This window comes from Phyllobacterium sp. LjRoot231 (genome assembly GCF_964253365.1).
Lineage (GTDB): Bacteria > Pseudomonadota > Alphaproteobacteria > Rhizobiales > Rhizobiaceae > Phyllobacterium.
In genome coordinates this window covers 169,968-284,772 of record NZ_CAXUQT020000001.1, presented here as the reverse complement: position 1 = coordinate 284,772, position 114,805 = coordinate 169,968, and the positions used below count along the sequence as shown (strand labels likewise).

The 114,805-nt window shown below is 57.0% G+C and carries 107 protein-coding genes, 1 pseudogene and 1 riboswitch (2 of these 109 only partly in view); of the genes and pseudogenes, 46 read left to right on the top strand and 62 right to left on the bottom strand.

Annotated elements, in window-relative coordinates; genetic code table 11:
• From mutS to sppA, 9 genes are all read right to left on the bottom strand, one after another.
• On the bottom strand, positions 1–1,220 hold the 5' portion of the coding sequence (mutS, locus tag ACSQ3H_RS01365) for a DNA mismatch repair protein MutS (RefSeq protein ID WP_436115374.1). 1,510 nt of this gene lie to the left of the window's left edge; the window shows 1,220 of its 2,730 coding nt (coding positions 1–1,220); its start codon is at positions 1,218–1,220; the stop codon falls past the left edge of the window.
• 115 nt (positions 1,221–1,335) lie between these two features.
• The gene (locus tag ACSQ3H_RS01360) at positions 1,336–2,226 is read right to left on the bottom strand and encodes a GNAT family N-acetyltransferase (protein ID WP_436115373.1); all 891 of its coding nucleotides are present in this window, start codon (positions 2,224–2,226) and stop codon (positions 1,336–1,338) included.
• A gap of 108 nt (positions 2,227–2,334) precedes the next feature.
• Complete coding sequence (gene lspA, locus ACSQ3H_RS01355) at positions 2,335–2,838, bottom strand: signal peptidase II (RefSeq protein ID WP_436115372.1); 504 nt, start codon at positions 2,836–2,838, stop codon at positions 2,335–2,337.
• Between the two features lie 12 nt (positions 2,839–2,850).
• Entirely contained in the window at positions 2,851–3,720 is an 870-nt protein-coding gene (locus ACSQ3H_RS01350; RefSeq protein ID WP_436115371.1) for a TrmH family RNA methyltransferase, read from the bottom strand.
• Positions 3,720–4,826 (bottom strand): class I SAM-dependent methyltransferase, encoded by a 1,107-nt coding sequence (locus ACSQ3H_RS01345; protein ID WP_436115370.1) that lies wholly within the window; start codon positions 4,824–4,826, stop codon positions 3,720–3,722. The genes ACSQ3H_RS01350 and ACSQ3H_RS01345 overlap by 1 nt, the downstream gene beginning before the upstream one ends.
• Before the next feature lie 73 nt (positions 4,827–4,899).
• Positions 4,900–5,874, bottom strand: coding sequence for an ornithine cyclodeaminase family protein (locus ACSQ3H_RS01340; RefSeq protein ID WP_436115369.1), 975 nt, complete (start codon positions 5,872–5,874; stop codon positions 4,900–4,902).
• A gap of 20 nt (positions 5,875–5,894) precedes the next feature.
• A complete protein-coding gene (locus ACSQ3H_RS01335; RefSeq protein WP_436115368.1) occupies positions 5,895–6,227 on the bottom strand; it encodes a LapA family protein in 333 nt (110 codons plus the stop codon).
• A gap of 42 nt (positions 6,228–6,269) precedes the next feature.
• Entirely contained in the window at positions 6,270–6,554 is a 285-nt protein-coding gene (locus tag ACSQ3H_RS01330) for an integration host factor subunit beta (RefSeq protein ID WP_436115367.1), read from the bottom strand.
• 91 nt (positions 6,555–6,645) lie between these two features.
• A complete protein-coding gene (sppA, locus tag ACSQ3H_RS01325; RefSeq protein WP_436115366.1) occupies positions 6,646–7,632 on the bottom strand; it encodes a signal peptide peptidase SppA in 987 nt (328 codons plus the stop codon).
• A 239-nt stretch (positions 7,633–7,871) separates the two neighbouring features.
• Here sppA and lptC point away from each other — a divergent pair, with 239 nt between their 5' ends.
• From lptC to ptsN, 6 genes are all read left to right on the top strand, one after another.
• Positions 7,872–8,609 (top strand): LPS export ABC transporter periplasmic protein LptC, encoded by a 738-nt coding sequence (lptC, locus tag ACSQ3H_RS01320; RefSeq protein WP_436115365.1) that lies wholly within the window; start codon positions 7,872–7,874, stop codon positions 8,607–8,609.
• A 56-nt stretch (positions 8,610–8,665) separates the two neighbouring features.
• Complete coding sequence (locus ACSQ3H_RS01315) at positions 8,666–9,277, top strand: LptA/OstA family protein (RefSeq protein ID WP_436115364.1); 612 nt, start codon at positions 8,666–8,668, stop codon at positions 9,275–9,277.
• A gap of 76 nt (positions 9,278–9,353) precedes the next feature.
• Positions 9,354–10,112, top strand: coding sequence for an LPS export ABC transporter ATP-binding protein (lptB, locus tag ACSQ3H_RS01310; protein ID WP_436119314.1), 759 nt, complete (start codon positions 9,354–9,356; stop codon positions 10,110–10,112).
• 167 nt (positions 10,113–10,279) lie between these two features.
• On the top strand, positions 10,280–11,929 hold the full coding sequence (gene rpoN, locus ACSQ3H_RS01305; RefSeq protein WP_436115363.1) for an RNA polymerase factor sigma-54: 1,650 nt from the start codon (positions 10,280–10,282) through the stop codon (positions 11,927–11,929).
• 216 nt (positions 11,930–12,145) lie between these two features.
• Positions 12,146–12,739: a ribosome hibernation-promoting factor, HPF/YfiA family gene (gene hpf, locus ACSQ3H_RS01300; protein WP_436115362.1), complete on the top strand. Its 594-nt coding sequence runs from the start codon at positions 12,146–12,148 to the stop codon at positions 12,737–12,739.
• Positions 12,740–12,820: 81 nt separating this feature from the next.
• Positions 12,821–13,285 (top strand): PTS IIA-like nitrogen regulatory protein PtsN, encoded by a 465-nt coding sequence (ptsN, locus tag ACSQ3H_RS01295; protein WP_436115361.1) that lies wholly within the window; start codon positions 12,821–12,823, stop codon positions 13,283–13,285.
• Between the two features lie 43 nt (positions 13,286–13,328).
• Here ptsN and ACSQ3H_RS01290 read toward each other — a convergent pair whose 3' ends face one another.
• The 19 genes from ACSQ3H_RS01290 to hutI form a co-directional block, all read right to left on the bottom strand.
• Entirely contained in the window at positions 13,329–13,763 is a 435-nt protein-coding gene (locus ACSQ3H_RS01290) for a transcriptional repressor (RefSeq protein WP_436115360.1), read from the bottom strand.
• Between the two features lie 142 nt (positions 13,764–13,905).
• Positions 13,906–22,497 carry a GH36-type glycosyl hydrolase domain-containing protein gene (locus ACSQ3H_RS01285; RefSeq protein WP_436115359.1) on the bottom strand — a complete coding sequence of 2,864 codons (8,592 nt, stop codon included), beginning with the start codon at positions 22,495–22,497 and terminating at the stop codon, positions 13,906–13,908.
• A gap of 290 nt (positions 22,498–22,787) precedes the next feature.
• Positions 22,788–23,825 carry a sulfate/molybdate ABC transporter ATP-binding protein gene (locus ACSQ3H_RS01280; RefSeq protein WP_436115358.1) on the bottom strand — a complete coding sequence of 346 codons (1,038 nt, stop codon included), beginning with the start codon at positions 23,823–23,825 and terminating at the stop codon, positions 22,788–22,790.
• Positions 23,826–23,838: 13 nt separating this feature from the next.
• Positions 23,839–24,720 (bottom strand): sulfate ABC transporter permease subunit CysW, encoded by an 882-nt coding sequence (gene cysW / locus ACSQ3H_RS01275; protein WP_436115357.1) that lies wholly within the window; start codon positions 24,718–24,720, stop codon positions 23,839–23,841.
• Complete coding sequence (gene cysT / locus ACSQ3H_RS01270) at positions 24,710–25,570, bottom strand: sulfate ABC transporter permease subunit CysT (RefSeq protein WP_436115356.1); 861 nt, start codon at positions 25,568–25,570, stop codon at positions 24,710–24,712. Before cysT ends, cysW begins: the two co-directional genes overlap by 11 nt.
• 4 nt (positions 25,571–25,574) lie before the next feature.
• Positions 25,575–26,606, bottom strand: a complete 1,032-nt coding sequence (locus ACSQ3H_RS01265; RefSeq protein ID WP_436115355.1) for a sulfate ABC transporter substrate-binding protein — start codon at positions 26,604–26,606, stop codon at positions 25,575–25,577.
• A gap of 312 nt (positions 26,607–26,918) precedes the next feature.
• Positions 26,919–27,095: a hypothetical protein gene (locus tag ACSQ3H_RS01260; protein WP_436115354.1), complete on the bottom strand. Its 177-nt coding sequence runs from the start codon at positions 27,093–27,095 to the stop codon at positions 26,919–26,921.
• Positions 27,096–27,108: 13 nt separating this feature from the next.
• A complete protein-coding gene (locus ACSQ3H_RS01255; RefSeq protein WP_436115353.1) occupies positions 27,109–27,624 on the bottom strand; it encodes a hypothetical protein in 516 nt (171 codons plus the stop codon).
• Positions 27,593–27,763 carry a hypothetical protein gene (locus tag ACSQ3H_RS01250; protein WP_436115352.1) on the bottom strand — a complete coding sequence of 57 codons (171 nt, stop codon included), beginning with the start codon at positions 27,761–27,763 and terminating at the stop codon, positions 27,593–27,595. The genes ACSQ3H_RS01255 and ACSQ3H_RS01250 overlap by 32 nt, the downstream gene beginning before the upstream one ends.
• Positions 27,764–28,010: 247 nt before the next feature.
• Positions 28,011–28,601 carry an SCO family protein gene (locus ACSQ3H_RS01245; RefSeq protein WP_436115351.1) on the bottom strand — a complete coding sequence of 197 codons (591 nt, stop codon included), beginning with the start codon at positions 28,599–28,601 and terminating at the stop codon, positions 28,011–28,013.
• The gene (locus ACSQ3H_RS01240) at positions 28,601–29,131 is read right to left on the bottom strand and encodes a copper chaperone PCu(A)C (RefSeq protein WP_436115350.1); all 531 of its coding nucleotides are present in this window, start codon (positions 29,129–29,131) and stop codon (positions 28,601–28,603) included. Before ACSQ3H_RS01240 ends, ACSQ3H_RS01245 begins: the two co-directional genes overlap by 1 nt.
• A 23-nt stretch (positions 29,132–29,154) precedes the next feature.
• Complete coding sequence (locus tag ACSQ3H_RS01235) at positions 29,155–30,477, bottom strand: PepSY-associated TM helix domain-containing protein (protein WP_436119313.1); 1,323 nt, start codon at positions 30,475–30,477, stop codon at positions 29,155–29,157.
• Positions 30,478–30,562: 85 nt separating this feature from the next.
• A complete protein-coding gene (locus ACSQ3H_RS01230; protein WP_436115349.1) occupies positions 30,563–30,946 on the bottom strand; it encodes a hypothetical protein in 384 nt (127 codons plus the stop codon).
• A gap of 223 nt (positions 30,947–31,169) precedes the next feature.
• Positions 31,170–31,934 (bottom strand): histidine utilization repressor, encoded by a 765-nt coding sequence (gene hutC, locus ACSQ3H_RS01225; RefSeq protein ID WP_436115348.1) that lies wholly within the window; start codon positions 31,932–31,934, stop codon positions 31,170–31,172.
• A gap of 9 nt (positions 31,935–31,943) precedes the next feature.
• Positions 31,944–32,525, bottom strand: a complete 582-nt coding sequence (locus ACSQ3H_RS01220; RefSeq protein ID WP_436115347.1) for a HutD/Ves family protein — start codon at positions 32,523–32,525, stop codon at positions 31,944–31,946.
• Positions 32,525–34,195 carry a urocanate hydratase gene (hutU, locus tag ACSQ3H_RS01215; protein WP_436115346.1) on the bottom strand — a complete coding sequence of 557 codons (1,671 nt, stop codon included), beginning with the start codon at positions 34,193–34,195 and terminating at the stop codon, positions 32,525–32,527. The genes ACSQ3H_RS01220 and hutU overlap by 1 nt, the downstream gene beginning before the upstream one ends.
• The gene (hutG, locus tag ACSQ3H_RS01210) at positions 34,195–34,998 is read right to left on the bottom strand and encodes an N-formylglutamate deformylase (protein ID WP_436115345.1); all 804 of its coding nucleotides are present in this window, start codon (positions 34,996–34,998) and stop codon (positions 34,195–34,197) included. The genes hutU and hutG overlap by 1 nt, the downstream gene beginning before the upstream one ends.
• Positions 34,995–36,536, bottom strand: coding sequence for a histidine ammonia-lyase (gene hutH / locus ACSQ3H_RS01205; RefSeq protein WP_436115344.1), 1,542 nt, complete (start codon positions 36,534–36,536; stop codon positions 34,995–34,997). Before hutH ends, hutG begins: the two co-directional genes overlap by 4 nt.
• Before the next feature lie 3 nt (positions 36,537–36,539).
• The gene (gene hutI, locus ACSQ3H_RS01200) at positions 36,540–37,733 is read right to left on the bottom strand and encodes an imidazolonepropionase (RefSeq protein WP_436115343.1); all 1,194 of its coding nucleotides are present in this window, start codon (positions 37,731–37,733) and stop codon (positions 36,540–36,542) included.
• Between the two features lie 85 nt (positions 37,734–37,818).
• Between hutI and ACSQ3H_RS01195 the strand changes: the two genes are divergently transcribed.
• On the top strand, positions 37,819–39,201 hold the full coding sequence (locus ACSQ3H_RS01195; protein WP_436115342.1) for a formimidoylglutamate deiminase: 1,383 nt from the start codon (positions 37,819–37,821) through the stop codon (positions 39,199–39,201).
• A gap of 269 nt (positions 39,202–39,470) precedes the next feature.
• Positions 39,471–40,688, top strand: a complete 1,218-nt coding sequence (locus tag ACSQ3H_RS01190) for an Mrp/NBP35 family ATP-binding protein (protein ID WP_436115341.1) — start codon at positions 39,471–39,473, stop codon at positions 40,686–40,688.
• 3 nt (positions 40,689–40,691) lie between these two features.
• Here the strand turns inward: ACSQ3H_RS01190 and ACSQ3H_RS01185 are convergent, their stop codons facing one another.
• The 6 genes from ACSQ3H_RS01185 to ACSQ3H_RS01160 all read right to left on the bottom strand — a co-directional run bounded on the left by ACSQ3H_RS01185 (position 40,692) and on the right by ACSQ3H_RS01160 (position 48,950).
• On the bottom strand, positions 40,692–41,072 hold the full coding sequence (locus tag ACSQ3H_RS01185; RefSeq protein ID WP_436115340.1) for a hypothetical protein: 381 nt from the start codon (positions 41,070–41,072) through the stop codon (positions 40,692–40,694).
• An 11-nt stretch (positions 41,073–41,083) separates the two neighbouring features.
• Positions 41,084–43,144 carry a S10 family serine carboxypeptidase-like protein gene (locus tag ACSQ3H_RS01180; RefSeq protein WP_436115339.1) on the bottom strand — a complete coding sequence of 687 codons (2,061 nt, stop codon included), beginning with the start codon at positions 43,142–43,144 and terminating at the stop codon, positions 41,084–41,086.
• A 111-nt stretch (positions 43,145–43,255) separates the two neighbouring features.
• Positions 43,256–43,663 carry a hypothetical protein gene (locus ACSQ3H_RS01175; RefSeq protein ID WP_436115338.1) on the bottom strand — a complete coding sequence of 136 codons (408 nt, stop codon included), beginning with the start codon at positions 43,661–43,663 and terminating at the stop codon, positions 43,256–43,258.
• Positions 43,664–43,672: 9 nt separating this feature from the next.
• Complete coding sequence (locus ACSQ3H_RS01170; RefSeq protein ID WP_436115337.1) at positions 43,673–46,378, bottom strand: S10 family serine carboxypeptidase-like protein; 2,706 nt, start codon at positions 46,376–46,378, stop codon at positions 43,673–43,675.
• A 153-nt stretch (positions 46,379–46,531) separates the two neighbouring features.
• Entirely contained in the window at positions 46,532–48,163 is a 1,632-nt protein-coding gene (locus tag ACSQ3H_RS01165) for an alpha-D-glucose phosphate-specific phosphoglucomutase (protein WP_436119312.1), read from the bottom strand.
• Positions 48,164–48,332: 169 nt separating this feature from the next.
• Entirely contained in the window at positions 48,333–48,950 is a 618-nt protein-coding gene (locus ACSQ3H_RS01160; RefSeq protein ID WP_436115336.1) for a L,D-transpeptidase, read from the bottom strand.
• Positions 48,951–49,125: 175 nt separating this feature from the next.
• Here ACSQ3H_RS01160 and ACSQ3H_RS01155 point away from each other — a divergent pair, with 175 nt between their 5' ends.
• Positions 49,126–49,620, top strand: coding sequence for an MmcB family DNA repair protein (locus ACSQ3H_RS01155; RefSeq protein ID WP_436115335.1), 495 nt, complete (start codon positions 49,126–49,128; stop codon positions 49,618–49,620).
• A gap of 240 nt (positions 49,621–49,860) precedes the next feature.
• Here the strand turns inward: ACSQ3H_RS01155 and ACSQ3H_RS01150 are convergent, their stop codons facing one another.
• The 5 genes from ACSQ3H_RS01150 to hrpB form a co-directional block, all read right to left on the bottom strand.
• Complete coding sequence (locus tag ACSQ3H_RS01150; protein WP_112525471.1) at positions 49,861–50,424, bottom strand: ActR/PrrA/RegA family redox response regulator transcription factor; 564 nt, start codon at positions 50,422–50,424, stop codon at positions 49,861–49,863.
• Positions 50,425–50,495: 71 nt separating this feature from the next.
• On the bottom strand, positions 50,496–51,794 hold the full coding sequence (locus tag ACSQ3H_RS01145) for an ActS/PrrB/RegB family redox-sensitive histidine kinase (protein ID WP_436119311.1): 1,299 nt from the start codon (positions 51,792–51,794) through the stop codon (positions 50,496–50,498).
• Positions 51,795–52,176: 382 nt separating this feature from the next.
• On the bottom strand, positions 52,177–52,659 hold the full coding sequence (locus tag ACSQ3H_RS01140; protein WP_436115334.1) for a hypothetical protein: 483 nt from the start codon (positions 52,657–52,659) through the stop codon (positions 52,177–52,179).
• On the bottom strand, positions 52,640–52,999 hold the full coding sequence (locus ACSQ3H_RS01135) for a nucleotidyltransferase family protein (RefSeq protein WP_436115333.1): 360 nt from the start codon (positions 52,997–52,999) through the stop codon (positions 52,640–52,642). The genes ACSQ3H_RS01140 and ACSQ3H_RS01135 overlap by 20 nt, the downstream gene beginning before the upstream one ends.
• 69 nt (positions 53,000–53,068) lie before the next feature.
• A complete protein-coding gene (hrpB, locus tag ACSQ3H_RS01130; RefSeq protein WP_436119310.1) occupies positions 53,069–55,528 on the bottom strand; it encodes an ATP-dependent helicase HrpB in 2,460 nt (819 codons plus the stop codon).
• Between the two features lie 187 nt (positions 55,529–55,715).
• Between hrpB and ACSQ3H_RS01125 the strand changes: the two genes are divergently transcribed.
• The 8 genes from ACSQ3H_RS01125 to fghA all read left to right on the top strand — a co-directional run bounded on the left by ACSQ3H_RS01125 (position 55,716) and on the right by fghA (position 62,359).
• Positions 55,716–56,021 (top strand): hypothetical protein, encoded by a 306-nt coding sequence (locus ACSQ3H_RS01125; RefSeq protein ID WP_436115332.1) that lies wholly within the window; start codon positions 55,716–55,718, stop codon positions 56,019–56,021.
• On the top strand, positions 55,934–56,356 hold the full coding sequence (locus ACSQ3H_RS01120; RefSeq protein ID WP_436119309.1) for an NPCBM/NEW2 domain-containing protein: 423 nt from the start codon (positions 55,934–55,936) through the stop codon (positions 56,354–56,356). Before ACSQ3H_RS01125 ends, ACSQ3H_RS01120 begins: the two co-directional genes overlap by 88 nt.
• A 236-nt stretch (positions 56,357–56,592) precedes the next feature.
• Positions 56,593–58,542, top strand: a complete 1,950-nt coding sequence (locus tag ACSQ3H_RS01115) for a S10 family serine carboxypeptidase-like protein (protein WP_436115331.1) — start codon at positions 56,593–56,595, stop codon at positions 58,540–58,542.
• Positions 58,543–58,549: 7 nt separating this feature from the next.
• The gene (locus ACSQ3H_RS01110; protein ID WP_436115330.1) at positions 58,550–58,951 is read left to right on the top strand and encodes an EF-hand domain-containing protein; all 402 of its coding nucleotides are present in this window, start codon (positions 58,550–58,552) and stop codon (positions 58,949–58,951) included.
• A 300-nt stretch (positions 58,952–59,251) separates the two neighbouring features.
• Positions 59,252–60,364 carry an S-(hydroxymethyl)glutathione dehydrogenase/class III alcohol dehydrogenase gene (locus ACSQ3H_RS01105; protein WP_436115329.1) on the top strand — a complete coding sequence of 371 codons (1,113 nt, stop codon included), beginning with the start codon at positions 59,252–59,254 and terminating at the stop codon, positions 60,362–60,364.
• Positions 60,361–60,837, top strand: coding sequence for a GNAT family N-acetyltransferase (locus ACSQ3H_RS01100; RefSeq protein ID WP_436115328.1), 477 nt, complete (start codon positions 60,361–60,363; stop codon positions 60,835–60,837). Before ACSQ3H_RS01105 ends, ACSQ3H_RS01100 begins: the two co-directional genes overlap by 4 nt.
• A 6-nt stretch (positions 60,838–60,843) precedes the next feature.
• Positions 60,844–61,512: a DUF1345 domain-containing protein gene (locus tag ACSQ3H_RS01095; RefSeq protein ID WP_436119308.1), complete on the top strand. Its 669-nt coding sequence runs from the start codon at positions 60,844–60,846 to the stop codon at positions 61,510–61,512.
• A 13-nt stretch (positions 61,513–61,525) separates the two neighbouring features.
• The gene (fghA, locus tag ACSQ3H_RS01090; protein WP_436115327.1) at positions 61,526–62,359 is read left to right on the top strand and encodes an S-formylglutathione hydrolase; all 834 of its coding nucleotides are present in this window, start codon (positions 61,526–61,528) and stop codon (positions 62,357–62,359) included.
• Between the two features lie 65 nt (positions 62,360–62,424).
• On the opposite strand, the gene ACSQ3H_RS01085 is transcribed toward fghA, so the two are convergent.
• On the bottom strand, positions 62,425–63,765 hold the full coding sequence (locus ACSQ3H_RS01085) for a DUF5110 domain-containing protein (protein ID WP_436115326.1): 1,341 nt from the start codon (positions 63,763–63,765) through the stop codon (positions 62,425–62,427).
• Between the two features lie 53 nt (positions 63,766–63,818).
• Between ACSQ3H_RS01085 and ACSQ3H_RS01080 the strand changes: the two are divergent.
• Positions 63,819–64,373 (top strand): annotated as a pseudogene (locus ACSQ3H_RS01080) (tetratricopeptide repeat protein); the annotation flags it as partial.
• A 72-nt stretch (positions 64,374–64,445) separates the two neighbouring features.
• On the opposite strand, the gene ACSQ3H_RS01075 reads toward ACSQ3H_RS01080, so the two are convergent.
• The 3 genes from ACSQ3H_RS01075 to ACSQ3H_RS01065 form a co-directional block, all read right to left on the bottom strand.
• Positions 64,446–65,174, bottom strand: a complete 729-nt coding sequence (locus tag ACSQ3H_RS01075; RefSeq protein ID WP_436115325.1) for an RES family NAD+ phosphorylase — start codon at positions 65,172–65,174, stop codon at positions 64,446–64,448.
• Positions 65,134–65,517 (bottom strand): MbcA/ParS/Xre antitoxin family protein, encoded by a 384-nt coding sequence (locus ACSQ3H_RS01070; RefSeq protein WP_436115324.1) that lies wholly within the window; start codon positions 65,515–65,517, stop codon positions 65,134–65,136. The genes ACSQ3H_RS01075 and ACSQ3H_RS01070 overlap by 41 nt, the downstream gene beginning before the upstream one ends.
• A gap of 230 nt (positions 65,518–65,747) precedes the next feature.
• Positions 65,748–67,127, bottom strand: a complete 1,380-nt coding sequence (locus ACSQ3H_RS01065) for a cytochrome P450 (RefSeq protein WP_436115323.1) — start codon at positions 67,125–67,127, stop codon at positions 65,748–65,750.
• A 242-nt stretch (positions 67,128–67,369) separates the two neighbouring features.
• Here ACSQ3H_RS01065 and ACSQ3H_RS01060 point away from each other — a divergent pair, with 242 nt between their 5' ends.
• The 4 genes from ACSQ3H_RS01060 (at position 67,370) to gyrB (ending at position 72,209) form a co-directional block, all read left to right on the top strand.
• Positions 67,370–68,818 carry a S10 family serine carboxypeptidase-like protein gene (locus ACSQ3H_RS01060; protein ID WP_436115322.1) on the top strand — a complete coding sequence of 483 codons (1,449 nt, stop codon included), beginning with the start codon at positions 67,370–67,372 and terminating at the stop codon, positions 68,816–68,818.
• The gene (locus tag ACSQ3H_RS01055; protein WP_436115321.1) at positions 68,815–69,084 is read left to right on the top strand and encodes a hypothetical protein; all 270 of its coding nucleotides are present in this window, start codon (positions 68,815–68,817) and stop codon (positions 69,082–69,084) included. The genes ACSQ3H_RS01060 and ACSQ3H_RS01055 overlap by 4 nt, the downstream gene beginning before the upstream one ends.
• Positions 69,081–69,509 carry a hypothetical protein gene (locus ACSQ3H_RS01050; RefSeq protein ID WP_436115320.1) on the top strand — a complete coding sequence of 143 codons (429 nt, stop codon included), beginning with the start codon at positions 69,081–69,083 and terminating at the stop codon, positions 69,507–69,509. Before ACSQ3H_RS01055 ends, ACSQ3H_RS01050 begins: the two co-directional genes overlap by 4 nt.
• A gap of 258 nt (positions 69,510–69,767) precedes the next feature.
• Complete coding sequence (gene gyrB, locus ACSQ3H_RS01045) at positions 69,768–72,209, top strand: DNA topoisomerase (ATP-hydrolyzing) subunit B (protein WP_436115319.1); 2,442 nt, start codon at positions 69,768–69,770, stop codon at positions 72,207–72,209.
• Positions 72,210–72,232: 23 nt separating this feature from the next.
• On the opposite strand, the gene ACSQ3H_RS01040 is transcribed toward gyrB, so the two are convergent.
• Together ACSQ3H_RS01040 and ACSQ3H_RS01035 are read right to left on the bottom strand one after the other, a co-directional pair.
• A complete protein-coding gene (locus ACSQ3H_RS01040) occupies positions 72,233–72,673 on the bottom strand; it encodes a type II toxin-antitoxin system VapC family toxin (protein WP_436115318.1) in 441 nt (146 codons plus the stop codon).
• The gene (locus ACSQ3H_RS01035) at positions 72,670–72,909 is read right to left on the bottom strand and encodes a FitA-like ribbon-helix-helix domain-containing protein (RefSeq protein ID WP_436115317.1); all 240 of its coding nucleotides are present in this window, start codon (positions 72,907–72,909) and stop codon (positions 72,670–72,672) included. Before ACSQ3H_RS01035 ends, ACSQ3H_RS01040 begins: the two co-directional genes overlap by 4 nt.
• Positions 72,910–73,212: 303 nt before the next feature.
• Here ACSQ3H_RS01035 and ACSQ3H_RS01030 point away from each other — a divergent pair, with 303 nt between their 5' ends.
• The 11 genes from ACSQ3H_RS01030 (at position 73,213) to thiD (ending at position 84,149) form a co-directional block, all read left to right on the top strand.
• Complete coding sequence (locus ACSQ3H_RS01030) at positions 73,213–74,268, top strand: dipeptidase (RefSeq protein WP_436115316.1); 1,056 nt, start codon at positions 73,213–73,215, stop codon at positions 74,266–74,268.
• Between the two features lie 36 nt (positions 74,269–74,304).
• The gene (locus ACSQ3H_RS01025) at positions 74,305–75,915 is read left to right on the top strand and encodes an ABC transporter substrate-binding protein (RefSeq protein ID WP_436115315.1); all 1,611 of its coding nucleotides are present in this window, start codon (positions 74,305–74,307) and stop codon (positions 75,913–75,915) included.
• 31 nt (positions 75,916–75,946) lie between these two features.
• Entirely contained in the window at positions 75,947–76,999 is a 1,053-nt protein-coding gene (locus tag ACSQ3H_RS01020) for an ABC transporter permease (RefSeq protein WP_436119307.1), read from the top strand.
• Complete coding sequence (gene nikC / locus ACSQ3H_RS01015) at positions 76,996–77,919, top strand: nickel transporter permease (RefSeq protein WP_436115314.1); 924 nt, start codon at positions 76,996–76,998, stop codon at positions 77,917–77,919. The genes ACSQ3H_RS01020 and nikC overlap by 4 nt, the downstream gene beginning before the upstream one ends.
• Positions 77,916–78,749 (top strand): ABC transporter ATP-binding protein, encoded by an 834-nt coding sequence (locus tag ACSQ3H_RS01010; RefSeq protein ID WP_436115313.1) that lies wholly within the window; start codon positions 77,916–77,918, stop codon positions 78,747–78,749. The genes nikC and ACSQ3H_RS01010 overlap by 4 nt, the downstream gene beginning before the upstream one ends.
• A complete protein-coding gene (locus ACSQ3H_RS01005) occupies positions 78,746–79,522 on the top strand; it encodes an ABC transporter ATP-binding protein (protein WP_436115312.1) in 777 nt (258 codons plus the stop codon). Before ACSQ3H_RS01010 ends, ACSQ3H_RS01005 begins: the two co-directional genes overlap by 4 nt.
• 144 nt (positions 79,523–79,666) lie before the next feature.
• A complete protein-coding gene (locus ACSQ3H_RS01000) occupies positions 79,667–80,638 on the top strand; it encodes a TadE/TadG family type IV pilus assembly protein (protein ID WP_436115311.1) in 972 nt (323 codons plus the stop codon).
• Between the two features lie 55 nt (positions 80,639–80,693).
• Positions 80,694–80,796: riboswitch (TPP riboswitch) on the top strand.
• Between the two features lie 122 nt (positions 80,797–80,918).
• Positions 80,919–81,662, top strand: a complete 744-nt coding sequence (locus tag ACSQ3H_RS00995; RefSeq protein WP_436115310.1) for an ABC transporter permease — start codon at positions 80,919–80,921, stop codon at positions 81,660–81,662.
• A 65-nt stretch (positions 81,663–81,727) separates the two neighbouring features.
• Positions 81,728–82,654 carry an ABC transporter substrate-binding protein gene (locus tag ACSQ3H_RS00990; protein WP_436119306.1) on the top strand — a complete coding sequence of 309 codons (927 nt, stop codon included), beginning with the start codon at positions 81,728–81,730 and terminating at the stop codon, positions 82,652–82,654.
• Between the two features lie 38 nt (positions 82,655–82,692).
• Positions 82,693–83,352, top strand: coding sequence for a thiamine phosphate synthase (gene thiE / locus ACSQ3H_RS00985; protein ID WP_436115309.1), 660 nt, complete (start codon positions 82,693–82,695; stop codon positions 83,350–83,352).
• The gene (gene thiD / locus ACSQ3H_RS00980) at positions 83,349–84,149 is read left to right on the top strand and encodes a bifunctional hydroxymethylpyrimidine kinase/phosphomethylpyrimidine kinase (RefSeq protein WP_436115308.1); all 801 of its coding nucleotides are present in this window, start codon (positions 83,349–83,351) and stop codon (positions 84,147–84,149) included. Before thiE ends, thiD begins: the two co-directional genes overlap by 4 nt.
• Here the strand turns inward: thiD and ACSQ3H_RS00975 are convergent.
• Positions 84,091–84,858 (bottom strand): transglycosylase SLT domain-containing protein, encoded by a 768-nt coding sequence (locus tag ACSQ3H_RS00975; protein ID WP_436115307.1) that lies wholly within the window; start codon positions 84,856–84,858, stop codon positions 84,091–84,093. The genes thiD and ACSQ3H_RS00975 overlap by 59 nt on opposite strands.
• A gap of 215 nt (positions 84,859–85,073) precedes the next feature.
• On the opposite strand from ACSQ3H_RS00975, the gene ACSQ3H_RS00970 reads away from it, so the two are divergent.
• The 6 genes from ACSQ3H_RS00970 to ACSQ3H_RS00945 all read left to right on the top strand — a co-directional run bounded on the left by ACSQ3H_RS00970 (position 85,074) and on the right by ACSQ3H_RS00945 (position 90,925).
• A complete protein-coding gene (locus tag ACSQ3H_RS00970; RefSeq protein ID WP_436115306.1) occupies positions 85,074–85,823 on the top strand; it encodes a FadR/GntR family transcriptional regulator in 750 nt (249 codons plus the stop codon).
• Between the two features lie 23 nt (positions 85,824–85,846).
• Complete coding sequence (locus tag ACSQ3H_RS00965; protein WP_436115305.1) at positions 85,847–86,824, top strand: sialic acid TRAP transporter substrate-binding protein SiaP; 978 nt, start codon at positions 85,847–85,849, stop codon at positions 86,822–86,824.
• 66 nt (positions 86,825–86,890) lie between these two features.
• Complete coding sequence (locus ACSQ3H_RS00960; RefSeq protein WP_436115304.1) at positions 86,891–87,463, top strand: TRAP transporter small permease; 573 nt, start codon at positions 86,891–86,893, stop codon at positions 87,461–87,463.
• A gap of 3 nt (positions 87,464–87,466) precedes the next feature.
• Positions 87,467–88,873 (top strand): TRAP transporter large permease, encoded by a 1,407-nt coding sequence (locus ACSQ3H_RS00955; protein WP_436115303.1) that lies wholly within the window; start codon positions 87,467–87,469, stop codon positions 88,871–88,873.
• Positions 88,870–89,916 carry an L-idonate 5-dehydrogenase gene (locus tag ACSQ3H_RS00950; protein ID WP_436115302.1) on the top strand — a complete coding sequence of 349 codons (1,047 nt, stop codon included), beginning with the start codon at positions 88,870–88,872 and terminating at the stop codon, positions 89,914–89,916. The genes ACSQ3H_RS00955 and ACSQ3H_RS00950 overlap by 4 nt, the downstream gene beginning before the upstream one ends.
• A 154-nt stretch (positions 89,917–90,070) precedes the next feature.
• A complete protein-coding gene (locus ACSQ3H_RS00945; protein ID WP_436115301.1) occupies positions 90,071–90,925 on the top strand; it encodes a D-alanyl-D-alanine carboxypeptidase family protein in 855 nt (284 codons plus the stop codon).
• Positions 90,926–90,990: 65 nt separating this feature from the next.
• Here the strand turns inward: ACSQ3H_RS00945 and ACSQ3H_RS00940 are convergent, their stop codons facing one another.
• Together ACSQ3H_RS00940 and ACSQ3H_RS00935 are read right to left on the bottom strand one after the other, a co-directional pair.
• A complete protein-coding gene (locus ACSQ3H_RS00940; protein ID WP_436115300.1) occupies positions 90,991–91,815 on the bottom strand; it encodes an aldo/keto reductase in 825 nt (274 codons plus the stop codon).
• Between the two features lie 16 nt (positions 91,816–91,831).
• Positions 91,832–93,016 carry an MFS transporter gene (locus ACSQ3H_RS00935; protein ID WP_436115299.1) on the bottom strand — a complete coding sequence of 395 codons (1,185 nt, stop codon included), beginning with the start codon at positions 93,014–93,016 and terminating at the stop codon, positions 91,832–91,834.
• A gap of 154 nt (positions 93,017–93,170) precedes the next feature.
• On the opposite strand from ACSQ3H_RS00935, the gene ACSQ3H_RS00930 reads away from it, so the two are divergent.
• The 3 genes from ACSQ3H_RS00930 to ACSQ3H_RS00920 all read left to right on the top strand — a co-directional run bounded on the left by ACSQ3H_RS00930 (position 93,171) and on the right by ACSQ3H_RS00920 (position 95,774).
• A complete protein-coding gene (locus ACSQ3H_RS00930) occupies positions 93,171–94,100 on the top strand; it encodes a LysR family transcriptional regulator (protein WP_436115298.1) in 930 nt (309 codons plus the stop codon).
• Positions 94,101–94,193: 93 nt separating this feature from the next.
• Positions 94,194–94,820: a GntR family transcriptional regulator gene (locus tag ACSQ3H_RS00925; protein ID WP_436115297.1), complete on the top strand. Its 627-nt coding sequence runs from the start codon at positions 94,194–94,196 to the stop codon at positions 94,818–94,820.
• A 78-nt stretch (positions 94,821–94,898) separates the two neighbouring features.
• Positions 94,899–95,774, top strand: a complete 876-nt coding sequence (locus ACSQ3H_RS00920; RefSeq protein WP_436115296.1) for a protein-L-isoaspartate O-methyltransferase family protein — start codon at positions 94,899–94,901, stop codon at positions 95,772–95,774.
• Between the two features lie 101 nt (positions 95,775–95,875).
• On the opposite strand, the gene ACSQ3H_RS00915 is transcribed toward ACSQ3H_RS00920, so the two are convergent.
• From ACSQ3H_RS00915 to ACSQ3H_RS00865, 11 genes are all read right to left on the bottom strand, one after another.
• Positions 95,876–98,083 (bottom strand): molybdopterin cofactor-binding domain-containing protein, encoded by a 2,208-nt coding sequence (locus ACSQ3H_RS00915; protein ID WP_436115295.1) that lies wholly within the window; start codon positions 98,081–98,083, stop codon positions 95,876–95,878.
• A 3-nt stretch (positions 98,084–98,086) separates the two neighbouring features.
• A complete protein-coding gene (locus tag ACSQ3H_RS00910) occupies positions 98,087–98,542 on the bottom strand; it encodes a (2Fe-2S)-binding protein (protein ID WP_436115294.1) in 456 nt (151 codons plus the stop codon).
• 149 nt (positions 98,543–98,691) lie between these two features.
• Positions 98,692–100,242 carry a SpoVR family protein gene (locus ACSQ3H_RS00905; RefSeq protein ID WP_436115293.1) on the bottom strand — a complete coding sequence of 517 codons (1,551 nt, stop codon included), beginning with the start codon at positions 100,240–100,242 and terminating at the stop codon, positions 98,692–98,694.
• A gap of 7 nt (positions 100,243–100,249) precedes the next feature.
• Complete coding sequence (locus ACSQ3H_RS00900; RefSeq protein WP_436115292.1) at positions 100,250–101,572, bottom strand: YeaH/YhbH family protein; 1,323 nt, start codon at positions 101,570–101,572, stop codon at positions 100,250–100,252.
• 25 nt (positions 101,573–101,597) lie between these two features.
• Entirely contained in the window at positions 101,598–103,547 is a 1,950-nt protein-coding gene (locus tag ACSQ3H_RS00895) for a PrkA family serine protein kinase (protein WP_436115291.1), read from the bottom strand.
• A 271-nt stretch (positions 103,548–103,818) separates the two neighbouring features.
• Positions 103,819–104,652: a DMT family transporter gene (locus tag ACSQ3H_RS00890; RefSeq protein WP_436115290.1), complete on the bottom strand. Its 834-nt coding sequence runs from the start codon at positions 104,650–104,652 to the stop codon at positions 103,819–103,821.
• A gap of 51 nt (positions 104,653–104,703) precedes the next feature.
• Entirely contained in the window at positions 104,704–105,117 is a 414-nt protein-coding gene (locus ACSQ3H_RS00885; protein ID WP_436115289.1) for a VOC family protein, read from the bottom strand.
• A 178-nt stretch (positions 105,118–105,295) separates the two neighbouring features.
• Complete coding sequence (locus ACSQ3H_RS00880) at positions 105,296–106,243, bottom strand: LysR substrate-binding domain-containing protein (RefSeq protein ID WP_436115288.1); 948 nt, start codon at positions 106,241–106,243, stop codon at positions 105,296–105,298.
• A gap of 379 nt (positions 106,244–106,622) precedes the next feature.
• Positions 106,623–106,811: a hypothetical protein gene (locus ACSQ3H_RS00875; RefSeq protein WP_436115287.1), complete on the bottom strand. Its 189-nt coding sequence runs from the start codon at positions 106,809–106,811 to the stop codon at positions 106,623–106,625.
• A gap of 42 nt (positions 106,812–106,853) precedes the next feature.
• Complete coding sequence (locus tag ACSQ3H_RS00870) at positions 106,854–107,255, bottom strand: (R)-mandelonitrile lyase (protein ID WP_436115286.1); 402 nt, start codon at positions 107,253–107,255, stop codon at positions 106,854–106,856.
• A 2-nt stretch (positions 107,256–107,257) separates the two neighbouring features.
• Entirely contained in the window at positions 107,258–107,635 is a 378-nt protein-coding gene (locus ACSQ3H_RS00865; RefSeq protein WP_436115285.1) for an ArsR/SmtB family transcription factor, read from the bottom strand.
• A 122-nt stretch (positions 107,636–107,757) separates the two neighbouring features.
• Here ACSQ3H_RS00865 and ACSQ3H_RS00860 point away from each other — a divergent pair, with 122 nt between their 5' ends.
• Positions 107,758–108,930 (top strand): MFS transporter, encoded by a 1,173-nt coding sequence (locus ACSQ3H_RS00860; RefSeq protein ID WP_436115284.1) that lies wholly within the window; start codon positions 107,758–107,760, stop codon positions 108,928–108,930.
• A 35-nt stretch (positions 108,931–108,965) separates the two neighbouring features.
• Here ACSQ3H_RS00860 and ACSQ3H_RS00855 read toward each other — a convergent pair whose 3' ends face one another.
• A complete protein-coding gene (locus tag ACSQ3H_RS00855) occupies positions 108,966–109,418 on the bottom strand; it encodes a pyridoxamine 5'-phosphate oxidase family protein (RefSeq protein ID WP_436115283.1) in 453 nt (150 codons plus the stop codon).
• Between the two features lie 45 nt (positions 109,419–109,463).
• Complete coding sequence (locus tag ACSQ3H_RS00850; RefSeq protein WP_436115282.1) at positions 109,464–109,742, bottom strand: hypothetical protein; 279 nt, start codon at positions 109,740–109,742, stop codon at positions 109,464–109,466.
• Positions 109,743–110,110: 368 nt separating this feature from the next.
• Here ACSQ3H_RS00850 and ACSQ3H_RS00845 point away from each other — a divergent pair, with 368 nt between their 5' ends.
• Positions 110,111–110,377: a DUF1488 domain-containing protein gene (locus ACSQ3H_RS00845; protein ID WP_436119305.1), complete on the top strand. Its 267-nt coding sequence runs from the start codon at positions 110,111–110,113 to the stop codon at positions 110,375–110,377.
• A gap of 194 nt (positions 110,378–110,571) precedes the next feature.
• On the opposite strand, the gene ACSQ3H_RS00840 is transcribed toward ACSQ3H_RS00845, so the two are convergent.
• Positions 110,572–111,603, bottom strand: a complete 1,032-nt coding sequence (locus ACSQ3H_RS00840) for a fatty acid desaturase (protein ID WP_436115281.1) — start codon at positions 111,601–111,603, stop codon at positions 110,572–110,574.
• Between the two features lie 383 nt (positions 111,604–111,986).
• Between ACSQ3H_RS00840 and chrA the strand changes: the two genes are divergently transcribed.
• A complete protein-coding gene (chrA, locus tag ACSQ3H_RS00835; protein ID WP_436119304.1) occupies positions 111,987–113,192 on the top strand; it encodes a chromate efflux transporter in 1,206 nt (401 codons plus the stop codon).
• A 148-nt stretch (positions 113,193–113,340) separates the two neighbouring features.
• Positions 113,341–114,805, top strand: partial view of a CHASE2 domain-containing protein gene (locus ACSQ3H_RS00830; RefSeq protein ID WP_436115280.1) — the 5' portion only. The gene runs 707 nt beyond the window's last position; only the first 1,465 of its 2,172 coding nucleotides appear in the window; the start codon lies at positions 113,341–113,343; the stop codon falls past the right edge of the window.

Sequence of the window (114,805 nt, the reverse complement as noted above, 5' to 3'; positions counted from 1 at the left end):
AAATGTGAGATTTCAGCCGCGGCCTCCAAACCCCGCGCTAGTGCACCAAGATCGCGCGGACCGCCGCGACCGACCGCTAGCCGCGACAGGGCGCGGGGCATATCAGGTACGCCCTTCAACGCTTCGCGCGTCAAATCTGCGAGCGGATGGCGAAGAAGGAAAAAGGAGATGGAGTCCAGGCGCTCCGCAATCGCTGCCGGATCAGTTAGAGGTGACGTCAGCCGCTCCGCCAGAAGTCGTGCCCCACCGCCTGTGACCGTGCGGTCGATGGCCCTCAGCAGGCTTCCCTCGCGTTTGCCGGAAAGTGTGCGCAAAAGTTCTAGGTTGGCGCGGGTGGCAGGATCGATGAAAAGCGAAGAACCCTCCGACTCCCGCTCGGGCCGCATCAGCGGCGGGCGCTCGGCAATCTGTGTCTTTTCGACGTAGGCGATGGCGCCGGAAATCGCTGAAAGCTCGGCACGCGAGAATTGCCCAAACCCGTCGAGCGTGCTGACGTCGAAATAGCGCTGGATGCGGTTCTCTGCCGTGGCGCTGTCAAATAGACTGGGTGGCTGCGGGCTGACCGCGCGGCCGATGACATCGAACACTGACCGCAGATCCGGATCATGAAATACGGGATCTGCAACAATCAATTCTCGCGGATCTACACGCAGAATGTCGGCGAGCAATCGGGATGGATCGGTTTCGCTGACGTGGAACGTGCCGGTTGAAATGTCGATCCAGGCAAGCGCAAACTGACCTTTATCCGACCCCTTCACGCGGCCGAGCGTCATCAAATAATTGGCTTCGGATGGATCGAGCAGTTTTTCTTCGGTAATCGTTCCGGGTGTAACCAGCCGCACGACGTCACGCTTGACGACGGATTTTGCCCCGCGTTTCCTGGCCTCCGCAGGGTCTTCGATCTGTTCACACACGGCAACGCGAAAGCCGCGCGCAATCAGCTTTTGCAGATAGTCGTCGGCAGCGTGGATGGGTACGCCACACATGGGAATATCGTCGCCCAGATGCTTGCCGCGCTTCGTCAGCGTGATGCCAAGCGCCCGCGATGCCTCGACCGCATCATCGAAGAACAATTCGTAGAAATCGCCCATACGATAGAACAATAGGCTATCCGGGTTCGTCGCCTTGATTTCGATATATTGCTCCATCATCGGCGTTGGTCGCGCCAATATGTCAGCCTCGTAAGGGGACGGTTCGATGATAGCTGCCAGTTCGGCCAAGACGCTCTCCTGATTTCGATCAGGAGCAATCTATTCGCTATCGCAGAATTTACACACCTCTTCCGAGTTCATCCGGGGCTTTTCTCCACAGATCATCGCCCCGGGCCGCATGACTCTAGACGAAGCGCTTTGCTTCCGCAGCGTAATGGCTGATATAGCGTTCCGAGATGCGGCTGACCGGCAGGATGATGAAGACATCCGTTGTACCAAAGTCATGATCGACGACAGCGCCATCGCCAATCATCGCCCCAAGCCGTAGATAGCCCTTGATGAGCGGCGGCATGGCGAAGAGGGCTACTTTTGGATTGATTGCCTCGTTCGGAACGAGGTCCATCGCCTGGTAAAGGGCGGGCAGGGCGCGAACGTCCCAGTCGGGCGTCGCGCGGCAATTATGCTGCAGGAAAGACAGAGGCAGGGCGTGCGCTGCAGGAACGGTTCCCTGGAAGGATGCGCAACCGAACATCACACCGATCGAATGGTAACGGCAATAAGTCCAGATCCCTTGCCAGAGCAATTCGACCGTCCGTTTCGACCGGTATTCCGGCAGGACACAGGAACGGCCCAACTCAAGAAAGCGCAATTCCGGCTTTGCGGCAACCAGTCGATCGATCGAATATTCGCTGGCTGAATAGAAACCACCCGTTTCGAAAGCTTTTTCCGAGCGCAATAGCCGATAGGTGCCAACAATCTGCTTGTGTTTCGGTCCGGGGATAGAGGTGTCGTAGACGAGAAGATGATCGCAGAAGGGATCGAACCGGTCCGCATCGCGTTGCTCCATCGTGGCAGAGCCTTTGGCACCCAATTCGTCGAAAAAAACCTTGAACCGCAATTGCTGCGATGACGCGATTTCATCTTCGGTCTGCGCAATGCAAACTTCCATCGTGCCGATGCGACCAAGCACCGATGCAAGGTGTGGCGCCGTAAACGGCGAGGGTGTTGAATCAACCTGCGACATCATGCGTTGATCTTTAGTGATTGAAGCAGGTTCAAGCAAGGCGATGGTCATATCGATTCGCTCTCTCAGGAGATTTATCGGTACTCGTTCGTCCGTTGAATACAACAATTGGATGACGGCTACATGACGTTGGAAACGGGCTAATTACCCAATTTCGTTTCAGTTTTCGCCGGTTTGCCCGCCTCCAGCCCGCCGGTCGCGCAGCCAGACAAAAATTTCCTCGACCACCACCAATGCCGCTCCAACCGATATATAGGCATCAGCGAGATTAAAGACGGCAAACGACCATGATGGCAGGTGGAAAAGAATGTAATCGACGACATAGCCATGCAGTCCGCGGTCGATAAGATTGCCGATCGCGCCACCAATAATGAGGGCAAAACCGAACCGTGAAATCCAGCGGGCGGACGTCGTGCTCCACCACAGATAGCTGACAAAACAGATGACAATGATCGTCAGTGCGATGAGGGCAGTGTCGCCGAAGCCGCTGAGCATCGAGAAGGCGATGCCATTATTGTGGACACGAAAGAGTGCCAGAAAAGGCAACAGATCAATTTGCTGCTGATAGTCCATGCCAGTCTCGACCAGATATTTGATGATCTGGTCGCTGATCACAGCGAAGGCAACGACAGCAAGAAGGCTGAAAAAGGTTTTGCTTTTCATAAATCTGTTTTCTCAAATTCCAGCGTCAAGTTTCAACGCGTCACGCCGGATCTCGAACAACATGACGCCAGTGGCAATGGCGAGATTGAGCGAATCGGCACGGCCTTCCTGTGGAATGCGCGCGAGCTTGTCACAGGCTGAAGCCAATTGATCCGGCAACCCTTGTTGCTCATTCCCCATCAACAGGATCACCGGTTTCTTGGCATAGGGGATCGTTCGATAATCGACTGCACCCTTCAGATGCGTTCCGACAACTATTCCTGGGAAACCCTTCCGCCAGGAAAGAAATTCGGCTTCGGTCGCGCGTATGAGAGGCATTGCAAAAACCGAGCCCATCGTGGCCCGGATCGTTTCCATCGAAAAGGGATCAGTCGTGTCTCCGATCAGAATGACGCCTTTAGCACCTGCTGCGTCCGCGGTTCGAATAATCGTGCCCAGATTACCGGGGTCGCGCACCCGGTCGAGCGCAACGTAGACCTCGTTGCCTTGTGGTCTGAGAGCAGAAAGCGAGTGAACTTTCTGCTCGAATACGCCGACGACCATTTGGGGATTGTCGCGTCGGGTGATTGCCGAGATCACTTTTTCGCTGACTTCAAGTACATCGCCGCCCTTGGCGATCGTGCGCGCCGCTATCTGCTCGACCAACGAGTTGCCTTTGCCCGCCTTTGAAAAGACCAGTGTCTTGATGATCCAGCCAAGATCAAGCGCATCAATGACAAGTTTCAGACCTTCGGCGAGGAAAACGCCCTGCTGGTCGCGAAACTTTTTTATCGCCAGCGAGCGCAAATCCTTGACGATCGGATTAGTCAGGCTGGTAACCTCCTTGACCCTGCCGGGGCGAATCAGTCCGCTACCGCGCTGGTGGTCGTCCTGCTTGTTCATTAGGCCCTCCAGCGGCTGAAAAGAGAGGTCGAAAGGGCACGGCCGGATGAACGTTCGCGCAGGATGAGCTCGCCTGACTGGACCTCTCCGCCAAGCCCGGTGAACGCATCGCGCATCAACTCATGGATCGCAAAAAACGAAGCGCGGATTGAATAGGCGGTCAGGACGACTGCAAGTGGATTTGGCGTGAGGATCGAGCGGCAAAGATCAACCATTTCCGGTAGATTTTCGAATAGTTGCCAGACTTCACCATTCGGTCCGCGTCCATAGGCGGGCGGATCAAGCAGGATGATGTCATAGCCACTGCCGCGCCGCTCTTCGCGTGCGACGAATTTCATCGCATCTTCGCAGATCCAGCGAATGGGCTTAGCTGAAAGGCCTGCCATTTCCTGGTTTTCCCGTGCCCAGACGATTGCTTTCTTCGAAGCGTCGACATGCGTTACCTCGGCTCCCGCACGCGCCGCTACAAGCGACGCGACTCCCGTGTAACCGAAGAGGTTGAGCACCTTAACCGGGCGTTTCGCATTGCGGATCAATTGATCCATGTGGGACCAGTGTGTGCCTTGTTCTGGAAATACGCCTACATGGCGGAAAGAGGTAAAACGCCCGAAAAACGGAATGCCGTCATAAGCAAGCGGCCAGGTTTCGCCGAGGGGCGCTTTTGGAAAATGCCAACGACCGACGCCTTCCTCATCCGTATTGCCGGTGAATATCGCATCGGCCTTGTCCCATTCCGGTCTATCCCAAGCCGGGAGCCAGATCGCCTGACCTTCGGGACGGACAATGCGATAGGGGCCGTATTGTTCAAGTTTCAGACCATTGCCGCTATCGAGCAGCGCGTAATCGTCGGAGGGCAGGGTTTCGAGAATGAGGCCGGTTTTTTCCTGTGGGCGTGCTCCAGTGCGGCGTGCAAGCACACGTTTGGGCGCGGTTTCCGGTCGAGGCGTGAATTTCTGTTGTTGAAGCTCGGCATCAGCGGCGCGTGGTGTTTTGGCAAATTGCGGACGCGGCTTGGTTGCAGTCTGCCGATGCGGTGCACTCCTTGGAGCCCCGCCTTTTGGACCCGGACCCTTTGCCTTCCTGGTTTTTCCGCCTGGCGATTTCAAATCGTGCTTTCCCTGGTTAACCTTCGCTGCAGGTTTCCTATGCCAAGACGAACAAAGGGGAAAGTAAAAAGGCTCAAGTTGAGGCAGCCATAGCCTTTTCATAGATGAGAATGCCCGCCGCTAGATCTTCCAACGCCGCGCCGACCGATTTGAACAGCGTGATTTCGCTCGGGGATTGACGACCCTTGATCGTTCCGCGCGTCAGGCCAAACAGGTCACCGATCACGTGGCTTTCGTTGACGACTCCCGCCTTGATCGGCTGCACGATATCACCGCCCTCTTTTAGCGCACCGTCTTTGGTATCGACGAACACCCGGGCACGCTTGATGCATTCGTCATCGCTTTCACGCATTGCTGGCGTGAAAGCGCCAATCAGATCGACGTGGGCGCCTGGCTTCAAGTGCTTGCCGAGGATCAACGGCTCGGTGGAGAGCGTTCCGGCGGTGATGATATCTGCTTCGGCAATCGCCGCATCCTTATCGTTCACGGCCTTGGCGTTGAAGCCATCGGCAACGAGTTCGGCAGCAACTTTCTCGGCACCAGCGACATTCCGGTTCCAGATAGAGATTTCTGTGATGGGACGGATGGCGCTGTGTGCGCGTGCCAGAAAGCCGGACAGCGCGCCCGCACCGAGCACCACGAGCTTTGACGCATCTTCGCGAGCGAGATAGCGAGCGGCGAGCGCTGATGCGCCTGCTGTACGCCACAAGGTGAGGCGCTGTCCGTCGATCAGGGCCTTGGGTTCACCGGTTTTGCCGTCAAGCAAAAGATAGACGCCCATGACAGCGGGCTTCGAGATGGCACCATTATCCGGCGATACGGTAACGATCTTGACACCGATATAGCCTTTTGAGGAATCGCCCAGCGTATCGAAATCCGACCAGGCAGGCATCAGGAGCAATGTCGAAGCGGCGCCATCCGGGCGATCGACGGTGTGATGATGGCGCACAGGCTGGATCATCCCCTGGCGGAAAGCCTGTTCGATTGCGTCGATCATATCCGGCCACTTCAACAGCCCATCGACCTCGGCCGGGGAGATCAGTCTCATTTCATATCCTTGGTTGGTTGCTAATGGAGCGAAGGAAGATTTGGCGTAGACGTCGTTTCAGCCGAAGCTTTTCGCGCTTCCTTGCGCAACAATTCCGCCTCGAGCTTGCGCTGACGAGCGAGTTTTCGGTGTTTGCCCTGATTGTACCACGTTGCGAAACTCCCAAGGATCAAGCCGAGGATCAGGGCGGCAAACATCCAGACGAAGAGGGGCGCAGAATAGGAAAGCGCAGGATTGCCCGGGTTGAAAGGATCGATCGTGAACGATATCGCCTCGCGATTGGCTACCGACAGGGCAATCAGGATGACGGCAAGCGGCACAAGAATGAGGATGATGACAACGCGATTGATCATATTTCTCTCCTGCGACGCTTCACACGCTTGGTGGATGCGCCCTTAGCCGTTGGCATTCAGCCGGTCGCGAAGTTCTTTACCGGTTTTGAAAAAAGGCACCCATTTTTCTTCGACATCGACGCTTTCGCCGGTGCGCGGGTTACGTCCGTTGCGAGCGGGGCGGTTCTTGACAGAGAATGCGCCGAAGCCACGGAGCTCGACCCGATTGCCCTCGGCCAGTGCATCGGTAATCTCGTCAAAGATGGCGCTGACGATGTTTTCCACATCACGCTGAAACAAATGCGGATTGCGGTTAGCAATGATCTGCACGAGCTCTGATTTGATCACAGCGAAATCCCTTCCGGTTCTGGATCAGGAGGACAAGGTCAAAAAGCACTAACCTGAAGACTATGTCACTGATCTTATGAGTTTAATATCTTTATTGCGCCCCGACAGGCTTGCCGTCAACGTGCCAAACAGAAACGAGTCCGTCAAGGAACATACGATCTCCGGTCAATTCGCGCAGCATTCCCGCGCTTTCTTCCGGAATGCCGAGATATCTGGTCAGCATTTTCAGAGCGGATTGCGAAAAAAACATACCGAGGGAGGACTTTCCGGCCGGCTTCCACTCGACAACTGGAAGTTTGGCATCGATGCCTTTGGTCTTGAGCCAGCCGATTGCCTTGTCTTCGCCGCCGAGTTCATCGATCAGTTTGTTGGCCACCGCCTGGCGTCCGGTAAAGACGGATCCGTCGGCTAGCGCCAGTGCTTGTTCATGCGTGAATTTACGACGTTCCTGGACGAGACCGACAAACCAGTCATAGGAATCGATGATCATGCGATGAATCATCGCCTTGGCTTCGTCGCTGGCTGGATTGAAGAAATTGGGTTCCGCCTTGAGCGGGCTGGATTTGATCGTCTCGACCTTCACGCCGATCTTGGTCAAGAGCTCGGAAATATCGGGATACTGGAAGAGCACGCCAATCGATCCGATGATCGAGGACTGGCGGGCTACGATGTGATCGCTGGCGCTGGCGATCATGTATCCAGCCGAAGCGGCCAGCGTTCCGACCTGAGCGACGACAGGCTTCTTCATGGCAAGTTTTCGCACGGCTTCGTAGATAGCTTCGCCACCGGCGGTCGTTCCGCCCGGTGAATCAATGGAAAGGATCACGCCCTTGGCCGCGTCGGAATCCTCCACATCCTGAAGACGCTTGAGCAATTCGTCGTTTTCAAAAATCGTGCCCTCGACGCGGACCTTGGCGATATGCGGCGCTGATTTCCCGGAAAACCTGTCGGAACCAGCATTGAAAAAATAAAGCGAAATCAGGGCAACGGCGATGAGCAGAAGGGTGAATGCACGCCAGAAGGTCAGCTTCCTGCGAAGCCGTCGTCTGTCGATAATTGCGTCAGCAATGTTTGCCATCGTCCCATCCATTCGCTCTCAAATTCGGGTCGGCTACTCTTCTGCGACATCATTTCGTCGAAGTCCAGACTTCACACTATCGCTTGTTGGGCGGTTGGACCTTGTATCTCTTCCAATGACGGCATACTTGTTGCCTCGAGTGCAACTTGTGCGACAGGTACTTGTTCATTTCATCGAAAAATAACCATATTGGCGTTCAACTAGCCATTATATTGTAATCGGTAAACACAGCCAGACCTATGTCCATCGAAAGAAACGAGACGCATGCGGGGCGCGATGCCACCGCCGACGCTGACCATCATGCCGAGGTCGCACGGCAGTTTGCTGGCTCCGACAAGGATTCCATGGTGTTCCGCGCTGCGGAACGCCACTCACGGCGCGTGCGTTTTCTGAAGGTTGCCCTGCCCGCAATCGCTCTGATCGGTGCCGCTGTTTTTTCCTGGTTCACTTTCTTTTCCACGTCGAGCGTTCCGAGCAATATTTCGCTCGATAATGCCGGGATGGAAAATGGCAAACTTGTCATGACCAATCCGAAACTCGACGGATTTACGAAGGACAAGCTCCCTTACAAAATGAGCGCCGTAAGAGCCTTGCAGGAAGTAGGCAACAACAATGTGATCTCTCTGGAGGGGATCAGTGCCGAAATTCCGATTGGCAAAGAGTTGCGCGCGCAAGTGAAGGCGAAATCGGGCGTGTATGACAACGCGAACCGACAGTTGAAGCTCGACAGCGCCATAAGCCTGACAACATCCGATGGTATTACCGCCCTGCTGCAATCGGCCAATATCGATATAGCCGGCAACACCATGTCGACCGACGATCCGGTCAGCGTAAAAAATAGCAAGTCGAGTATAACCGCAGACAGTATGCAAATTACCGAAAGCGGCAAGGTAATGACTTTTGAAAAGCGGGTAAGGCTTGTCATTCAGCCTGCAAAGCTGCAAGAAGGTGACAAGGAAATCAAATCGTCAGAGTAACGTCTGGGGATTATTGCTGATTTCGAGGGAATATCCCGAATTTAGGAGAGAAGACGATGTCGTGCGGGGCAAAACTGATCAGCATTTCGACCATTGCGTTGGGCCTGTTGGCATCGTCCATGATTGCTCCCGCCCTAGCTCAGGATGCTGCCACAGCCACAACCGGTATAAAATTGTCCGGCGACCAGCCGATTCAGATCGATGCGGACAAGCTTGTTGTTCACGACAATGAGGGTACCGCTACCTTCACGGGCAATGTGACCGTAGTACAAGGTGCGACACTTTTGAAAGCGGGTTCCATGATCGTTTATTACGTCAAGGGGCCCAAGAAAGATACGACCGGTGCTGCTCCTGCTGACGCGCCAAAAACCACCGGAGTGGCTGGGGCTGGAGCGCAGGATATCGATCACCTCGAGGTCAATGACAAGGTCTACGTCAAATCAGAAGACCAGGTCGCCACTGGCGATCACGGCACTTTCGATATGAAGACTGAAGTGCTGGTTCTGACCGGCAGCAAGGTTGTTCTGTCTCAAGGCGACAATGTCGCCGTCGGCTGCAAGCTGACCGCGCAGCTCAAAACGGGCGAGGCCCAGCTTGAAAGCTGCAAGAGCGGTCAGACAGGCCGTGTCTCTATCGTTGTAGCTCCCAAGAACGCCCCGAAGAACTGAGACCATAGTGTCCTTGTTTTCGCGTCGCTCTTCCAGCAAGCTTTCCGCTCGGCCCGACTCTACCATTTCCCAGGAAATGCGTCCTGCTGATCCAACGGCAGTGGACCGTATGAAGGGCACACTTGTCGCGCGTGGTATCACCAAGAGCTACAATGGCCGCCAGGTCGTCAACGGTGTTTCCTTTGGGGTACGTGCCGGTGAAGCCGTTGGTATTCTCGGTCCTAACGGCGCTGGCAAGACAACTTGTTTCTATATGGTCACGGGCCTCGTCCCGGTCGACAAGGGCACCATCGAAATCGATGGTTTCGACGTAACGACGATGCCGATGTATCGCCGTTCTCGGCTGGGTATTGGTTATCTGCCGCAGGAAGCCTCGATTTTCCGCGGTCTTTCGGTTGAAAACAACATTAAGGCCGTCCTTGAGGTTGTCGAGAAAGATCGGAGCGCGCGCGCGCAGGAACTCGACTCGCTGCTTGAGGAATTTCACATCGCTCATCTGCGCAAGGCTCCAGCGCTTTCCCTGTCAGGTGGCGAACGCCGGCGGCTGGAGATTGCTCGCGCCCTGGCGTCTCGTCCTAATTTCATGCTCCTGGACGAACCCTTTGCAGGTGTAGATCCGATTGCCGTTGCGGATATTCAGCAATTGGTGCGCCATCTGACTGGCCGCGGTATTGGTGTGCTGATCACCGACCATAATGTACGCGAGACGCTGAAGCTGATCGACAGGGCCTATATCATCCATGCCGGACAAGTACTCACCCACGGTCGGCCGGATGAAATTATTGCCAATCAGGATGTTCGCCGGCTTTACCTTGGGGATCAGTTCAAGCTCTGATTTTCCCATTTTTCGGCTTTCATCTGCAAGAAATGCCATTTCCTATACGTCTTTAGATTGAAAATTGCCGCACCAACACGTTTTTCCCTTGCATGCGATTGACAAGCAAGGATTGGGCCAGTTCTGTACGACAGCAAAGAAATCGTACCGGAGTATCCGCGTCCACCATGGCTCTGTCGGCAAAGCTCGATCTCAGGCAAAACCAAGCATTGGTAATGACGCCGTTGCTCATGCAGTCGATTCGACTGCTGCAGTTGACGCATATCGAACTCGAACAGTTCATAGAGCAGGAGATTGAAAAGAACCCTCTGCTCGAGCGTGATGATGCCAATGGCGAGTATTTCTCGCTGGATGAACGTGGCTTCAACACTGACCGGATTTCGAGTGATGAACGCGAATTCGGCAGAGGAGCCGTGGGCAGTGATTTCGAGACGCATGATGATCATTCCCTGGACGGGCAAGCCGATCATTGGCTGGTAAGCGGCGAATCGACGAGTTCAGGTTCCATGTCCGATACGTTCGACAGTTCCCTTGAGAACATCTTTCCCGACGATCCGGGAACACATGATTTTATTGCCGGCGACCTCGCTTCGAAGTGGAAGTCATCGTCCGGAGACGGCTATGTTTCTACCGGGGGCGAGGGGTATAACCTCGAACAGGTGACAGCAGCTCCGCTGACCCTTCGGGACCATATCGCCGAGCAGATTATTTTCGCCTTCGCATCGGCTCGCGACCGGGTGATCGCCGCGGAGCTCACCGATCACCTTGATGAGATGGGCTATTTGCGCGCCGATGTAGAAGAAATCGCTGAAAGATTTGGTGTCGATGCCGACCATATCGAGAAACTGATTGCGGTCTTGCAGGGGTTTGAACCTGCGGGGCTATTCGCGCGTGACCTTGCGGAGTGTTTGTCGCTGCAGCTTCGTGCAAAAAACCGGCTCGGCCCGAGCATGAAAATGCTGTTGCAAAACCTCGAACTACTCGCCAAACGCGATTTCCACAGTCTCAAGAAGCTTTGTCACGTAGGTGATGCGGATATTCTGGCTATGCTGCAGGAAATCCAACTTCTCGATCCAAAACCAGGAACGGCCTTCTCCTCCGGCATAGCAGACAGTATCGTGCCCGATGTGCAGGTGGATACCGCTTCAGATGGAAGTTGGCGGATTGAGCTTAATCCCGATGCGCTGCCGCGTGTGCTCGTCAATAACCGCTACTATGCGACGATAGCGAAGACAAAGACCTCTTCCGCCGAGAAGATGTTTCTGAGCGAATGTTTACAGAACGCCAACTGGCTAACGCGCAGCCTCGATCAGCGCGCACAAACAATCCTGAAAGTTGCCAGCGAGATTGTTCGCCAGCAGGAACAATTTCTTCGTCACGGCGTTGCCCATCTGAAGCCGCTCAACTTGCGGAACGTGGCGGATGCGATCGGCATGCACGAGTCCACGGTGAGTCGCGTCACTGCAAATAAATACATGCTGACCAAACGGGGTGTGTTCGAGTTACGGTACTTTTTCAACGCGGCGATCGCGGCAACCGAAGGCGGCGAGCAGCATTCATCGCAATCGGTACGTCATCAGATAAAGCAGTTGATCGACGTGGAAACACCGGATGACATTCTGTCGGATGATACAATTGTGGATTTGTTGAAAGAGCAAGGGATCGATATTGCCCGACGTACCGTTGCAAAGTACCGGGAGGGGATGAATATCGCTTCTTCTGTGCAAAGACGGCGAGAGAAAAAAGCTCAGGCATCTGTGTGCAAGGGCGACGGAAAGTCTGGATTCATCCGTCGCACGGGTGTAGAATCCTTGTGAGTGGGTAAATGAACTGGACCGAAGAAGTCTGGTCAGGGAGACAAGCGCCGGTAATTTGCGACAATTGAAGTGAAAGCGCGCCTTTGAATGAAGAATCAGCAAGTGAATGTGATGACCGAACGCTCGCACAGGTTGTGCGGGATGTCTTTGCTCGCCTCCCAACAACAGTGTAGATTGGTCCGGGCGATGAAAAATCACAAATGAAGGTGAGGTATCATGAGTCTGCGTGTATCTGGGAAACATATGGACATTGGTGACGCTTTCCGCATTCGGATTGAGGAGCGGATAGGGGAGATGGTCTCCAAATACTTCGATGGCGGATATACCGGCCATGTCACGGTGGAAAAGCAGGGATCGCGTTTTATTGCCGACTGCCTTGTCCGCCTTGATACTGGTACCGTGCTGCAAGCGGCGGGCGAAGCGCAGGATCCGTTGCTCGCCTTTGACGCAGCAGGCGAGCGTATAGACAAGCGTCTCCGGCGCTACAAGAGACGCCTCAAGTCGCATCAGGCCCCTGGTTCAAATGGGGTTTTCGATGATGTTTCCTATACGGTGATGGCGCCGGTACCGGATGATGATGAGGATATTCCGGAAGATTACGCGCCGACCATCGTTGCTGAAACGTCGATGGCGCTCAGAAGCATGAGCGTAGCATCAGCGGTCGTGGAACTCGACTTGAAGGATAGTCCTGTTGTTGTCTTCCGTAACGCTGGTAGTACGCAGGTAAATATCGTATATCGCCGCGCTGATGGAAATATTGGCTGGATCGATCCATCGACAGTGGCGGGTGAAAACGTTGCTTCTGCGTGAAGAAGCGGGTTCATAGCGAAATTTGAACTACCGTCCGCGCGCAGGCAAGTGCGCGGATGGTAACTGGAAGGAAGAGAGATAATGGATCTGGGTGATCTCATTCAGCCCGACGCTGTCCTGCCCGCATTGAAAGTCAATTCCAAGAAGCAGCTTTTGCAGATCATGTCGGAAAAGGCAGCCGTCTTGACCGGCCTGAGCGAGCGGGAGGTATTTGACACGATCCTGCAGCGCGAACGCTTGGGCTCAACTGGCGTTGGCAATGGCATTGCCATTCCGCATGGAAAGATCAATAGCGTGAAGCGCATTGCCGGTGTTTTCGCGCAGCTCGAAACACCAGTCGATTTCGAAGCACTGGACGACCAGCCGGTCGATATCGTGTTTTTGCTCCTGGCGCCGGAAAATGCCGGGGCAGATCATCTGAAAGCATTGTCACGCATTGCTCGCATGTTGCGTGATCCCGAGCGCATTGCAAAACTGCGCACCGCCCACGATGCGAGCTTAATCTACGAGCTGTTAACGTCGCAGCCGGCGTCCAACGCCGCCTGAGTATCTGTCTTCGGTCTGTGAAAGCCGCCTTTGGGCGGCTTTTCTAAGAGGATTGGCCGATCTTGCGTCCGTAGAGCTCCAGCCGGTGATGAATGATATCGTAACCGAGCGACTTGGCGATCTCTTCCTGCAATTTTTCAATTTTGTCTGACTTGAACTCGATTACAGCACCCGTATCGATATCGATCAGATGATCATGGTGTTCGCCGCGGGCCTGCTCGAAACGCGATGGTCCGCCGTTGAAAGCATGGCGATGGATGGCACCCATCTCCTCCAGCAAATTCATGGTCCTGTAGACAGTGGAAAGAGAAATGCTGTCGTCGATCTCAATGGCACGATGGAAAATCTTCATCGCATCAGGGTGGTCTTCGGTAGAAGTCAGAATGTCGATGATGATACGCCGGGGACGGGTAATGCGTACGCCAGCCTTACGCAGTTCCTTTTCGTAATCCGGCTTCTGATTCATTGCATGTTTCATAATACCGATTATGCGCCAGATCGGCGTCAGTTGCAAAGATTCTCAACTGGCAATCCGACAGGAAATGATCGCTTCACCCAGAAACAAAACCGCCGCCAGTGAAAAATCAAAGGCGGCGGATGCATTAAAGCAGAAGCCGGGATTACGATGGGGGTACTTCCACAATGACCGTGTGTTCCCCCGTTGTTTTCAAGGGGATACCATTTTCAGCCTTGGCTAATTTCTTCCCGTCGACAGTGATCTTCTTGGTGCCCTTTGTGACTGGCTTGACCTCGAAGGTATAGCGGGCATCACCATTGCGTAGCACAAAACTGAAGCCGCTCCATTCCGAGGGAAATGCGGGATCAACGAACAGCCTGTCGCTCTGACGGATGATGCCAAGGATGCCTTCTGTTGCCACGCGGTAAAGCCATCCGGCCGAACCGGTATACCAGGTCCAGCCGCCACGTCCGCGCATTGGATCGACCGAATAAACGTCCGCAGCCACCACGTAAGGCTCTACACGGTAGGATTCAGCTTTTTCCGGGGTCAACGAATGGTTGACAGGGTTGAGCTTCTTGAACCAGCGATACGCTTCATCCGCGTCGCCGAGCTTGGCCATGGCAAGAACTGCCCAAGTTGCGGCATGGGTATATTGTCCGCCATTTTCGCGCACGCCGACCGGATAACTCTTGATATAGCCTGGATCATGCCGCGTCTTGTTGAACGGCGGTGTGAACAGCTTGATGATATCGACTTCATCGTCGATGAGATGCGTCGCGACCGAGTGCATGGCCTGCTTGCTGCGGTCTGGATCGCCATAGCAGGAGATGACGCTCCAGGATTGAGCGATCGAGTCGATCTTGCACTCATCGCTCTTCTTCGAACCAAGCGGCGCACCATCGTCAAAGTAGCCGCGACGATACCATTCACCATCCCAGCCATCCTTCTCGAGAGCGGCTTTCAGACTTTCGATATGGGTTTCCCATCGCTGGATGCGTTCCTTGTCCTTGAAATGCCTTGCGATCGGCAAGACGTCACGCAAAGTGCTTATCAGGAACCAGCCAAGCCATATGCTTTCGCCCTTGCCGTCCTCACCGACGCGGTTCATGCCGTCGTTCCAGTCGCCCGTCAGCATCAGCGGCAGGCCGTGCGAGCCCGTACGGACAATGGCAAGGTCAAGCGCACGGGCTGCGTGCTCATAAACGCTGACCTTCTCGCTTGAGACAGTCGGCTGGTAGAAAGCATCATGCTCGCCATTTTCTAGCGCCCGGCCTTCGATGAAGGCGATCTGCTCTTCCAGGATGCTCATGTCACCAGTCACCGAGGTGTAATGGGCTATGGCATAGCCGAGCCAGACCACGTCATCGGAGATTTTCGTGCGCACACCCGCCCCAGTCGTCGGCAGCCACCAGTGTTGAACGTCGCCTTCCTTGAACTGGCGAGCCGAGACATTAAGAATCTGCTTGCGTGCCAAAGATGGATCAAGGATCAGCATGGACAGAGTGTCCTGCAGCTGATCACGGAAGCCGAAGGCGCCACTTGCCTGATAAAAGGCCGAGCGTGCCCAAATGCGGCAGGCGAGGCTCTGATAGGGCAGCCAGCGATTGACCATGACATTGAAAGCATCATCCGGGGTGTCAATCTGCAATCCATCAAGGAAGTTCGTCCAGATTGCCTTTGAGGCCGAGAGAGTCTCTTCGAACGGCTGCTTGTTGTGGTGTGCAAGAATCTGGCGTGCCTCGTCATGGCTGCCGGCATCCCCCATGTAGAAGACCACCTCGTGCGTTTCACCCGCTGCGATCTTGATATCGACTGCAAGCGCAGCACAGGGATCCCCACCGGCTTCAACCAGGTTTGACAGCGTCTTGGCCTGAAGCACCGCGTCCGGACGATCGACGGAACCGAGCGCGCCAAAGAACTCGGCACGGTCTGCAGTATAGGACTGCGGCTTCACATTGGCAGCAAAGAACGCCACATGCTCACGTCGGTCGATTCCATAGGGGTTGCGGGCAAATAGCACGCCCGTTTCAGTATCGCACGACGGTACGATGAATGGCGAGGTCTTTGCACGGGCATTGCCCAACATCCATTCAACAAAGCCGTAGACGCGCAATTGTTTGGCGGTGCCGCCATTATTGGTGATCTTGAGACTCGATACACGGACGGGTTGGTCAGGATCGATCGTATGCGTGAGTTCGAGCCCGACATTGCCATGGCGCGCGGCAAAGATTGAGTAGCCTTGGCCATGCCGGGTCTCATATTGCACTGAAGGATCACGGAGCACCGATGCAGTCGGAGCGAATGCGGTGTTCTTTTCAAGGTCCACCACATAGATCGCCTCACCGGAACGGTTGATGACCGGATCATTGGACCATTGCGTCAGCTGATAGTCGCGGCTGTTGCCTGACCAAGTGAAACCCGCGCCTTCGGCGGATACGTGAAAGCCAAAATTGGGATTCGAAATCACATTGATCCAGGGCTGTGGGGTGCTGATCAGCCCACCAAGACGAACAATGTATTCGCCGCTCTTCATGTCGAAGCCGCCAAAGCCATTCCAGAACGACAGGTCGTCTCCGGAAATCTTGGGACGGCGTTTGCTCATGAGCTGCGTCGGTGCCGGAGCGATCCCACGCAAATCGTCATTTCCAATGTCACCGGCTATGATCGATTTGCCCCGGGTTTCAGTGACCGGCACTAGGTCAGCGCTCAGACCTGCCATGCGCTTCAACTGCTCGGAAAGTGAACCATTCTGCGCGTGCATGACGATGCGGGCTGAAGCCAGAAGCGTGTTGTAGCTGGCATCACTCATCTGGTCCTTACGGACGGTGAAGATGTGGACGCGCGGTCCAAGCTGAGCGCCGCGGGCACGGCTATTTTCGCAAATTGCCTCCAAGCCACGCTGGAAATCCTGTGCATAGGAGAATGAACGCTCGTTGATGACAACGACGTCGACGACAAGACCCTTGGCACGCCAATATTCATGTGCCTTCAGCAGGTTTCTCAGCGTTTCCATATCCGCTTCGTCGTCGATGCGCAGCGCAAGGATCGGGAAGTCGCCGGAAATGGACATTGGCCAAAGCTCGGACTGGCTGCCTAGTCCGCTTGCAATGCTCTCAGATGGCATGCGCAGAGCCTTGTCCGGATATATCAGGCTCGTTGCCACACGCTGGAACTCAGCTGCCTCGTCGGGATTAATGCCGATGTGGTGGAGGCGAACCTGCGAACTCGTCCATGACAGCGAGAATTCACGGGTAAAGCAATCCGGATGGCGGAAGCGGGAGACGACCTCCTCGAGTTCTTGACGGTTTGGACGTACAAGAGTCCAGAATACAAGCGTCACTTTCTTGTGCGCGGGAACCCGAACGCGGCAACGCAGCGAAGCGATGGGATCGAGCACAAAACCATGACTGCCGCTGAGAGTTGCACCTTCGTCGAAAGCAGCCGGATTGCGCAAGGAGCGTCCGCGACCGATAAAGTTGCGCCGATCGGTTTCAGCCTGGATTTCGCGCATCGCGCCGGAACTGTCGCTCACGATATGGGCCACGTGGATATCCGGGTCGTCATTACCGCGCTTGCGGCGCGTAGCGTAGATCGCGTCGCCACGTTGGTCGATATCGGTCTCAACGAACATCTTGGCAAAAGCTGGATGAGCAGTGTCCGTATCTTCATTCGTCAATACTAGTTCAGCGTAGGACGTGACTTCGATGATGCGGTCCTTGGTGCCGGTATTGGTGATGACGATGCGGCGGCCTTCACCATCGGAATCCGAGGCAACGATGGCCTCCACGGTAGTATGGAGCGTGCCATTCTCCTTGACGAATTCCGCCTTGTAGTCGGCAAAGATGGTGGTGCTCTTCTCGCCTGCAACGCGCACAGGATCGCCTGTCGCTGACCACCATTCGCCGTTTTCGAGATCCCGCAGGAAAAGGAACGTACCATAGCCGCTTTCGAGGGGATCAGGTTGGAAACGGGTAATGGCAAGGCCATTCCAGCGGCTGTAACCGCCGCCATTGGCAGTGACCATAACCGAGTAATGTCCATTCGACATGATCTGCGTTGCAATGGGCGCACTCAGTGGATTCTGAATGAAACGGATAGAGGCCGTTTCTTCCGCGCTTTCCACAGCTTTGCGCATTGGGTTCTCGGCCTTGGCCTGCAGAACCGGTATTTCACGCGGAGCCTTCTCCTGAAGCAGGAGCTCGGCGGCTTCGATCACAGGATCCGCGTGGAAACGTTCGCGCATGCGACCTTCGAACACGACGTTGTTGACGGCGACAATCGACATGCCATGGTGGTGGGCCATGTAATTGCGTACGACTGCATACTCTTCATCTTCGCGGACGCGCGATTTAGTAAAGTCCACGGCGTCGTAGAAGCCATATTGACCCAGCGCACCCATGGCGCGCAGACGTTGCAAATTCTTGACAGCCTCTGCGGGTTGATACTGGCTGGCCATGATGCTGGCATAGGGCGCTACAACGTAATTCTTGGAAAGGCCGCGCTTGAGGCCGAGTGTCGGAACGCCGAAATTGGTGTATTGGTAGTTCATCTCCGGGTCGCGGGCATTATAGGCCGCTTCGGAAATGCCCCACGGCAGCCCTTTGGACTCACCATATTCGATCTGACGCTGCACGATCAGCTTGTTGGTCTGATCCAGCATACTGCCGAGTGGTTCGATCATCACCAGAGGCGGCATGAGATATTCGAACATCGAACCGGACCAGGAAACCAGCGCACCGCGCCAGCCAACTGGAACCAGCAGCCGTCCGAGCTTGAACCAGTGGTCGACCGGAATATCGCCCTTGGCGATGGCAAAGAGGCTCGCCAAACGCGCTTCGGAGGCGAGAAGGTCATAACAGCTGGCATCGAGTTCGTTGGTCTCTACACGGAAACCGATGGACAACAGGCGTCGTTCCTTGCGCTCCAGGAAGGTGAAGTCAGTGTCGAAAGCCAATTGCCGCGCTCGGGTGGCGAGGGTTCCCAGGCGTTCGCGCAGGACGTCCGTGCTCTCGTGACTGCCTATTGCATCGTCCGTGTGGCCTTGACACGTCTTGACGAGCAGAAGCGCCCATTCGTTGGCGGTCGCGCTGATCGGACTTTCGAGTTCGCTGTGCAATTCGTCGGTCAGGCGCTGGATGTCACCGGCGAAGAGCGCAAGGTTGATTGTGCGCAGCGATGCCGTTTCAGGCTCTTCCTTGATCGTCGTGATTGCCCGGCGGAAATTGGAAACGCGTTCCTCCAGGCGACGGCGAAGGGGCCTTAAAACACGACGATCATCCGGAATGTCGCTTATGGCCTCTTCCAGAATATCGCTGACATCAAGAATGCCGTCGAGATCGCTCTGAAGATAGACTGAAGGTGCCTCTGCCCATTTCTCCAGTGCCGATGACAGAGCAACGAGATGGCCTGCCAGATTGCCGCTATCCACCGCCGAAACATAAAGTGGAAGTAATGGGCGCAGCGTGGTCGTTTCGTACCAATTGTAAAGATGGCCGCGATATTTCTCCATCTTCTCGAGCGTTTCGAGCGTCTGGTCTATACGCGTCAGCGTTTCATTGAAACTGATCCAGCCAAAGTCCCGGGCTGCGACTGTTGAGAGCAGATACATCCCGATATTCGTAGGAGAGGTTCGTGTCGCAATGACGGGGTGCGGGTCTTCCTGGAAGTTGTCCGGTGGAATGAAGTTCTGTTCCTTCGTGACGAACGTGTCGTAATAGTGCCAGGTACGGCGGGCGAACCGCCGCAATTCACCTTTGTCCGAGGAGCGAACGTTGAGATCATCCAACGGCTTGGCCGAGCGGCTCACTAACCAGGCAATCATCGGCGACAAGAACCAGATCAGTGCAAAAGGCACGGCCAGGAACCATCCCGGGCTTTGAACTGCCAGTGGCAAACCGATGGCAATCACTGCAACGATCACAGCAGGCCACATCAACTGCGTATAATAGCTCAGCGTATCGGGAGAACTGGTTTTTGCCTGCGCCGCTGCGCGCCATTCGAGAAGATGCTTGCGCGAAATGAACAGGCGGTAGAGCGTACGCACAATCGCGTCGGTCATCAGGCACGCCATATTGGCGATGAAGGTAATGCGCAGTGCAATGTCCGCGGCGCCGGCAAAAATATCCGTCAGAATCGCCTGAAAATGCCCTTTGAGTGACAGGTTCATGTCTGTGGGGACGAGATTGGTAAACAGGATCATCGTCGGCACGATGAACATGCTGAAAATCATGAAGCACTGCCATAGGGTGGCAAGTTCCGGCGGCAGCAATGTCCAGCCGGCAATGGAAGCCACTATCCAGAATATCGGTGTGAGTGAGCGGCGAAGATTATCGACCATTTTCCAGCGCGTGACCGCAGTCACACCTGGTCTTGTGCTGAAGAGATATGGCAAGAGCTGCCAGTCACCACGCGTCCAGCGATGATGGCGGGAGATATCGACGTTGTAGCCTGTCGGATAATCTTCAACCACCTCGACGTCACTGACGAGCGCGCTGCGTGCGTAGCCGCCTTCGAGCAGGTCATGGCTCAGGACGGCATTCTCGCCAATCTTGCCCTCGAGTGCGGCTTCAAAGAAATCGATGTCATAAAGACCCTTGCCGGTAAAGGTCCCTTCACCAAGCACGTCCTGATAGACATCGGAAACCGCAAACACATAGGGATCGATGCCGCGGTTGACCGAAAAGACGCGCTGCAGGAACGAGGCATCGTCGCCGGTGGTCAGTGAAGGTGTAACGCGAGGTTGCAAGATAGCATAGCCACTGACGACACGGCCCGCTTTGGGGCTGGAGATGGGTCGGTTGAGTGGGTGAATAAGCTTGCCGGCCAGACGGTTCACGGAGTCCGGCGTCAGGCGCGTATCGGAGTCGAGCGTCATCACGAACTTGATATCGGTTGGAATTTCCTCGTTCGAAGGGAAATACGTCGTGTCCTTATCGCCGCGCAGCAGCATATTGAGTTCGTGCAGCTTGCCGCGCTTGCGCTCCCAGCCCATCCAACGATTTTCCTGGGCATTAAACAGGCGCTTGCGGTGCAGCAGGAAGAATCGGGGATTGTTTTGCGTGTAATGGTCGTTGAGCGCAGTGATTTTCTCCCGCGCATAATCGAAAATATCGAGATCGTCGTCGGTCTGTTCGAATTTGCTGTCAGCCCAGTCCGTCAAAAGGGCGAAATAGACCTCGCCACGCGGATTGGTGAGATAGTGCACTTCGAGATTGCGGATATGCTCATCGACGGAGTCGCGCGAGGTGATCAGCGTCGGCACGGCAACGAGGGTTTTTGCCTCCGGAGGCAGACCGCTCTTATACTCGAAGCCTATGAGCCGCGTCGGCGGCATGAACATCGGTATGATCCAGTTGACGAAGCCGTTGGCGGTTTCCATCGTCGGGAACACTGCGAGCAAGGTAAACAGCCAAGTCATGTCGCCGGGCAATCCGGCACGGCGCAGGAAATAATGGATCAACAGCAGGATGGCAATCGAGAAGAATGAAGCCGGAGCCCAAAGGCCAGCGAGGCCCAATTGGCGGTAGAAACGTACCCAACGAATAAGAAGCGTCGGCTTGTAGTCACACGTCTCTTCAAGTTCAGGGCGGCCTTCACCAGCGAGATAGTAACCAACGTCGCGTTTACGCTGCTCGGTCACTCCACCTTCGCCGCCGGTTTCCTCCGCGCTTTTATGTGCGAGTTCCAATGCGGCCTGGGTGATGTCGTGTTCGCTCTTGCCTGAACGGCGGGCAATCTTTTCAATAGCAACGCGGTACGCATTGCGGGAATGAAAATCGAGTGCATCGAAATTCGAGTTATCACGCAGGACGGCATCGACGCCGCTGACCGTCTCAAACCAGGTGATCCAGTCGACGTCGTCGATAGCCTTCAGGCTTCGGATGAGATTGCCCATGCTGACGCCGCCTGTGGACTGGCGCGTGTGCTCCTGAATGATGGCGTCCTCGGAATCGCTGTCGTTCTTTTCGAGTTCATCTTCGAGCCATGCGACTGCGGCACCGGAGTGAGCAGCGCCACCGCGCAAGCGGTAGAGCAGATGAGTGGCAAACGTGCTGTCTTTGGCCGCCGTCGCATATTGCGCCAGAAGCTGGGGCAGGGTGTCCTTTTCGGCGTTCAGCGTGATTTCGTCGGCCACACTGTTGGCGTAGGCGCGCATGCGGCGTGCGCGTTCGACACGCAGCGAAAGACGCCGCGCATTCTCGATCAGAATAAAGCGAACGGCGGATGGAAGCGCCCACAATTCGCCGATATGCAGAGGTTCGACAATCTGAAAACCTTCAACGATAGCGCTCAGGCTATTCAGCGAAAATTGGCTGTCCGTGTGCGCGACATAAAGCCAGGCAAGCGCCATAACTCGTGGAATGCCGGGCTGGGTCACAAGCGATGGCAATTGCCGGAAGAATTTCTTAGGCAGATCGCGCTCGACCTGCTGTATGTTCTGGTCGACCAGGTAATAGTTGTCCAGCAGCCACTGAGCCGCTGGTGTTATCGTTTCGCCGTTGCGTGCTGCGGCATCGGAGGAACGGTAGGAATGCAGGATCAGCCTGGCGTTTTCGACTGTACGCTGCTCGAAAACCATCGGTTCGTAGTCGGGCAATCGAACGTCTTCGCCCTTTGCCACCCTGGTACCCAGATCCCTCAAATCGTCGATGGATTTATAGTGAGCCCTGATAGGGTTCGGTTGGACAGCAAAAATCTGGCCGACGGTCTTCTTCTGGGATGCGAACGCTTGAAAAAAGCTCAATACGGGCATTTGTTTCATTTCGGTTGGAAGAAAAAATCTTCTGGATTGCAGCACAAAAGCGATCAGGGGCTGATCGCCCACGTTTCAGTTTACGGTCTAATCAGGTCATGGCAATTAAGCTATCATCACTTTTGCTGTTAGCGATCAGTTTTGATGAAAATGAGTCAGATTTCTATTCGTCTTTGTACGCAATTTTGAAACTCCCGCACAGGGAAAGCTGGAGCGGCGAGGTAATGGGAGTTCAAATAAGAAGACCGGGATTTGTACAATCCCGGTCTTCAATTGAGATAACGACTATCTCAGCCCTTCGGAAAGACTCGCCAATGTTTGGGACGGAACGCGATCCGGCTGGTCTCCTTTGCGGGATGGTCCGCTGGAATTTCGATCTCCACGCGGTCTGTCACGCCAGCAATATCGAGCTCTACTCGTCTCGTGGCTCCGACGCGCCGGCTTGCCACAACCGTACCTCCGATGCGCGCATCCGCACTCTCGGTTAGTTCGACATCATGCGGCCGGAAATACAGTAGTCCTTCGCCATCGGGGAGATCGCTCTTGATACCGAGCAACTGGTCGCCAAGCCACAATTCACCCTTATTGATCCGAACCTCAAGCGAACTCGATTCACCGATAAAGCTGTAGACGAAGGGGGAATTCGGCCGGTCATAGACCTCATCGGGAGTGCCTATCTGCTCGATCTTACCCTGGCTCATAACGACAACGCGATCCGCCAATTCCAGCGCTTCATCCTGGTCGTGCGTCACGAAAACAGTGGTATGCTTGGTCTTGTCGTGAATTTCACGCAGCCAGCGGCGCAGTTCCTTGCGGACCTTCGCATCGAGCGCGCCAAAGGGTTCGTCCAGCAACAAAATTCGAGGTTCGATAGCCATGGCACGGGCAAGCGCGACGCGCTGACGCTGACCACCCGAAAGCTGTGCCGGATAGCGTTTTTCAAGGCCGGAAAGCTGGACGAAATCCAGCAGTTCCGAAGAACGCCGGCGAATCTCGTCCTTGCTCGGCCGGTTGGAATTCGGCCGCACCTTCAGACCAAAACCGACATTGTCTATCACTGTCATATGGCGGAACAGTGCATAATGCTGGAAGACGAAGCCGACGTTACGCTCCTGCACCGACTTCAGTGAAGCATCCTCGTCGCCAAAGAAAACCTTGCCCTCGGTTGGGGTTTCAAGCCCGGCGATCAAGCGCAGCAGCGTCGTCTTTCCGGATCCAGACGGCCCCAGCAGAGCGATCAGTTCGCCTGAATTGATATCGAGTGACACGTCGTGCAGCGCCGGAAAACGATCGAATTCCTTGCGTACACTACTTACGCGAACATCCATATATTTATTCCCTTCAGTGTCCGCCGGCTGCGCGAAGCTCCGCCCCATATCTCAGCTCCAGAAGAGTCTTGAGAACGAGCGTCACCAGCGCAAGCAGCGCCAGCAGCGAAGCCACCGCAAAAGCAGCGACAAAATTATATTCATTGTAAAGAATTTCGACATGCAGCGGCATCGTGTTGGTGAGGCCCCTGATATGCCCTGAAACGACAGACACTGCACCAAATTCCCCCATGGCGCGGGCGTTGCACAAAAGTACGCCGTATAGCAAGCCCCATCGGATGTTCGGGAGCGTTACATGCCAGAATGTCTGCCAGCCATTGGCCCCGAGCGACAGGGCGGCTTCCTCGTCCGTCGTACCCTGTTCCTGCATCAAAGGGATCAGTTCCCGCGCGACGAACGGGAATGTGACAAACATCGTCGCCAGTACAATACCCGGAACGGCAAACAAGACTTCGACCCCGTGCGATTTGAACCAAGGTCCGAGCATGCTTTGTGAACTGAACAACAGCACATAGACCAGGCCGGAAATGACCGGTGAGACCGAGAATGGCAGATCGATAAGAGTGGTCAAGAACGCCTTGCCCTTGAACTCGAACTTGGCGATCGCCCATGCCGCGACGACACCAAAGACCACATTGAGCGGCACCGCGATCGATGCGACCAGCAGTGTCAAGCGAATGGCGGCTTGGGCATCGGGCTCTGCAAAGGCAGCGAAGTATTCGGCCGGGCCCTTGCGGAACGCTTCGACGAAAACCAACACGAGCGGCAACAGCAGAAACAGTCCGAGAAAAGCCAGCGCAATACCGGTTAGAACAAAGCGTGCCGTGCGCCCCTCCGTCGTCGCATGCCGGGCTGTGGCCGATGGGTCTACGGTTTGTATGGGATCATGTGCCATAGCCATACCTCCTCCGGCTCCAAGCCTGAATGAGATTGATTACAAAGAGCATGAAAAACGAAAGCAGAAGCATGATGGTGGCAATTGCGGTCGCGCCTGCATAATCGAACTCCTCCAAGCGGATAACGATCAATAGAGGCGCGATTTCCGAGACATAGGGCAGATTCCCAGCGATAAAGATCACAGAACCATATTCGCCGACAGCCCGGGCAAACGCCAAAGCGAAACCGGTCAGGATCGCCGGCTGCAGACCCGGTAGAAGCACATGCGTGATCGTCTGGAAGCGATTGGCGCCAAGCGTCGCCGCCGCTTCTTCGACCTCCTTGCGGATTTCTTCCATTACCGGCTGTACTGTCCGAACGACAAAGGGAAGACCGATAAAGATCAATGCGATGGTGATGCCGATCGGAGTGAAGGCGACCTTGATTCCGGCCAGGTCCAGCCACTGACCGATCCAGCCGTTTCTCGAATAAAGTGCCGTTAGTGCAATACCTGCAACGGCCGTCGGCAGCGCGAAGGGCAGATCGACGATCGCATCGACGATACGCCGGCCCGGGAATCTATAGCGCACCAGCACCCATGCGACGATGACACCAAACACCACGTTGATCAACGCGGCGACGAGAGATGTACCGAAACTGATCTTCAAAGCATTTACGGTGCGTGGATCAGTGGCAACATGCAAGAATCCTGAAAAACCCAATGATGCTGAGCGCCAGACGAGGCCGGTGAGAGGGATAAGAACAATTAATGCGAGGTAGGCAAGAGTGAAGCCGAGCGTCATTCCAAACCCTGGAATGACGCTCGGCCTCTTAAACCGCCAACCCGCTTTCGCGAGGCTGGAAATCATGCTGTTACTGTTTCGGCTTGTAAATCTGGTCAAAGGTTCCGCCATCTCCGAAGTGATAGGGCTGTGCCTTTGCCCATCCGCCGAAGATTGGATCATCGATCGTCACCAGTTTCAACTCCGGTAATTTTTTCAGGAGTTCCGGCGCCACAAGCTCTGGTTCTGCCGGACGGTAAAAATGCTTGGCAGCCAGTGTTTGTCCCTCTGTGGAGTAAAGATACTGGAGATATGCTTCAGCTACCTTGCGCGTGCCTTTGGCATCGACATTGGCGTCGACTACAGCCACCGGCGGCTCTGCCAGGATCGACTGGGGGGGGACGACAATGTCGAATTTGTCAGTGCCGAATTCGTCTGAAGCAAGGTATGCCTCATTTTCCCAGGCAAGCAGAACATCTCCAAGTTCGCGCTGGGCGAATGTGGTGGTGGAGCCGCGTGCCCCGGAGTCGAGCACGGGAACGTGCTGGAACAATGTGCCGATGTATTCCTTGATCTTGGCTTCATCGCCGCCGTACTGGCCATAAGCCCAAGCCCAAGCCGCAAGATAATTCCAGCGGGCGCCACCGGACGTTTTCGGGTTCGGCGTGATGACTTCTACGCCGTCCTTGACCAGATCACCCCAATCCTTGATCCCTTTTGGATTCCCCTTACGCACAAGAAAGACAATCGTTGATGTGTAAGGAGCAGAATTGTGCGGATATTTGCTGCGCCAGTCCGGATTGATTTTCTTCGTTTTTGTGGCAATCGCAGTAATATCGCTTTCGAGCGCCAGCGTCACGACATCGGCGTCGAGGCCATCAATAACGGAACGAGCCTGCGCACCGGAGCCGCCATGTGATGTCTGGATGGTCAAAGTCTCGCCTGTGTCGGCTTTCCACTTGGCTGCGAACGCCGCATTGAAATCCTTGTAAAGCTCGCGCGTCGGGTCATAGGATACGTTTAAAAGGGTGGTGTCCGCGTGGGCAGCAGACATCGGCTGAATGGCGGCCGTTGCTGTAAGCAACACAGCCGCCAGTGTGAGGGAAAGTCGGGAACGTTTCATGCCTGCCTCCGTATGATCAGAACTGAAGCGTAGCAGAGCGCCTCCAAATAGGGGCGTTAGAAAGAATTCCTTTTATAGCGAAAAATTAGAATATTCTACCGGATCAGCATAGTCTACTGAAACAGTCGTCTATTCTGAATGGGCATAGGATTCTCTCAAACTTAAGTAGCAGGGCCGTTTTTGGCCGATCCAGAAGGCCGATGCCGCGATTCTGGAAAATGAGACTAACCCGGAATAATCTTTCCAACTCGCAAAGGCTTGAGCGAGGGACACCATTTCGGCTGGTCGAATTGTCTGGACTTACCCGGATTTCTATTTGCCGAACAGCACTTTCACGGGCGTCGCATCGGCGAGCCGCGCATAACTGCCCTGATCGATTCGAACGTTGTCAAACGTGCGCGTTTTGATTGGCATGACAAAGATTGCGGCTGTCAATAAAGCGGTTGCGGCGATGGAAAGGCGGCGTTCCATACGTGAACTGATGATCATGCTCTCTCCCTTCTCAGTGAAAGCGCGCCCGTAACGGGCGGGAAATAATGTCGTCGATTGCAGATTTCGGGATTGGCAAAAGCATCTGATCCAGATCGGCCAGCGTTTCGGCGAAATTGACCGCCGCGTTCTCCACTTCCTCCTGGCGCGAGGGGCATGCCATGGCATTGAGGCAGGTTCGTGCCACAACCATGTCGCAATTTTGAATCCCTGCGATAAGTCCCAGGGTCATACATTCTTCCCGGCAGACATGATGTGAGCCGAAGGGGAAGGTCTTGAGCGGGCATAACGCGCAGTGGCGCAGGGTTCGGATGAAGAATGAAAGCTCGGAAAGTGCGCGGTTGCCGTTACGCGTGCCCAGAAGCTCGCTGTAGAGGCCAAAGGCCATTTCCCAAGCGATGACAGAGCCGGTTTCGAAACCCGCCGTCCAGCGCCGGTAGCCTTCGAGCACCAGTTTTTCCGGGGTGCGATCGAAATAGCAGCCTGTACTGCCGATTTCAGATGTGCGCGGATACATCGCCGCTCCCATCCTGCTGCGCGTTGCGGATCAGGGCGAGGGGACCGTTGCGGCAAGCGCGAATGACCGGCTGGGTCAGCCTGACAGGAGACAGATGCTGACGATGCAGCAAGGAAACCACGCGTAGGCGTGGCAGAAAAAGACCTATCATAGGGTCCTCCAATCGAACGGGTTCAAGGCCCAGACATCAAAGGGATGTGCTTTTGCACTTTTCGCATAAAGGCTTCTCAAAACCGCAATGTCAAATGCTAATTCTTTAAAACCTATAAAAATATCAATAGGTTAGAATAATTCTAGAAAATTATGAGTTTTTTAGTATACAAATGTTCGGATCAACCCGCAAAGAGCATATTCATCTCTTCCGGACCGGGCCCGGAAGAGAATAGCAGACGCATGGATCATCCGGCGATCAGCAGCCGGAGCTTTTTCAACGCAACGTCCGGGCTTTCCTTATAATCGATCGTGCTTTTCAGTCGTCCATCACGATCAAGCAGCATCACCGATGCAGTATGGTCCATGGTGTAGTCGCCGTTTTCGGTTGGCACCTTCTTCGCATAAATCTTCCAGCCCTTGAGTAGCTTCTCGACTTCCTGCGGATTGCCGGTGATGCCAGTGATCCTGTCGGTGAAGGCCGATGTATAGCCCTTCATAACCTCCGGCGTATCGCGTTCCGGATCAACGGAAATGAAGAAGACGCGCAGGTCCTTGCCTTCGTCGCCAAGTGTCTTCAGCCAACCTGCCATTTCGAACAGCGTTGTTGGACACACCTCGGGACAATGCGTGAAACCGAAAAACAGCACCGTCGGATGGCCCTTGAAGGCTGCCTCGGTGATCGGTGCGCCATTTTGATCAATGAGATTGAAAGGAACGCCGAGCTGCACCGCTTGGGCATTGCTGCCGTTGCGCGCATTGATATAGGTGAAGACGAGAAAGCCGCACAAAATGGCAATCAGAGCCCATAATGTGTAGCGCAGGAGACGGAAATTCATCAATTGTGCTCCATGCTCGTCGCGCCCGCAGGTCCCACCATGAACTGGACTTCGACCTTGCCGGCTTTGGCAAAATCGAGCGTGACAGGCACCATATCTCCTTCTTTCAGGGCTGCCGTAAGGTCGATCAACATCAAATGCGTGCCGCCCGGCGAGAGTTCAGCGGTACCGCCAGCGGGAATCTCAAGTCCTTCCTTCAGCTTGCGCATCTGCATGACGTTGCCGTCCATCTTCATCTCATGCACCTCAACGCGGGCTGCGGCCGGGCTGGAGCCGCCAATCAAGCGGTCAGGTTCCTTCGATTGATTCTCGATCTTGACGTAGCCGCCACCCACCTTTGCGCCGGGCAGGGTGGCGCGTGTGAAGGCGCCGCTCAAGGTCAAATCGCCAGCTTTTACGGGCTCCATCGAGGCATCCTCGCCCATGGCGGCCGCGCCGCCCTGCATCATCTTGGAATGATCGTGCGCCTGAGCATACGAGATCGACATAAACAGCAGCGCCAAAACTGCGATTCTGGAAAAATAATTCATCAGACGTCTCCAATTCAGGTTTCTTATAAGAATACACGTTGCAAAGGCGAAGGGATGCGCGTGATCAATTGATCGAGGACCAGCATCGCAAGGATTGCAAACCCCGTCAGTGGAAAGGCGATGCCGAATGCCAGGATGACCAAGGTAAAAACGGCGAAGACACTTTTCTGCAAGGGCATGGGCGGCACGCCGAGCCGTCCTGAGGGACGGCGCTTCCACCACATGACCACGGCGGAAACGGAGGCGAGAACGATAGCAAGGCAGGTCATCAACATGACGAGTTGGTTGGCGAGGCCCCAATACTGGCCCTGATGCAGGCCGATGCCGAATTCGATGGCCTTGGCACCAGCGCCATAATCGGAAAACTTCAAATCGACCAATGGCTTACCGCTATACTGGTCGAAATGGATCGTCCGTTGCCCGGCAATATCGTCGGGGAAAACCGCGGCGGTATAGACGCCCTTTTTGCCGGCGGGCAGCGACACTTCAAAGCCCGGAGCCATGCCTGCAGCCTTTGCAGAAGCGACGATGTGATCGAGCCCAACAGCGGTTCCCATCGGTGTCGATGCCGGCACCGGTGCATTTTCGACAGTCCATCCTGAATTGCCAAGCACTTGTTTTGTCTGTATTTTCGATACAGGGACATCGTCCCAGAGCTGAGCGGGATAGCCAAGACCATAGCCGGACCATGGCATGCCGGATATGGCGAGGAAAAAGATCAATGCGCCAGCTCCAGCGCCGGTCACCGCATGAAGATCGCGCCAGAATACCCGCTTGTCCGGCGTTCCGCGAACGCTGATGACGCCGCCGGTCTGTTTGCGCGGCCACCACAGATAAAAACCTGTAATAACAAGGATTAAGGCTAGCCCCCCGACAGCTTCGACGATGCGATTGAAGGCAAGGCCAAAATATTCGAGGCTGTGGATTTTCTTGACGACCCAGCTGAACTCCTCGCGCTCGCCGACTGTCCCCAGCACCGCGCCGCTATAGGGATCGACGAAGACCAAAATGTTTCCCTGGGGGGTGCCTACGGTGACTCTTGCTGACTGTGTTGGCACGCCAGGTGTTTGATATCGCAGGACTTTTGAGTCAGGGACTGCGGCTTTGGCGTTGTCGGTCAGCAGCGTCGTGGCGAGGGTTTCGCCGCGCGGCTGCACCACATTGCGATAGGCGAAGACCGTATTGTCGATCTCGTCCTTGAACAGATAGAGGCTGCCGGTGACGGCGAGATTGAGCATGAAAGGGATGACCAGAAGGCCGGCGAAAAAGTGCCAGCGCCAGATGGCGCGGTAGAGCGAAAGGCTGAGATAATCGGGCTTCCCGGAAGCCATGCTTGAGACGGTCATATGTGTTCCAGTCGTCTGATAGCAAGGGTGACGGTGCTGCTTTTGCAGGTCGTCGCGACGCGCCATCAAGGGCGCATTCCTTGGATCAGACGAGTGGTGGGGCTTGCGGCGGAGCCGATGGCGGGAAGAGGCTGCGCGCGATCCGGACCTCCTCTCGCCTTATCGCAAGTGATTGAACCGGCTCGATTTTCAGGCCAGACGCCATGGGCGGAACCGGCAGAGTGACGGACGCCGAAAGACGGCATGCCTCGCAGCCATTGCCGTGCCAGGTGCTCTTGTGCGAGCCCTGATCCACCTTGTTCTGAAGGCAGAGCACAGGCACCGAGCCGTCGGGCAAGGTATAGGCGGCAAGGTCGATATCACTGGCGGGGGAGGCTGAAATGGGCTGGTGCGCGAAGGCAACGAATACGAGCGCCAATGCGCAAAGCATGCGCACCGCCAATCGCCAATCGTTCCGAATATTGCGCATTACCGCCTCGTTTCATTCCGGGGTTTTAATACAGGAGCCTGACCTGAAAATCCATGCGGCAAAGAGGAATGCAACTAGGCACACCCAAAATTCGCGTCATGGTAGAAATTCTTGAGCGAGATTCGATGATTCTTGCGCCATTTTCGGCATCTCTTGTATGAGTTTTGCCTATTCTTGCGCAAAAAATGTTTCGCTTCAGTCCAGAATGTTTCCGAATTTGGCTCTACGAAGGATCGCGGCGCGGCACGTCACCCTTCGGACTGAAATGCGCGACCAGCCGGTAGGTTTCACCCGGGTAAAACATGCGCACGGCGGTGATCGGCCGCTTGCCGCGCCATGTCGATCGTTCGACCTGCAAACAGGCAGAGCGTTCGTTTACCCCGAGCCGACCCGCGAGCTCGGAATCGGCATTGAGCGCGCTGATCCGGTTTTCCGCCTCAGACCAGGGCACATGGCCGCGCAGCCATGTCCCCGGCGGTTCATCGGTGAAGGCGACATCGGCCGCTTCCGGAACGCTGACAAGATCGATCAGCCGGTCCTCGAAAGCATGGACGCGGCGGCCGGCGAAATGACGGCAGTGAATTGCCAGAACCTGACGCGGCGTTTGCACATTGAGGCGTTCCATATCGGCTCGGGTCGAACGGCGCTGCTGCCGTGAGATCACCTCGAGCCGATAGATCTGACCGATGGCTTCGACCTCGGCACGCACGTCCGGAATTTCAATGACGGCCGATTGCGACAGCGGCTGTGAGACGAAGCTCCCCGCCTTGCGGCGACGCTCGATGAGGCCCGAAGCCGCAAGAGCAGACAAAGCCTTGTTCACGGTCATCCGCGCGCAACCGTAGGTTTCCATCAATTCGCGTTCCATCGGAATGCGAAAACCGGGAGCCCATTCGCCGAGCAGGATCCGCTGTTCGATGTCGTTGCGGATACGGGCGGAGAGCTGACCCTTCGGCGTATCGGTAACCTGGTTTTCCAACTGATCCAAGGTGACCTCTTATTCGGCCGACAGAGTTCGCGAGAGACGGACGACGAGTGCCTCTCCCGATCCCCCAATCGAAATCTCTGCGGTATCCGCCGAAGCTTCGATCAACGCTGCATCATGGGCGTGAAGCACTGAAGACTCATCAAGGGTGATTTTCCCCTCGCGGCAGAAGATGACAACAGCGCCCGCAGCGACGGGCAGAACGCGTGTCCCATTCATGGACAGATTTTCGACGCTGTGTGTCCAGCGCCCCCGCCGTGTCATGACGTTGAAATCGGTAACCTGCCCGGCAATCAAACGTGCTGATGTAGCCACGTCACCGGGGAATGCGAAAGGCTTGCCCGCAGGTGTCAATCGCACCGGTGTTTCGCCCTCGACCTCAAGGTCCAAGCCCGCCCCGCTCAGCACAGTCAGCGTGCGGTCGATGCCTTCAAACCGTGAGAATGGCCCATCGGCAGCGACAGTCGCCATGCTGATTCGCCAGTCGAAATCGCCAACGGGGGCACCAGCCGGAGCGACAGCGATCTCGGTGGTGACGCCGCCGCCATTCTTCCACGGCATTTGCCGGTGATCGCTGGCGCGAAGAATGCGCATCAGCCGAGAATACCCGGCAGGTTAAGGCCCTTTTCCCTGGCGCAATCAATGGCGATCTCATAGCCCGCATCGGCGTGACGCATGACGCCGGTAGCCGGATCGTTCCAGAGCACGCGTTTGATACGCTCGGCCGCATCGTCGGTGCCGTCGCAGCAGATCACCATGCCGGAATGCTGCGAGAAGCCCATGCCGACGCCGCCGCCATGATGCAGGGAAACCCACGTCGCACCGGAAGCGGTGTTGAGTAGCGCATTCAATAGCGGCCAGTCCGAAACCGCGTCCGAACCATCTTTCATGGCTTCCGTTTCGCGGTTGGGCGAGGCGACGGAGCCTGAATCGAGATGGTCGCGACCGATGACGATTGGCGCCTTCAACTCGCCGCTGCGCACCATCTCGTTGAACGCAAGGCCGAGCCGGTCACGGTCGCCGAGCCCGACCCAGCAGATGCGCGCCGGCAGGCCCTGGAAGGCAATGCGCTCACGCGCCATGTCGAGCCAGTTGTGCAGATGCGTGTTGCCGGGCGTCAGTTCCTTTACCTTGGCATCGGTCTTGTAGATATCTTCCGGATCGCCGGAAAGCGCGGCCCAGCGGAACGGACCAATGCCCCGGCAGAACAGCGGGCGGATATAGGCCGGGACGAAGCCGGGGAAGGCGAAGGCGTTCTCCAGCCCTTCATCCTTGGCGACCTGCCTGATGTTGTTGCCATAATCGAGCGTCGGTATGCCTCTTTCCCAGAAGGCGATCATGGCTTCGACATGCTCACGCATGGACGCACGCGCGGCTTTTTCGACGGCTTTCGGATCGCTTTCGCGCTTCTGGCGCCATTCGGCCAAAGTCCAGCCCTTCGGCAGATAACCGTTGATCGGATCGTGCGCCGAGGTCTGGTCGGTGACGATATCCGGGCGCACATTGCGGCGCACGAGTTCCGGCAGGACATCCGCTGCGTTGCCGAGAAGGCCGACAGATTTGGCTTCGCCCGCCTTGGTCCAGCGATCGATCATGTCCAGCGCCTCATCCAGCGTTTCAGCCTTGGCGTCGACGTAGCGGGTGCGCAAGCGGAAATCGATCGAGTCCGGATTGCATTCGACAGCGAGACAGCACGCGCCGGCCATGACGGCCGCCAATGGCTGTGCTCCGCCCATACCGCCGAGCCCGCCAGTCAATATCCATTTGCCCTTGAGATTGCCGCCATAATGCTGGCGGCCTGCCTCGACGAAGGTTTCGTATGTGCCCTGCACGATGCCCTGCGTGCCGATATAGATCCACGAACCCGCGGTCATCTGGCCGTACATGGCGAGACCCTTCTTATCGAGCTCGTTGAAATGATCCCAGGTTGCCCAATGCGGCACGAGGTTGGAATTGGCGATCAGCACGCGCGGCGCATTGGCATGGGTCTTGAACACGCCGACCGGCTTGCCGGACTGCACCAGCAGCGTCTCATCCTCGTTCAGTGTTTTCAGGGTGGAAACGATCTTGTCGAAATCATCCCAGGTGCGGGCCGCGCGGCCGATGCCGCCATAGACCACGAGTTCGTTCGGATTTTCCGCAACATCGGGATCGAGATTGTTCATCAGCATCCGCAACGGCGCTTCCGTCATCCAGGATTTGGTATTCAGCTTGTCGCCGCGCGGAGCGCGCACTTCACGGATATTGTGACGCGGATTATTCATTATTGGCTCCCCAGCTTGATCGCGGTCTGTCGGATGATTTCGAGAATGTCTTTGAGGTGCTTGCGCAGCCTTTCTGCCTTGGCCTCGTCATAGGCAAAAGGCGGCGCCTCCGTCGTCAGATGCGAGGACTGCGTCAGTTCCATCTGGATAGCGTGGACGCCGAGCCGCGGTTGTCCGTAATGGCGTGTCGTCCAGCCGCCCTTGAAGCGGCCGTTTATGACGGCGTCATAGCCACGCGCTGCAAAGGCGATCCGGCCGACCGCCGAGGCGATCTCGGGCGAACAACTGTTGCCCTCATTGGTGCCGATATTGAAATCCGGAAGCTTGCCTTCGAAGAGGAATGGAATATGCGAGCGGATCGAATGGCAGTCGTAAAGAATGGCAAGGCCGTGGGCTTCGCGCACGCGCTCGATCTCCCTGGCCAGCGCCACATGGTAAGGGCTGTGGAACCGTTTCAGCCGGGATTCGATATCCGCTGCAGTCGGCTTCTCGCCATCGCGCCAGATCGGCTTGCCGTCGAAATCGGTTTCCGGAATGAGCCCGGTGGTGTTCTGTCCAGGATAGAGGCTGACGCCCGCGGGATCGCGGTTGGCATCGATGACATAGCGATGGAATGTTGCGCGGACAGTCGTCACTTCTGGAAGCAAGCCGTCGTACAGCCGGTCAATGTGCCAGTCCGTATCGGCAAGCAGTTGGCCGTTCTCATTCAGCCTTTCGCGTATGTCATCGGGCACTTCGGTTCCCGTGTGCGGGAAGCCAAGGATGATCGGGGACGACCCCAGTTTGACGTCGACAACACTCATCGGGCTGTATCCAGAACTGGCAGAATATCCGGAGAAATCGCGGCGTTGAGAGCACCCGAAGCAACGAGATCGGAAACGGCTTTCAGGTCTGGTGCCATATAACGGTCCTCGTCGAGCGTGGGCACTGCTGCACGAATAACGCCATGCGCACGGGTGAGTTCCGGGCTCGTCTGTAGTGGCTCGCGCAGATCGATCCCCTGCGCAGCAGTCAGAGCCTCGATGCCGATGATCGAGAACAGATTTTCGGTCATCTGCAACAGGCGGCGCGCGCCGTGGCAGGCCATCGAGACGTGGTCTTCCTGGTTGGCCGAAGTGGGCGTCGAGTCCACCGAAGCCGGGTGCGACATTTGCTTGTTTTCCGACATCAGCGCGGCGGACGTGACTTCCGCAATCATCAGCCCCGAATTGAGGCCGGGCTTCCTGGCAAGAAAGGCGGGAAGGCCATAGCTCAAGGCGGGATCGACCAGCAGGGCGATGCGGCGCTGGGCGATCGCGCCGATTTCGCAGATGGCGAGCGCGATCTGGTCGGCGGCGAAGGCCACCGGCTCCGCATGGAAATTGCCGCCGGAGACGACCGAACCATCGCTCAGCACCAGCGGATTATCGGTAACGGCATTGGCTTCGATTTCCAGCGTACGAGCTGCCATACGCAACAGGTCGAGGCAGGCGCCATCCACCTGCGGCTGGCAGCGGATGCAATAGGGATCCTGCACGCGCTCATCGCCTTCGATATGACTTTCGCGAATGGGCGAATTCTCAAGCAATTTCCGCAGGGCAGCGCCCGTATCGATCTGGCCGCGATGGCCGCGCAATGTGTGAATATCCGGATGGAACGGCGCCGATGAGCCCATGGCCGCGTCGGTGGAAAGCGCGCCGGTGATCAGCGCCGATTGTCCGGCGCGATGGGCGCGAAACAGCCCCGCCAGTGCAAGGGCAGTCGAAACCTGCGTGCCGTTGATAAGGGCGAGGCCTTCCTTGGCAGCAAGCACGACAGGCCTGAGGCCTGCTTTGGCAAGGCCTTCGCCCGCCGGCATTTGCTTGGCCTCGAACACAACATCGCCCTCACCGATCATGGCAGCGGCCATATGCGCCAGTGGGGCAAGATCGCCGGAAGCGCCGACGGAGCCCTTTTCCGGAATGACCGGGATGACGCCTTTTTCCAGCATGGCTTCGATCAGGCTGATGAGCTCGGGCCGCACGCCGGAAGCGCCGCGCCCGAGCGAGATCAGCTTCAGCGCCAAGATCAGCCGTACGATGTTTTCCGGCAGGGCGTTCCCTACACCGCAGCAATGCGACAGGATCAAATTGCGCTGCAGCGTTCCCACATCGGCAGCGTCGATCCTGATCGAGGCGAGCTTGCCGAAGCCGGTATTGATGCCATAGACCGGCGCATTGCCGGCGGCGATTTCGGCAATTCGTTTCGCAGCCGATTCAATCCCGGCATGAAAGGAAGTATCGAGCTTTGCTGGCGTGCCGTGCCAGTAGATCGTTTCCAGAACGGCAAGCGGCACAGCGCCGGGGTGAAGCAGAATGGTCATGAATTACGCTTTCAAAACGAGCTGGTGGAGCGGATTGAAACCGATGCGATAGCAGAGTTCCGCTGGTTGCTCTGCGTTCCAGATAGCGATTTCGGTGCGCTTGCCCGGTGCAATGGTGCCGATTTGTTCGGACAGGCCAAGTGCGCGCGCAGCCTCACGCGTGGCCCCGGCGAGCGCTTCTTCCACCGTTAGCCGGAAAAACGTGCACGCCATGTTCATGGTCAGGAGCAGCGAGGTCAGCGGCGATGTGCCGGGATTGCAATCGGTGGCGACGGCGATGCGGACACCGGCCTCGCGCAGGGTTTTGACAGGTGGGGCCCGCTCTTCGCGCAGGGCATAGAACGCGCCGGGGAGGAGCACCGCGACTGTTCCGGCAGCCGCCATGGCCTTGGCGCCGTCTTCATCGAGATATTCGAGGTGGTCGGCTGACAGCGCGCCATAGGAGGCGGCAAGTTTCGCGCCGCCCAGATTGGAGAGCTGCTCGGCATGGAGTTTTACCGGCAGGCCGAGCGATATCGCCCTGTCAAAAACGCGGGCGATTTGCGCAGGCGAGAAGGCGATGCCCTCGCAAAACCCATCCACCGCGTCGACCAGACCTTCGGCGTGCGCCGCATCGAGGCCGGGCAGGACGACCTCGGAGATATAGTCATCGGGCCGGCCTTTATATTCCGGCGGTGTCGCATGAGCAGCGAGATAGCTGGTACGGATACGCACCGGGCGCATCGTGCCGAGGCGGCGCGCAACGCGCAGCATCTTCAGCTCGGCCTCGATATTGAGGCCATAACCGGATTTGATCTCGACGGTAGAGACGCCTTCGGCCAGCAAAGTATCGAGCCGCGGCAGGCTTTGCGCGACGAGTTCATCTTCGCTCAAGGCATTGGTCGATTTGACCGAGGAAACAATGCCGCCGCCGGCGCGCGCGATCTCCTCATAGGTCGCACCTTCGAGCCGCATTTCGAACTCGCGGGCGCGATTGCCGCCGAAAACCAGATGGGTGTGGCAATCGATGAGGGCGGGGGTCGCCAGCCTGCCGCCGAAATCCTCGCGGGGCGCGTCCTTCCAGTCGCCCGGGATAGTCTGTCCAACCCAGGCGATGCGCTCGCCATCGATGCCGATCGCGCCATCTTCAATGAGGCCATGCGGCGCGCCGGTATCTTCCAGCGTGGCGATCCTCAATCCGGACAGAATTTTCCTCATCGGCCGTGGCCTGCTCCCGTTTTTTGGTCTTGCCCGCAACGTTAATATGTATATACATAACATGTCAATCGGGGCAGGAGAAGAAATGAGCCAGGCCAAAAAATCGGTCTTTGCACGGACCGCTCTCACGCAAAACGGCTGGGAAAATGATGTTCTCGTCGAGATTGATGCCCCGGGCCGTATTGGCTCGGTAGTGCCTGAGAGCAAGGTTGCAGCAACCGCCTATACGGTTGACATTTTGCTCCCGGCGCAAGCCAACCTTCACAGCCACACATTCCAGCGGGCGATGGCCGGGCTTTCCGAGGCGCGCAGTCCTGCCGGGCGTGACAGCTTCTGGACATGGCGCGAGATCATGTACCGTTTTCTCGACATTCTTGACCCCGAAGACATCGAGGCGATCGCCGCCTTTGCCTTTGTCGAGATGCTGGAGTCCGGCTATTCCAGCGTTGCGGAATTCCACTATGTGCACCATCAGCCGGGCGGGGAACCTTACGCCCAGCTTGGCGAACTGTCGGAACGGATCGCGGCGGCGGCCAGCGCCACCGGCATCGGCCTGACGCTGTTGCCTGTCGCCTATATGCAGGGCGGCGTCGACGGACGGGCACTGGCAGGCGGGCAATTGCGCTTCGGCAATGATTTCGACCGTTATGTGAAACTGGCCGCGCAGGCGGAGAAGGCAGCGAGATCGGCCGGTCCGGATGCGGACTTTGGCGTCGCACCGCATTCGATCCGCGCCGTCAACGAACGGGATTTGAAAGCGCTGGAACAGCACTTCCGCGCCATGCCGTTCCATATTCATATCGCCGAGCAAATACCGGAAATCGAAGAAGTGCAGGCGGCTTACGGCCAGCGCCCGATGAGCTGGCTGCTCGATCATCTGCCGGTCGATGAGCGCTGGTGCCTGATCCATTCGACGCACATGACGGCCGAAGAAACGCGCCGGGTCGCGCAAAGCGGCGCTGTGGCCGGTCTGTGCCCGATCACCGAAGCCAATCTCGGCGACGGCATATTCGATGGCGTGAATTATCTCGCCGCAGGTGGGCGTTTCGGCACGGGATCCGACTCCAACATCCGCATTTCGCCGTCGGAGGAACTGCGCCAGCTCGAATACAGCCAGCGCTTGCGCGACGTGTCGCGCGTGACATTGTCGGTTGAGGGCAAGTCCTGCGGCCGCACACTCTACGACACGGCGCTGTCCGGCGGTGCGCAGGCGCTCGGCCGCGATTCGGGCAGTATTGCCCCGGGCAAATGGGCCGACATGATCGCGCTCGACGTTGAAAATCCCGCGCTGCTGGGGCTGACCGGCGACCGGCTGCTCGACGGCTGGATATTCGCAGGCGACCGGCAGGCGGTCAGCGATGTCTGGTCAGCCGGGCGGCATGTGGTGCACGAGGGCCGCCACCGCGACCGGGATGCCATATTCAAGACCTACAAGACGCGCCTCGCATCAATATTAGCAAGAATTTGAAGACAAACGCCTACGACGGGTTGCTTGGCGCCTCACCCTCCCCCTTGTGGGGAGGGGCGGAGCGAAGCGACGGGGAGGGGCATTTCCGACGCTCAAACAGCACAGCCATCGCCATACTAACTATTGCAAAATAACCCCTCCCTGCTGCTACGCAGCCTCCCTCCCCACAAGGGGGAGGGCAAGGCACTGCGACCATATGCAAATCACCATTGGCGTTTCGCTCCAACTGCACTATTTGAGTTGGTAAGAACGACAGGGATGGAATTGCAATGGCAGGCGTGACCAAAGAGCATGTACTCGAGCAATTGAAGACGGTGACGGGCCCCGACTTCAACAGCAATATCGTCGAGCTCGGCCTGGTTTCGGATATTTTCATTGCCGACAACAAGGTGTTCTTCTCGATCACCGTGCCGGCCGCGCGGGCACAGGAACTTGAACCCCTGCGCGCCGCCGCCGAGCGTGTCGTCAAGGCGATGCCCGATGTAACAGGCGCTATCGTTGCGCTGACCGCCGAAAAGAAGGGCGGCCCGACCAGCGATGACGCGCCGCCGCGCCCCGCACCCACAGCGCGTCCGGCACAACGCCCGGCTCCGGCAGGCTCGGTCCCGCCGCAGCGCGTCCCGGCGCAACCTGCCGCTCCCGCCCATTCGCACGGCCACGCCGCAGCGCCGGTCAAATCCGGTGTGCCCGGTGTCGGCGCAATCATCGCCGTTGCTTCCGGCAAGGGCGGCGTCGGCAAATCGACCACGGCCGTCAATCTTGCGCTTGGGCTCAAGGCCAATGGCCACCGCGTCGGCATCCTCGATGCGGACATTTACGGGCCTTCGATGCCGCGCCTGCTTGGCCTTCACGGCAAGCCGGAAGTGATATCAGGCCGCGTGTTGAAGCCGATGGAAGGCTACGGCCTGAAGGTCATGTCGATCGGCTTCCTCGTCGATGAGGAAACGCCGATGATCTGGCGCGGACCGATGGTCATGTCGGCACTGACGCAGATGCTGCGCGAAGTGCAGTGGGGCGATCTCGATGTGCTTGTCGTCGACATGCCGCCCGGCACCGGCGATGCACAATTGACCATGGCGCAACAGGTGCCGCTGGCCGGCGCCGTCATCGTCTCGACGCCGCAGGACCTCGCGCTGATCGATGCGCGCAAGGGCCTGAACATGTTCAAGAAGGTCGATGTACCGCTGCTCGGCATCGTCGAGAACATGAGCTATTTCATCGCCCCGGACACTGGTGCGCGCTATGACATTTTCGGTTATGGCGGCGCGCGCAAGGAGGCGGAGCGCCTTGGCGTGCCCTTCCTCGGCGAGGTGCCGCTGGTCATGGAGATCCGCGAAACGTCGGACGCCGGAACGCCGGTGGTCGTCAGCAATCCGGGTGGTCCGCAGGCGAAAGTCTATCGAGAGATCGCCGCCAAGGTCTGGGACCAGCTCGCCGCTGCGAAGGCCAATCCCGGGCGGACGGCACCGGCGATTGTGTTCGAGTAGGCCTTACTCCACCACCTGCACCTTCGCCGCAGCCCTTGCCCGCACGGCGGACAAGGGCGAACGCGCATCGAAGAAGTCCTGAACCTCACTGAGGCTGGCATAGCCATCATGGTTGCTGTCGATCTCGGTGAAGTGACCGGCAACGAAGCCCCAACCGGCATCGCTGGCGGCTTGCGCAGTGAGAAGGTGATTCGACTTTGCCGCTGCGTCGAACTTGGTTCGCAGTTCCTGATCAAGCTGGTTCTGGAGCGACGCCGCATCCTGCTTGACGGCCTTTGCGCCGGGCACCGGCTCCGGGCGCCAAATACGGTCGCCAGCAAGCGCGGATCCTCCGGCCATTGAGGTGGAGAGAAGTGCGATGATGATTATACGCGAAAGGGTCATGAGTCGCTCTCCTAGTGCAGGGATATTGCGGTGGCAGGGGCATGCTGCGCTGGCGATGGAATGCTGAGGCTTTGTGCCTTGGCAATCGTCGGCCCGGTGCCATAGGGCGGCGCATCGTAAAATTCATGGAGCGTCTTGATCAGCGGCGCCCGCGATTCCTGTGCGTAATAGATCATGTGCCCGCCAACAAAATTCTTCACCGGAACGCGGTCGAGAAGGGTGAGGTTTTTCGCCGGATCGAAGACGACACCCTTGAGGTCGAGTTCAGAGCGGACGAAGGGCGTTACCGTATCATGGTAGCCGTGCACTGTTAAAAGCTTGAGGGAAGGATCCCTGGCAATGGCCGCCACAATATTGGCCAGACCACTTGCACCGTTCCGGCCTTGCCATAGCTCGAACGCCAGCTCCGGTCCCTTCTCCGGGACCGGATCCGACGTTTGCCAAGACCCGTTGATATAATGCGCCTTGGCTGTGTAGTTCACATATTCCGGAAGATGACTGGTGATACGATTATTGAGAGCGTCCTCTTCGAAGAAGTCAAAGCTGTACGTCAAAGCATCGGGCATCCACGTGAATGGTTCGAGCTTGAGGTGCATTCTGCCGTCATAGCTATTAAACGCGTAGCCAGGCATCAACGCTTCCGTGTATCTTCCAAAATTCAACTGCCCCCCCAAGTAGGTAGGTATCCGCATAGGAATACCGGTGTAGGATGAGGCGGTAAAACGGGGGGCAGTCGAATATCTGGCGGCAATACTCCGCACGGTTTCGGCATAGGCCTCAATCGATGTCTGCTCGTCCGGGGCGGTTGATTTACCCAGGAAATCAGCGACCATGGCGAAGGTGGGAAAGTCACTGACAACCTGATTGGTGCTGTTGTAGTCGAAAGCCGGCGAATGGAACACCGCCCCGGTGAGCACCTTGAACTTGAATTTGTCGACCGTCTCGACCTTCTCATAGCCGCCAATGCCCGCGTCTTCCAGCGCCTGGATGAGCTTTGGCACGCGAATGCCACCGCTGTAGGACTCGCCATAGAGATATTTTGGCGATTCCTGCCGGCGATTGACATTGATATAGCGCGTAATGAATTGCCTCGAAAGCTCAACGTCCTTGTCAATAGACCAGAACGTTTGGTTAGTATTTGGAGCAATGGCCTCAGAATAGCCGGTGCCCGGGACAATATCGACAAAGACGAGATCGGTCCTGTCGATCAGCGACTCTTGGCTATCGATGAAATCGAACGTCTGCGGGCGGCCCCGGGTCCATGAATCCGGCACGTTCAGCGCATCGATGACAACATGTTTTGGCGCCCAGGATGCCATATGCAGATAGATCGATGACGCGCCCGGTCCACCATTGAAGAAGAAGGTGACGGGGCGGTTTTCCTTCGGCAAATCGTCGCGCGTATAGGCGGTGTAGAAGATCGAGGCCTGTGGGTCCTGCTTTTCGGGATTTTTGGCAAAGGCCGTCAGGTGCCCGGCCGATGCGGTGAGCCAGAAGGTCTGCCCGTCCAGCGTCATCTTGTGGCGCTTGACGGAAGGTTTTTCATCTACAGCAGCGGCAAGAGAATCGGCCGGCAAACCGCCATAGACGGTCTTGTCTTCGAGAACATAATCGTCAGGTGCGAAGAGCAGAAAGGCTTCTTCTGGTAATTTGGCTGCGGTAAACAGGGTCTCCGCCTGCCTTAACTCGCCATCTTTCGATGCCGCTTTAACCAATCCCGCCTGCTTCAGCGCCTCCACGGCCGCGCCATCCTGACCGGCCTTGACCAATTCAGCTGCCGTCACGATCAATTTGTCGGCTTGAGCCTTTAACTCAGCTTCAATCTTCGCCTTGGTATCTGCATCGGCGGCTTCATCGGCTTTTGCCTTGATGGCTGCCGCCTCCGTCTCGGCAGCCAGCAACGCCGCAGCTGTCAGGGCTGCAGCCTCGGCCTCAGCGTTCGGTTTCAGCGCCGCTGCGTCAGCATCGGTGAAGGTGCTGGCTGACGTATCGGTTTGCGGGGTGGAGGAGTTCGAGCCGTTGCAGGCGGCAAGGCCAGCCAAGGCACAAATAAACAATATCCGGTAATTCATAAATCCTCACAAATTCATAAAAAATATAATTAAATCAATAAATTAGATTTTTGCGCCTGAAATTGGCGCATTGAAAAGCCAGTAAAAGAGGGTCGCAAGGTGGGCCTTCTTCTATTCCACTTTGTGGAACGTCGTGGTCGCTGCTTTTGCCTTGGCCCTGATTCCGGCTGGATTGCCGAGCGAGCGGGCATCGATGAAGGTCTGGATCTCGTCCAGGCTGACGGAGTCGGCATTTCCACCGGTGATTTCGCCGAAATGATCGGCGATGAAGCCCCAGCCTGCGTCTTTCGCCTGTTGTGCGGTGAGCCGTCCCGAGCCGCCGGATGCCGCAGTGAACCTATTTTTTAATTGCTGGTCGAGGTCTTGCCGGATCGTTTCCGCCGTCATTTTGGGGCGCACCGTTCCTGGCGGGTCCGGCGGCGGAAAGCCCAATCGCTCCCCCGCATTGGCCGGCACTGTGCCAATGAGGGCGGTACTGATGGTCATCAGAGCTGCAATCGATAGGTAATAATTTCTCATCGTATCTCTCTAGTTCATGGAAACGGATTGCGAATTGACTACGGCAGGTGCGGGGTAGACGGGTTGCGTGTAGAACTTGTCGAGTTCCTGTTTCATTGGAACGCGCGCCTCTTCCGATTCGTAGGTCATATGCCCGCCTTCATAATTCTTGACCGGAATGCGGGCTGTCAGGCCAACATTGGCGAGGTCAAGTTCCGTCAGATGGAACGGGCAGACAAGATCGTAATAGCCATGCATGACCAGCATCTTGATGGACGGATCATAGTTCAGTGTCTGCACCAGATCCGGGATACTGCTCCTGTAATATTTCATGGAACTGTCACGGCTGTATTTCCACGCAGGACCGATCACGTCGAAGTTGTATGTCTTATAGGCAGACGCCGTTTGATAATTGAACATGCCGGTCAGAGCATTTTCGATTCCGGCGGCAAATGCGTCGTCCTCATAGAAAGTGAGGTCATAAGCGCCCTTTGGTACGTTTATGCGGGTATCGTAGGGATTGAGGCTTAGATCCGGCATGATGCTCTCCTGGAATTTTTTTGACGACATTTCAAATTCATTGATCCAATTCACGTCGAGGCCCATGATGTTTTTCATGTTACCCAGAAGGTCGATGCCCGCTGGGGTCTTCGTATACTTGAGCCAAGCCGGAGAATTGGCTTCCTTTTCGGCGTCGAGAGCAAGCTGGACGAACCGTTCGAGTCCAGGTTCAACATCAAAAATATCTGTGCCAAACGCTTCGACGGCTTTGGGACGATCAACGGGATTGACAACGAACCAGTTGACGGCAGCCTCTGCAAAGTCTGTGGTAATGTTCAAACGGCCGACCACGAACTGCCACAACTTGGCATTGTACCAATCCAACATTCGCTGCGATGCTGCGGGGGCATTGTCGGCTGCTGCTTTTATGGCGCTCCGCGTTGGATAATACCATTGCCTGTATCCTGCGGCGTATTCATTCCTGACAAAATTTCTCAACGTATCGACGTAAGCAATTGCGGGTGCTTTTTGTCGTTTGCTAGCCTTTTTATAATAATCAGCGGACATTGCTTCCGTTGGCAGGAACCCCGCGTTGGAGGTGTCTCCGCCCAGGCCGGTATTTGATTCATAATCGAGGACCGGCGAGTTCAGCACGATCCCGGTGAGGATTTTCGCCGGTTTGCCGGAATTGTCCTTCTCAAAGTCGCGTGTCCCTGCCTCCACCAGCATTCTGGCGACGATAGGGGTGCGGATACCGCCATAGGATTCGCCATAGAGATATTTCGGTGAACTCTGGCGGTTATAAACATTGATGAACCGCGTGATGAAATCGCGCTCGATACGCGCATCCTCATCCATGCCCCAGAATTCGGTGTTGGTGTGTGGTGCGATGGCTTGCGAAAAACCGGTTCCGACCGGATCGACGAACACCAGGTCGGAATGCTCCAGCAGCGTCTCGTCATCATCGATCCACGGGAAGCTCGCAGGCTTCGTTATCTTCGACTCTGGTGTCATGGTTGGTATGTTGACGAAGAGGCGTTTGGGCGCCCACGAGCCCATATGCAGGAAGATAGACGACGAGCCCGGACCGCCGTTCCAGAAGAATGTCACCGGCCGATTTTCCTTTGGCAGATCGTCCCTCGTATAAGCCATGTAGAAGATTGTTGCCTGCGCATCCTTTACGTCAGGCTTGGCTGGATCCTTCGGCGCGTACGCCGTGAGGTGTCCGGCCCGTGCGGTATATTTAACCAGTTTGTTCTTGATGGTCATTTCCTGCAGCTTGACGGACGACGTCTCGCGGACCTCTTCCAGGGCAAGGCTGGAATTGGCCTCATAGGCATAACTGGTTTTATCTTCGAGGATACTATTCGCAGCAGGCTTCGGCGTTTCTGCCTCCACCAGCCTGAGCAATGCATCGGATTCGTCTTTAAAACCACCGGCTCGAAGAACCTCGGCGGCCTCCTTCCGGAAACCGCCGGCCATTAAAATTTCCGCTGCTTCCTTGGTGAGGCCTGCCTTGGCCAGCACATCGGCGGCTCCGGTGATATCGCCCTGTGCCTTCAGTTCCAGCGCCCTGTTGCGCGCAGTCAACTTGGCGGCATCCGTTGTCAAACCGGCGATTTGGTTCAGGAACTTGTCGCGCTTGGCCTCGGCCGCCTTGATCGAGCCGTCACCATCGCCATTGAGGATCGCGAGTTTGGCGGTTTTCTCCTTCAGCTCCGCTTCCGCTTTTGGGATCGGGCCTGGGTTAACCGGATCGATGCGGATCAAATCGTTGAGCTCGGCCTGCTTGTCGCTGAGTTCCTTGGCCTTCAACGCGATCAGGCCGAGGTTGCCCGGGTCGGTACGCGTCAGGTTGTCGAGTTCGACTGCCTTTGCGTCGATATCCTTCTGCGCGGCTTCAGCCTGACGCTTCAGGGCCTCCAGTGCATTTCCGCTTTCCTTGATCGATCCTTGGCCATCACCCTTCAGGACTGCAAGTTCGGCATTTTTCTCATCAAGGGATTGTTTTGCCGCGGTGGTCCGGTTGTTCAGGTCATCCAGTCCCGCCTGCGTTAGCGACTTCTGTGCAGTGACAGTGGCAAGCTCGTCCTTCGCCTTGGCGAGGTCGGCAAAGGTGCTGTCCGCACCTGTGGTATCGATCTGCGTCGTATCGGTTTGCGGGGTGGAGGAGTTCGAGCCATTGCAGGCGGTGAGGAATAGCAAAAGTGCTAGAGACGAATTTCTAAAATTCATTGTGTTGAAATCCTGATCTGAAAAGCTCGAATGTTTCAGATCAGGGGAAGAAGCGTCAATTAGCACAAAGTATGAGCAATTCCTGATTGCGCATATTTCTTGGGCATAAGTGTAAATTTTGTCGAAAACCGGCGCGTTTAGCGCCGGTTTGGATCACGTAATCACGCTCGGCTCAGCGCGGCCCGTGTGCCCCTTGATGTCAGCAAGGTCGTGCGCGGCATGGATGAGATCGGCAAGGGCGCTTTGTGTCTCCAGATCGTGGCGCTTCGGGTCTGGTTCGTAGCGCTCGATATAGACGCGGATCGTTGCGCCGGAGGTGCCGGTACCCGACAGGCGGAAGACGACGCGCGATCCGCCCTCGAACAGGACGCGGATGCCCTGGTTCTTGCTGACTGATTTGTCGACCGGGTCGAGATAGGCGAAATCATCGGCGTGCGTGATCTTGAGGCCCTGGACCGAAGTACCGGGAAGCGTTGGCAGCCTGGCGCGCAGATCATCCATCAGTTTGTTGGCGCCGGCGGTGTCTACACCTTCATAATCGTGGCGCGAATAATAGTTACGGCCATAGGTGGCCCAATGTTCGTGTGCGATCTGCATGACGCTGACTTTTCGGACAGCAAGGATATTGAGCCAGAGCAGGACGGCCCATAGCCCGTCCTTTTCGCGCACGTGATTGGAGCCGGTGCCGGAGCTTTCCTCGCCGCAGATCGTCGCCATGTCCGCATCGAGCAGATTGCCGAAGAATTTCCAGCCGGTCGGCGTTTCATACATGCCGATCTTGAGCTTTTCCGCGACACGATCCGCCGCGCCGCTGGTCGGCATGGAGCGGGCGATGCCCTTGAGGCCCGCCTTGTAGCCGGGGGCGAGATGCGCATTGGCGGCGAGCATGGCAAGGGAATCGGACGGCGTGATGAAAATGCCCTTGCCGATGATGAGGTTGCGGTCGCCATCGCCATCGGAAGCCGCGCCGAAATCCGGACCGTCCGCCGACATCAGCAGATCGTAGAGGTCCTTGGCATAGACGAGGTTCGGGTCAGGATGATGCCCGCCGAAGTCCTCCAATGGCACGAAATTGATGCAGGTGCCTTCCGGTGCGCCGAGGCGATGCTCCAGGATTTCCTTGCCGTAGGGGCCCGTGACCGCATGCATGGAATCGAAGCGCAGCGTGAAGCCCGACTTGATCAGCGCGCGGATCGCCTCGAAATCGAACAGTTCTTCCATCAGTGCGGCATAATCGGCGATCGGATCGATGATCTCGACCTCCATGCCGTCGATCTTCTGCGTGCCGATCGTGTCGATATCGATATCCGGGGCATCGGCGATGGCATATTGCGTGATCGTCTTGGAGCGGGCGAAGATCGCCTCGGTGATCTTTTCGGGCGCAGGCCCACCATTGCCGATATTGTATTTGATGCCGAAATCCTCGGTAGGACCGCCGGGATTGTGGCTGGCCGAAAGAACGAGACCGCCGAACGCCTTATATTTGCGGATGACATTGGAGGCTGCAGGCGTCGACAGAATGCCGCCCTTGCCGATAAGAACCCGCCCGAAACCGTTGGCCGCGGCCATCTTGGCGGCGATCTGCACCACTTCGCGATTGTAATAGCGGCCGTCGCCGCCGATCACCAGCGTCTTGCCCTTGAAGCCCTCAAGCGAATCGAACACCGACTGGATGAAGTTCTCGACGTAGTTCTCCTGCTGAAATTCCGGGACTTTCTTGCGAAGGCCCGAGGTTCCGGGCTTCTGGTCGTCGAATGGCGTGGTGGCAACGGTCTTGAACATGATGGGCTTCCAGTTTTTTGGCCAGTCTCTAGCCAGTTTCTGCGCAACCTTTGAAGTCTGCAGGTGCAATCTAGGAGGCCGCCAGTGATCAGGTCAACACGGCAAAATTCGGTCGAGCAAATAAAAAGGCCGCTCGAAAGCGGCCTTTTCGATTTGTTGCTGAGCCAGCAAATTACCTGACGATGACCTTGGCGCCGACTTCCGCGCGGTTGTAAAGGTCCATGATGTCCTGGTTCATCAGGCGGATACAGCCGGAAGACATGGCCTTGCCGATCGACCACCATTCCGGTGTGCCGTGCAGCCGGTAGCCCGTGTCGCCGCCCTTGTTGAACAGGTAAAGCGCGCGGGCGCCGAGCGGATTCTGGATGCCCGGGTCCATGCCATCGCGGAATTCAGCGAGTTCAGGCCGGCGCTGGATCATTTCCTTCGGGGGCGTCCAGGTTGGCCATTCGCGTTTCAACGCGACACGTGCGGTACCATGCCATTCGAAACCCTGCTTGCCGACGCCGATACCGTAGCGCATCGCCTTGCCGCCGCCGAGCACATAATAGAGATATTTCGTACCCGTATCGACGATGATCGTCCCCGGTGCTTCGCTGCCATCATAACGGACTTCCTGGCGCAGATACTGCGGCGGGATCTTGGCGCGGGGAACGGCAGGAATCACGTAGCCAGCATCGACGACGGAATTGTAGGAGGCGGTGGAATAGCTGAAACCGATCGTAGAACAGCCGGTCAGGGCAGTTGTAGCCATCAGCCCAACTGCGAGGACGATAGTCTTTAATTGCATGGTCACCCCAATATTAAAGCGAATCTATGTGCGTTTTCTTGTGTTGCCTCTCTAGCGGCATTATTGTTAATGGCTGATTAACCGTAAAGTGAAGTTTTTCGTTAACCTGTTAATCCTCAACCTTGCAATGTAGTTTTTTTGCCATGGTTGCAATTTTGCCGATAATCTCCGGATCATGCCTCTAGTCAGCCTTGGTCAGACAAGCCCGCTCATCGATGGGCGGCAATCGGAAAACGCCATGCTGGTGCGTCGTGGCGTGCAGCGGCTGTTTCTCGAACTTGGCCTTGCGGTGATGCCGGAACTGCCCTTGGCGTCTGGCAGGCGCGCGGATCTCGTGGCGCTGACGCGCAGCGGCGAAATCTGGATCGTCGAGATCAAGTCGTCGATCGAAGACTGGAAGGTGGACCGCAAATGGCCGATCTACCGGGCGCATTGCGACCGGCTTTTCTTCGCCACGCATCCCGGCGTTCCGGCGGATATTTTCCCCGAAGATTGCGGGTTCATTCTTTCGGATGGCTACGGTGCCGAGATCATCCGCGATGCGCCCGAACATAAGCTTGCAAGCGCAACCCGCAAGGCGATGACGCTGCGGTTTGCCCGCGTCAGTGCCGCGCGCATGACGCTGGCAGAATTATCGGGGATCGATCTTCCTGAAACGGATATGGAATAGGCTCTATTGATATTCATGCCATGGCGGCCTGCAAATGGCATTTTTCTGCGTTGGACTGGGGTGATCTCCGGGATAACTGGGGTGCACAGGCGCTGTGCGTGGTTCGACGGGGCTCACCATGAGGGAGGTGGGTTGATCGCAAGGTGTCAAGATTTGGAAGGTTTCCGACTATCCCTGCATCCACAATCTTCCCTCATGGTGAGCCCCGTCGAACCACGCACTATGAATATGCAACGCGCCTCAGCGCGGCGCGCGCTTGGCGAGGATACGCTGCAGCGTGCGGCGGTGCATGTTGAGGCGGCGGGCCGTTTCGGAAACATTGCGATCGCACATTTCATAGACACGCTGGATATGCTCCCAGCGGACCCGGTCGGCGGACATGGGATTTTCCGGGGGAGCAACCTTTTCGCCTGAACGCCGCGTCAACGCCGCAAAGACCTCATCCGCATCGGCCGGCTTCGACAGGTAATCGATGGCGCCGAGTTTGACCGCATTGACCGCCGTCGCGATATTGCCGTAGCCGGTCAGGATCACGGCACGCGTATCTTCGCGCCGGGCGCGGATAGCCTCGATGATGTCGAGACCATTGCCGTCGCCGAGCCGCATATCGACCACCGCATAGGCCGGAGCGTGGGTCTTGACGCTGGCAAGGCCGGCTTCGACCGAATCTGCAATGGCAACCGTGAAGCCTCGCGTTTCCATGGCGCGTGCAAGACGTTGCAAGAAGGGCTTGTCGTCATCGACAAGAAGAAGTGTCGGATCGCCGCCAATGGCCGCAATATCGTCCTGATCCGTGTTTTCCATCAGGGTTTCCTGCTCATTTTCTAATATTATTCGTTGTTAATGGTTCGCAATGAATAAAAAGTCAAAGATTATCAATCGGCAACGAGTTGATTGCGCGGCCAGCTCACGATGACCTCCGCACCTTGGCCCGGATCGTTACGATTGCGGAAGGTAATCGTCGCGCCTGAACGCTCCAGCAGCGTCTTGGCAATGAACAGGCCGAGGCCGAGCCCGCCGCCATGTTCATTGATCTCACGGTCGCGGCCGGTCGTATAGGGCTCTCCGATCCGGTCGAGAATCTCGGCGGCAAAACCCTGGCCATCGTCGCTGACGATGATCTCCACCGTCTTGTCGGTCCAGCCCCAGCTGACCTCTATTGTGGCTCTGGCAAAGTCAATCGCATTCTCGACCAGATTGCCGAGACCATAGATGATGCCGGGATTACGCCGGATGATCGGCTCGACGCCTTCGCCGCGCAGCTTCTTCACCTCGATATTGATGCCGAAATTGCGATTGGGTTCGATGACTTCCTCGATGAGCGAAGAAATCTTCAACCGCGACATATGTTCTTCGCTGGTCGAGGACAGGCTTGTCAGCCGTTTCAGGATTTCGCGGCAGCGGTCGGTCTGCGAACGCAGGAGCTCGATATCTTCGGCGAAACGGTCGTCCTGTTTCAGGCTCCGCTCCATTTCCTTGGCGACGAGGGCAATCGTCGCAAGCGGCGTGCCAAGCTCATGCGCAGCGGCGGCCGCGAGCCCGTCCAGCGCCGAAAGATGCTGCTCGCGTTGCAGGACCAGTTCGGTTGCGGTCAGCGCATCGGCGAGCTGGCGCGCCTCTTCGGCGACGCGATAGGCATAGACGGCGGTGAAGGCGAGGGCCGAGACCACCGAGCACCAGACGCCGGCGATCAGCACAAAGGGCAGCTGCATGCTCTCGCCGGCATACCAGGGCAGCGGCAGATAGATATTGGCAAGGACGGTGGCGCAGATGGTGACGAGAAGACCGAGCGCTATGGTCGAGTAAGCCGGCAGCGAGGTGGCGGAAATGATCACCGGGACGATCATCAGCACGGCAAAGGGGTTCTGCAGTCCGCCTGTCATATAAAGCAGACCCGCCACCTGCAGGATATCGAAGGCGAGGACGGTGACCGCCGCGCGCGGCTCGAGCCGGTGGTTGATCGGATAGCGGAATGACATCAGGAGGTTCAGCCAAGCCGAGCAGGCGATCATCGCGAAGCAAATGCTGACCGGGAAGGGGAATTTCAGGAAGAGCGCGACGAAAAGCACCGCGATGCTCTGTCCAGCCACCGCAAGCCAGCGCAGGCGTATGAGGGTCGTCAGCCGCAGACGGCGCGACAGATAAGATGAGCGTATGCCGAAATCCTGAACCATGGTGGAGTTAGGGTGCGGACCCATTAATATGGTCGAAATGGTATGAGGTTTTTCGTTTGGATACTAGGAGCAAAGGCGATGGCAATGTCTATCCATTGTCGAGCCTTTGCGACAAAGTAGCCGGACGAAAAGACCATATCCTGCGGACGCCGAAACGGCTGCAATCTGCAGTGTCGAGCCGCTCGGTCGGGGGAAAGACCCCGCCCTTCCCGTCTCTCAGAGCATGGTCCCGAAAAGTTGTCAGACTTTTCGGACAAGACCATGCTCCAAAGAAAAAAGCGGCGCATGTATCTTTCGACCCGGCGAAGAGCCGGATCGGAACATGCGCTGCATCTTCTTGCCGTTTCAGGCGCCATTTCAGTCATATTAATGGGTCCGCACCCTAAAGACCGGAGTCTGTTTTAACTAATGGCTCGACCGGTATGATCGAGAAAACCCTGACCTCGTCGCAAAATCTTAGAAACGCAGCCTCTGCCTGGAGCGCTCTGTTCCATACGACCTCACTATCCAGCGTCAGTCCATAGCTGTTTCGCTCGCGGTGGCGAAAAGCGCGTAGCACATCGAGCGCTTTGTAACAATCATCAGTAATTACGGCCTCGCGAATGCCAGGAAATGGATGTGCCATTCGTTTTAGAAGCGAAATGTGCCAACCTTCATTGTGATCGACTTTGGCGTCATCAACATCATTCGCGATCATTCCCATGACCCGTTCACAGCCGGTGTAGATTTTTTCGATTCCTGATGCGAGGCCTTGTACCGCGAGCCATAACCAGGCGGGTTCTGCATTTACCACGTCACGTAGCATCTCGACTTCACTACCAATGTCACTCAGTTCATTTTCTATATCAACGAAGATGCCCCGCACTGACCGCCTCCTTGCAGAAGCGATCGCGCTTATGAGGAGGTATGTCATCAATATAGATGACATCGAACCGAAAACCTTGCAGACAATCTTCTACAGTACCTTCAATTCCATATTTTAGATGACGAGGGCATTCCAGAACGAGGAAATCAATATCCGACGACTGGCCAAAGCGTCCATTGGCGAGCGAACCGATTACCTTCACATCTACCCCAAGTTTAGCAAGGGCTTCACTAGCAGCACGAGCACGCGAAACGGCCAAGCTTCGCCGTGTAGCAAGCCGCGCGGCAGCGAATTGCTTGGACGGGACAGCGATGGTCTTGTCGGTGCTGGGCACGGTCATTCCTGTATTTTGTTCATTCGGTAGATATGAGATTTCTACAGGGTCAAGTCAAATCCCGTGCTGAATGCGTCACGTCCCGCGCGGCTTGGCGCGGCTGGTCGGCGTTGCGGAGCCGGCATCTTCCGGCCAGACATGCCTTGGATAGCGGCCGCGCATGTCGCTGCGCACATCCGCCCAGGAGCCTTTCCAGAAGCCGGGAAGATCGCGGGTGATCTGGATCGGTCGATGTGCGGGTGACAAGAGTTCAAGCAGGAGCGGGATGGTTCCGCCGGCAATCGCCGGATGCGTGCCGAGCCCGAAGAGCTCCTGCACACGCACGCTCAGCACTGGTTCACCTTCATCGTAGCGGATCGGAATGTTGGAGCCGGTCGGTACTTCGAAATGCGTGGGTGCAAGGGTGTCGATCTTGCGTTGGAGATCATAGGGGACGAGCGAGCGCAGACCCTCGATCGGCACATGCGCCGGGATTTGATTGAGTTGTGCCGCGCCCTTGAGGAAGGGCAACAGCCAGTCATCGAGTGTTGCGGTGAGGGCGTCGTCATCCATGGCTGGCCACGGCGCACCAAGCCCCTGATGAAGCCAGGCAAGACGGCGGCGCAGGATCGTTGCTTCCTTCGACCATGGCAGAATGTCGAGACCATGCACACGTACGGCGGCGATGACGCCAAGATCGGCTTCGTCACCGCTTGGCGCTGGCAGCGTCTTTTCGGACAATGCGATGGCGCCGATGCGCGTGGCATCGCGCGCCTGCAGGGCATTTCGCGCGGGATCGTAGGTCACCTGCCGTCCGCTGACGATACGATCAGCCAAGGCATCGCGGATTTCTGCTTCGGTTACCTCCGCCGCCGCGAGGATACGCGCGCGCCCGGCACGGCCTGCGAGATCGGCCACGACCAGCCATGACGATTTGGCCAGCGATGTGGCGGGATCCACCTCGCCACCGCGACCGTTTGCCAAAGTATACTGACCAGTGAACTGGCCATTGCCACGCGCCTTGGCGATGCGGTCGGGATAGGCCCCAATCAGCAGCCGGCCAACGCTGTCGGGATCAGCGGCACTCGTAGTCTCGCGTCCGGCGAGCCGTTTCGCCAGGGATCGCGCCCGGGTCGCGCGGTCGCCGCGTTCGCGCTGGAAGCGTGAAAGCCGCACATCGACGTCGATATCATTGCCACCAAGACCCCGTTCGGTCAGGAGCATGGCAAGCTCCGCGGCGCGCATTGCCTGACCGCGTGGCCGAGCGGTCAGCACCATATGGGCGAGCCGGGCGGGGAGCGCCAGCGCACGCATTTCGTTGCCCATGGCAGTTATACGATCATTTTCCAGTGCGCCGAGATTTTCCAGAAGCGTCTTGGCTTCCTTGATCGCAGGGGCCGGCGGTGCATCGAGAAAGGCGAGGCTCGCCGGTTCCGCCACGCCCCAGGCGGCGCAATCGAGAACCAGGCCGGTGAGGTCTGCTTCAAGGATTTCCGGCGGGGCGAAGGCTTCCAGCGCCGCGGTCTGCTCGGCCCGCCACAGCCGCAGCGCGATGCCGGGCTCCGTTCGTCCGGCGCGGCCGGCCCGCTGGTCCACCGCAGCGCGCGATGCACGGACTGTTTCCAGCCGCGTCAGTCCTGTCGCTGGTTCGAATTTTGGCAGCCGCGCCAAGCCGCTATCGATGACGACGCGCACGCCGTCGATGGTGATCGAGGTTTCGGCAATCGAGGTGGCGATCACCACCTTGCGCTGACCTTTCGGTGCCGGCTTGATCGCCGCGTCCTGATCGCGTCCTTCGAGCGCGCCATAAAGCGGCACGATAATCGTGTCAGCGGGCACACGTCCTTGCAGCGCCTCGGCGGTACGTTCGATCTCGCGCTGGCCGGGCAGGAAGGCGAGGATGCTGCCGGTCTCATCCGCAAGCGTATCGCGAACGGCCTTGGCCATGGCATCCTCGATCCTCTCGTCGGGATTGCGGCTCCGATAGCGGATATCGATGGGAAAGGAGCGGCCCTTGCTTTCCAGAATCGGCGCGTCATTGAGCAGGCGCGCGACCCGCGCGCCATCGAGCGTCGCCGACATGACGAGGAGCTTCAGGTCCGGCCGCAATGCTGCCTGCACGTCGAGCGCCAGCGCCAGGCCGAAATCCGCATCGAGACTGCGCTCATGGAATTCATCGAAGAGCACGGCGGCGATGTCTTTCAGGTCCGGATCGTCGAGGATCATCCGCGCGAAAACGCCTTCGGTGACGACGAGGATGCGGGTCTTCGCCGAAACCTTGTTCTCAAGCCGCATGCGATAGCCAACTGTCGCGCCGACATCTTCGCCGAGAAGACTCGCCATGCGGCTGGCCGCAGCGCGCGCTGCGAGGCGGCGCGGTTCGAGCAGGATGATGGTGCGGTTCCCGCGCCAGGGCGCATCAAGCAGATGCAACGGAATGAGCGTCGTCTTGCCAGCACCGGGCGGCGCAACCAGCACGGCAGCGTTGCCCTTCGCCAGCGCCTCGTTGAGCGCAGGCAGGATCTCGGTGACAGGAAGGGCAGGCAGGTCTCGCAAGGTGACGTCCATTGGTGAATACGGTGGCGTTTTGACAAGGTTTACGCCGTCAAGTCCACCGATTTTCGAAGTCGACCAGCTTTGTACGTTTCTCATTAGACTTTGTGCCAATTGACGCGGCCTCCCGATCTCTAAAAAGATCATCCCTATAAGAAGTCATACTTTTCGATCTGGGAGGATCATTAAAGTGAATTTCAGGCTGGTTTACCTCGCGGCCTTGCTTTGCCTTGCGGCCTGCAATGGCTCGGGCGATTCAACCAATGACGGAACATTCAGCGGAGAGACCAAGGCCGATGCGCACGAAAAGGCACAGGCGGAGGTAGCCACTTTCAAGGCGAATGGTCTCGCGGAAGCCAACGCCGAGATAAAGATCCTCAAGGACGAGACCGCAAAGACCAAGGTTGAATTGCTGGCTGGGGGCCTATCGAGAAGGACAGGTCCAATGGTGAGGAGAAGGCAAATGATGGCCCACCTTCGAGCGTTCGCAATGTAGCTTTCGCTAAGGGACTCGGCGTCTCCGCGCCCACGCAGATTTTCTATCGTCCCGCAGGCAAGTGCTCGCAATTGACCGTCGCGGTCGGCGTGGATGATTATTATTTTACCAAGCCAGAATCAGAACGTAAGGGCAAAGGCAATGTGGCGTTCGAGATCTGGGGCGACGGCAATCTGCTGGCGGAGAGCGGCGTGATGACGCCGTACAGTCCAAAAAAGACCCTGACCGCCAACCTGGCGGATGTCTCCACACTGAGGCTCATCGTAAAGCCGTCGGATGACAAGGATGCCTATGATTATCCCGACTGGGCCGAACCCAAAATCACCTGCCAATGATTATCGCCCGCGGCGGTTTCATACGGAACTGCCGCCACATGCGGGATGACGATTTTTGCCTCATACTTTGGACGAAGCTCGGCTTTCCTCTTAGAACTAACACTATGATATCGCGGTATTTCCAAAAAGCATCGCCTGTGAAACAGACAAATTTATCGACCGATTAAACTTTAGGCGAATTGACGTGGCCTGCCCCGATCGAAAGGCTTGCTCTTTTGATCGGGGATTTGTCACACATGAATTTTCGAACGTTTTCGCTTTTCATTCTCGTTTTTCTAGCCGCCTGCAACAATAGCGATGTCAGTAAGGGAACTTTCGAACCAGAACCAGTCGTGATCCCATCTGTCTGGCCCGAAGATCATGCCGTTTTAGACCAGAACGTTTTCGATGGTGGACCGGAAGCAGGCCTTGAGCTGGTAGCGGTTGATGAAACGCCCGCCGTCAAGCACCACAGCACGACGATCAATGGCAAGACCGTCGAATATACGGCGACAGCGGGACACTTGATCGCGTACGCGCCGACGGATCCGGCCAGTCCCGGCACGACCGACGCGCAGGCCTCCATTTTCTATATGGCTTATACGCGCGATGATCTGCCGAAGGAGAACCGCCCGGTAACGTTCTTCTTCAATGGCGGTCCGGGATCCGCATCGATCTGGCTGCATCTGGGTTCATGGGCGCCCAAACGTCTGAAGACAAGCGAGCCGTTCATACCGGAAAGTGCATACACCGAAAAGCCGGCCACATTCCCGTGGATCGACAATACAGAGACGCTGCTGGACAAGTCCGATCTGGTTTTTGTCGACCCGGTGGGCACAGGTTACTCCCAGGCGATCAAACCGCACCAGAATCAGGAATTTTGGGGAATGGAGATCGATGCGCGCGTGGATCTCGATTTCATCAGACGGTATATCAACCGGAACAACCGCCAGCTTTCACCGAAATATCTCTACGGAGAATCCTATGGCGGCATCCGCATCCCGATCATAGCTAATTTGCTGGAGACGGCAGGAACAAAAAGTTTTGAGCCGGACCCGACCGGCAAGAAGCCGATCGTTCTGTCGGGCGTTATCCTGAATTCCCCGATCCTCGATTATGATACGAATTGCGGCCAGGGCGGGGATATGTCGTGCCGGGGCTTTTTGCCGTCCTATGGCATGGTGGCTGACTACTTTAATAAATCGACCAAGCGCGGCCAGACTTCTGCTCCCGATTATGCGAATACGTTAAGAACGTTTGTTACGGATAAATACAATCCCGCCTATGGGCTATGGCATAATCCTGAACTTGGTAGGTTGAAAGATCTGGCCGCAAATGCCGAATGGTTGGCTGGGATGCTTGCTGATTATTTCACCAATGACCCTGGTGCCGCCGAGTGGTTCGAAGACAAGGTTGCGGTAACCGCATATGCTACGGATGTCGCCAATTTCTACATCGCCAGATCAGCGGATCGTCCCAAATTCATTGACGAATTCGTTGCCAACCCCGTGGATAGAGCCAGGATACTCGCGGAAGTTGCCGCCGCTGCAGCAAAGGACGCTGTTCTCCCTGCATGGCTTGAATATACGCAATCGGCGCCCGGAATCGATTTCCTCAAAGATATGGCGAGTATAACCGGGCTCGATGTCAACTGGGTGGATGAGTTTGAAATGACACCGGGCAAATTCGGGGATAGCATCATGCCGGACAAAAACCTCGGTATCTATGATGCTCGCCTGAACATTCCCAAAGTGGGGGGCTATGACCTCACATTCTATGAGGACGTGGCATTCGCCGCCGGCATAAAGACGGTATTGCCGGACGAGTTCAACTATCACAATGCTTCGGAGTATTCTGTACTCGGTGATGTCATCCGTAGCCTGTGGAAATATGAGCGCGAAAACAAGCAGCAGAATTCCAGAAGCAGCATTCCGGATCTGGTTGGAACCCTCACATATGACTCAACCGTGAAAATGCTGGCATTGCACGGTTACTATGATCTGGTCACGCCCTTTCATCAGACAGAACTGGATTTGATCGGCGCGGGTCTATCTCAACGAATTCCGGTCGAGAATTTCGAAGGTGGTCACATGATGTATTATTCGGAAGAGGCGCGTGTACCGGCCAAGATGACGCTCGATGCGTTTTATGACGCTCCTGCCTACACCCCGCCGTCTGTCACCACACAGACCATGTCATTGAACTAGGAAGAGTATGATGAAAATTTACAACGTATCCCTCGCATTGATTGGAATGATCAGTGCTATTGCGGCGTGCATCACAACTTCCGGAGCCGGCGAGATACTGGGCTTTCCGCCGCGTGATCCTCCGGGTGTGGTGCGTCCAAAAATGAACCAGGCCACTGTACAGCAGGCGGTCGATCAGCAGATGAAATCCCGCTTCGAATCCGCGGCCGGTTCCGGCAAAGTGTTGACCGCGCAACAGGCGAGCGAAGCCGGTTGGGGATTCATCTCGGATCATTTTGCCGAAATCGATCGCGACAAGGACGGGTTCGTCAGTTTTTCCGACGTCTCGCGCTTTATGGCTCCTCGTTCGCCCTTAAGCAAAGCGCCGGTTCAGCCGGCGGGGACAAAGCCGATCCAGATCATCGAGTAGTCCGGCGCAATCGTCGACCGGCTATCACGCCCCGCGATAAATCCGACCCGCGGCATTTCGCGTCCAGAAATGTCGCCGGTCAGATTGACGACCCCTTATATGATCCTGATAGTGCATTCTCGCAAATCACCATGGTATGTTGATATTCACGCCATGGCGGCCTGCAAATGGCACTTTTCTGCGCTCCGGTGCTCGTGAACCCAAATGTTCACTGTGCTCCGGCTCTCAAAAAATACCATTTTCGGCTCGCCCTGACCTGAATCTCGACATACCAAATCGAGACGCACAAGGGAGACATTCATGAAATCGCGCGCCGCCGTTGCCTGGGAAGCCAAGAAGCCACTGACCATAGAAACCATCGAGATCGGCGGCCCCAAGCCCGGCGAAGTGCTGGTCGAGATCATGGCGACAGGCGTTTGCCACACGGATGCCTATACGCTGTCCGGTCTCGATTCCGAAGGCAAATTCCCGGCCATTCTCGGCCATGAGGGGGCGGGTATCGTGCGCGAACTCGGCGCCGGCGTCACATCGCTGAAGGTCGGCGATCATGTCATCCCGCTCTACACGCCGGAATGCCGCCAGTGCAAAACCTGCCTGTCGCAGCGCTCCAACCTTTGCACGTCGATCCGCGCGACGCAGGGCCAGGGCGTCATGCCCGATGGCACCAGCCGCTTTTCGTGCGATGGCGGCGAAGTGTTCCACTATATGGGCTGTTCGACGTTTTCGAATTTCACGGTTCTGCCGGAGATCGCGCTGGCGAAAGTGCGTGAAGACGCACCATTCGACAAGATCTGCTATATCGGCTGCGGCGTGACAACGGGCATTGGCGCGGTCATCTATACGGGCAAGGTCTGGCCGGGCGCCAATGTCGTGGTCTTCGGTCTCGGCGGTATTGGCCTCAACGTCATCCAGGGCGCCCGCATGGTCGGAGCCGACAAGATCATCGGCGTCGATCTCAATCCCGGCAAGGTGGCGATGGCGAAGAAGTTCGGCATGACCGATTTCATCAATCCCAACGAGGTCGGCAACGACAAGGTTGTGCAAGCGATCCAGGAACTGACCGACGGCGGTGCGGATTTTTCCTTCGATGCAACCGGCAACACCAATGTCATGCGCCAGGCCTTGGAATGCTGCCATCGCGGCTGGGGCACCAGCATCGTCATCGGCGTGGCCGAAGCCGGCAAGGAAATCTCGACAAGGCCATTCCAGCTTGTTACCGGACGCAACTGGCGCGGCACGGCCTTTGGCGGCGCGCGCGGCCGCACCGATGTTCCGAAAATCGTCGACTGGTACATGGAGGGCAAGATCGATATCGACTCGCTCATCACCCACACCATGCCGCTTGACCAGATCAACACCGCCTTCGACCTCATGCACGAGGGCAAGTCGATCCGCAGCGTCGTAACGTTTTGACGGACGCGCCTGCATATAAGGTTGTCTTATCCGGGCTCGATGGGCTTAGCCCGCGCGACCTTTATGCCATGCTGAAACTGCGGGTGGATGTGTTCGTCGTCGAGCAGAAATGCCCTTACCCCGAGCTCGATGGCAAGGATATAGATGCGCTGCACCTGCGCCTGCTGTCGGGCAAGGAGCTCGTGGCGAGCGCGCGCATCAGGAAGCCCGCCAAGAACGATCCGGCGACGCGGATCGGGCGGGTTGTTGTTTCGCCGGACCATCGCGGCAAGAAGCTTGGCGACAGGCTGATGGTCGAAGCGATCGCGCAATGCGAGCGGCTTTATCCGGAAAGCCCGATCAAGCTGTCGGCTCAAAGCCAGTTGCTGCGCTTTTACGGATCCTTCGGCTTCGTGCCGGTCTCGGAGGAATATCTCGAAGACGGGATTCCGCATGTCGACATGCAGCGCCCCGCCGCCATAACGACGGAGTGACGAGTGATGTGGAAGCGGCATAATCCCTTTTATATTGCGGCTGTCGTCGGTCTTATAGCGCTAGCGCTGGCACCGGGGCTGGCTCTGTCGCCGCGCAATGCCTATGTCATCGCCGCCAATGTGTTCTTTGTGATTTATCTGTTTTTCTCTGCACTAAAAATCCACAAGCTGACGCCGGAATACTTGCGGAAAAATGCGGCAAGGTCCGATGAACCCGTCTGGATCATCTTCGCAGTGACCTTCGGTACCGTTGTCGTGGCTGTCGGATCGTTGTTTGCAGTGCTCAACTCCGGCCAGAATCCGCTGCCGCTCGATATGTCGCTTGCGCTCGCAGTTGCTTCGGTGCCGCTTGGCTGGCTAACCATCCATATGATGGCGGCCATCCACTACGCCCATCTCTATTGGCAGCCGGACGAGGATGCAGAGGGAACCAAGGACAAGCCACGCAGACATGTCGGCGGACTGGATTTCCCTGGCGGCAAGGAGCCGGGCGGTATCGAATTTCTGTATTTTTCCTACATTATCGGCATGACGGCTCAGACCTCCGACACCGCCATCACCAGTACCGAGATGCGCAAGATCAATCTCCTGCACGCCATCGTCTCATTCTTCTTCAACACGGTGCTCGTTGCCGTTGCCGTCAACGTCGTCGTCTCACTCGGCCAAAAACCATAGTCACGGGGAATTTATGGAAACGCTATCGATCGCCAAAAGCTTTGAGGGTACGCAAGGGGTTTATCGCCATCGCAGCGATGCCTGCCAATGTGACATGACCTTCGCAATGTTCCTGCCGCCACAGGCAAAAGAAGGACCGGTGCCGCTGCTCTGGTACCTGTCAGGGCTGACCTGCACGCATCAGAACGTGATGGACAAGGGCGAATACCGCCGTATTGCCGCAGAGCTCGGCATTGCCATCATCTGCCCGGATACCAGCCCGCGCGGCGAATATGTTCCGGACGAAAAGGATAATTGGCAGTTCGGTAGCGGCGCAGGCTTCTATCTCGATGCGACCGAGGAGCCCTGGTCGACGAACTATCGGATGGCGACCTATATCGGCGAGGAACTGCCGGAACTGGTCGCCGCCAATTTCCCGGTCGATATGCAACGCCAGAGTATTTTCGGTCATTCCATGGGTGGCCATGGCGCTCTCACGTTGGCCTTGAAGAATCCGGGCCGTTTCAAGTCCGTTTCCGCCTTTGCGCCGATCACCCGGCCGATGGTCGCTGGCTGGTCACGCCCGGCTTTCGAGAAATATCTCGGCAGGGATGAGGCGGCATGGCGCGCCTATGACAGTGTCGCGCTGATCGAGGATGGTCACCGGGTGCCTGAACTGCTGGTCGATCAGGGCAAAGCGGACGGCTTTCTCGAAGATGGCCTGCGGCCCTGGTTGCTCGAAGAAGCGTGCGAAAAGGCCAGTATACCGCTGACCTTGAACATGCGCGACGGCTACGACCATTCGTATTTCTTTATCTCGACATTTATGGCCGATCATATCGCCTGGCATGCGGAGAGGTTGGGATAAAATTGTGCCAATGATTTCGGCCGGTACGATTGAGATCGTGCCGGCCGTCTTCGAGATGCCAGCCCCTAGTTTTTCAAGGACATTGTCAGCGTCCCCGCCGCTTTGGGTTCAAGCCGCGTTATAGTGACGCTGCCCTGCTCCAGAACCGGGGCTGTTGTGCCTTCCAGCCCTTGGATGTTCTCAGCGGTCTGCCCGTCTTTCAAGCCGTATATACGCAGTTTGACAGTCTTCCATGATGGCGTAAACGTGCCCTCGATGGCGCCGAAGCTGACTGTTATCTGGTTGGCGGTTTTGGTGCAGGTAAAGCTGCGGCGGTAATAATCGCCCTTCTGATAGCCGAACCCGTCACCGGCATCCATGTAGACCGTGCCGGCGCATTTATCGCCGGGATAGATCGCCAATTCCAGCTGCTCGAGCTTCTGGACGTCGCGGGTACTCTTGACGTCCGCCACCTTCTCCTCGGGCAGGCGAGGAATGATCGATCCGCCCCGCACAAACACTGGCAAACCTTTCAGGCTGGGTGAGGCAATGGTGTAATTCCAGGCGGCGCTTGTCCCTTCCTTGGGCTCAGGCAGAATCTTGCCTGTCCAGTAATCATACCATTGGCCGGGCGGCATCAGGGCGTCATAGGGCCGTGTATGCGGTGAGACCGCTACTGGATAGGCGGCATCCTGAGCGGTCACGGCAAAACTGTCAAAATTGACGTTGCCGCTATCTGATGGCCCGTAACTTATGGCGAGGGTGTGATCGCCGGGGGTGAGGTTCAAGGGAAATGATACATTGCCCCATGTATCCCAATTAGCCAGCCGTGGTAGTGTGAGTTGGCCGTCAACACTGATCCCATCGACGGACACGGTTACTGTTTTGTCAGAACCGGTGGCATTGGCATAACGCACTTGTAGAGCGTAGCGACCATCCGCCGGAACGCCCTTCAAGGTCGTCGTGATTGTCGCGCCGGGGTTTGGGTAGAAGCCAGAAACGAAACCCGAACCTGAAAAGCCCGCGTGATCGGTTGCGGTTATTGCGCTTCCCGACCGTCTTGCGTTTTCTGCCTCGAATAGCGTCCCAAACGGCATGATACCCTGCTCGACAGGTGAGGGGGCGACAAGCAGGTTGGCGCCGAACATGAACTGCGTTTCGGCGTCAAGATCCATCACTCCGGCTGACGGCTTGACGGTTGAGGCAATACCGGGGAATTCGAGGAACATCCGCCGCATCATGGGAATGCCGCTACGTGAGGCTTCTTCGGCCATGGTGTAGATATAGGGCATCAGCGCATAGCGCTCCCTGATATATTTGGTGCGGATAGCCAGATCATCGATATTCCTATCCGTGCCCAATTTCTCCCATGGTTCCTGCCGGTCGGTGCCTGACTCAGTGTGATCACGGCTGATTGGATAGAACATTCCAATCTGCAGCCAGCGGGTGAGCAACTGCGACGATGGGCTTCCTGCATACCCGACTGGCCCGGCGAGCCGTCGAGTTGGGCAAGGACGATGCGGTTGCCCTCACGCGAAGCGGCCACGCGCTCGGCCATCTCGTCGGCGACCTCGATGGCGGCATCGCATTGCTCGACCGGGCGCTGGTACTCAATCCGAACCTGGCGGCTGCGTGGTTCCTCGGCGGCTTCCTGAGAACCTGGCGCGGCGAATCAGACGGCGCAATCGAGCACTTCGCGCGCGCAATGCGGTTGAGCCCCCTGGATCCGGAGATGTATCGAATGCAGGCCGGAATGGCGATGGCGCATTTGTTTGCAGGACGGTTCGACACGGCGTCGTCATGGGCCGAGAAATCATTCAGGGATTTGCCGAGCTTCCTGATGGTGGTCAGCATCATTGCCGCAAGCCACGCGCTTGCCGGCCGAATGGACGAAGCGCGGCGAGCGATGCACCGTTTGCGCCAGCTTGATCCGGCGCTGCGCATCTCCAATCTCACGGATTGGCTTCCGATCCACCGGCCGGAAGATCTCGCTACGTTCGTGGAGGGTCTGCGAAGAGCAGGGCTGCCAGAGTGACTGCCGGAATCACTGTGATTGCTGCCATGCGTGTTCGCTTGCCAGCGTGTTGAAGCGGCTATCGGCGCAAGCTCAGCAGAAGATCTCTTTGCTGAACTCAAGTCTGATCTCGGGACTATCGCAGATGGCCTTCACGCCGTAACTGGAGAAATGCAGACGCCATGTCGTCATGCGTGTCGGGTTTGGCATGGCAAAGCAGGCGCAGGAAAGCAGCGCAAGGTTAATTCCGTCGCCGGGATCGCGCACGGATTGATAACGGATAAGCTCGATGCCTGCTTCATGCGCCGTGTCGGCAAGATCGAGACAGGCGGAATAATCAGTCGGGTGCGTCCATTGTCGCGCCTGCTCGACAAACGGCGCGGCGGTCAGGTCAATAGCGTGTGTTGTGGCATAGCGCGTTTCGAAGGCGGTGAATTCCAGCGCATTGCGCAGCCAAGGCGTGCCGGGACTTTCGGTGAAGAACAGCAGCCTGTAGAAAGCGGTTTCGGCGACAGCGGTTTCGACTTGCTCGCTGGCATAGAAGACGCCGGGCGAATAGCCTTCCCGCCGAAAGCGCGAGTTGCCAGGATAGCGGCCATAGCGGAATGGTGTCGCCAGCAGGTAATCAAGATGGGTGCAGGCTGGTGGAACTGGTGGCTTGGTGGCTTCGAGTTCGTCTTCAAGCAGAGCCTGCTCATCGAGCGTATCGACGAGCTTCATGGTGGAAACGCGGTGCTGCGCTTCAACCAGACGCCAACAGGCGCCATGAATTGACCGGGACTCAGATCGGAGCGCGGCGGGCGTCCAGATAGGCGAGGACATGGGCGAGACCGTCAATGGTTTTGATCCGGTTGAGCGGCTTGCCGCCGAGCATGGTGTTGTCAGTTCGTATCCACTGCCGTGCTACCGCATCATCGCCGCCGACGATCGCATCGAGCGAGCGGTAGAGACGGATGAACAGGAGCGCGAGTTCATAGCTCTTGCCGGTGAGCGGACCGGCACCTTCGCTGCGCTTGAGCCGGGAGATACTGGGTTCGGACAGGCCGACGACGGTTGAAAGTTCCTTGGCGGTCAGACCCAGCAATTCGGCGGAACGCAGCAACGCTTTGGAGACAACGGCGGTCTTGCTCGGGGTTTCTGGGATATGTTGCGCGGTGGTTCGCATGGGTTGGTCCTTTCACTGGAAATAAATATAGATTAAATTTCTTGTGAAATCAAGGTGATTAGTATTCGGGAAGTTGCATATCCATCGTGCGTGGTTCGACGGGGCTCACCATGAGGGAGGTGGGCTGATTGCAGGGAGACACATTCTGCAATGTTGGTGACTATCCTGTAGCCCACCAACATCCCTCATGGTGAGCCCTGTCGAACCACGCTAGCGGTTTTGCCAAATTACTATCGTCTCGCCGTCACGGTCATCGGCAATCCGCCGTCCGGTTGGGTGGTGAGTTTCTGCACGGGCCATGGCTTTACATCCGCAGCCATATCGAAGCGGTAGCGATGGAGCAGGGTTGCCAGAGCGATAATGGCTTCCTGCAGCGCAAAGCTGGCGCCGATGCAGACGCGCGGCCCGGCGCCGAAGGGCAGGTACTGGAAACGGTCGATCTTGTCGCGGTTTTCCGGATGGAAACGCGATGGCATGAAGGCTTCCGGGTTGTCCCAATAGAGCCGGTGGCGATGCACTGTCCACGGCATGACAAGGACCGCTGCGCCTTTCGGCAGTTTCAGATCCTGATATTCATCGTCTTCGATCGGCTCACGATTGATCGACGGCGCGGGTGGATAAAGCCGCATGGCTTCCTCGAAGGCGGCGCGGGTGAAGGGCAGGGCGTCGAGCCATTGATGCGGCGGCGGCACCTCGCGCTGACCCATGAAAGCATCGATCTCCTGTTCGATCAGATCGCGCTCCCATGGCGCCTTCGCCAGAAGGTACAGTGTCCAGCCAAGCGCCCGGGCCGTGGTCTCGTGGCCCGCGCCAATGAAAGTGATGATATTGTCTTCGATTTCGGCACGGGAAAGACCCTGCGGCCCTTCGGCTCTCAGGAGAAGGGTGAGGAAATCATTCGGGACCTTGTCGCCTTCTTTCTCCATGCGGACCTTCCGCATCTCCATCGTGTTGGCGACGATCTGGCGGAAGAAGGCGAGGGCACGGCGCCCGCGTATCTGGGTGAAGCGCGGCAGCCAAGCCGGAGCGCCGAGAAGATCGAGCGGATCGACGCGGCCCATGGTTTCAAACAGGCGGTCGACCTCATGCGAGAACTGATCCGGATCACCGGCGATCTCGCCAGAGAACAAGGTCTCGGCGAGAATATCATAAGTCAGCATGGTCATGTCGCGCGATACATCGGTCGTGCCGGTAAGACCTTGATAGCGATCAGCGAAAACGTCGGTCGTCCGCTTCATGCTTTCCGCAAAACCATCGATGTGTCGCGGCGTGAAAACCGGCGCCATGGCCTTGCGCGAACGCTTCCAGACATCGCCTTCCGCCGTCAGCAATCCATCGCGCAGGATAGGGCGCAGGATGCGCTGGCGCACCGCCGCCATCTTGTAGTTTTTCGCATTATCGACGAGCACGTGGCGGATCAATCCCGGATCATTGGCGATGATCGTGTGGGCGAAGGACCAGTCGATAGAAACCCAAGGTTCATTGTAGGAAGGTTCGCCCCACAATTCGAGCGGATTGCGGTATATGGTGCGGATAAGCTGCAATGTGCCGACCGGACCAGTGCGCGGCACCGGGGCGGGGGGGACAAAAGCGGTTCTCAACGTATCCATTGGGCCTCCATGGTCCCGATGTGGGGACAACCAGGCGGGATGTCCACAAAATCGGCCATTATACCTTCGGCCAATGGCGATGATTCTGCGCTGGTTTCGCCTTGACGCCAAGACCCGAATGAGGTCTGTTTCGATAAACGCCTTATGAACCAAAATTCCAGCTCAAAACTACCCCGCCTTCTTCATATTTTATTACATAATATCAATACGTTAATTGCAATTATATTGTGAGGTTTTTTATTATGGCATTTCGCTTGTGCTGGCTTCTGCTGGCGATTTTTCTGGCATCCTGTAGCGGTGGATCGGATTCTGAACAATCCGCTGGAACCTTCGATACTCCTGATCCCGTCACGTCCGTCCAACCGGGCCGCTATGGAGCCAACGATCTAATCGAGCGCTCCGCCGTTTCCGAAATACCATCCAGCAAAGCGCAGACAATCAGTTTGAACGGCAATGTCATCTCATTCACCGCGACGGCGGGACATCTGATCGCTTACAACTGGGCAACGTCCCCAGCCAAGCCGGCAGATTTGACGACAATCGATGCCGAGGCGGCCATCTTTTATACCGCCTATACGCGAGACAGTCTTCCGCATGCAAACCGACCAGTAACATTCGTATTCAATGGGGGCCCAGGCGGTGCGTCCGCGGATCTGGATCTTGATTTTCTCGGGCCAAAGAGCATAGACCCTTCCTCCACGCCGGCAAATCTACTATTCATCGACAATCCCAACACACTTCTCGACCGAACGGATCTTGTCTTTGTCGACCCGGTCGGAACTGGCTACTCCGCAGCGATCAGGCCGCATCGAAACTCGAATTTTTGGGGTATCGACAGCGATGCGAAGGTCCTGCGTGATTTCATCACGCGCTACATCAACATCAATAATCGTCAAAGCTCGCCGAAGTATATTTACGGTGTTTCCTATGGCGGCATTCGCGCCCCGATCATCGGCCGGCTGCTGATTGAAAGCGGCACACGTGACTATGTTGCCGATCCGAGCAATCAACCGGCGAATATTCTAAGCGGTCTGGTCCTGAACTCACCCATGCTGGATTACAAAACGGACTGCTACTTTCCAGGCGTCTCCTGCGGTGGTGCGCTGCCGACATACGCCATGGTGGCCGACTTTCACAAAAGATCGACCGAACGCAACGGCTTACCGATCGCGACATTTTTAGCGGGTGTCCGCACTTTTGCCGGCGACTTCAACAAGCTTTACAATAGTGTCTTCGGCGGCGTTTCGCTGAAGACGCCTGATCGTTCTGGATGGGAAGCGTTCCTTAAAAAGCCGGAAGCAGCGGGCTTCCTCAACAAGCTTTTTCAGCTCACGGGAATAGGGAAAACATATCAGCCAGGTGACAACAGGAACAACAACCCCTGGATCGACAATCCAAATATGAACACGGTCCAGTTCACTGAGAAATTTAGTCCCGGCGGAGGAAAGCTCAAGGTGAATGACGGGCGGTTTTACCGTACGGAGACTATCGATCCGGTTTTTGACCGCACGGATGTCTATTACGATTTCATCCAACGCTATCAGGCGCATTTATCAACTACAGTTCGACATCCCGTTACTTGGGTTTTAACGGAGCAATCATCGATAACTGGGACTTTGAACCTGACCCAAGGCTGGCCATTGGTGGGGGCCGGACGGGAGCCAGCATTCCCGATATGGCTTTCAGCATGACACTGAATCCAAGCCTGAAGGTTCTGATTCAGCACGGATATTATGATCTCAATACACCCTTCCATCAGTCAGAACTCAATGTCGGGACTGCGGGGTTGTCGGCAAAGATACCCGTCAAACTATACGAGGGCGGCCACGGGGTTTCGCCCTTCGATACAGGTTCATATGATCTGCTCATTCACGAACTCGACGCATTTTACGATCAGGGCCAAGCACAAACACTCGCGGCTCTGAACGCTCCCGTTACAGAGAAGGAAACACCATGAGCATGCGTCCCTTGATTTTCATGACGGCATTGATTGCTTCTGGCGTCCAGACGTCAGCGTCAAATGCGAATGATGCCATTACGCTGACTAGGCCGGAAAGAGGCGCGCAAATCCGTCTGCAGCGTGCCTATGCTCTGCCGGAGTCAACAGCTCGGAAAGCCTCGGTGCCGGTGACGCGTGAAACCGTTCTCGATACTGTCGACAAGCATATTGAGGCGCTTTTCGACAGGGCCACCGATCCTTCGACGCACCTTGTAACCCCCGCATCTGCGGATAAGGCAGGATCGGGCTTCCTTATCGATCATTTTGCGGAAATAGACGGCGACCGTGATGGTAGTCTTCGGTTTAGCGAGGTCAAGAAGTACCTCAATGCACAGTCCCCCATCGCAAGGCCAGTTGCCGAAGGGATACAAATCATCGAGTAGCTCGGTATCAGGACGTTTCACGGATCGGTTGCTTTAGAGATCGTGCCTCAACTCATCCCCTTCCAGGGAAACGGGTTGGAGCCACAACTGTTTGGTCGATCCACAACTTGGCCATCATCCGTGGATATCAAGCCCCCGAGAATTGGAAAAACCTGCATTAATCACTATATCTAACGCGGTAATGGGGCCATGATTCGCCCAAGCTATGCTATAAGGACGGGCGCGCCAGTTCAGGCGTCAGGAAAGATTGAATTTTATATGAGTGATACACCCGAGATGACAGTCGAAGCCTCGCCGGAATACGGTGCGGAGTCCATCAAAGTCCTCAAGGGGTTGGATGCTGTACGCAAACGCCCTGGAATGTACATCGGTGATACGGATGACGGATCCGGCCTTCACCACATGGTCTACGAAGTCGTCGACAACGCCATCGACGAAGCGCTAGCGGGTCACGCGACGCGCGTCACCGTGACATTGAATCCCGATGGTTCGTGCACGGTGACCGACAATGGCCGCGGTATTCCGACCGATATGCACTCCGAAGGTGTTTCCGCAGCGGAAGTCATCATGACCCAGCTGCATGCGGGCGGTAAATTCGACCAGAACTCCTATAAGGTTTCCGGTGGTCTGCATGGCGTCGGTGTTTCCGTCGTCAATGCGCTGTCTGTCTGGCTCAAGCTGAAAATTCGCCGTCAGGGCAAAATCCACGAGATGAGCTTCACCCATGGCGTCGCCGATGCGCCTCTGAAGGTGACGGGCGATTCCGACGGTCTGACTGGAACGGAAGTTTCCTTCCTGCCATCGACCGACACGTTCACCATGGTCGAGTTCGATTTCAAGACACTCGAGCACCGGTTGCGCGAACTGGCTTTTCTGAATTCGGGTGTCCGCATCCTGCTCGCAGATCGCAGGCATGCCGATCCCGTCGATCTCGAGCTGTTCTACGAGGGCGGTTTGACCGCCTATGTGAAATATCTCGACCGCACCAAGAAAGAGCTTGTCAACGAGCCGATCTATATCCGCGGCGAGCGTGATGACACGACGGTGGAAGTCGCGATGTGGTGGAACGACAGCTACCACGAGAATGTGCTGTGCTTCACCAACAACATTCCGCAGCGCGATGGCGGCACGCACCTTGCCGGTTTCCGTGGTGCGCTGACACGTCAGATGACCGGCTATGCGGAAAACACCGGTCAAGCAAAGAAGGCCAAGGTTACGTTGACCGGCGACGACTGCCGTGAGGGTTTGACCGCAGTTCTTTCCGTCAAGGTTCCGGACCCGAAATTTTCCTCGCAGACCAAGGACAAGCTTGTTTCGTCCGAAGTGCGGGCGGTGGTTGAAAGCCTCGTCAACGAGGCGCTTTCGACATGGCTCGAAGAACATCCTGCAGAAGGTAAGGTCCTCGTCGACAAGGTCATTCAGGCCGCCTCCGCACGTGAGGCCGCCCGCAAGGCACGCGACATCACCCGCAAGAATTCGCTGAGCATCAGCTCGCTACCGGGCAAGCTTGCCGATTGCCAGGAGAAGGATCCGGCCAAATCGGAGATCTTCATCGTCGAAGGTGACAGCGCCGGTGGCTCTGCCAAGGGTGGTCGCTCGCGCCAGAACCAGGCGATCCTGCCGCTGCGTGGCAAGATCCTCAATGTCGAGCGCGTCAAGCTCGATCGCATGTTGTCATCCGATCAGATCGGCACTTTGATTCTGGCGCTTGGTACCAGCATCGGCAAGGACGAGTTCAATCCGGACAAGCTGCGCTATCACAAGATCATCATCATGACCGATGCTGACGTCGATGGCGCGCATATTCGCACATTGCTTTTGACCTTTTTCTTCCGCCAGATGCCTGAGCTGATCGAGCGTGGCCATATCTACATTGCGCAGCCGCCGCTCTATAAGGTCTCCCGCGGAAAATCCTCGCAATACATCAAGAACGAGGTCGCGTATGAGGAATTTCTGATCGATTCCGGGCTGGAAGAGGCCGCGCTGGAACTGGACTCGGGCGAAGTACGCACAGGCCCCGATTTGCGCTCCGTCATCACCGATGCGCTCGCCGTCCGTCATCTGCTGCAGGGCTTGAATACGCGCTATGACCGCGCGGTCGTTGAACAGGCGACGATTGCCGGTGCGCTAAACCCCGAAGCCATTTCCGACACAGTGAAAGCACAGGCGCTGGTGACTGAAGTCGCCGGCCGTCTCGACCTGATCGCCGAGGAAACCGAAAAGGGCTGGAGCGGCCGTCTGGCGACGCCGGATGACGGTGTCGATGGCTATGTCTTCGAGCGTTCGCTGCGCGGCGTCAAGGAAACTGTTACGCTCGACATGGCATTGATCGGCTCAGCCGATGCACGCCAGCTCGACCGCTACTCGGCGCGCCTGCACGACATCTATTCCAAGCCGCCGGTTCTGCGCCGCAAGGAAAAATCGGATTCCGTTGCCGGACCGATTGCGCTGTTAGAGGCTGTATTTGCCGCCGGGCGCAAAGGCCTGTCGCTGCAGCGCTACAAGGGTCTGGGCGAGATGAACGCCGATCAGCTCTGGGAAACGACGCTGGATCCCAACGCGCGCTCATTGCTGCAGGTCAAGGTCAACGACGCTACCGACGCCGACAGTCTGTTCTCAAGGCTGATGGGTGACGACGTCGAACCGCGCCGCGAGTTCATTCAGGATAATGCGCTGAGCGTGGCTAATCTGGATGTTTAGGGATTGACCGTTATTTGGACGGTTTATCCTGAGTGCTCCGTTTGTTCTTCGATCCACGGATTGATGACGGAAACACCCGCGGCGGCAAAGGCGCGGGTGTCGCGTGTAGCTACGGCAAATCCATTGGCCGTAGCTATCGCGGCAATTTGGCCGTCTGCAACTGCGATGGTGCGGCCTGATACGCGCGCGTGACTGACAAGGGGCGCATAGGCTTTGGCGGCGGCCTGGTCGAACGCTAATATACGTGGTCCAAAGAGATAGCTCATTAGGTCAGAGAGTGCGTTTTCCAGACCGTCTTTACGCTTGCCACCCGGCAAGATCGCTATGCCCAATAACAACTCGGCCAGACTTGTGGTTGTTAGATAAAGTGTTTCTGCTGCCTGCTTGTCGAGCCAAGCCAATACAGCAGCGCTGGCGTCTGATTTCATCGGTTCTGAAACGACATTTGTATCGAGTATGATCATTCAAACTTTGCCGGTTTAGCGGGAGTTCGGTCACGTTCGATGTCGAGGTCAAGACCGCCAAATCGACGGCCAAATGCGGCCAGCTCCGAACCCACTTTGATGCGATCCTTCGGACGGATCGCCTCCTCGAGTATCTCACGGATTTCCGCCTCGGTACTGCGTCCGTGCTGAGCTGCACGCAGCTTTAGCGCGCGGTGGGTTTCCTCTGGCAGATTTCTAACAGTGACAGCCGGCATGTTGATCGATCTCGTTGGATTTAGCGAGGATGATATCACATAGATGACTTTGATATCAATAGTCAGTCGCGAGATGGTGGCACATCTCATGAGTCACCGCCACGATCCACAGGTTGCACTGCTGCAAACGTAAGTCGCCACGACCCAGGGGCTTTTTATACTTTTGTACAACAACTCTCTTGCCTGTTCGCGGGCATCATGATCTTTTGTCGAAAAAGGGCCATGGGGCGCCACGGGGATTGATGAAACAATTACCCGGCGAACATGTGGTCTTTTTTCAAGTCAACCTGATCGGGAATTGAAATGCAGCCAGTCTTCGATGGTCACAACGATGTGCTTTACCGGTTGTGGAAACATTCGAAGGACGGCGCGGATCCGGTACAGGAATTCATCGAAGGCACCACTTCCGGCCACATCGACAAGATCAGGGCGCTCAAGGGCGGGCTGATCGGCGGGCTGTGCGCCATCTATGTTCCCTCCGGCGATCTTGCCTTCAAGGCGCCCGATGCCAATGGTCACTATTCGACGCCGCTTGCCGCACCGCTGGAGCGTGCGCCCTCCCTCGATATCGCGCTGGAAATGGCCTCGATCGCGCTGAAGCTGCAGCGCTTCGGCGGCTGGAAGCTCTGCCGCAGTACCGCCGAGATTACCGAGTGCATGCAAAAGGATATGTTCGCCGCGGTACTCCATATGGAGGGCTGCGAGGCGATTGGCGCCGATCTTGCCGCGCTCGATGTATTCTACGCTGCCGGCTTGCGTTCGCTGGGTCCGGTGTGGAGCCGCAACAACATCTTCGCCCACGGCGTGCCGTTCGCCTATCCGATGAGCCCGGATACAGGCCCCGGACTTACCGCGATTGGCGAAGAACTGGTCAAGACCTGCAATCGCCTCGGCATCCTCATCGATCTCGCGCATATCACTGAGAGGGGCTTCTGGGATGTGGCGCGGATCAGCGACCAGCCGCTCGTCGCCAGCCACTCCAATGTGCACGCGCTGACGCCTGTCGCGCGCAATCTGACTGACAAGCAGTTCGACGCCATACGCGAGAGCAAGGGGCTGGTCGGGCTCAACTATGCGGTTGCCATGCTGCGGCCCGACGCGCGGGAAAATGCCGATACGCCGCTGATCGATATGGTCCGCCACATCAACTATATGGTCAACCGTATGGGCATCGATTGCGTGGCCCTTGGTTCTGATTTCGATGGTGCTAAAATCCCCGGTGAAATTACCGATGCGAGCGGCAATCAGAATCTCGTCATGGCGCTGCGGGATGCCGGATATTCGGAAGACGACCTTGCAAAAATCTGCCGCGAAAACTGGCTGCGCGTGCTTCGCTCAGCTTGGCACGAAGAAAACTAAAAAGCTCAAATTGCTCATAAACAGGGAACCAGAACAATGTTGATGAACCAAATTAGCCCAAAATTCCGGCTTCTGCTCGGTAGCGCGGCGCTGTCCGCGATATTGCTTTCCGGCGTACCGGCATGGGCCGAAACGCCAGCCGATACGCTGGTTGAAGCCTTCGCCATCGATGACGTGATCACACTGGATCCGGCTGAAGCCTTCGAGCTCACCACGGGCGAAATCAACGGCAACACTTACGATAAGCTTGTGCGTCTCGATATCAACGATCCTTCGAAGGTCGTTGCCGATGTCGCCGAAAGCTGGACGGTTTCCGATGACGGCCTCACCTATACGTTCAAGTTGAAGCAGGGCCTGAAATTCGCATCGGGCAACCCGATCACTGCCGATGATGTCGCCTGGTCTTTCGAGCGCGCCGTCAAGCTCGACAAGAGCCCGGCGTTCATCCTGACCCAGTTCGGCCTGAAGCCGGACAATGTCACCGAAAAGGCCAAGGCGACCGATCCTTCGACCTTCGTTTTCACGGTCGATCAGCCCTATGCACCGAGCTTCGTCTTGAACTGTCTGACTGCAACAGTCGCCTCGGTTGTCGACAAGAAGCTGGTTTCCGACCATGTCGTCAATGACGATTTCGGCTGGGCTTGGCTGAAGACCGCCTATGCAGGTTCCGGTCCGATGAAGATCCGCGACTGGCGCGCCAATGAAATCATCGTGCTTGAGCGCAATGACAATTATTGGGGCACCAAGGCGCCGCTCATGCGCGTCATCTACCGGCACGTCAAGGAAAGCGCTGCGCAGCGCCTGCTGCTCGAGAAGGGCGACATCGACATCGCCCGCAATCTTGAGCCCAACGATCTGGAACAGGTCGTCAAGAACAAGGATATTGCGACGACAAATGCGCCGAAGGGTACGGTTTACTACATCAGCCTCAACCAGAAGAACCCAAATCTGGCCAAGCCAGGTGTGAGCGAAGCTCTGAAATATCTCGTCGATTACGATGCGATCGGCGAGAAGCTGATCAAGGGCATTGGCGAAATCCACCAGAGCTTCCTGCCAAAGGGTGTGCTCGGCGAACTTGACGAGAATCCGTACAAGCTCGATGTCGCCAAAGCCAAGGAATTGCTGGAGAAGGCAGGGCTGAAGGACGGCTTCTCCGTCACCATGGATGTGCGCAACAATCAGCCGGTGACGGGTATCGCCGAATCCGTGCAGCAGACATTCGCTCAGGGCGGTGTCAAGATGGAGATCATTCCGGGTGATGGTAAGCAGACGCTGACGAAGTACCGCGCCCGCACTCACGATATGTATATCGGTCAGTGGGGTGTCGATTATTGGGATCCGCACTCCAATGCGGACACCTTCACCAACAATCCGAACAATTCGGATGAGGGTACCAACAAGACACTGGCCTGGCGCAATGCCTGGGACGTGCCGGAACTGACCAAGGAAACCAAGGCTGCACTCCTGGAGCGCGACGGTGCCAAGCGCGCGCAGATGTATCAGGATCTGCAGAAAAAAGTTCTCGCAACGAGCCCCTTCATTCTGATTTTCCAGCAGATCGAGGTCTCGGGCTACCGTTCGAACCTCAAGGGCTTCAAGCTCGGACCGTCATTCGATACGAACTACGTCTTCAACATATCAAAGTGATCCGGGGTTCGTTCCGTTGACCAATCCCGACATGCAATGGGAGGCAAGGCGTTCCGGCGCCTGGGCTTCGAACTTCGCTTGGGCGGCCGGCAGATTCGTCCTGATCGGCATCATCACATTCCTTGGGCTGATTGCCGTTACATTCTTCATCGGCCGCGTCATCCCGATCGACCCGGCGCTGGCCATTGTCGGCGACCGGGCGCCGGCCCATGTGGTCGAACGGGTGCGTGAAGAACTCGGGCTGAACCTGCCGCTCTACCAGCAGTTCTTCATCTATGTGAAAGGCGTGCTGGAGGGCAATTTCGGCAACTCGGTTTTGACCACCAATCCCGTCATGCAGGATATAAGGCGCGTCTTCCCCGCCACCATGGAGCTTGCCACGTTCGGCACGCTTATCGGGGCGCTTTTCGGTGTGCCGCTTGGAGTGCTGGCAGCGGTGAAACGCGGCAGCATCATCGATCAAATCGTCCGCGTTATCGGACTTATCGGCTACTCCGTTCCCATCTTCTGGCTGGGAATGATCGGCCTTGTCGTGTTCTACGCCAAGCTTGGCTGGACCTCCGGCCCAGGCCGTATCGACGTCGTCTACGAATATACGTTCACGCCTATCACCGGTTTTTACCTGCTCGACGCGGTGCTGCAGCAGAACTGGGAAGCATTCTGGAATATTTTCAGCTTCATCATCCTGCCGGCCTCGCTGCTCGGCTATTTCTCGCTGGCCTATATCAGCCGGATGACGCGATCATTCATGCTCAATGAACTGGAGCAGGAATATATCGTCGCCGCGCGGGCGAAGGGGCTGTCGGAAACGCGCATCATCTGGGGCCACGCGCTGCGCAATGCGGCAGTGCCGCTGGTGACTGTGATCGCGCTGTCCTATGCCGGATTGCTCGAAGGCTCGGTACTGACCGAAACAGTATTTTCGTGGCCGGGGCTTGGCCTCTACATCACCAATTCGCTGCAGAATGCCGACATGAATGCGGTGCTTGGGGGTACCATCATCATCGGCACGGTCTTCATCGCCATCAACCTTTTGTCCGATCTCCTGTATCGGGCGCTTGACCCACGGACACGCGCACGATGACTGATCTTGCACGACCCCTAACGCGCCGCGAATGGCTGATGAGTGACCGGCCGCAATCGCGCATGCAGGCGCGGCTGGGGCGGGCCTATCTGGTCTGGAGCCGCTTCGCCAGCAACAAGCTTGCCGTTGTTGGCCTCGCCATTATCATTGCGCTTCTGCTTGTCGCCGCCTTTGCCGATGTGCTGGCACCGCATTCGCCGGTGATCGGCGATTTGCGCAATGCGCGCCTGCTACCACCGGGTGGCGAGTATCTGCTTGGCACCGATGATCAGGGACGCGATATTCTCTCGCGGTTGATCTATGGCTCGCGGCTGACGCTTTATGTGGTCATCCTCGTCGCCATCATTGCCGCACCGATCGGGCTTCTGGTCGGGACGATAGCCGGTTATGCCGGCGGCTGGGTCGACTCGATCCTGATGCGCATCACCGATATCTTCCTTGCCTTTCCGAAACTGATACTGGCGCTGGCCTTCGTCGCGGCGCTTGGACCCGGCATCGAAAACGCAGTCATCGCCATCGCGATCACCTCCTGGCCGCCCTATGCGCGTATCGCCCGCGCCGAAACACTGACCGTGCGCAATTCCGATTATATCGCTGCAGTGCGGCTGATGGGTGCGTCTCCGGCACGGATCGTGCTGCGCCATATCATGCCGCTCTGTCTTTCCTCGCTGATTGTGCGGGTAACGCTCGACATGGCGGGAATTATCCTGACTGCGGCGGGTCTTGGTTTCCTTGGCCTTGGTGCGCAGCCGCCATTGCCGGAGTGGGGCGCGATGATCGCCTCGGGCCGCCGTTTCATCATGGATCAGTGGTGGGTTGCGGCAGCACCGGGCTTTGCCATCCTGATCGTCAGCCTCGGTTTCAATCTGCTTGGCGATGGCCTGCGCGATGCGCTTGATCCGCGGGGGAGCGACCAATGAGCACGATGCTGACTGTCGAGAACCTGAGAGTTCAGTTTCCGACCCGTACCGGCACTGTCGATGCGGTGCGCGGCGTTTCGTTCACCCTCGGCCGCGAACGGCTTGGCATCGTCGGCGAATCCGGTTCGGGCAAGTCGCAGACCGGCCGCGCCATTATGGGATTGACGCCGCCGCATGCCAAAATCACTGCACAAAAGCTGAACTTCGATGGTATCGACCTGCTCGGCGCCTCGGTGAAGCAGCGGCGAAGCCTACGCGGCAATCGTATCGCCATGATCCTCCAGGACCCTAAATATTCGCTCAATCCGGTCATGAGCATCGGCCGGCAGATTGTCGAGACCCTCCGGACGCATGAAAAGGTCAGCAAGACCGAGGCACGAAAACGTGCGCTCGACATGCTTGCCGCGGTACAAATCCGCGATGCAGAGCGTGTCTATGATTTGCATCCACATGAGGTTTCCGGTGGCATGGGTCAGCGCGCCATGATTGCCATGATGCTGATCACCGGGCCGGAACTGCTGATCGCCGACGAGCCGACCTCGGCGCTGGATGTTACCGTGCAACTCGACGTGCTGCGGATTCTCGACAATCTGGTGCGTGATCGCGGCATGGGGCTGATCTTCATTTCGCATGATTTGCGGCTGGTCTCATCGTTTTGCGACCGCGTCATCGTGATGTATGCAGGACGGATCGTTGAGGAGATTGCCGCAACCGATCTGCACAACGCCAGGCACCCCTATACCCAAGGCCTGCTCAATTGCATGCCGCAGATCGGCGCTGACCGGCATCCGCTGCCGGTGCTCGATCGCAAGCCGGAGTGGGCCGCATGACACCATCCCGCTCCAAGGCATTGGTCATTGAAAAGCTTGAAGTGAAATTCGACCGCTTTCTCGCCTTGCGCGGTGTCAGCCTCGATGTGGCGCCGGGCGAATCTTTTGGTCTTGTCGGCGAATCCGGTTCGGGAAAATCCACATTGCTGCGTGCCGTCGCAGGTCTGGCTCCGGTCAGCGGCGGGACAATCACAGTCAACGGCAAGACGCTGGGCTCGTCGCGCACCAAGGCATTTTACCGCGAAGTGCAAATGGTGTTCCAGGACCCGTACGGTTCGCTGCACCCGCGCCAGACGGTGGACCGGCTATTGCTGGAACCACTGGTAATCCATGGCTTCAGCGATATTGAAAAGCGTATCCTGCGCGCACTCGACGAAGTGGGCCTGGGATCGAGCTTCCGCTTCCGTTATTCGCACCAGCTTTCCGGTGGTCAACGCCAGCGCGTCGCCATTGCCCGGGCGCTGATCCTGGAACCGTCAATCCTGCTGCTCGATGAGCCGACATCGGCGCTCGATGCCTCGGTGCAGGCGGAGGTGCTGAACCTGCTCGAACAGATTCGACGCGACCGCAAGCTCACGTTTCTCATGGTCAGCCATGACCTCGCCGTCGTCACCCACATGTGCGACCGGCTGATGGTCATGCAGAACGGTGCGGAGGTGGAGCGCCTCACCGCTTCCGAACTAGCAAAACGCAAGGTCACACAGGAATACACGCGTAATCTGCTTGTCGCGAGCCAAGGCTTCGTGCGGCCGGATATTCAGCCCGAGCGTTAACGATATTCATCTGTTTTTTACCATTCCAGCAACGATTTCGCGCAATTCGTGCTGCCGGAGCATGATCGTGAAAATGTGAATGAATTTACTAAGCAGGAATTTACGCCGGAGATTCAAAGGTCCACGTAACGACGGAGTGGGCCAATGAAAAAATTTACAAAATTCCTGAAAGATAGCAGCGGGGCAACTGCGGTGACCTTCGGATTGCTGCTCGTACCCCTTATGGGCATGACCGGGCTTGCGGTCGATTATAGCGTCGCGAGCAATGAACGTTCGAAATTGCAGAACGCTGCCGATGCCGCTGCGCTGGCCGGCGCTTCGATCTTTACCGGCCCAAACTCGGCAGCCGCGGAAGCGCTTGCGCGCGCCTACCTCAAAGCTAATCTGGGCGAAGAAGCTGCGAATGCTGTTACGATCAATTTCAAGGCGGAAAAGCAGCAAGTGACCGTCACACTCGGTGGCCAAACCAATACAACGTTCATGCGTGTGTTGAACAAGGACTCGCTTCCAATCGAGGTCACTTCTATAGCATTGGCGCCGCTGAAACCATCCAGCGCCACTATCACTATAGATAAAGTTACGGGCTACTGGTTTAAACGTGTCTCGATTGTTGTCAAAAGGAACGGCCAGAAGTTTGTGGTTGGTACGATCACCTACACTGCAGCGGATCACAACGGCGCGGGCGGTCTTGGTTCCGGCGTGACCAATCCGCCGATATCAGTTGCGACAAAATACGACCTTGGGGAATATGACAAGAATTCGTTGTACTTGCAGATGGACATTAAGAATGACGGTTGTGATGTCGGCTATAGGAATACATCGACAACGAACAAGGTCGTGTGCAAGACAAGCACGAAGTCCGCAGACGCGGCGTATAATTCGACGCTACGCACCAATGATCCCAGCACCTATAATAACCTGTTTGTCGATGGAAAACGATTGACGACTACCTCTGGAAATCCGCTCGACAACCTGTTGGATTGCGATCAGAAGGAGCACGAACATTGGTGGGAAGATGGTGGCAGCCCTTCCAACGTCGTTGAGCCGGACTTTCTGTATAGGGTAAAATCCGAATGCAAATCGGTCGATGGTGAACTTGTTCGTCTGACTCACTAACTGGATAACAATCCGGCGGCGCAATTGACTTTGTCCTTGCGCCGCTCCATCATGACTTCATTCCGAGGGGGGCACTGTACAGTGCTGAGATAGCGTCGAGCTGGACCCTTGAACCTGATCCGGGTTATGCCGGCGTAGGAACGGGAATTGAGCCTTCTTCGCGCACCCCAAACCTTGTCTTCGCACATATCCGGATCTCCAACCATTCATGATGGAGTCCAGACTGTGCCCGTTGCCCCGAAATACCTCCCGCAAAAACTGTAGTGGCGTGAACAGCGCCATGCGTCTGGTTCTGCAGATAGCCACAGCTTTGCTGGCCGTGGTCCTGTGCTGGCAAGTGATCGTCTGGGTGATGGCGCCGCCGCGTTTCATCCTGCCGGGGCCATTGACGGTGATCGCCACACTGGTCGAAGAGCAGCACTATCTGCTGACAAATGCGGCAATCACCTTGGTCGAAATCATTCTTGGGCTGATGTTCGGTGCGCTGGCCGGCATCCTCACTGCGCTTCTCGTCAGTGCTGTGCCGGGCTTCCGGCAAATCGTCTGGCCGCTCATGCTGGTGTTGCAGGCACTACCGGTTTTTGCCATCGCACCGCTGCTGGTCCTGTGGTTCGGCTTTGGCCTTGCCTCCAAGGTCGTCATGGCCAGCCTGATCATCTTCTTTCCCGTCGCCTCGGCCTTCGCCGATGGCCTGCAGCGCACCAATCAGGATCTGCTCGACGCGGCAGCGCTGACGCAGGCATCACCGCTCGCGACACTGTTCCTCGTACGCGTACCCAGCGCCTTGCCAGGCCTTGGGTCCGGCTTGCGCGTGGCTGCCGTCTTCGCGCCAATCGGCGCCGTCATCGGTGAATGGGTGGGTTCTTCGCGCGGCCTTGGCTTTGTCATGCTGCAGGCCAATGCCCGCATGCAGACGGACACGCTATTCGCCGCCCTCATCATCCTCGCAACGCTGACCATTGTCGTGCGCTTCCTCGTCGATGCGCTGGCGAAGCGGCTGACACCATGGGCGCGCGAAGGATGAACCAGTTCAATGACTTATTGCACAGAAAAGGATCTTCGATGTTTCGTATTCGCTCTCTGATGTTCATGATAGGCCTCGCTGTCTTCGGCTCCGCCATGGCCGGCCAGGCCATGGCGGCCGACAAGCTGACTGTGCTTCTGGAATGGTTCGTCAATCCCGACCATGCACCGCTGGTCATCGCTAAAGAGAAGGGTTACTTCGCCGACGCCGGTCTCGATGTCGAGCTGATCCCGCCCGCTGACCCGGCAGCGCCGCCACGGCTGGTTGCGGCGAAGCAGGCGGACATCGCCATCCATTATCAGCCGACCCTTTTTCTCGACCATGATGAGGGCCTGCCGCTGGTGCGATTCGGAACGCTTGTCGAAACGCCGCTCAATACGGTGATGACGCTTGCCGACGGGCCAATCAAAAGTTTGAAGGATTTGAAAGGCAAGAAGGTTGGCTTCTCGGTCGCCGGCTTCGAAGACGCGATGCTGGGCGCCATGTTGAAAGCGGAGGGCCTGTCGACCAAGGATGTCGAGTTGATCAATGTCAACTTTGCCCTCTCCACCTCGCTGATTTCCAGGCAGGTGGATGCGACGGTCGGCGCCTATCGCAATTTCGAGCTGACGCAGATGGCGCAGGAAGGACACAAGGGCCTCGCCTTCTTTCCGGAAGAACATGGCGTACCGCCCTATGACGAACTGATTTTCGTCACCCATCCGGATTTGCTGAAGGACGATCGGCTGAAGCGCTTTCTCGGCGCGGTGGAGAAGGGGGCAATCTATCTGACCAATCATCCGGATGAATCCTGGCAGCTGTTCATCAAGGCCTATCCGGACCTCGATAATCCGCTGAACAAACAGGCCTGGATCGATACGCTGCCGCGCTTTGCCAAGCGTCCGGCGGCGCTCGATCGCGGCCGCTACGAGCGGTTCGGGGTCTTCATGCACGATGCCGGGCTGATCAAGAACGTGGCCAAGATCGAAGACATCGCTGTCGAGCTACCGTGACAATCACAAATGCAAACGCCCACTCAAAGAGAGAAAAAATGCCAAAAGTAGATTACCGGCTGAATGCCATTGTCGATTTCGATGCTATCGGAGGCGGCAAGGATCTGGGGCAGCTTGCCCTTGCTGCGGCGCGAGGTGGCGCAACGATCATCCAGTACCGTGACAAGAACTCGCCGACGCGCCTTATGGTCGAACGGGCACGAGCTGTCCATGCGGCGCTGAAGGGAACAGGCGTGCCACTTGTGGTCAATGACCGTATCGATGTGGCGCTTGCCGCTGGCGTCGAGGGCGTGCATGTCGGCCGCAAGGACATGCTTGTGGCGGATGCGCGCCGGCTGCTCGGACCGCACGCGATCATCGGCCTGACGGTCAAGAACGAGGCCGATGCTCAAGCGGCCATCGAGGCCGATATCGACTATGCCTGCATCGGCGGCCTGTTCGAAACACCGGCCAAGCACAATCTCGAACCTATCGGCTTCGAAGGGTTCAGCCGTCTGGCGCCGATCATTCGCAAGGTGAAGCCAGACCTGCCGATCGGCGCAATCGCAGGCATCGATCTTGCGCGAACGCCGCCTGCCATTGCTGCCGGAGCCGATGGTGTGGCGGTGATTTCGGCGATCTTCCGGCAGGGAGATCCGCAAGGCGCGACCGCTGCATTGCTGGCGGCAGTCGATGCCTCGCTGAAGGAACGGGCATGACCGCAATCGCATTGACCATTGCCGGCTCCGACAGCGGCGGCGGGGCTGGCATCCAGGCTGATTTGAAGACGTTCTCGGCGCTTGGCGTTTATGGCACAAGCGTTTTGACGGCGATCACCGCGCAGAATACACGCGGGGTGACCGCCATCGAAAACCTTTCGCCTGGCATTGTCCGCGCGCAGATCGATGCTGTCCTGTCGGATATCGACGTGCAGGCGATCAAAATCGGGATGGTCGGCGTGGTCGAGACGATCGAGACAATCGCCGACGCGCTGGAGCACTGGAACCGCAGGGTGGTGCTGGACCCGGTTATGGTCGCGACATCGGGCGACCGCCTGTTGCAGCCAGAGTCTATTGAAGCATTGCGGCAGCTTCTTCTGCCGCGCGCCCTGGTGCTGACACCCAATCTGCCGGAAGCGGCATTGCTGACGGGTGAGTCTATCGCCGAGGACGAAGCGCAGATGGCCCGGCAGGCAGAGAAATTGCTCGCGCTTGGGCCTTCATCTGTGCTGATCAAAGGCGGCCATGCGAAAGCCGAGATGAGCACGGATCTGCTGTTCGATGGGGTGACGATGCAGCGTTTTTCAAGCCCTCGTATCATAACGAAACATGATCACGGAACTGGCTGCACGCTGGCGGCGGCGATTGCCGCCGGATTAGCCAAAGGCCTGGGTTTACGTGAGGCTGTGGGTGATGCGAAGGATTATCTGACAGCGGCAATTGCCGCGGCCGAAACGCTCAAAGTGGGGCAGGGACGCGGACCGGTGCACCATTTCCACCGCTGGTGGGCGGCGTGACCGTGGTCATCAGCTCGGGCCGCTCGAACGGCAGAGGAACCGTGGAGGGAAGCACGACCCGCTCGTCGGCGTAGGCAAGCTGCGCGGGTGCGGTAATCGCGGTCGTTTGCATCATTGGCGCAGGTGCGGTCGTGGTTTGAGCGGGAGTGAGGGCGGCGGCAACTACAGGAGCGGGCTCGGCGGGCGTAGAGGCTGGTTCCAGGACGTCCAGCATGCCCTTGCGCTTGGCCTGAAAGTAATAGCCGCGCGAATAGAGCCGCACAGCCTGATCGGGATTGTAGTCGGCGACCTTGTAGGCACCCGCCAGATATTTCACGCCATATTTTAGGTTGGTCTCGGCATCGAGCAGTTCCTTGGCGCTGCCGCCATGCCCCATGCCACGCGCCGTGGCCGGCAGCATCTGCATCAGGCCCCAATAGGGACCGTTGCGGGCTGCGGGGTTGAACCTGCTTTCGCGCTGGACGACGCGGCGCACCAGCGATTCCGGAACGGCATAGGCGACGGAATATTTCGAGATCAGCCCATCGACGGATTTGTCCGAGGATTTCGGCCCTGGTTTTACTTCAGTGCTGGCTAGACGAGGGGACGGCTCGGGAAGTGGGATGGATGCTGCACTGGGCAATTTCGGGTCGGCTGTCGTGCAGGCGCCGAGTACCAAAGCAAGGCTCAGGCAGGCGAAGGCGCGCGGCAATCGAATATCAAGCAGCATTTGTCACCGATAGGACGAGGCAGATGTCGACTTCTCATAGCTTGTTCGCAGGGGGATGGGGCAATCACTTTCCATTGCAGGTTGTTACAGTGAGGGAAGGTCCCAGCGTGATCGACCGCCTTGACTCCAACATATATACCAATGTATCAGTTGTATATTGGTAAGGCCAGTTTACCAGTCGGGTGCGGAAAGGGAGAGCCGTGCGGGGAGGATCAATGTTCGCAACCATTCAGCCACGCCGGCTCTACCGGCAAGTGGCAGACCAGATCCGCACGCTGATCGAGAACGGCGAGTTTGCCGTTGGCGAGCGGCTGCCCGGTGAGCGCGAACTTGCCGAAAAGCTTGGCGTTTCCCGTCCGACCATCCGTGAAGCACTGATTGCGCTCGAGGTCGAAGGGTTTGTCCATATCCGCATGGGCTCCGGTATTTACGTTACACGGCAACGTGAAAAACCCGTCCTGGCGCCTGCCGAAGACCTGGAGGGGCCGTTCGAACTCCTGCGGGCGCGTTCGCTCATCGAATGCGCTATCGCCGAAGAAGCCGCGAAGGTCGTGACGCCGGATCATATTGAGGCCATGGACGCGGTCCTGACCAGGATGGCGCAAACATTCAATAATCCGCTTACATCCATTGCGCTCGACCGGACATTTCACACGACGATTGCGGGTATCATCGAAAACTCAGCGCTCAACCGCTTTGTCGGCGAGCTCTTCGATCAGCGCATGACACCCTATTTCGAGAAACTGGCCAGCTATTTCGAAAGCCCCGCCTCATGGCGGGAGGCATTCGAGGAACATAGGGCCATACGCGATGCCATCGCTTCAGGCGATCCGGCGCGTGCCAAATCAGCGATGCAGTTTCACCTGATGCAATCGCAGTTGAGATTTTCCAGAAGCTTCGATGAGGAACTGGAAAGTGAGAGGGGCCATCCTGCGGGAGGCCGGAGCAGAAGTACCAAGGTCTGAATTCAATCTGGGAGGAGAATGACGTGAAGATCAAACTGACGACAATACTGGGGGCGGTTGCCGCTCTCGCACTATCGGCCGTTGCGGCGCAGGCGCAGACCACGCTGAAGTGGGCGCATGTGTACGAAACCTCGGAGCCATTCCATACGGAATCCGTCTGGGCAGCCGAAGAAATCGCCAAGCGTACCAATGGCCGCTACAAGATCGACGTTTTCCCGGCATCGCAACTGGGCAAGGAAGCCGACATCAACCAGGGATTGAAGCTCGGCACGGTCGATATCATCATTTCCGGTTCGAGCTTTGCCGCCCGTGATTTCAAACCGATCGGCGTTACGTATTTCCCCTATATCTTCCGCGGACCGGAACATCTGATTGCCTATACGAAGAGCGACGTGTTCAAGCGTCTTGCTGCGGGCTACGAAGAAAAGACCGGCAATCATATCGCCGCCGTCAGCTATTACGGTACCCGCCAGACCACATCCAACAAGCCCATCGCCAAGTGCTCGGATATGCAGGGCCTGAAAATCCGTGTGCCGGACGTGCCCGCTTATCTCGCCATGCCGCGTGCCTGCGGCGCCAATACGACGCCGATCGCCTTTGCCGAAGTCTATCTCGCGCTGCAGAACGGCACGGTCGAGGCGCAGGAAAACCCGCTGACCACTATCGAGGCCAAGAAGTTCTTCGAAGTGCAAAAGAACATCATCTTGACCGGCCATATCGTCGATCATCTCAATACGGTGGTCTCCAAGCAGCTCTGGTCCAGCCTTTCCGATGAAGACAAGAAAATCTTCGGCGAGGTGATGCAGGAGGCAGCCGAAAAGACGACGAAGATCATCGAGGACAAAGAAAAGGCGTTGGTCTCCAGCTTCAAAGAGCGCGGTCTGAACGTCACGGACGTCGACAAGACCGACTTCGAAAAGAATGTCGTGGAAAAGGTGAAGTTCGAGGACTTCGGCTACGAGAAGTCCGACTGGGAAGCCATTCGCGCTATCAAGGAATGAATGATGCTGGCCGGGCATCTGCCCGGCCACATCATCCCGATGACGCCTGACGACCGGAGACACCCGATGTCAAATGAAGTTCACACACAGATCACCGCCGAGGAAATCGCCCATTCCTTCGAGGAAGCGGCGCCTGTGGCAAATGTTGAGGATTACGCAATTGAAGACTGGCTGACGCTTATCATCTTCTGGCTGATGACGGGATGCGTCTTTCTGCAGTTCTTCACGCGCTACATCATGAACGACAGCTATGCCTGGACCGAGGAGATCGCCATCAATTGCCTGATCGGCGTGGTATTTCTCGGCTCGGTCATGTGCGTGCGTGTCTCGCGGCATATCCAGGTGGATGTGCTCTACCACTACCTGCCGGCCGGTGTAGCGCGCATCCTGTCGAATTTCGTCGATATCGTGCGCATCGGCTTCTTCGTCTATGGCGTCTGGTTGATGTGGCGGTATGTCGACATCGTTGCCGATGAGCGCATGGTCACGGTCGACCTCCCGCGCAACATCGTTTTCTACAGCGTGCTCGTGGCATTCATATTGATGCTGTTCCGCTCGCTCCAGGTTTTCATCAGCAATATTCGCCGCGGCTATTCCGTCCTGGAACGTCCCGAAGAATTCCAGAAGATCGAGGACTGATTCATGTTATTGCTCGTCGGAACTTTCCTTGTCCTCATGCTTGTTGGCGTGCCGGTGGCCATTTCCATGGCCGCGGCGTCGGTGCTCTATCTCGTCTTCTTCGGCGTTGCCCCCGATATTATCGTCGCACAGCGCATGATCGCCGGTGTCGAGAGCTTCCCGCTTCTCGCCGTGCCCTTCTTTATTCTGGCCGGCAATCTCATGAATTCCGCCGGTGTCACGGGACGTATCTATTCGTTCGCCGTGTCTCTGGTCGGCTGGATGAAGGGCGGTCTGGCGCAGGTCAACATCATCGGCTCGGTCATTTTTTCCGGCATGTCGGGAACTGCACTCGCCGACGCCGCAGGTATCGGCACCATCGAGATCAAGGCAATGAAGGATCATGGCTACCCCGTCGAGGCGGCGGTTGGCGTGACCGCAGCCTCCGCAACGCTTGGCCCGATCTTCCCGCCTTCGCTGCCCTTCGTCATTTACGGCATGATGGCCAACGTCTCCATCGGCGCCCTGTTTATGGCCGGCATCCTGCCGGGCGTGGTGATGACAGTGCTGATGATGATCACCGTCGCCATTTTCGCCTATGTGAAACGATGGGGTTCCGATGCGCCATTCGAAATGAAGCAGCTTCTGGAAGCCTCGCTTGAAATCATCGTCGTGGCCTGCGTTCCCGTGGTCATCTATCTTCTGACGCTGACGGGCTTGTCAATCAACGCTTCGGTGGGCATTGCACTTGTCCTCTTGCTGGCAGCTGACTGGTATTTCGACTTCTCCGCCGTCATGGCTTTGATGACGCCGGTTATTCTCATCGGCGGTATGACCATGGGCTGGTTCACGCCGACGGAAGCGGCCGTTGCCGCCGTGCTGTGGTCGCTGTTCCTCGGGCTTGTGCGTTATCGCACGATGACATTGCCCAGCCTTGCCAAGGCCAGTTTCGATACGATCGAGACCACAGCTTCAGTACTCTTCATCGTGACGGCGGCTTCGGTCTTCGCGTGGCTTCTGACTGTGAGCCAGGCGGCGCAGCTTCTGTCGACGGCCATTCTTTCGATCACCGAGAACAAATGGGTGTTCCTGATCCTGGTCAATCTGCTGATGCTGTTTGTTGGCTGTTTCCTCGATACGATCGCCGCCATCACCATCCTTGTGCCGATCCTGTTGCCGCTCGTGCTTAAATTTGGCATCGATCCGGTGCATTTCGGCTTGATCATGACGCTGAACCTGATGATTGGCCTGCTGCATCCGCCGCTTGGCATGGTATTGTTCGTGTTGTCGCGCGTTGCGAAGCTCTCGGTCGAACGCACCACCATGGCAATCGTGCCTTGGCTCGTTCCGCTGTTCATCGCCCTGATCGCCATCACCTTCATTCCGGCGATCACCCTTTGGCTTCCAATGCAGTTGGGATTGATCAAATGAGTAGTAAAGCTATAGCCGCAACCCTCTTCGCCGCGGAGGATCTTCGCGTCGTTGATGTCGAACTCGGAGATCTGGCGCCGAACATGGTGCGGGTCAGGTTTGGTGCCGGGGGCATCTGCGGCTCCGACATGCACTATTTCCGCCATGCGAGAACCGGTGATTTCGTCGTCACATCGCCGCTGATCCTTGGTCATGAGGTGGCCGGCGAGATCGTCGAGATCGGTAGCAATGTGACCGGATTGGCGGTTGGCGAGCGGGTTGCGGTCAATCCGTCCCGCTGGTGCGAACAGTGCGCCTATTGCCACGAGGGTCGCGCCAACCTTTGCGAGAACATCTATTTCATGGGCTCGGCCTCCAAGACCCCACATATGCAGGGGGGCTTTGCCAGCCTGTTCGATGCGACGGCGGCGCAATGCGTCAGGGTGCCTGCGGAACTGCCCTATCAGGCGGCGGCGCTGGCCGAACCACTGGCGGTCTGTCTGCATGCGGTGCGCCGTGCCGGACACGTCAAGGGCGCCTCGACTATCATCTTTGGCTCTGGCCCCATCGGTCTTCTAACCATGCTGGCCCTCAAACATGCTGGCGCGGGATCAGTCGCTATGGTCGACGTTGCCGCCGCACCATTGAAATTTGCCGAGGAGCTTGGCGCGGACCAGACAGTTGACCTGTCGCAAGGCGAGGAGCAGCTGGCGGAGCTCGCAGCAGCTACGCCTTATGACATCGCCTTCGAAATCTCCGGAACTGCAGCGGGACTAGCCTCAGCCATTCGCACGGTTCGCCGCGGTGGTACGGTGGTGCAGGTCGGCAATCTTGCCGGAGGCTCGATCCCCGTTCCTGCCAATGCTGTGATGTCGAAGGAGCTCGACCTGATCGGGACATTCCGCTTTGGCGAGGAGTTTTTCGAGGCTGTCGAACTGATCGTCGAGGGCAAGATCGATGTGCTGCAGCTGGTGACGGGCGAATACACGCTGGCCGATGCGCCGGAGGCGTTTCGTATGGCTCTGGACCGCTCGCGCAGCGTCAAGGTGGTGTTGACTGCGTAGCACGCGACAATTTGCTGTAGGAGACTTCGCTTGGCCGATGCGCTCAAATCGGCTAACAAGCGCGGACTAAGCTGAATTATTAACCTCTCCTGCGCTAGACATCTGCTCTTTCGCATAAGCATTATGTCCGGAAATAAACGTGCCGCGAGTCCATATGTCGTTATATTCATTTTCGAAAATCGTGGCGTTGATGGCTTTGACCCTTGGCAGCGCAAGCGGCTGTACCACCGCTGCAACGCTTGATACCGTCACCCCCACGGTTGCACCTGTTTCGGAAAAATCCGCCTCCATCGTCGTCGATGGCAGCACAGGCGCTGTGCTCTATCAGTCGAGCGCCGATCTCCCGCGCGTTCCGGCATCGCTGACCAAGATGATGACGCTGTATCTGACCTTCGAGGCCCTGAAATCCGGACGGATCACGAAGACGACACTCCTGCCGGTCTCTGCTCACGCCGCATCACAGGCACCGAGCAAACTCGGTTTGAAGCCAGGCCAGACGATCGATGTCGATACCGCGATCAAGGCGATCGTGGTCAAATCCGCCAATGACGTCGCCGTGGCCCTTGCCGAATATCTCGGCGGCACGGAAGACCAGTTCGCAGCCCAGATGACGGCGAAGGCACATCAACTCGGCATGCGAGGCACGAACTTCCACAACGCTTCCGGCTTGCCCGACCCGCAGCAGATCACCACGGCGCGTGATATGGCGCTGCTCGGTATGTCCTTGCGGAGGCATTACCCCCAGCAATATTATTATTTCGTCACCCCGGATTTCGTCTACAACGGCAAGCTGATCCGTGGCCATAACCGTGTTCTGGCACAGTTGAATGGTGCGGACGGTATCAAGACCGGTTATGTGCGGGCTTCCGGCTTCAACATCGTCACCTCGATCAACGACAATGGCCGGCAGTTAGTGGCGGTGGTGATGGGCGGCGAGACCGCGAAAAGTCGTGACGCGCAGGTTGTAAGCTTGGTCAACGCTTATCTACCACAAGTTGCTTCGCGTTAAACCGCGAAGCTATTAATTGTAGAATAGACTTTCACGGTTCCAGGCAGGCAGACGCGGTTCGCTAGCTAATCCCACTTCGGTGCGAGATTGCCCGGATTGACGATACGGCCGCCAAGGTTTGCGAGTGCATGCAGAGCCTGCATTTCTTCCGCTGACAGCTCGAAATCGTATATCTGGAAATTGCTGCGGGCGCGCTCTTCGCTGACCGTTTTCGACAGCGCAACCACACCGTCCTGCTGTATGAGCCAGCGCAAGACGACTTGTGCCTCGCTCTTGCCATGAGTCCTGGCGATGGCCTTGATCACCGGATCGCCAAACACCTTGCCATCGGCCATAGCGTAGTAGGCGGTGATGCTCATGCCGCTGCTGCGGGCAGCGTTGAGCACCGCTGTCTGATCAAGATAGGGATGATATTCAACCTGGTTGGTAACGATTGGCGCTTTGCTGAGAGCGATGGATTCCGCCATCAGCGCTGTGTTGAAGTTGCTGACGCCGATATTACGGGTCTTCCCTGCGTCACGCACTTCGTTCAATGCACCAACGCGTTCGGCCAGGGGCACATCGCTTCGCGGCCAGTGCAGAAGCAGGAGATCGACATAGTCGGTTTTGAGCTTCTGCAGGCTTTCATCGACCGACTTGATGAAATCATCATGGGGGTAGCTGTCGACCCAGACTTTCGTGGTGAGAAAGATATCGCCGCGGGCGACCCCAGAATTGGCGATGGCCTTGCCGACTTCGGCCTCGTTTCCATAAATCTGTGCCGTATCCACGTGGCGGTAACCGAGTTTCAGGGCAGCCGGGACCATGCGGAGCACGTCGGGACCGGGCATACGGAACGTGCCGAAGCCTATTGCAGGAATCTTGGCGCCATTGGCGTTTACGTTGAACATCGTGTTTCCTTTGGATTTAGCAGGTGGCCAGAGCTTCGGTCGTCGCCCGGCGGTCGAGCATCTGGCTCCAGAGGGTGAGGCCGAGCGCGCCGGCCACGAGAATTGAACCGACCCAAGGTGTCGCACCGAGGCCGAGCGGCGAGGCGACGATGATGCCGCCGAGGAAAGCGCCACCGGCGATGCCAAGGTTGAAGGCAGCGATATTGAGAGCCGAGGCGACATCGACGGTATCAGGCGTATGGATCTTGGCAAGCTGTACGACATAAAGCTGCAGTCCGGGCACATTGGAGAAGGAGAGCGCACCGAGGGCGGCTAGCGTCACCAATGACCATACGGGCGACACGGCTGTGAGGGTAAAGACTGCAAGGACGATCGCCTGCAGCAGGAACATGACCACAAGCGCACCAACCGGATTACCATCGGCGACGCGCCCGCCGACCATATTTCCGACCGCGATGGAAAGACCGTAAAGGACGAGGATGAGGCTGACCGTGGAACCAGCATAACCGGTGATTTCCTGAAGTACCGGGGCAAGGAATGTGAACATGACGAAGGTGCCGCCATAGCCAAGCGCCGTCATGGCAAAGGCAAGGAGCAAGCGTCCGCGGGCAAGCACCCGCACCTGGTCGATGAGCCGGGCCGGGGCAGCCTTGGCGATCTTTGATGGCAGCAGGATCGCGATGGCTATGAAGGCAATGACACCAAGCCCGGATACAGCCCAGAAGGTTGCTCGCCAGCCGAGTTGCTGACCGATGAAGGTGCCGAGCGGTACGCCAGTGACAATGGCGACCGTGAGGCCAAGGAACATCATGGCGATGGCGGAGGCGCGGCGGTTCGGTGCCACGAGATCGGCAGCAATGGTGGCGCCGACTGAGAAAAACACGCCGTGGGCGAAAGCACTGAGCACGCGAGCGACAAGCAGCAGTTCATAGCTCGGCGAAAGCGCGGCGGCAGTATTGCCGACGATGAAAAGTGCCATCAGGCCGAGCAGAAGCGGCTTGCGTTCGATGCGGCCGGTAAGGGCGGTAAGGACCGGCGCGCCGAAGGTCACGCCGAGCGCGTAGACACTGACGATGAGACCGGCAAGCGGCAGGTTAATGTTGAGATCAGTGGCGACGGTTGGCAGAAGACCAACGATGACGAACTCTGTCGTCCCGATGGCATAGGCGCTGATTGTCAACGCCAGAAGAGCGAGAGGCATTGTCTTGTCCTTTGAATGGAGGCTGCTTGGGAGTTAGCCTGCGAATTGATCCGTTCGAGTGGGTTGAATATGGCGCATCGCCATTACCTTGATAATCGCCTCATATTGCTCAATACTTGTGAAGTGAATTCATAGGTGAAATGGGCCGCTGATCATGGACAATCGAGCCGGAGAGATGGACGTTTTCGTGCAGGCGGTGGAGCTCAACAGCTTCTCTGCCGCGGGCCGGCGGCTTGGCCTCACGCCTTCCGCCGTCAGCAAGATGATCAGCCGCATCGAAGAGAGGCTCGGAACGCGTCTGCTCGTCCGTTCGACACGCACGCTGCGATTGACGCCGGAGGGCGAAATTTACCATCAGCGGGCACTCCGTATTGTCGCTGAGATTGAAGAGGCAGAGCGGGCTGTAGCCTTTGGCGCCTCGGCTGCACCACGCGGACTGTTGCGCGTGAATTCCTCGGTGCCGGTCGGCATGATCTGCGTCCTGCCGCTCGTTCCAAAGTTTCTGCAGCGCTATCCGGAGGTAGAGCTCGATGTCTCCCTTAGCGATGGTGTGGTTGATCTAATCGAGGAGCGTGCCGATATCGCCATTCGCGTCGGTCCCATGCGCAGTTCGAGCTTGAAGGCGCGCAAGCTTTTTGAAAGCCGCGTGGTGGTGATCGCCTCGCCCGGCTATCTTGCGGCACACGGCACGCCAGCACATCCACGTGACCTCGAACGTCACAATTGCCTCAACTTCAATTTTCGTCGCGTGCTGAATGAGTGGCCGTTCAGGAATCCGGAGACAGGGGAGATCGATACGTTGGCGGTGTCGGGAAACTTCCTCTCCAACAACGGCGCGACCGCGCAGCAGATGTGCGTCGCCGGGCTCGGCATTGCCCGGCTTGGTCTTTTTCACGTACGCGACGATATCCGGGAGGGTCGCTTGGTCGTGCTGCTTGAAGATTACAACCCAGGTGACATGGAACTCATCCATGCGGTGTTCGTTGGCCATGAATATCTTGCGGCGCGGGTGCGCAGTTTCGTCGATTTTCTGGCCGAGAACCTGGGAGCGGATGCCGAGCATCGTGATTCGTCTTCCACTTGACGTTATATTTATTGAAATATAACGAATGATCGTAGCTCGCATGACGAGCGCATGTGGAATCGAGGATGGACGATGGCGATATTGGGTCTACACATGCCTCAAGAGACAGCATCCTTGCGCCAGCAAGTTACGGACACCCTACGTGAATCGATTCTGTCAGGATCTTTGCGGCCGGGTCAGAAACTGATAGAGCGCGAGCTGTACGAGGAATTGCTCGTAAGCCGCACGATATTGCGTGAAGCATTGCAGCATTTGCAGGCTGAAAGCATGATCGTTAGCACACCGCGGAGGGGGCTTTCCGTGGCTAAGCCCGGTGCACGGGAAGCCAATGAGATGCTTCGCGTCAGGCAGGCGCTGACGCCCTTGGTGGGCGAGGAATTCGCTCGCAATGCCAGCGATGCGCAGGTTGCCCGCTTGCGTGAGCATGTCGATCGTCTGGATGACCAAAATCCGATGACCGCCGAAAATAAGTTCTACTCGATTCTGCTCGAAGGCTGCGGCAACAGTGTAGCGAGCTCAATGCTGACCCACCTCAACAATCGCATCATCATCCTGCAGCACCTTTCACCAAGCTTGGTGAGCCATAACGCCGACGCGCTCGATGAGCTTCGCGCGATTGTCTCGGCCATCGAAGCGCGTGACGCCGAGTTGACCGGTCAGCTATGCGCTGCACATGTAGGGAAGGGAGCGGCAGGCGTGCGTCACGAACTGACTAGCTAGAAAAGCGCCATCATTCAACTTGCTGTATCTTTCAGGGCAATTTGACTACAATGCCGACATGTTTCTGGTTCAGCTGAAATGCAATCGATGACTGACGGCGAGAAACTTGAAATCGTTCGCCGTGCCTTCGCCAAGCAAATATTGGCGAGTGTTGGCATTGAGGATCACCGTATCGAGAATGCCTTTGCGCAAACTCCTCGCGAGGCTTTCCTGGGACCGGGACCATGGCCAATGCGCCGGTTCGGTGTCGGCTATGTTGATACGCCGAGCGCCGATCCTGTTTACCTTTATACTGACGATCTGGTCGGTATATCGCCCGAACGGCACATCAACAATGGCGAGCCATCGTTGCATGCGCATCTCCTGTGGTGCGCGCATCCAGCCGCAGGCGAGCATATTGTGCATGTCGGCGCGGGCGTCGGCTATTACACCGCAATCATGGCGCATCTGGCCGGACCGTCAGGGCACGTCACCGGGATCGAACTCGAACTGGATCTTGCGGCGCGCGCCAAGGCGAATCTAGCTTCTTATCCAAATGTCGAAGTGATCGAAGGTGATGGGACAATCGTTCCATTTGAACCGGCGGATATAATCTACGTCAATGCCGGTGCGACGCGTCCCGCCAATATATGGCTCGACAGACTCAAGGATGGAGGCCGGCTGGTGCTGCCTTTGACGACGGATGATGGTTACACCAGCCGAAGCGGGCGGAGCAGACCGCGGGGTGCCGTATTCGTTATCACGCGTGAAGGCGAAGCCTTCGCAGCGCGCTGGGTTTCGGGTGTCGCGATCTACCCATGCGTCGGCATGCGAGACGAAAAATCGGAAGAGGCGCTCGCCACAGCATTCGCCAATGGCGGTTGGGATCGGGTCACTCGCCTCTACCGCACCGACGATATTCCATATGATCGATGCTGGCTGAAGGGTTCGGGCTGGGCGCTGGCGTATGAATAAGTGACTACAGTGGCGCGTTAACAACTCGCTATACTTGCATCGGGAGAAGCTTTGCCTTCTCCCGATGTTCGAAAGCGTTGTTGATGTTGAACGCTCGGCGTTCAGGTCGACGATTTCAGCAGCTCAGGATCGATAGGCAAAGTGCGAACTCGCTTGCCCGTAGCGGCAAAGATTGCGTTTGTCACAGCGGCACTGACGATGGAGGTTGGCACCTCGCCGATACCGCCGGGAGCCTCGGCGCTCTTGACAAGATGGGTTTCGATCACTGGCACTTCGTCGATACGCATGGGCAGGTAATTGTCGAAATTGCTCTGCTCCACCCGGCCATCCTTTAATGTGATGGCGCCGTGCAAGGCGGCGGTCAAGCCGAAAATCGAGCCGCCCTGGATCTGCGCTTCGATTGTGTCGGGATTAACCGACATACCGCAATCCAGTCCGCAGACAATGCGTTTGACCTTGACGGCGCCGTCAGGACCGACTTCCACCTCGGCCACCTGGGCGACGTAGGAACCAAAAATGAAGGCTACCGAGACGCCGCGACCTTGACCAGCAGGCAGTGACGCGCCCCACCCTGCTTTTTCCGCGGCCAAGGTCAGCACGGCGAGCGCCCGCGGGTTTTTTGCGAGCAGCGCCTTGCGATAGGCAACCGGATCCTGTTTGGCAGCATGGGCGAGTTCATCCATGAAACTCTCGACCACAAAAATATTGTGGGTTGGACCAACACCGCGCCAGAAAGCGGTAGGAACACCGGGCGGTTCGACCTGGACATAGTCGACATGGATGTTCGGTAACGCATAGGGCGGTTCAGCGGCCCCCTCCACGGCGTCGGGATCGAGGCCGTTGACGAAAGCCTGCGGGATATAGCGCGCGAAGATGGATGAGCCGGTGATACGGTGAGTCCACGCCACCGGCTTGCCGTCGGCGTCCAACCCAGCCGATAACCGATCGTAATAATAGGGGCGATACATGTCGTGCTGGATATCTTCCTCGCGGCTCCATACGACCTTGACCGGGCCGTCCACTTGCTTCGCGATCTTGACGGCCAGCACGGTGCCGTCTGGCTCAAGACGTCTGCCGAAGCCACCACCCAGAAGGTGATTATGAATTCGGATCGCTTCCTTGGGAAAACCAGTAACGCCGGCGATCACCATTTGGGTCAGCGTCGGCACCTGGGTACCGACCCAGATATCGCAGCTGTCCTTTTGCATGTGCACCGTACAATTCATCGGTTCCATCGTTGCATGGGCGAGGAAAGGTACCTGATAGATGGCATCAAGCCGCTGTGCCGCTGTGCCGAGCGCTTTCTCGGCGTCACCTTCATTGCGTGCAACCGCGCCGGGCTGTTTCGACGTTTCTTCCAGCTGCTTGATGATATCGGCGCTGTTGACCTTGGCGTTCGGACCGTCATCCCATTCGATAGCAGCGGCCTCCAGTCCTTTCTTGGCCGCTCCCATATGGTCGGCAACGACTGCTATCGCCTCATCGATCTTGACCACCTGGTGCACGCCCTTGACGGCGAGAGCGGCCTTTTCATCCACTGTTTTCGGCTTGCCGCCAAAGACGGGCGAAATTGCAATGGCCGCAACCTTCATCCCAGGCAATTTGGTATCGATACCGTACATGGCGCGTCCATCGACCTTTATCGCCGCATCGAGCCGTTTGGCGGGCGTACCGATCAGGGTAAAGTCCTTCGGATCCTTCAGCTTGACGCTATCCGCTGCCGGTACCGGCAGTTTCGATGCCGCGTCGGCCAATTCGCCATAGCTCAGGTGCTTCGAGCCGGAGACGTCCGTGACCACACCACGTGCCGCTTTGCAGGTGGCAGGATCGATACCCCACTGTTTTGCCGCAGCGGCGATCAACAGTGTGCGGCCAACCGCACCGGCCTGACGCAAGGGTGTCCAGAAGGCTCGCACGGATGAAGAGAGGCCGGTTGACTGAATATGCAGGATCGAATTGGCATAGAGTGCGTCGTTGGGCGGTGCATGCTGGACCTGGACCTGATCGAGATCGACTTCCAGTTCCTCGGCTAGCAGCATGGCCAAGGCGGTATAGGTGCCTTGCCCCATTTCAACCATCGGCATGACCAATGTGACGGTGCCCTTGGGATCGATGCGAATGAAGCCATTCGGCGCGAAAGGTGCCGTCACTTCTTCTTCGGTCACCTGCGATGCGCTCGCGGCAAAAACCGACGTCGTGGTACCGCCGATCAGAGCAAAGCCCAGGAGCAGCCCGCCTCCTTTAAGGAAGGCGCGGCGAGACGTGCTGGTATGTCCCGAGGTTGGTTCGTTCAGATTGAGAGTGTCCATGGCTCAGGCCTCCGCTGCTTGCTTGATGGCGGCGCGAATGCGCTGATAGGTACCGCATCGACAGACATTGCCAGACATGGCGCCATCGATATCCGCATCGGTCGGCTTCGGAGTATCGGTCAAAAGGGCGGCCGCCGACATGAGCTGGCCTGACTGACAGTAACCGCATTGCACGACTTCGAGATCGAGCCAGGCTTTTTGCAACGCCGCGCCTTGCGGCGTTTCTCCAATTGCTTCGATTGTCGTGATGGCGCTGTCGCCGATGCTGTCGACCGTGGTAACGCAGGAACGCGTCGCTACGCCGTCGATATGGACAGTGCAGGCGCCGCAAAGGGCGGCGCCGCAGCCGAACTTTGTGCCGGTCATGCCGAGCACGTCGCGTATTACCCAAAGCAGCGGAGTGTCGTCATCGACGTCCACGCTATGAGCGGTTCCGTTAATCTTGAGATTATAGGCCATGGCTTCCTCGAGGGTGGCTGGGGCAGGGGGGAGGGTTGGAGTTGACACCGCACAAAGATGTGGAAGAGCATCTGCGCCCTCGTCAAATCCTCAACCAAGATACGCCGGATGCGTTGCCGTGTCCACGGGTTCCAGTCCAGCGTCAGGACCTAATCGGCAAGCCTGTCGGCGGAGGTTTCGTAGAGGATTTTCTCCGAGCCCGCTTCGACCCCAACGAGGCTGATATCGTAACCCCAAAGACAGCGGACGTGCCGCAAAGTGGCGCTGCGCGTGTGCTCGTCGAGAACGATGCCGTCCCGCACCGTGTGTTGCAGGCGCAGATGCCGGTTGCCGCGAAAATCCACATCGACGACCTGGATGTTCGGCTGGTTCACGCCGATATCATAGCTTCGGGCAAGCGTGCTGCGGATCTTTTCATAACCGCGTTCGTCGTGAATCGACGCGACCCTGTAGTGGTTTTCCTTCGTCTCGTCCTCCAGGGCGAACAGGCGCATTTTACGGATGAGCGCCGGGCTCAGATATTGCAGGAGGAATGATTCGTCGCGGTGATTGGCCCAGGCGTCGAGCAATGTCCCACGCCAGTCGCCATTGCCGGCAAACTCGGGAAACCAGTCGCGATCCTCCGAGGTCGGCTGTGTACAGATGCGCTCGATATCCTGCATCATGGCAAAGCCGATTGCATAGGGGTTGAGGCCGGAAAAACGCGGGTCATCGAACCCGGGTTGGAACACGACATTGGAGTGGCTGTGCAGCATTTCCAAGAGATTGCCTTCGCTGAGCTGCCCTCTGTCAAACATCATATTCATGATGGTGTAGTGGACGAACGTGGCACAGCCTTCATTCATCACCTTTGTCTGGCGCTGTGGGTAGAAATATTGCGCTATGACACGAACAATACGCAGGATTTCCCGCTGCCAGGGTTCGAGGATGATGCTGTTCTTCTCGATAAAATAGAGCAGGTTCTCTTCCGGAAGATTAAGGGTCTTCTTGCGCTCCGATAAGTCCCGCTCCGTTTCGGTCCGGTCCTCGCCGGTCTTGCGCTGCGGCAGCGTACGCCATAAATCGCTGAAGGCACGCTCCTCGTATTCCAACCGGTCGCGGACCCGCTCACGCTCCTTCAAGGGTGAATTGCGTGGCGGCCGGTTGTAGCGAAACACCGCCTGATCCATCAAAGCATGGGCCGCATCAAGAATGGGTTCCACCGCAGCCAGACCATACTTCTCCTCGCAGCGCGCGATGTAGCCCTTGGCAAACTCCATATAGTTCAAGATAGCGTCTGCGTCGGTCCATTGTTTGAACAGATAATTATTCTTGAAAAAGTGGTTGTGGCCGAAGGCTGCATGCGCGGTCACCAGTGTCTGCATCGACATGGTGTTTTCTTCCATCAGATAGGTGATGCAAGGATTGGAATTGATGACCAATTCGTAAGCAAGCCCGCGATGCCCCTTGCGGTAATGGTGCTCCTCATAAACGAAATGTTTGCCGAATGACCAGTGCTGGTAGATCAGCGGCATACCGTTGGAGGAATAGGCATCGAGCATCTGCTCGGATGAAATGATCTCCAGCTGGTTGGGATAGACATCAAGGCTAAGATCACCGAGCGCAATCTCCCTGATCGCGTCATAGGTGCGGTACAGCGTGTCGAAGTTCCATTCGGAACTTTGAAACAGAAGATCGGACGTGCCTGCACTCTTGTTCATTGGCCGCTCAGCCGCTTTTTGTCGTTTTTGGTTGCTTGGCGAAAAGCTGATGGAACACCGGATATATGTCTCCGGGCTTGGCTATTCGCGTCATCTGGAAATTACGCCAGTTCCGCCCGACCAGACGATAGGAGCGCCATAGCGACGTACCGTTGTCTGTCGACCTGAATATGGCACTTTCCCGCTCATCGAGAATCTCGACATAGGCATAATATTGGCAAAGCTGCATCAGCTCATTGTTCAGCAGATTGACGCAATTCTCGGAATCGCCCGTCAGGTTATCGCCGTCGGACGCCTGGGCGGCATAAATGTTCCAGTCCCTGCTCGGATAACGTTCCTCGATGATGCGCCGCATCTCCTCCAGCGCCGTGGATACGACTGTTCCACCGCTCTGGGTACTGTGGAAGAAAGTCTCCTCATCGACCTCATGCGCCTGATGGGTATGGCGGATGAATACGATATCGATGCGCTCGTACCGCCGCTTGAGAAACAGATGCAGCAAGACGAAAAATCGCTTGGCGAGATCCTTTTCGCGCTCGCCCATGGAACCGGAAACGTCCATCAGGCAAAACATAACCGCATTGGCGTTCGGCACAGGCATTGGCTCGAAGCGGTTGAAGCGAATATCGACGGGATCGATATAGGCTACCAATTTGCGCCGGCGTTGCAGGACCTCAAGTTCGCGGCGCAATTCGACGAGGCGCTCGAGTGATGCCGGACTTGGTTTCGCCTCAGCCTCTAGCAGGGCCAGTTCATCGGTGACCGCGTCCAGATCGGACTGTTTAGGCCGCCTCAAGGCAATGCGCCGGCCGAAGCTGTTGCGCATGGACCGCCCGACGTTGATATTGGTCGGCGCTCCGGCAGTCGTAAAGCCAGCGCGACGAGGCTTGAAGGCAACGGCCTCCTTCAAGCTGGACTTGACCATGTCCGGGAGCTCCAGATCCTCGAAAAACAGATCAAGGACCTCCTCACGCGACAGCACAAAACGGAAATCGTCTTCCAGCTCGAGATCGGCGGCGCCGCCCTTGCCGGCACCAGCGCCTCCACCTGCACCCGGCTTTGGCAGGCGATCACCAAGAACGAATTCCCGATTGCCTGGAAGAACATATTCGCGGCGGCCGGTGCTGCGATCCGGAGCGAAGCTGGGCTCGCTAGTACCGCCGACAGGCAAAGGAATGGCGTGCTCGGCATCGACATCCGTGATCTTCTCAGTCGATATCTTCTCGTTGATGACGCGCTTCAATTCGACACGCGCACGCCTCAGAAAGCGCTGGCGATTGCTCAGGCTTCTGTCCTTCGGGTTCAGGCGGCGATCGATGAAGTTCGGCATGCACGCACCTCTCTTCGGCGGGTCGTCAGCCGGCCTTGTTCACCCGCATATACCAATCAACCAGTCGGCGAACCTGCCGCTCCGTATAGCCGCGTTCGACCATGCGCTGGACGAATTCCGTATGCTGCTTCTCAGTGGCGCCGTCCTTCTTCGAGCCGAAGCTGATAACCGGCAGCAAATCCTCCACTTGACCGAACATGCGCTTCTCGATGACTTCGCGCAACTTTTCGTAGCTCGTCCACGAGGGGTTGCGGCCGTTGTTCTTGGCCCTGGCGCGCAAGGTGAACTTTACTACTTCGTTGCGGAAATCCTTCGGATTGGCGATGCCTGCAGGCTTTTCGATCTGCGACAATTCGCTGTCGAGAATGCCACGATTGAGTATTTGCCCTGTGTCCGGATCCTTGTAGTCCTGATCTTCGATCCAGGCATCTGCGTAGGCGATGTAGCGATCAAACAGATTTTGACCATATTCGCTGTAGGATTCCAGATAGGCTTTCTGGATCTCGTGCCCGATAAATTCGGCATAGCGCGAGGCGAGTTCCGACTTGATGAAATCGAGATAGTTCGCCTCGATCTCTTGAGGAAACTGCTCACGTTTGATTGCCTGCTCCAGCACATACATGAGATGCACCGGGTCAGCCGCCACCTGCTTGGTATCGTAGTTGAAGGTTTCCGAAAGCACCTTGAAGGCAAATCGCGTGCTGATGCCATTCATGCCTTCATCGACGCCGGCCGCATCGCGGTATTCCTGCACGGACTTGGCTTTGGGGTCGGATTCTCTGAGGTTCTCGCCGTCATAGACGCGCATTTTCGTATAGAGCGGCGAGTTTTCATGCTCCGCCATGCGTGTGGATACTGTGAAGCGGCTGAGGATCTCCAGCACTTCCGGTGCGCATGGATTGTTCAGCAGCTCGCTTTCGCGCAGCAGTTTCTCATAGATCTGCTTCTCTTCGGTGACCCGCAAGCAATAGGGGACTTTGACCACTGACATGCGATCGAGGAAAGCCTCGTTGTTCTTGTTGTTCTTGAACTGCAGCCATTCGGATTCGTTCGAGTGAGCAAGAATGATGCCCTGGAACGGGAAAGCGCCGAAGTTCTCGGTGCCGTTGTAATTGCCTTCCTGCGTTGCCGTCAGCAGAGGATGCAGTACCTTGATCGGTGCTTTGAACATTTCGACGAACTCGAGCAGACCCTGTGTCGTCCGGTTCAATCCGCCACTGAAAGAATAGGCGTCAGGATCGGCCTGACTGAAATTTTCGAGCTGGCGAATGTCGACCTTGCCGACCAGCGACGAGACATCCTGATTGTTGTCATCGCCGGGTTCCGTCTTGGCAATGCCGATCTGCCGCAGCCTGGATGGCATAATTTTGACGACGCTGAATTTCGAAATATCGCCGGCGAACTCGTCGAGGCGCTTTGTTGCCCATGGCGAGATCAGGCCGTTGAGGCGGCGACGGGCAATGCCGTATTTGTCTTCCAGCAGACCTGACATACGATCGGGGTGGAAAAGACCAAGCGGCGATTCAAAAATCGGGCTGATCTGGCTCCCTGCCTTCAGCGTGTAGATGGGCCGGTGTTCCATGAGTTGCTTGAGCCGCTCGGCCAATGAAGATTTGCCGCCGCCGACGGGCCCCAGCAGATAAAGGATCTGCTTACGTTCCTCCAGACCTTGGGCAGCATAGCGGAAATAGCCGACAATCCGTTCGATCGTATCTTCCATGCCGTAGAAGTCGGCAAAGGCGGGATAGATCTTGATGGTGCGGTTGAGAAAGATACGGCCGAGACGTTCGTCAGCGCTGGTATCGACCAATGTCGGCTCGCCAATGGCGTCCACCATTCGTTCGGAAGCCGTAGCGAACATCTTGGGATCATTGCGGCAGGCGAGGAGATATTCCTGCAGGCTCATCTCTTCCTGCTTCTCGCTGCTGTAAATCTCAGAGAAGAGGCTAAATACGTCAGAAGCTTGCGTAGTCATGTTTACCTCCAGCCACGTGCAAATTCAGTGGAATCTGAGCTGAAGGGGCCGCCCCTCGCTCAGAGGATTGCATGCCGAATGGACACAGTGTCGGATGAGTCGCTGCACTGCGCAAGACACTGATTGCTATAATATTGTATATATCAATCAAGATATTGAGATGTGTCCGCGGTCGAACGGCTATCATCCCTCACATTTATGTCCTTCCTATGGCTATGTAGGAACGACAATCGCCTAACGTAACGGGTAGGACAAAAGAATTTACCCTGAATTACGCTCCGATTGGCGCAGGTGTTCGATTCTTGAGGTTAAGCAGATTGCCCGAAAGGATGAGCGCCGCGCCAGCAGCTGTGAATATATCGATTCTTTCCGCATAGATTAGCCAGCCGAGCACAGCCGTTAACGGCACGCGCAGGAAGTCCATGGGAATGACCACGGTTGCATCGGCATATTGCAGGGCCTTCGCCATGCAGAAATGCGAGAAAGTGCCCGTAAAGGCGATGATGATCACCCACGGCAGGACATGCATTGAAGGCCACTGCCACTCATGCAAGGCAGGCAGCAGTCCGATTCCGGACTGGATGATCAGCATCCAGAAAATGATCTTTACGACGCTCTCCGTGCGGGTCAGGGATTTAACCATGGTGAAGGAAATGCCGAAGGTGAGGGCGGCGCCAAGGACGATGATCTGGCCCACCTCGACCGTGCCTATGCCAGGCCGGACAATGATGATGACGCCGATGATGCCAAGGGCAATCGTCAATATTCGCCAGATATTGAGTCGCTCCCCGAGGAAAGCAACAGCCATTACAGCCGTCCAGGCCGGTGTAGTGAATTCGATGGCAATTATCTGTGCAAGGGGGATCATCGACAGGGCCTGCAACCAGGCAAACTGCCCGGCATAATGCGCGGTGTTGCGTCCAAGGTGCTGCCAGATACGCGTGGTCTTCATTGCCCTGAAGCCGCCCGACGAGCGGATCAAAGGGTAGAGCATGGCAAGCCCGATGACCGAGCGCATCTCCATGATCTGGAAAACGTTGAGCTCTTTCGATGCTTCGCGACCGGAAACCGCCATGAGCAGAATGGCGGTGAGCGATCCGGTCATCCAGAACGCTGCCTTCAAATTGGACTGCTGTACTTCCACGATGAACTGGCGCTATTTCGCGTAGACGCTGGCGAAATCGGCGAAGCCCTTGACCTCGATCGGATTGCCCGACGGGTCGCGGAAGAACATCGTCCACTGTTCGCCGGGCTCACCCTTGAACCGTACTACCGGCGGCATGACGAAATCGACATCCGCCTGTTTCAGTCTGCCTGCCAGGACATTCCAATCATCGAGCGGCAGGATGATGCCGAGATGCGGCATCGGTACCATGTGGTCACCGACCTTGCCGGTATTGGTCGTTTCGAAAGGCTTGCCGAGATGCAGCGAAATCTGATGCCCGAAGAAATCGAAATCAACCCAGGTATCTGTACTACGCCCTTCTTCGCATCCGAGAATTCCACCATAAAAGTGCCTTGCGTCATCGAGATTGGTGACGTGGTAGGCAAGGTGAAACAGCGAGCGCATGGGAGGTATCCTGATGGGGCGGGAGTGCGCTGAAACCTAGCAGCAAGTCTAAAGGCAAACAATGAGAGGTTGCGGGAAAAGCAGCATTTCCACGTCTGTTCGAGGGAACCAAATCACGCAACGGTGAGTTGTATCGGTGCAAAACAGATCGTGCAGGTCATCGTCGTGGTAATCGGTATTATTTCATTGTTGCGCTATCTTGCCGTTTTTTAAGCATTTCGGCAGGCGGAGCCTCTGGTTCCGCCTGTTTATCTTCCAATTGCCCGAGCAACCAGTCGCGGAACGCGCGGATTTTAGGCACGTTACGCCGGGCTTCCGGATAGACCAGCCAATAAAAATGATCGTCATTGCCAACGATATCAAACGGTTGGATCAGCTGACCCGATTTAAGTTCGGTTTCATAAAAGACCGGCGTCAGAATACCGACGCCTTGGCCGGCGATCACCGCTTTACCTTCCAGATGTTGATCGCCGAAGCGGCTGCGCGGATCACCGCGTAGATCGGGTTTGGACACCCCCGCTGCTGCAAACCATATTTTCCACCAAGGATCGCTCGGATCGACGATCGGCAATTTGAGAAGGTCCGCAGGTGTTTTTACGCCGCCGATTGTTGCAGCAAGAGCCGGACTCAGCATGGGCGCAAAGTCGGCGCCAAAGATTTTATGCGAAACCATGCCGGGCCAACGCCCGCCACCCGAGCGTATGCCGATGTCGGCGTCCTGGCGGGCGAAGTCGATCATCTCGCGCGTTGCCTGCAGCCGGACCGCGAGGGATGGGTGAGCCAACTGGAATGAACCCAGCCGTGGCACCAGCCAGTTTGCAGCAAATGTGGGAATGGTTGTGATTGTAAGTATACCATCGGCGTTTTCGCGCGTCGCGGCGATGGCTGCGCGCATCATGTCGAACGCCTCGCTAATTGCCGGTGAAAGCCGCGCTCCGACTTCCGTCAGGATCACCTGGCGTGGGCGGCGCAGGAAAAGCGATGCGCCAATTCTCTCTTCCAGAAGCTTGATCTGGTAGCTGACCGCTGCTTGCGTCATTCCGAGTTCTTCGGCGGCATTGGTAAAACTGCCGTGGCGCGCAGCGGCTTCAAAGACGCGAATGGCGGCTAGCGGAGGCAGATTCATCAACGGTCTCGCATAAGCTGTCCTTATGCATGCTACTCGGCGTTTTGTTGGAAAACAAGCGCAGAACGGCGCATCTAGAACACAACACATTGAGACGCAACGCGTCGCCAACATTTGGAGTTGAAGTTATGAACCCCGTATCAGCATCATTACCGCACGTATCAAGCCACGCTTCGTGGTGGAGCCGGATCGCAAATCCATGGAAGCCGGACAACGGCGAAAGTCAGCCTGACCATATCGATACCGAGGATTTTTCTGATCATATGCTCAGGGATATCGGTATGCTCGATGGCCGGACTGTAAGGGGCGAACGAACAGACAGTGACGATTTGAGCGATCTGCTCAGAGACCATCCCAAGCGTTTTTTATAATGCGATGTTCAGGAATCGAAGTCGGCTTCCAAGCGCCTTTCGAGCGCAACAAGATCATCAGGTAGCGGCATGCCCATGGCCCTCAACTCGTTGAGGTGCTCGCGCAGTGTCTCGTGAATCTCATGGGCATCCGTCGGTCGCTTCACCATCTCTTCGATCAGAAGCGCGATCCGGGCTTTGATATCTTCGAACGCCATGATGGTTCCTTTCACATGCACTGCTGGCGCCATAATAGCAGATTAATCGTGGCCGGAATATTGTGTATCGGAGACCTTTTCCATCCATTCGACGGTTTTGCCATCCAGCGCTTCCTGCATGGCGATATGCACCATGAAGTTATCGGGACCAGCGCCGTGCCAGTGTTTTTCACCCGGCGGAATCCACACCGTATCGCCGGTCTTGATCTCGCATATCGGTCCGCCCCAGACTTGGGCTAGACCCGATCCGGATGTCACGTGCAGTGTCTGGCCGAGAGGATGGGTGTGCCATGCGGTTCGTGCACCAGGTTCGAAGCGAACCGTGACTGCCTGCAACCGCGCTGGTGCTTCCGCCTCGATAATCGGGTCCATCCAGACGGTGCCGGAGAACCAGTCGGATGAAGCGCGGCGCGACGGGACTGATCCGGATGGTTTGATGTCCATTGCTATTCTCCCGCTCTCTCGGCCGTATCGGCCATATGGTGGTTTTCGTTCCCCTCCGGTATCGGAACCGCGGCCGTGGAAGCCACGACGGAATCGAGAAAGCCGGGGAAGCGTTTTTCCAGGTCTGCGCGGCGCAATATCAGTAGTCGCCTCGTGCCTTCAGGCCGAATGTGGATAACGCCCGCCTCGCGCAATTTAGCCACATGGTAGCTCAGTGCGGTCTTTGAAGCGAGTTGGAGAAACTGACCGCAAGTCATGGCGCGTTCGCCATTGCGGGCGAGAGTGGCAATGATTGCCAGGCGCGTTTCATCGCCGAGCGCAGTCAGAACAGCCGGAAGCGCGATGTCCTCAGTGGACGGATGCGGGAGGTAATCTGTCATCGGCATGTAATAGCAATTGGCAGGAGAGATTTCAATGTTCAATATTTGTTGAACTTTATTCTTGACACGAAAAGGCAGGAGGTTCATTAGTTCAAAGATCATTGAACATTAAGGTAACTCCCATGGATATTCGTCTCGTCGGATTGGCGCTTGGTACATTCGCAATCGGCATTGAGGGATTCGTCGTCGCGAGTCTCCTGCCGCAGATCGCGGATGATACCGGAGTCACCCTTGTTCAAGCCGGTTATCTTGTCGTTACCTATGCCTTTGCCTATGCGATCGGTGCCCCGATCGTTGCTGCGCTGACCGGATCCCTCGACCGGCGCAACATTCTCGCAGGCAGTGCTTTGGTATTCGTTGCCGGGGCTCTTCTCGCCGCCGTTTCTCCGACTTATCTGCTGCTCATGGTTGCCCGCCTGTTGATCGCGGTCGTGGCCGGACTTTATGCGGCTACGGCTCAGGCAACGGCCGTTGCCATTTCCGAACCGCACCACCGCGCCCGCGCCATCGCTGCAATTGTCGGCGGTACGACGCTGGCCGTGGCTTTCGGCGCGCCGCTCGGCGCATTCATCAGCGCTTTTGCCGGATGGCGCGGTATGTATCTCTTCATCGCCTTGATCGGCGCGGTGGCTACTTTGGTTGTCTGGTTTCTTCTGCCGCGCGGACTCTATGCGGATCGGTTGACCCTCGCACAGCGTCTTGGCGTCATCCGTCATCCGGGCCTGTTGCCGGCGCTCTTTACCATGCTGCTTTATATGACCGGCGCATTCGCGGTTTACACTTATATCGCTGCGGTTGCCGTTGAGGGCGCGGGTCTCAGCCGATCGATGATGCCAATTGTCTTGCTTGCTTTCGGCATTGGCGCGGCGATCGGCAATGTCCTCGGCGGACAACTTGCCGATAGGCTTGGGGCGACAAAAACCGTCATTGCCGCATCGGTGCTGAACGCCATCGTGCTGATGGCTGTGAGCTGGATCATGCAACTGCCTGACAATATCGCCGGACCGGCTCTCATTGCAGTCATGGTGATCTGGGGCGTCATCGCCTGGATGTTCCCGCCAGCACAGGCGAGCCGCGTCTTGGCCATTGCACCGGAAAGCGCACCGCTGGCCCTGTCGCTCAACTACTCGGCACTGTATCTCGGCGTAGCACTGGGTTCGATGATCGGCGGGTTGATCATTGCCAATGTCGGCCTTGAATATCTCGGCTGGATCGGCGGCATATTCCCGCTCATGGGTCTTGTGGTTATGCGGCTGGCAGGTTCGCCCGGTAAGCGGCAACTGTCTATAGCCTGAGACAACTCTGGCACCGTGTGGCTCGGCCGGTCGTTCTATTCGCCTTTGATAGCCTTGTGGCCGGTGGTCTCCAGTATCGAAATACGGAAATAGACCGGCTCCAGGGGCCGTTCCTGCTCTCGAATGACAGTCTTCACATAAGCAGGTTGCCACCATTCGGCGCTTTTATTCAAAAGCGTATGCGCCGTGTTTCTGCCGTCGATGTGATCGGGTTCTTTTGTCAGTTCCTCGAACAGGCCTGTTACAATGACACTCTGCCAGTTGTTCGTCGCGGAGATTTCATCAAACTCGACGCACACACGCGGGTTTGCGCGCATATAGTCGACCTTGCGCCCAGCCGTCGTGAACGAATAGAGAAACACTGCGTGGTATGCGAAAGTCAGCGGTACGACATATGGCTGATCATCTTTTGCACACGCAAGCCTGCCGATCGTCGCTCTTTCGAGCAATTCCCGGATCTCGTGCTGCGTCATCTCTTTGATTATCATTGGCCCACCGTCTCGGGGTCAGAATTTCAGCATCTGGGTCGACCGTCAAGATTCTTCTTTCAGATCAAAAGTGCTGCGCTCTTTGCTGCTCCACATGTCCGCAGCCTCGAGATTATCCTCGGTAGCAATTCGCTCGTGTTTTTCTTCGTCATCGCGAATACGGTACTGCAAAGAACCGCCCGCGGCGGGGAGCGTCGCCATGATCCGGAAGGTAGCGGCGGATTTGACCTTGTTGCCGCCCCAGCCCTTCATACGAACTTTCTGGCCGATAGCAAATCGGTGGTTTGGTGTATCGGGTGTCTTGTAACGTCGATGCATGTTCATCGAGATTCTCCTGGTGAATTTGGTTTGGTGAAGCAAGGTGTAGTCTCGGGCGAGACAGGTCACCGATCCTCAGTTTGTCGTGTACGAACTCAACGTCGGGGAGGGAATTGATGGGGCCGAATTATTCGGCATCCCGAGGAGCCAAATCTGGCTAAATTCGATCCGGACTGAGTAATAGAAATTACGCTTCGATTGCGTCGCAAATGAGCGTGAAGGAAAAATTAAATATTATAAATAGATGACTGCTCAATCAGTATTTATGATAGACTGATATTCTGGCAAAAAACCTTACGAGTCAAACTTAATCGCAATATAAGCGGGTCAACACGCCAGAATAATATTCGAAATAGCAGTGATTGGTATTGATGATGGCATTGAATTTTCCTAATCGCAGTCGCAGTTACGATCCGGCAGGCAAGCGCGTGCGCTTCATTGGCTATGACGGGCTGTTCCAGGTGCCGTTCCTTGTCGATATCGACGCATTTGCCAAAGTATCGTCGACGCCGGAAGCTGCCGAGGATGAATATCTCGCGGCGTTTGACGCGGCGCGCGCTTCGATTCAGGGTGTGGCGATGAAAGCCTATGCCCACGGACGCAAGACCATGTATGTGCTGACCGCAACGGACTTTCGTTAGAGACTCTAATTTCTGGAAGGAAAGTGTGGACCGGATGGGACAAGCGCTCGTCTGCCGTTTCGTTGGCCAGGATTGGAAACCGGAAAAACGTTCCTGTCCGCCTTGCCATCGCGTCCGGTTGACACGGTCATCACACTTTCCATGAAGTCAACGGCCCGGCTGGAATATGGTTCCGAGCCTTTGCGAGCGATGGCTCAAGCCAGCTTTTTGGCCTCGCGAAATGAGATAAGCTTGCGGCGATTTTCATCCCACAGAACGAGTTTGACGCAGCGCAAGCTTTCCATGATGGTGATGCGTCCCACATCGCGAAGTTCCGGATAGTCCTTCAGCACTTCAGGCAGACGGTAGCACGGGACCTTCGAAGAAAGATGATGCACATGATGAATGCCGATATTGCCGGTCATCCACCGCAATACGCCTGGCAGCACGTAATGCGAAGAGCCATGCAGTGCGGCCTCTGCGAATTGCCACTCGGGACCAGACGACCAGTGCGTTTCTTCAAATTGGTGTTGCACGTAGAACAGCCAGATACCGGCAGCGCCAGCCAGGGTGACGATCGGTAGATGGATGAGGAGGAACGGGCCGACGCCAACCAGCCACATCAGAAATATCGCCAGAACCGCTATGCCAAGATTGGTGGCCATCGTCGAAATCCACGGTTCCATGCCGGAACGCATCATGCCGAAGGGTAGTCGCTGTTTGAAGATGAAAAGCCAGACGGGCCCAATGCCGAACATCACGACCGGATGGCGATATAGCCTGTAGCCCAGCCGGCCCCAACGCGACAGGGCACGATATTCGGCAACGGTGAGCGTGGTGATGTCACCGTCGCCGCGCTCGTCGAGATTGCCAGCCGAAGCGTGATGCAAAGCGTGGGTGCGGCGCCAGTAATCATAAGGGGTCAGCGTTAGAACGCCGATCACCCTGCCGGTCCAGTCATCCGTATGACGATGCGCAAAAAAAGAGCCGTGGCCGCAATCATGCTGGATCATGAAGAGCCGAAGCAGGAAGCCAGATGCCGGAATAATCAATACAAGGCCCCACCAGAAGCCATAATGCACTGCCGCCCAGGTCAGTGCCCAGAGACAAGCGAACGGGATAACAGTAACAGCAAGTTCGAAAGTGCTGCGTCCTCTATGTGGTTTACGGTAGTTGGAGAGGATCTTGGGCCAAGGACGTTCGCCCGAGCCAATTGCAGGTAAAATTTTAGCGGAAGTGGTTTTCATCGGCTATCATACCCTTGGCGTGCCAGCGCACGCAAGATGTTTCGACAAGAAACATTTGGTGAGTTCACAGCTTCTGATTTCTGTTTGGTTGTATCTGTCACTTCCACCGATACGACGCCGTTATCGGATCATGACTTGCTGAAACACGCATTAAAGGCGAGGCCCGGCGAAGCGCCCCTTGTGGCAAAGGCCGAACGCCGAGCCTCTGTACCCAGGGGAGGGCAGGAATAAGCGTGGTCCTCGACGACCAATCCGTCAAATCACATTCGAGTGCGCCAGTCGGGCAGACCGGCACGGTTGTAGGAACAAGATGAAAATGACACGGATCTCGTGGTAGTCGTGGCAACACGAACAGCATTCTCAGGGATCCCCAAGTGGAAAATATGGAGACGACGATCGACCGCTCTAACCCCAACCGAATTATCGAGGTTCTGGCCGCATTCCTGAAACTTGGTCTCACGTCGTTTGGCGGGCCTATCGCGCATCTTGGATACTTCCGCGAGGAATTCGTCGTCCGGCGCAAGTGGGTGAAAGATGAGGCCTTTGCCGATATTGTGGCCCTTTGCCAGTTTTTGCCCGGACCAGCGTCGAGCCAGGTAGGATTCGTCCTCGGCGTCTCGCGCGGCGGCGGCTTGCTCGGTGGAATCGCTGCCTGGACGGCATTTACACTCCCATCCGCGATCTTGCTTCTGGCATTTGCATTCGGAGCCGCAAATTTTTCGGGCCCGATGGGACAAGGCATCATCCACGGGCTGAAACTCGTCGCAGTCGCAGTCGTGGCGCAGGCACTATGGGGGATGGCCCGGACTCTCACGCCCGACCGGACGCGTATCGGTATCGCCTTGGCGGCAGTTGCCGGGGCTGTGTTCCTTGATACCGCAGTCGGTCAATTAGGCGCCATCGCGGGCGGGGCAGTTCTGGGCACCCTGTTTTGCAGGGACACGAACGCACCGCCTGGTCACCATCTCGACTTTCAGGTTCGCCGCCGAAGCGCAGCTGCTGCTCTTGCTTTGTTTGCAATTCTTTTCCTGGTTCCTCCGTTCATGCATGGCATGGGCAACCACGCCCTGCGTCTGTTCGAAGCATTCTACCGTTCTGGCGCGTTGGTATTCGGTGGTGGTCACGTTGTTCTGCCGCTTCTGGAAACAGCAGTCGTCGGTCCCGGCTGGGTAAGTCACGAAGCCTTTCTCGCAGGCTACGGTGCCGCGCAGGCAGTGCCGGGTCCGCTTTTCACATTTGCCGCCTATCTTGGTGCAGTGGCAGTCCCGGAGCCGAATGGTGTTACCGGCGCAACTATTGCTCTCATAGCGCTGTCTCTTCCAGGGCTGCTTCTGGTCTACGGCACATTGCCGTTCTGGGATGGCCTTCGTCGCCGTCCCACAGCCCAGGCCGCAATGAAGGGCACGAACGCAGCGGTTGTCGGTATCCTCGCCGCAGCATTCTACAGTCCGGTATGGACCAGCGCCGTCCTGATGCCGCTGGATTTCTTCCTCGCACTTGCCGGGTTCCTGCTGCTGATCGTCTGGAAGACGCCGCCATGGGCTGTGGTCCTTGCGCTCGCCGCAGTCGGAGCAATTTCTGCAATCTGATGTCTACTCTGTTCTGTTTGCATCGAGCCGAGAAAAATGCAGCATATCCCTTCCTTGGCGCGGCGGCAGGCCAAAGGCCGGACACTTTCCTCCGGATGAGAACTCCTTGTCGTCAGGCTTTCGGTAGAAAGGGTCTGATACGGCACTCATGACGCGCGCGCAGCAAGTTGGCGTACTTATCGGCTTAGCGATTGTAGCGGCGCTCACGATCCTGCGGGCAAGCGACCCGCAATTGCTGAAGCAGGCTCGCGAGCTCACGTTCGACGAATATCAGCGAATAACGCCGCGAACGTTCGAAAGCCTGCCCGTCAAGGTGGTCGACATAGATGAAGCCTCGCTACTGGAGTTCGGTCAGTGGCCATGGCCGCGAGATCGGCTCGCAACCTTGGTGGACAGGCTCTCCGAGATGGGAGCATCGGCAATCGCGTTTGATGTTCTTTTCGCTGAGCCGGACCGCTTATCGCCGCGCACCGTTGTCCGCGACGTTGCCGGAGTTGATCCTTCGCTGCTTGGTCAACTGCCTGATAATGATGAGATTTTCGCTCGAGCGATTGACGGGAAACCCGTCGTCCTGGGCTTTGGTCTGTCCAACGAAGGGAGCTATCGCCCGCAGGTGAAGGCCGGCTTTGCCTTTACAGGTGAAAGTCCCGCCGGCGCGCCCCCGCGCCTCACGGCCGCGACACCGTTGCGACCGGAATTTGAAGCGAATGCCGCCGGCATTGGGCACATCAGCCTCAATCCGGGTGACCCATCAGCGGTCGTTCGCGCGGTTCCGCTTTTCCTGAGTGATGGCGAGCAGCTTTATCCCAACCTTGCACTTGAAGCGCTACGTGTAGCCCAGGGCGCTTCCACCTATGTGCTGGCAGGCGCCACTAGTGTGCCGAACACCATAACCTTCGTCAAAATCGGAGACTTCGTGGTTCCGGTGACTGCGGCAGGTGAACTCTGGCTCTATGTCAGCCCCGACACTGCGGAAAGGTATATTTCCGCCAGGCAAGTGCTGGCGGCTGGAGGTGCCCCTCCGGAGATAAGGGCTGCCATTGAAGGCAGTATCGTGTTTGTCGGGACATCGGCTGCTGGGCTGCAAGACATTCGCACGACTGCTCTTGGACAAAACGTACCCGGTGTTTCGCTGCACGCGCAAACCGTTGAGCAGATACTGTCTGGCCGCTTTCTCTCACGTCCAGACTGGGCCAACGGCCTTGAGATCCTGTCCATCGCAGTGATGGGCAGCCTCCTTGTGATACTGACAACCTTCGTTAGCCCGGCTGTCGCTTTGGTCTGCGGTCTTCTGATCACCGTTATGGCCCTTGTTGCTTCCTGGCTCGCCTTCTTCTATGCAGGGCTTCTCTTTGATCCTCTGGCTCCAATAGTCTCCGGATCAATCACACATTTTGCGGCAACGTCGTTCCGCTTTCTGGTGATCGACCGGGAGCGCCGCGAGGTTCGGAAGGCCTTTGGCCACTATCTTTCGCCATCTCTTCTGTATCGGATCGAGCATACGCAAAATGCTTTGCGCCTGGGCGGAGATGATCGCGAGTTAACCGTTATGTTCGTAGATGTGCGCAACTTCACCGAAATCAGCGAACGGCTGACCCCAACCGAAGTCGTAT

Coding starts and splice junctions, on each gene's coding strand:
- lptB (WP_436119314.1), top strand. CDS start 9,354: ATGCGTCCTGCTGATCCAACGGCAGTGGACCGTATGAAGGGCACACTT.
- ACSQ3H_RS00920 (WP_436115296.1), top strand. CDS start 94,899: ATGCAATCGATGACTGACGGCGAGAAACTTGAAATCGTTCGCCGTGCC.
- ACSQ3H_RS01250 (WP_436115352.1), bottom strand. CDS start 27,763: ATGATAGGTCTTTTTCTGCCACGCCTACGCGTGGTTTCCTTGCTGCAT.
- ACSQ3H_RS00990 (WP_436119306.1), top strand. CDS start 81,728: ATGATAGGCCTCGCTGTCTTCGGCTCCGCCATGGCCGGCCAGGCCATG.
- ACSQ3H_RS01095 (WP_436119308.1), top strand. CDS start 60,844: ATGTGGAAGCGGCATAATCCCTTTTATATTGCGGCTGTCGTCGGTCTT.
- ACSQ3H_RS01260 (WP_436115354.1), bottom strand. CDS start 27,095: ATGATCATCAGTTCACGTATGGAACGCCGCCTTTCCATCGCCGCAACC.
- ACSQ3H_RS00975 (WP_436115307.1), bottom strand. CDS start 84,858: ATGCTGCTTGATATTCGATTGCCGCGCGCCTTCGCCTGCCTGAGCCTT.
- ACSQ3H_RS00840 (WP_436115281.1), bottom strand. CDS start 111,603: ATGAAAACCACTTCCGCTAAAATTTTACCTGCAATTGGCTCGGGCGAA.
- ACSQ3H_RS01315 (WP_436115364.1), top strand. CDS start 8,666: ATGTCGTGCGGGGCAAAACTGATCAGCATTTCGACCATTGCGTTGGGC.
- thiE (WP_436115309.1), top strand. CDS start 82,693: ATGCCAAAAGTAGATTACCGGCTGAATGCCATTGTCGATTTCGATGCT.
- ACSQ3H_RS01185 (WP_436115340.1), bottom strand. CDS start 41,072: ATGACCCTTTCGCGTATAATCATCATCGCACTTCTCTCCACCTCAATG.
- ACSQ3H_RS00855 (WP_436115283.1), bottom strand. CDS start 109,418: ATGATAATCAAAGAGATGACGCAGCACGAGATCCGGGAATTGCTCGAA.
- ACSQ3H_RS00910 (WP_436115294.1), bottom strand. CDS start 98,542: ATGGCCTATAATCTCAAGATTAACGGAACCGCTCATAGCGTGGACGTC.
- ACSQ3H_RS01135 (WP_436115333.1), bottom strand. CDS start 52,999: ATGACCGTGCCCAGCACCGACAAGACCATCGCTGTCCCGTCCAAGCAA.
- thiD (WP_436115308.1), top strand. CDS start 83,349: ATGACCGCAATCGCATTGACCATTGCCGGCTCCGACAGCGGCGGCGGG.
- ACSQ3H_RS00995 (WP_436115310.1), top strand. CDS start 80,919: ATGCGTCTGGTTCTGCAGATAGCCACAGCTTTGCTGGCCGTGGTCCTG.
- ACSQ3H_RS01010 (WP_436115313.1), top strand. CDS start 77,916: ATGAGCACGATGCTGACTGTCGAGAACCTGAGAGTTCAGTTTCCGACC.
- ACSQ3H_RS01175 (WP_436115338.1), bottom strand. CDS start 43,663: ATGAGAAATTATTACCTATCGATTGCAGCTCTGATGACCATCAGTACC.
- ACSQ3H_RS00960 (WP_436115304.1), top strand. CDS start 86,891: ATGTCAAATGAAGTTCACACACAGATCACCGCCGAGGAAATCGCCCAT.
- ACSQ3H_RS00925 (WP_436115297.1), top strand. CDS start 94,194: ATGCCTCAAGAGACAGCATCCTTGCGCCAGCAAGTTACGGACACCCTA.
- gyrB (WP_436115319.1), top strand. CDS start 69,768: ATGAGTGATACACCCGAGATGACAGTCGAAGCCTCGCCGGAATACGGT.
- ACSQ3H_RS01145 (WP_436119311.1), bottom strand. CDS start 51,794: ATGGTTCAGGATTTCGGCATACGCTCATCTTATCTGTCGCGCCGTCTG.
- ACSQ3H_RS01360 (WP_436115373.1), bottom strand. CDS start 2,226: ATGACCATCGCCTTGCTTGAACCTGCTTCAATCACTAAAGATCAACGC.
- cysW (WP_436115357.1), bottom strand. CDS start 24,720: ATGGCACATGATCCCATACAAACCGTAGACCCATCGGCCACAGCCCGG.
- ACSQ3H_RS01055 (WP_436115321.1), top strand. CDS start 68,815: ATGACACTGAATCCAAGCCTGAAGGTTCTGATTCAGCACGGATATTAT.
- ACSQ3H_RS01035 (WP_436115317.1), bottom strand. CDS start 72,909: ATGCCGGCTGTCACTGTTAGAAATCTGCCAGAGGAAACCCACCGCGCG.
- ACSQ3H_RS01255 (WP_436115353.1), bottom strand. CDS start 27,624: ATGGGAGCGGCGATGTATCCGCGCACATCTGAAATCGGCAGTACAGGC.
- ACSQ3H_RS01190 (WP_436115341.1), top strand. CDS start 39,471: ATGGCAGGCGTGACCAAAGAGCATGTACTCGAGCAATTGAAGACGGTG.
- nikC (WP_436115314.1), top strand. CDS start 76,996: ATGACTGATCTTGCACGACCCCTAACGCGCCGCGAATGGCTGATGAGT.
- ACSQ3H_RS00950 (WP_436115302.1), top strand. CDS start 88,870: ATGAGTAGTAAAGCTATAGCCGCAACCCTCTTCGCCGCGGAGGATCTT.
- sppA (WP_436115366.1), bottom strand. CDS start 7,632: ATGGCAAACATTGCTGACGCAATTATCGACAGACGACGGCTTCGCAGG.
- ACSQ3H_RS01285 (WP_436115359.1), bottom strand. CDS start 22,497: ATGCCCGTATTGAGCTTTTTTCAAGCGTTCGCATCCCAGAAGAAGACC.
- hpf (WP_436115362.1), top strand. CDS start 12,146: ATGAGTCTGCGTGTATCTGGGAAACATATGGACATTGGTGACGCTTTC.
- ACSQ3H_RS01160 (WP_436115336.1), bottom strand. CDS start 48,950: ATGCAATTAAAGACTATCGTCCTCGCAGTTGGGCTGATGGCTACAACT.
- hutG (WP_436115345.1), bottom strand. CDS start 34,998: ATGAGTGTTGTCGACGTCAAACTGGGGTCGTCCCCGATCATCCTTGGC.
- ACSQ3H_RS01050 (WP_436115320.1), top strand. CDS start 69,081: ATGAGCATGCGTCCCTTGATTTTCATGACGGCATTGATTGCTTCTGGC.
- ACSQ3H_RS01030 (WP_436115316.1), top strand. CDS start 73,213: ATGCAGCCAGTCTTCGATGGTCACAACGATGTGCTTTACCGGTTGTGG.
- ACSQ3H_RS00915 (WP_436115295.1), bottom strand. CDS start 98,083: ATGGACACTCTCAATCTGAACGAACCAACCTCGGGACATACCAGCACG.
- hutH (WP_436115344.1), bottom strand. CDS start 36,536: ATGACCATTCTGCTTCACCCCGGCGCTGTGCCGCTTGCCGTTCTGGAA.
- ACSQ3H_RS01070 (WP_436115324.1), bottom strand. CDS start 65,517: ATGCGAACCACCGCGCAACATATCCCAGAAACCCCGAGCAAGACCGCC.
- cysT (WP_436115356.1), bottom strand. CDS start 25,570: ATGATTTCCAGCCTCGCGAAAGCGGGTTGGCGGTTTAAGAGGCCGAGC.
- ACSQ3H_RS00945 (WP_436115301.1), top strand. CDS start 90,071: ATGTCGTTATATTCATTTTCGAAAATCGTGGCGTTGATGGCTTTGACC.
- fghA (WP_436115327.1), top strand. CDS start 61,526: ATGGAAACGCTATCGATCGCCAAAAGCTTTGAGGGTACGCAAGGGGTT.
- ACSQ3H_RS00875 (WP_436115287.1), bottom strand. CDS start 106,811: ATGGCGTTCGAAGATATCAAAGCCCGGATCGCGCTTCTGATCGAAGAG.
- ACSQ3H_RS01040 (WP_436115318.1), bottom strand. CDS start 72,673: ATGATCATACTCGATACAAATGTCGTTTCAGAACCGATGAAATCAGAC.
- rpoN (WP_436115363.1), top strand. CDS start 10,280: ATGGCTCTGTCGGCAAAGCTCGATCTCAGGCAAAACCAAGCATTGGTA.
- ACSQ3H_RS01065 (WP_436115323.1), bottom strand. CDS start 67,127: ATGGATACGTTGAGAACCGCTTTTGTCCCCCCCGCCCCGGTGCCGCGC.
- ACSQ3H_RS00935 (WP_436115299.1), bottom strand. CDS start 93,016: ATGCCTCTCGCTCTTCTGGCGTTGACAATCAGCGCCTATGCCATCGGG.
- ACSQ3H_RS00885 (WP_436115289.1), bottom strand. CDS start 105,117: ATGCGCTCGCTGTTTCACCTTGCCTACCACGTCACCAATCTCGATGAC.
- ACSQ3H_RS00895 (WP_436115291.1), bottom strand. CDS start 103,547: ATGACTACGCAAGCTTCTGACGTATTTAGCCTCTTCTCTGAGATTTAC.
- ACSQ3H_RS01020 (WP_436119307.1), top strand. CDS start 75,947: ATGCAATGGGAGGCAAGGCGTTCCGGCGCCTGGGCTTCGAACTTCGCT.
- ACSQ3H_RS01105 (WP_436115329.1), top strand. CDS start 59,252: ATGAAATCGCGCGCCGCCGTTGCCTGGGAAGCCAAGAAGCCACTGACC.
- ACSQ3H_RS01290 (WP_436115360.1), bottom strand. CDS start 13,763: ATGAAACATGCAATGAATCAGAAGCCGGATTACGAAAAGGAACTGCGT.
- ACSQ3H_RS00970 (WP_436115306.1), top strand. CDS start 85,074: ATGTTCGCAACCATTCAGCCACGCCGGCTCTACCGGCAAGTGGCAGAC.
- ACSQ3H_RS00955 (WP_436115303.1), top strand. CDS start 87,467: ATGTTATTGCTCGTCGGAACTTTCCTTGTCCTCATGCTTGTTGGCGTG.
- ACSQ3H_RS01240 (WP_436115350.1), bottom strand. CDS start 29,131: ATGAATTATTTTTCCAGAATCGCAGTTTTGGCGCTGCTGTTTATGTCG.
- ACSQ3H_RS01245 (WP_436115351.1), bottom strand. CDS start 28,601: ATGAATTTCCGTCTCCTGCGCTACACATTATGGGCTCTGATTGCCATT.
- chrA (WP_436119304.1), top strand. CDS start 111,987: ATGGAGACGACGATCGACCGCTCTAACCCCAACCGAATTATCGAGGTT.
- ACSQ3H_RS01150 (WP_112525471.1), bottom strand. CDS start 50,424: ATGGAAAACACGGATCAGGACGATATTGCGGCCATTGGCGGCGATCCG.
- ACSQ3H_RS00865 (WP_436115285.1), bottom strand. CDS start 107,635: ATGACAGATTACCTCCCGCATCCGTCCACTGAGGACATCGCGCTTCCG.
- hutU (WP_436115346.1), bottom strand. CDS start 34,195: ATGAATAATCCGCGTCACAATATCCGTGAAGTGCGCGCTCCGCGCGGC.
- ACSQ3H_RS00860 (WP_436115284.1), top strand. CDS start 107,758: ATGGATATTCGTCTCGTCGGATTGGCGCTTGGTACATTCGCAATCGGC.
- ACSQ3H_RS01115 (WP_436115331.1), top strand. CDS start 56,593: ATGAATTTTCGAACGTTTTCGCTTTTCATTCTCGTTTTTCTAGCCGCC.
- ACSQ3H_RS01075 (WP_436115325.1), bottom strand. CDS start 65,174: ATGTCCTCGCCTATCTGGACGCCCGCCGCGCTCCGATCTGAGTCCCGG.
- lspA (WP_436115372.1), bottom strand. CDS start 2,838: ATGAAAAGCAAAACCTTTTTCAGCCTTCTTGCTGTCGTTGCCTTCGCT.
- ACSQ3H_RS01180 (WP_436115339.1), bottom strand. CDS start 43,144: ATGAATTACCGGATATTGTTTATTTGTGCCTTGGCTGGCCTTGCCGCC.
- ACSQ3H_RS00850 (WP_436115282.1), bottom strand. CDS start 109,742: ATGAACATGCATCGACGTTACAAGACACCCGATACACCAAACCACCGA.
- ACSQ3H_RS01230 (WP_436115349.1), bottom strand. CDS start 30,946: ATGCGCAATATTCGGAACGATTGGCGATTGGCGGTGCGCATGCTTTGC.
- ACSQ3H_RS01235 (WP_436119313.1), bottom strand. CDS start 30,477: ATGACCGTCTCAAGCATGGCTTCCGGGAAGCCCGATTATCTCAGCCTT.
- lptC (WP_436115365.1), top strand. CDS start 7,872: ATGTCCATCGAAAGAAACGAGACGCATGCGGGGCGCGATGCCACCGCC.
- ACSQ3H_RS00880 (WP_436115288.1), bottom strand. CDS start 106,243: ATGAATCTGCCTCCGCTAGCCGCCATTCGCGTCTTTGAAGCCGCTGCG.
- ACSQ3H_RS01350 (WP_436115371.1), bottom strand. CDS start 3,720: ATGAACAAGCAGGACGACCACCAGCGCGGTAGCGGACTGATTCGCCCC.
- ACSQ3H_RS01335 (WP_436115368.1), bottom strand. CDS start 6,227: ATGATCAATCGCGTTGTCATCATCCTCATTCTTGTGCCGCTTGCCGTC.
- ACSQ3H_RS01085 (WP_436115326.1), bottom strand. CDS start 63,765: ATGTTCTATCCAATCAGCCGTGATCACACTGAGTCAGGCACCGACCGG.
- ACSQ3H_RS01155 (WP_436115335.1), top strand. CDS start 49,126: ATGCCTCTAGTCAGCCTTGGTCAGACAAGCCCGCTCATCGATGGGCGG.
- ACSQ3H_RS01280 (WP_436115358.1), bottom strand. CDS start 23,825: ATGGATGTTCGCGTAAGTAGTGTACGCAAGGAATTCGATCGTTTTCCG.
- ptsN (WP_436115361.1), top strand. CDS start 12,821: ATGGATCTGGGTGATCTCATTCAGCCCGACGCTGTCCTGCCCGCATTG.
- ACSQ3H_RS00900 (WP_436115292.1), bottom strand. CDS start 101,572: ATGCCGAACTTCATCGATCGCCGCCTGAACCCGAAGGACAGAAGCCTG.
- ACSQ3H_RS01110 (WP_436115330.1), top strand. CDS start 58,550: ATGATGAAAATTTACAACGTATCCCTCGCATTGATTGGAATGATCAGT.
- ACSQ3H_RS00890 (WP_436115290.1), bottom strand. CDS start 104,652: ATGACCGGATCGCTCACCGCCATTCTGCTCATGGCGGTTTCCGGTCGC.
- ACSQ3H_RS00845 (WP_436119305.1), top strand. CDS start 110,111: ATGGCATTGAATTTTCCTAATCGCAGTCGCAGTTACGATCCGGCAGGC.
- ACSQ3H_RS01170 (WP_436115337.1), bottom strand. CDS start 46,378: ATGAATTTTAGAAATTCGTCTCTAGCACTTTTGCTATTCCTCACCGCC.
- ACSQ3H_RS01060 (WP_436115322.1), top strand. CDS start 67,370: ATGGCATTTCGCTTGTGCTGGCTTCTGCTGGCGATTTTTCTGGCATCC.
- ACSQ3H_RS01265 (WP_436115355.1), bottom strand. CDS start 26,606: ATGAAACGTTCCCGACTTTCCCTCACACTGGCGGCTGTGTTGCTTACA.
- ACSQ3H_RS00905 (WP_436115293.1), bottom strand. CDS start 100,242: ATGAACAAGAGTGCAGGCACGTCCGATCTTCTGTTTCAAAGTTCCGAA.
- ACSQ3H_RS01025 (WP_436115315.1), top strand. CDS start 74,305: ATGTTGATGAACCAAATTAGCCCAAAATTCCGGCTTCTGCTCGGTAGC.
- ACSQ3H_RS00870 (WP_436115286.1), bottom strand. CDS start 107,255: ATGGACATCAAACCATCCGGATCAGTCCCGTCGCGCCGCGCTTCATCC.
- ACSQ3H_RS01195 (WP_436115342.1), top strand. CDS start 37,819: ATGAGCCAGGCCAAAAAATCGGTCTTTGCACGGACCGCTCTCACGCAA.
- ACSQ3H_RS01340 (WP_436115369.1), bottom strand. CDS start 5,874: ATGAGACTGATCTCCCCGGCCGAGGTCGATGGGCTGTTGAAGTGGCCG.
- ACSQ3H_RS01220 (WP_436115347.1), bottom strand. CDS start 32,525: ATGCGCATTCTTCGCGCCAGCGATCACCGGCAAATGCCGTGGAAGAAT.
- ACSQ3H_RS01000 (WP_436115311.1), top strand. CDS start 79,667: ATGAAAAAATTTACAAAATTCCTGAAAGATAGCAGCGGGGCAACTGCG.
- hutI (WP_436115343.1), bottom strand. CDS start 37,733: ATGAGGAAAATTCTGTCCGGATTGAGGATCGCCACGCTGGAAGATACC.
- ACSQ3H_RS00930 (WP_436115298.1), top strand. CDS start 93,171: ATGGACAATCGAGCCGGAGAGATGGACGTTTTCGTGCAGGCGGTGGAG.
- ACSQ3H_RS00940 (WP_436115300.1), bottom strand. CDS start 91,815: ATGTTCAACGTAAACGCCAATGGCGCCAAGATTCCTGCAATAGGCTTC.
- ACSQ3H_RS01005 (WP_436115312.1), top strand. CDS start 78,746: ATGACACCATCCCGCTCCAAGGCATTGGTCATTGAAAAGCTTGAAGTG.